This window comes from Actinopolymorpha pittospori (genome assembly GCF_014873875.1).
Taxonomy (GTDB): Bacteria; Actinomycetota; Actinomycetes; order Propionibacteriales; family Actinopolymorphaceae; genus Actinopolymorpha; species Actinopolymorpha pittospori.
Genome location: NZ_JADBEM010000001.1, coordinates 8349514 through 8464856 on the forward strand (window position 1 = coordinate 8349514; position 115343 = coordinate 8464856).

Annotated in this window: 104 protein-coding genes and 2 pseudogenes (2 of these 106 only partly in view); 43 read left to right on the forward strand and 63 right to left on the reverse strand. The window is 70.6% G+C overall.

Features of this window, described 5'->3' with window-relative positions:
• The 3 genes from HEB94_RS38750 to HEB94_RS38760 all read left to right on the forward strand — a co-directional run.
• Positions 1–56: the 3' portion of a cytochrome P450 family protein gene (locus HEB94_RS38750; protein WP_192754440.1), read on the forward strand. The gene continues 1174 nt to the left of window position 1, outside the view; the window shows 56 of its 1230 coding nt (coding positions 1175–1230); its start codon lies off the left edge, out of view; it ends in the stop codon at positions 54–56.
• Positions 57–376: 320 nt separating this feature from the next.
• Positions 377–1507, forward strand: a complete 1131-nt coding sequence (locus tag HEB94_RS38755) for a mandelate racemase/muconate lactonizing enzyme family protein (RefSeq protein WP_192754441.1) — start codon at positions 377–379, stop codon at positions 1505–1507.
• An 85-nt stretch (positions 1508–1592) separates the two neighbouring features.
• Positions 1593–2672 (forward strand): serine hydrolase domain-containing protein, encoded by a 1080-nt coding sequence (locus tag HEB94_RS38760; protein WP_192754442.1) that lies wholly within the window; start codon positions 1593–1595, stop codon positions 2670–2672.
• Between the two features lie 4 nt (positions 2673–2676).
• On the opposite strand, the gene HEB94_RS38765 is transcribed toward HEB94_RS38760, so the two are convergent.
• The 3 genes from HEB94_RS38765 to HEB94_RS38775 are packed head-to-tail and all read right to left on the reverse strand — an operon-like array spanning position 2677 to position 4501.
• Positions 2677–3381 carry a permease prefix domain 1-containing protein gene (locus tag HEB94_RS38765; RefSeq protein ID WP_192754443.1) on the reverse strand — a complete coding sequence of 235 codons (705 nt, stop codon included), beginning with the start codon at positions 3379–3381 and terminating at the stop codon, positions 2677–2679.
• Complete coding sequence (locus HEB94_RS38770; protein ID WP_192754444.1) at positions 3378–4181, reverse strand: hypothetical protein; 804 nt, start codon at positions 4179–4181, stop codon at positions 3378–3380. The genes HEB94_RS38765 and HEB94_RS38770 overlap by 4 nt, the downstream gene beginning before the upstream one ends.
• Positions 4178–4501 (reverse strand): helix-turn-helix transcriptional regulator, encoded by a 324-nt coding sequence (locus HEB94_RS38775; RefSeq protein WP_192754445.1) that lies wholly within the window; start codon positions 4499–4501, stop codon positions 4178–4180. Before HEB94_RS38775 ends, HEB94_RS38770 begins: the two co-directional genes overlap by 4 nt.
• Positions 4502–4701: 200 nt before the next feature.
• On the opposite strand from HEB94_RS38775, the gene HEB94_RS38780 reads away from it, so the two are divergent.
• From HEB94_RS38780 to HEB94_RS38790, 3 genes are read left to right on the forward strand one after another with little or no spacing between them, the layout of a single operon-like run.
• The gene (locus tag HEB94_RS38780; protein WP_202896783.1) at positions 4702–5199 is read left to right on the forward strand and encodes a hypothetical protein; all 498 of its coding nucleotides are present in this window, start codon (positions 4702–4704) and stop codon (positions 5197–5199) included.
• Positions 5200–5205: 6 nt separating this feature from the next.
• Positions 5206–5652, forward strand: coding sequence for a hypothetical protein (locus tag HEB94_RS38785; protein ID WP_192754446.1), 447 nt, complete (start codon positions 5206–5208; stop codon positions 5650–5652).
• The gene (locus HEB94_RS38790; RefSeq protein WP_192754447.1) at positions 5649–7250 is read left to right on the forward strand and encodes a multicopper oxidase family protein; all 1602 of its coding nucleotides are present in this window, start codon (positions 5649–5651) and stop codon (positions 7248–7250) included. The genes HEB94_RS38785 and HEB94_RS38790 overlap by 4 nt, the downstream gene beginning before the upstream one ends.
• Positions 7251–7308: 58 nt before the next feature.
• On the opposite strand, the gene HEB94_RS38795 is transcribed toward HEB94_RS38790, so the two are convergent.
• A complete protein-coding gene (locus HEB94_RS38795) occupies positions 7309–8607 on the reverse strand; it encodes a DegT/DnrJ/EryC1/StrS family aminotransferase (RefSeq protein ID WP_192754448.1) in 1299 nt (432 codons plus the stop codon).
• 175 nt (positions 8608–8782) lie between these two features.
• Here HEB94_RS38795 and HEB94_RS38800 point away from each other — a divergent pair, with 175 nt between their 5' ends.
• On the forward strand, positions 8783–10021 hold the full coding sequence (locus tag HEB94_RS38800) for a DegT/DnrJ/EryC1/StrS family aminotransferase (protein WP_192754449.1): 1239 nt from the start codon (positions 8783–8785) through the stop codon (positions 10019–10021).
• 193 nt (positions 10022–10214) lie between these two features.
• Here HEB94_RS38800 and HEB94_RS38805 read toward each other — a convergent pair whose 3' ends face one another.
• The 8 genes from HEB94_RS38805 to HEB94_RS38840 are packed head-to-tail and all read right to left on the reverse strand — an operon-like array spanning position 10215 to position 19919.
• The gene (locus tag HEB94_RS38805; RefSeq protein WP_192754450.1) at positions 10215–11831 is read right to left on the reverse strand and encodes a hypothetical protein; all 1617 of its coding nucleotides are present in this window, start codon (positions 11829–11831) and stop codon (positions 10215–10217) included.
• On the reverse strand, positions 11828–13369 hold the full coding sequence (locus tag HEB94_RS38810; protein ID WP_192754451.1) for a polysaccharide deacetylase family protein: 1542 nt from the start codon (positions 13367–13369) through the stop codon (positions 11828–11830). The genes HEB94_RS38805 and HEB94_RS38810 overlap by 4 nt, the downstream gene beginning before the upstream one ends.
• 41 nt (positions 13370–13410) lie before the next feature.
• Entirely contained in the window at positions 13411–14217 is an 807-nt protein-coding gene (locus HEB94_RS38815; protein ID WP_192754452.1) for an ATP-binding cassette domain-containing protein, read from the reverse strand.
• Positions 14201–15328 carry an ABC transporter ATP-binding protein gene (locus HEB94_RS38820; RefSeq protein ID WP_192754453.1) on the reverse strand — a complete coding sequence of 376 codons (1128 nt, stop codon included), beginning with the start codon at positions 15326–15328 and terminating at the stop codon, positions 14201–14203. Before HEB94_RS38820 ends, HEB94_RS38815 begins: the two co-directional genes overlap by 17 nt.
• The gene (locus HEB94_RS38825; RefSeq protein ID WP_337918226.1) at positions 15325–16191 is read right to left on the reverse strand and encodes an ABC transporter permease; all 867 of its coding nucleotides are present in this window, start codon (positions 16189–16191) and stop codon (positions 15325–15327) included. The genes HEB94_RS38820 and HEB94_RS38825 overlap by 4 nt, the downstream gene beginning before the upstream one ends.
• The gene (locus HEB94_RS38830) at positions 16188–17210 is read right to left on the reverse strand and encodes an ABC transporter permease subunit (protein ID WP_192754455.1); all 1023 of its coding nucleotides are present in this window, start codon (positions 17208–17210) and stop codon (positions 16188–16190) included. The genes HEB94_RS38825 and HEB94_RS38830 overlap by 4 nt, the downstream gene beginning before the upstream one ends.
• A 1-nt stretch (position 17211) precedes the next feature.
• A complete protein-coding gene (locus HEB94_RS38835; protein ID WP_192754456.1) occupies positions 17212–18096 on the reverse strand; it encodes a Gfo/Idh/MocA family protein in 885 nt (294 codons plus the stop codon).
• Positions 18093–19919 carry a peptide ABC transporter substrate-binding protein gene (locus tag HEB94_RS38840; RefSeq protein ID WP_192754457.1) on the reverse strand — a complete coding sequence of 609 codons (1827 nt, stop codon included), beginning with the start codon at positions 19917–19919 and terminating at the stop codon, positions 18093–18095. Before HEB94_RS38840 ends, HEB94_RS38835 begins: the two co-directional genes overlap by 4 nt.
• Before the next feature lie 337 nt (positions 19920–20256).
• On the opposite strand from HEB94_RS38840, the gene HEB94_RS38845 reads away from it, so the two are divergent.
• The 3 genes from HEB94_RS38845 to HEB94_RS38855 are packed head-to-tail and all read left to right on the forward strand — an operon-like array spanning position 20257 to position 23389.
• Positions 20257–21279 carry an NAD-dependent epimerase/dehydratase family protein gene (locus tag HEB94_RS38845; protein WP_337918227.1) on the forward strand — a complete coding sequence of 341 codons (1023 nt, stop codon included), beginning with the start codon at positions 20257–20259 and terminating at the stop codon, positions 21277–21279.
• Entirely contained in the window at positions 21279–22337 is a 1059-nt protein-coding gene (locus HEB94_RS38850) for a dihydrodipicolinate synthase family protein (RefSeq protein ID WP_192754458.1), read from the forward strand. Before HEB94_RS38845 ends, HEB94_RS38850 begins: the two co-directional genes overlap by 1 nt.
• Positions 22334–23389 carry a hydroxyacid dehydrogenase gene (locus tag HEB94_RS38855; RefSeq protein WP_337918228.1) on the forward strand — a complete coding sequence of 352 codons (1056 nt, stop codon included), beginning with the start codon at positions 22334–22336 and terminating at the stop codon, positions 23387–23389. Before HEB94_RS38850 ends, HEB94_RS38855 begins: the two co-directional genes overlap by 4 nt.
• Positions 23390–23400: 11 nt before the next feature.
• Here HEB94_RS38855 and HEB94_RS38860 read toward each other — a convergent pair whose 3' ends face one another.
• Positions 23401–24696 carry an HTH domain-containing protein gene (locus tag HEB94_RS38860; protein WP_192754459.1) on the reverse strand — a complete coding sequence of 432 codons (1296 nt, stop codon included), beginning with the start codon at positions 24694–24696 and terminating at the stop codon, positions 23401–23403.
• A 101-nt stretch (positions 24697–24797) separates the two neighbouring features.
• On the opposite strand from HEB94_RS38860, the gene HEB94_RS38865 reads away from it, so the two are divergent.
• Positions 24798–25778 (forward strand): dihydrodipicolinate synthase family protein, encoded by a 981-nt coding sequence (locus tag HEB94_RS38865; RefSeq protein WP_192754460.1) that lies wholly within the window; start codon positions 24798–24800, stop codon positions 25776–25778.
• Between the two features lie 101 nt (positions 25779–25879).
• Here the strand turns inward: HEB94_RS38865 and HEB94_RS38870 are convergent, their stop codons facing one another.
• Entirely contained in the window at positions 25880–26338 is a 459-nt protein-coding gene (locus HEB94_RS38870) for a hypothetical protein (RefSeq protein WP_192754461.1), read from the reverse strand.
• A 99-nt stretch (positions 26339–26437) separates the two neighbouring features.
• Here HEB94_RS38870 and HEB94_RS38875 point away from each other — a divergent pair, with 99 nt between their 5' ends.
• The 3 genes from HEB94_RS38875 to HEB94_RS51655 all read left to right on the forward strand — a co-directional run bounded on the left by HEB94_RS38875 (position 26438) and on the right by HEB94_RS51655 (position 28416).
• Positions 26438–27574: a WXG100 family type VII secretion target gene (locus HEB94_RS38875; RefSeq protein WP_192754462.1), complete on the forward strand. Its 1137-nt coding sequence runs from the start codon at positions 26438–26440 to the stop codon at positions 27572–27574.
• A gap of 102 nt (positions 27575–27676) precedes the next feature.
• Positions 27677–28087 carry a YbaB/EbfC family nucleoid-associated protein gene (locus tag HEB94_RS38880; RefSeq protein WP_192754463.1) on the forward strand — a complete coding sequence of 137 codons (411 nt, stop codon included), beginning with the start codon at positions 27677–27679 and terminating at the stop codon, positions 28085–28087.
• Positions 28084–28416 (forward strand): YbaB/EbfC family nucleoid-associated protein, encoded by a 333-nt coding sequence (locus tag HEB94_RS51655; protein WP_192754464.1) that lies wholly within the window; start codon positions 28084–28086, stop codon positions 28414–28416. The genes HEB94_RS38880 and HEB94_RS51655 overlap by 4 nt, the downstream gene beginning before the upstream one ends.
• Positions 28417–28542: 126 nt before the next feature.
• Here the strand turns inward: HEB94_RS51655 and HEB94_RS38890 are convergent, their stop codons facing one another.
• The gene (locus HEB94_RS38890; RefSeq protein ID WP_192754465.1) at positions 28543–30234 is read right to left on the reverse strand and encodes a ribonuclease J; all 1692 of its coding nucleotides are present in this window, start codon (positions 30232–30234) and stop codon (positions 28543–28545) included.
• Positions 30231–31148: a 4-hydroxy-tetrahydrodipicolinate synthase gene (gene dapA / locus HEB94_RS38895; protein ID WP_192754466.1), complete on the reverse strand. Its 918-nt coding sequence runs from the start codon at positions 31146–31148 to the stop codon at positions 30231–30233. Before dapA ends, HEB94_RS38890 begins: the two co-directional genes overlap by 4 nt.
• Before the next feature lie 392 nt (positions 31149–31540).
• On the opposite strand from dapA, the gene thrS reads away from it, so the two are divergent.
• Positions 31541–32914 (forward strand): threonine--tRNA ligase, encoded by a 1374-nt coding sequence (thrS, locus tag HEB94_RS38900; protein WP_192754467.1) that lies wholly within the window; start codon positions 31541–31543, stop codon positions 32912–32914.
• A gap of 90 nt (positions 32915–33004) precedes the next feature.
• On the opposite strand, the gene thyX is transcribed toward thrS, so the two are convergent.
• From thyX to paaA, 7 genes are all read right to left on the reverse strand, one after another.
• Positions 33005–33790 carry an FAD-dependent thymidylate synthase gene (gene thyX / locus HEB94_RS38905; RefSeq protein ID WP_192754468.1) on the reverse strand — a complete coding sequence of 262 codons (786 nt, stop codon included), beginning with the start codon at positions 33788–33790 and terminating at the stop codon, positions 33005–33007.
• Positions 33791–33913: 123 nt separating this feature from the next.
• Entirely contained in the window at positions 33914–35134 is a 1221-nt protein-coding gene (locus HEB94_RS38910; RefSeq protein WP_192754469.1) for a cysteine desulfurase-like protein, read from the reverse strand.
• Between the two features lie 73 nt (positions 35135–35207).
• Positions 35208–36362: a 1,2-phenylacetyl-CoA epoxidase subunit PaaE gene (paaE, locus tag HEB94_RS38915; protein ID WP_192754470.1), complete on the reverse strand. Its 1155-nt coding sequence runs from the start codon at positions 36360–36362 to the stop codon at positions 35208–35210.
• Positions 36362–36847 carry a 1,2-phenylacetyl-CoA epoxidase subunit PaaD gene (gene paaD / locus HEB94_RS38920; protein WP_192754471.1) on the reverse strand — a complete coding sequence of 162 codons (486 nt, stop codon included), beginning with the start codon at positions 36845–36847 and terminating at the stop codon, positions 36362–36364. The genes paaE and paaD overlap by 1 nt, the downstream gene beginning before the upstream one ends.
• The gene (gene paaC / locus HEB94_RS38925; RefSeq protein WP_192754472.1) at positions 36841–37623 is read right to left on the reverse strand and encodes a 1,2-phenylacetyl-CoA epoxidase subunit PaaC; all 783 of its coding nucleotides are present in this window, start codon (positions 37621–37623) and stop codon (positions 36841–36843) included. Before paaC ends, paaD begins: the two co-directional genes overlap by 7 nt.
• Complete coding sequence (paaB, locus tag HEB94_RS38930) at positions 37620–37919, reverse strand: 1,2-phenylacetyl-CoA epoxidase subunit PaaB (protein WP_192754473.1); 300 nt, start codon at positions 37917–37919, stop codon at positions 37620–37622. The genes paaC and paaB overlap by 4 nt, the downstream gene beginning before the upstream one ends.
• Entirely contained in the window at positions 37916–38926 is a 1011-nt protein-coding gene (paaA, locus tag HEB94_RS38935) for a 1,2-phenylacetyl-CoA epoxidase subunit PaaA (RefSeq protein WP_192754474.1), read from the reverse strand. The genes paaB and paaA overlap by 4 nt, the downstream gene beginning before the upstream one ends.
• Before the next feature lie 239 nt (positions 38927–39165).
• Here paaA and HEB94_RS51660 point away from each other — a divergent pair, with 239 nt between their 5' ends.
• The 3 genes from HEB94_RS51660 (at position 39166) to HEB94_RS38950 (ending at position 41550) form a co-directional block, all read left to right on the forward strand.
• Positions 39166–39789 (forward strand): CGNR zinc finger domain-containing protein, encoded by a 624-nt coding sequence (locus tag HEB94_RS51660; protein WP_192754475.1) that lies wholly within the window; start codon positions 39166–39168, stop codon positions 39787–39789.
• 131 nt (positions 39790–39920) lie between these two features.
• Positions 39921–40475, forward strand: a complete 555-nt coding sequence (locus HEB94_RS38945; protein WP_192754476.1) for a GNAT family N-acetyltransferase — start codon at positions 39921–39923, stop codon at positions 40473–40475.
• A gap of 181 nt (positions 40476–40656) precedes the next feature.
• Positions 40657–41550 (forward strand): phytanoyl-CoA dioxygenase family protein, encoded by an 894-nt coding sequence (locus HEB94_RS38950; protein WP_192754477.1) that lies wholly within the window; start codon positions 40657–40659, stop codon positions 41548–41550.
• Positions 41551–41604: 54 nt separating this feature from the next.
• Here the strand turns inward: HEB94_RS38950 and HEB94_RS38955 are convergent, their stop codons facing one another.
• From HEB94_RS38955 to rimP, 13 genes are all read right to left on the reverse strand, one after another.
• Complete coding sequence (locus HEB94_RS38955; protein ID WP_192754478.1) at positions 41605–42456, reverse strand: SDR family oxidoreductase; 852 nt, start codon at positions 42454–42456, stop codon at positions 41605–41607.
• Between the two features lie 84 nt (positions 42457–42540).
• A complete protein-coding gene (dapB, locus tag HEB94_RS38960; RefSeq protein WP_337918229.1) occupies positions 42541–43287 on the reverse strand; it encodes a 4-hydroxy-tetrahydrodipicolinate reductase in 747 nt (248 codons plus the stop codon).
• 73 nt (positions 43288–43360) lie between these two features.
• Positions 43361–44722 carry a M16 family metallopeptidase gene (locus tag HEB94_RS38965; protein WP_337918230.1) on the reverse strand — a complete coding sequence of 454 codons (1362 nt, stop codon included), beginning with the start codon at positions 44720–44722 and terminating at the stop codon, positions 43361–43363.
• Complete coding sequence (locus HEB94_RS38970) at positions 44719–46944, reverse strand: polyribonucleotide nucleotidyltransferase (protein WP_192754479.1); 2226 nt, start codon at positions 46942–46944, stop codon at positions 44719–44721. The genes HEB94_RS38965 and HEB94_RS38970 overlap by 4 nt, the downstream gene beginning before the upstream one ends.
• Positions 46945–47142: 198 nt before the next feature.
• The gene (gene rpsO / locus HEB94_RS38975; protein WP_337918232.1) at positions 47143–47412 is read right to left on the reverse strand and encodes a 30S ribosomal protein S15; all 270 of its coding nucleotides are present in this window, start codon (positions 47410–47412) and stop codon (positions 47143–47145) included.
• A 208-nt stretch (positions 47413–47620) separates the two neighbouring features.
• Positions 47621–48637, reverse strand: coding sequence for a bifunctional riboflavin kinase/FAD synthetase (locus HEB94_RS38980; RefSeq protein WP_192754481.1), 1017 nt, complete (start codon positions 48635–48637; stop codon positions 47621–47623).
• Positions 48638–48777: 140 nt separating this feature from the next.
• Positions 48778–49650, reverse strand: coding sequence for a tRNA pseudouridine(55) synthase TruB (gene truB / locus HEB94_RS38985; protein ID WP_192754482.1), 873 nt, complete (start codon positions 49648–49650; stop codon positions 48778–48780).
• Between the two features lie 45 nt (positions 49651–49695).
• Positions 49696–50205, reverse strand: a complete 510-nt coding sequence (gene rbfA / locus HEB94_RS38990; RefSeq protein WP_192754483.1) for a 30S ribosome-binding factor RbfA — start codon at positions 50203–50205, stop codon at positions 49696–49698.
• A gap of 121 nt (positions 50206–50326) precedes the next feature.
• Complete coding sequence (locus HEB94_RS38995) at positions 50327–50623, reverse strand: DUF503 domain-containing protein (RefSeq protein WP_192754484.1); 297 nt, start codon at positions 50621–50623, stop codon at positions 50327–50329.
• Between the two features lie 195 nt (positions 50624–50818).
• Positions 50819–53971, reverse strand: a complete 3153-nt coding sequence (infB, locus tag HEB94_RS39000) for a translation initiation factor IF-2 (RefSeq protein WP_192754485.1) — start codon at positions 53969–53971, stop codon at positions 50819–50821.
• Positions 53972–54102: 131 nt separating this feature from the next.
• Entirely contained in the window at positions 54103–54429 is a 327-nt protein-coding gene (locus HEB94_RS53910) for a YlxR family protein (RefSeq protein ID WP_337918233.1), read from the reverse strand.
• Positions 54430–54769: 340 nt separating this feature from the next.
• Positions 54770–55834: a transcription termination factor NusA gene (nusA, locus tag HEB94_RS39010; RefSeq protein WP_192754486.1), complete on the reverse strand. Its 1065-nt coding sequence runs from the start codon at positions 55832–55834 to the stop codon at positions 54770–54772.
• A gap of 4 nt (positions 55835–55838) precedes the next feature.
• Positions 55839–56429 (reverse strand): ribosome maturation factor RimP, encoded by a 591-nt coding sequence (rimP, locus tag HEB94_RS39015; protein WP_192754487.1) that lies wholly within the window; start codon positions 56427–56429, stop codon positions 55839–55841.
• A gap of 457 nt (positions 56430–56886) precedes the next feature.
• Here rimP and HEB94_RS39020 point away from each other — a divergent pair, with 457 nt between their 5' ends.
• The gene (locus tag HEB94_RS39020) at positions 56887–57483 is read left to right on the forward strand and encodes a ferritin-like domain-containing protein (protein ID WP_192754488.1); all 597 of its coding nucleotides are present in this window, start codon (positions 56887–56889) and stop codon (positions 57481–57483) included.
• Positions 57480–58013 carry a DUF4439 domain-containing protein gene (locus tag HEB94_RS39025; RefSeq protein ID WP_192754489.1) on the forward strand — a complete coding sequence of 178 codons (534 nt, stop codon included), beginning with the start codon at positions 57480–57482 and terminating at the stop codon, positions 58011–58013. Before HEB94_RS39020 ends, HEB94_RS39025 begins: the two co-directional genes overlap by 4 nt.
• 44 nt (positions 58014–58057) lie before the next feature.
• Here HEB94_RS39025 and HEB94_RS39030 read toward each other — a convergent pair whose 3' ends face one another.
• Together HEB94_RS39030 and HEB94_RS39035 are read right to left on the reverse strand one after the other, a co-directional pair.
• The gene (locus HEB94_RS39030; RefSeq protein ID WP_192754490.1) at positions 58058–59971 is read right to left on the reverse strand and encodes a GxGYxYP domain-containing protein; all 1914 of its coding nucleotides are present in this window, start codon (positions 59969–59971) and stop codon (positions 58058–58060) included.
• A gap of 119 nt (positions 59972–60090) precedes the next feature.
• The gene (locus tag HEB94_RS39035) at positions 60091–60801 is read right to left on the reverse strand and encodes an HAD family hydrolase (protein WP_192754491.1); all 711 of its coding nucleotides are present in this window, start codon (positions 60799–60801) and stop codon (positions 60091–60093) included.
• Between the two features lie 330 nt (positions 60802–61131).
• Here HEB94_RS39035 and HEB94_RS39040 point away from each other — a divergent pair, with 330 nt between their 5' ends.
• From HEB94_RS39040 to HEB94_RS39075, 8 genes are all read left to right on the forward strand, one after another.
• Positions 61132–62844, forward strand: coding sequence for an ABC transporter substrate-binding protein (locus tag HEB94_RS39040; protein WP_192754492.1), 1713 nt, complete (start codon positions 61132–61134; stop codon positions 62842–62844).
• Positions 62845–62863: 19 nt separating this feature from the next.
• The gene (locus tag HEB94_RS39045; RefSeq protein ID WP_192754493.1) at positions 62864–63820 is read left to right on the forward strand and encodes an ABC transporter permease; all 957 of its coding nucleotides are present in this window, start codon (positions 62864–62866) and stop codon (positions 63818–63820) included.
• The gene (locus HEB94_RS39050; protein ID WP_192754494.1) at positions 63817–64728 is read left to right on the forward strand and encodes an ABC transporter permease; all 912 of its coding nucleotides are present in this window, start codon (positions 63817–63819) and stop codon (positions 64726–64728) included. Before HEB94_RS39045 ends, HEB94_RS39050 begins: the two co-directional genes overlap by 4 nt.
• Complete coding sequence (locus HEB94_RS39055; protein ID WP_192754495.1) at positions 64725–65744, forward strand: ABC transporter ATP-binding protein; 1020 nt, start codon at positions 64725–64727, stop codon at positions 65742–65744. Before HEB94_RS39050 ends, HEB94_RS39055 begins: the two co-directional genes overlap by 4 nt.
• On the forward strand, positions 65741–66766 hold the full coding sequence (locus HEB94_RS39060) for an ABC transporter ATP-binding protein (RefSeq protein WP_192754496.1): 1026 nt from the start codon (positions 65741–65743) through the stop codon (positions 66764–66766). Before HEB94_RS39055 ends, HEB94_RS39060 begins: the two co-directional genes overlap by 4 nt.
• A complete protein-coding gene (locus tag HEB94_RS39065) occupies positions 66763–68547 on the forward strand; it encodes a gamma-glutamyltransferase family protein (RefSeq protein ID WP_192754497.1) in 1785 nt (594 codons plus the stop codon). The genes HEB94_RS39060 and HEB94_RS39065 overlap by 4 nt, the downstream gene beginning before the upstream one ends.
• A gap of 197 nt (positions 68548–68744) precedes the next feature.
• Positions 68745–69839, forward strand: coding sequence for a hypothetical protein (locus HEB94_RS39070; protein ID WP_192754498.1), 1095 nt, complete (start codon positions 68745–68747; stop codon positions 69837–69839).
• Positions 69840–69993: 154 nt separating this feature from the next.
• On the forward strand, positions 69994–70149 hold the full coding sequence (locus HEB94_RS39075) for a hypothetical protein (RefSeq protein ID WP_192754499.1): 156 nt from the start codon (positions 69994–69996) through the stop codon (positions 70147–70149).
• Positions 70150–70280: 131 nt separating this feature from the next.
• Here HEB94_RS39075 and HEB94_RS39080 read toward each other — a convergent pair whose 3' ends face one another.
• On the reverse strand, positions 70281–72050 hold the full coding sequence (locus HEB94_RS39080) for a proline--tRNA ligase (RefSeq protein ID WP_192754500.1): 1770 nt from the start codon (positions 72048–72050) through the stop codon (positions 70281–70283).
• A 379-nt stretch (positions 72051–72429) separates the two neighbouring features.
• Here HEB94_RS39080 and HEB94_RS39085 point away from each other — a divergent pair, with 379 nt between their 5' ends.
• From HEB94_RS39085 to HEB94_RS39095, 3 genes are read left to right on the forward strand one after another with little or no spacing between them, the layout of a single operon-like run.
• Complete coding sequence (locus HEB94_RS39085; RefSeq protein ID WP_192754501.1) at positions 72430–72852, forward strand: YbaB/EbfC family nucleoid-associated protein; 423 nt, start codon at positions 72430–72432, stop codon at positions 72850–72852.
• A 3-nt stretch (positions 72853–72855) separates the two neighbouring features.
• The gene (locus HEB94_RS39090) at positions 72856–73191 is read left to right on the forward strand and encodes a WXG100 family type VII secretion target (RefSeq protein ID WP_192754502.1); all 336 of its coding nucleotides are present in this window, start codon (positions 72856–72858) and stop codon (positions 73189–73191) included.
• A gap of 36 nt (positions 73192–73227) precedes the next feature.
• Complete coding sequence (locus tag HEB94_RS39095) at positions 73228–73710, forward strand: WXG100-like domain-containing protein (RefSeq protein WP_475555129.1); 483 nt, start codon at positions 73228–73230, stop codon at positions 73708–73710.
• Here HEB94_RS39095 and HEB94_RS39100 read toward each other — a convergent pair.
• The 4 genes from HEB94_RS39100 to HEB94_RS39115 all read right to left on the reverse strand — a co-directional run bounded on the left by HEB94_RS39100 (position 73700) and on the right by HEB94_RS39115 (position 80927).
• The gene (locus tag HEB94_RS39100) at positions 73700–74665 is read right to left on the reverse strand and encodes a DUF389 domain-containing protein (protein ID WP_192754504.1); all 966 of its coding nucleotides are present in this window, start codon (positions 74663–74665) and stop codon (positions 73700–73702) included. The genes HEB94_RS39095 and HEB94_RS39100 overlap by 11 nt on opposite strands.
• 42 nt (positions 74666–74707) lie before the next feature.
• Entirely contained in the window at positions 74708–76339 is a 1632-nt protein-coding gene (locus tag HEB94_RS39105) for an FAD-dependent oxidoreductase (protein WP_192754505.1), read from the reverse strand.
• Positions 76340–76525: 186 nt separating this feature from the next.
• On the reverse strand, positions 76526–80179 hold the full coding sequence (locus HEB94_RS39110; protein WP_337918234.1) for a hydantoinase B/oxoprolinase family protein: 3654 nt from the start codon (positions 80177–80179) through the stop codon (positions 76526–76528).
• A 19-nt stretch (positions 80180–80198) separates the two neighbouring features.
• Positions 80199–80927 carry a GntR family transcriptional regulator gene (locus tag HEB94_RS39115; RefSeq protein ID WP_337918235.1) on the reverse strand — a complete coding sequence of 243 codons (729 nt, stop codon included), beginning with the start codon at positions 80925–80927 and terminating at the stop codon, positions 80199–80201.
• Between the two features lie 189 nt (positions 80928–81116).
• Between HEB94_RS39115 and HEB94_RS39120 the strand changes: the two genes are divergently transcribed.
• From HEB94_RS39120 to HEB94_RS39135, 4 genes are all read left to right on the forward strand, one after another.
• Positions 81117–82382 (forward strand): MFS transporter, encoded by a 1266-nt coding sequence (locus HEB94_RS39120; protein ID WP_192754507.1) that lies wholly within the window; start codon positions 81117–81119, stop codon positions 82380–82382.
• Positions 82383–82482: 100 nt separating this feature from the next.
• Positions 82483–83325 carry a putative hydro-lyase gene (locus tag HEB94_RS39125; RefSeq protein ID WP_202896785.1) on the forward strand — a complete coding sequence of 281 codons (843 nt, stop codon included), beginning with the start codon at positions 82483–82485 and terminating at the stop codon, positions 83323–83325.
• Between the two features lie 130 nt (positions 83326–83455).
• On the forward strand, positions 83456–83953 hold the full coding sequence (locus tag HEB94_RS39130) for a hypothetical protein (protein WP_192754508.1): 498 nt from the start codon (positions 83456–83458) through the stop codon (positions 83951–83953).
• Positions 83950–84408, forward strand: a complete 459-nt coding sequence (locus tag HEB94_RS39135; RefSeq protein ID WP_192754509.1) for a hypothetical protein — start codon at positions 83950–83952, stop codon at positions 84406–84408. Before HEB94_RS39130 ends, HEB94_RS39135 begins: the two co-directional genes overlap by 4 nt.
• 147 nt (positions 84409–84555) lie before the next feature.
• Here HEB94_RS39135 and HEB94_RS39140 read toward each other — a convergent pair whose 3' ends face one another.
• The 4 genes from HEB94_RS39140 to dxr all read right to left on the reverse strand — a co-directional run bounded on the left by HEB94_RS39140 (position 84556) and on the right by dxr (position 89199).
• Positions 84556–85401 (reverse strand): GNAT family N-acetyltransferase, encoded by an 846-nt coding sequence (locus tag HEB94_RS39140; RefSeq protein ID WP_192754510.1) that lies wholly within the window; start codon positions 85399–85401, stop codon positions 84556–84558.
• A gap of 43 nt (positions 85402–85444) precedes the next feature.
• Complete coding sequence (gene ispG, locus HEB94_RS39145) at positions 85445–86581, reverse strand: flavodoxin-dependent (E)-4-hydroxy-3-methylbut-2-enyl-diphosphate synthase (protein ID WP_192756958.1); 1137 nt, start codon at positions 86579–86581, stop codon at positions 85445–85447.
• Between the two features lie 93 nt (positions 86582–86674).
• Positions 86675–87964 (reverse strand): M50 family metallopeptidase, encoded by a 1290-nt coding sequence (locus HEB94_RS39150; protein ID WP_192754511.1) that lies wholly within the window; start codon positions 87962–87964, stop codon positions 86675–86677.
• Complete coding sequence (dxr, locus tag HEB94_RS39155) at positions 87955–89199, reverse strand: 1-deoxy-D-xylulose-5-phosphate reductoisomerase (RefSeq protein WP_192754512.1); 1245 nt, start codon at positions 89197–89199, stop codon at positions 87955–87957. Before dxr ends, HEB94_RS39150 begins: the two co-directional genes overlap by 10 nt.
• A gap of 130 nt (positions 89200–89329) precedes the next feature.
• Between dxr and HEB94_RS39160 the strand changes: the two genes are divergently transcribed.
• Both HEB94_RS39160 and HEB94_RS39165 read left to right on the forward strand, forming a co-directional pair.
• On the forward strand, positions 89330–90037 hold the full coding sequence (locus HEB94_RS39160; RefSeq protein WP_192754513.1) for a TetR family transcriptional regulator: 708 nt from the start codon (positions 89330–89332) through the stop codon (positions 90035–90037).
• A 90-nt stretch (positions 90038–90127) separates the two neighbouring features.
• Positions 90128–91054 (forward strand): TIGR03620 family F420-dependent LLM class oxidoreductase, encoded by a 927-nt coding sequence (locus HEB94_RS39165; RefSeq protein ID WP_192754514.1) that lies wholly within the window; start codon positions 90128–90130, stop codon positions 91052–91054.
• Positions 91055–91151: 97 nt separating this feature from the next.
• Here HEB94_RS39165 and HEB94_RS39170 read toward each other — a convergent pair whose 3' ends face one another.
• The 3 genes from HEB94_RS39170 to HEB94_RS39180 all read right to left on the reverse strand — a co-directional run bounded on the left by HEB94_RS39170 (position 91152) and on the right by HEB94_RS39180 (position 94328).
• Positions 91152–92009, reverse strand: coding sequence for a bifunctional methylenetetrahydrofolate dehydrogenase/methenyltetrahydrofolate cyclohydrolase (locus tag HEB94_RS39170; protein WP_192754515.1), 858 nt, complete (start codon positions 92007–92009; stop codon positions 91152–91154).
• Between the two features lie 110 nt (positions 92010–92119).
• Positions 92120–92995, reverse strand: a complete 876-nt coding sequence (purU, locus tag HEB94_RS39175) for a formyltetrahydrofolate deformylase (RefSeq protein WP_192754516.1) — start codon at positions 92993–92995, stop codon at positions 92120–92122.
• A gap of 406 nt (positions 92996–93401) precedes the next feature.
• Entirely contained in the window at positions 93402–94328 is a 927-nt protein-coding gene (locus HEB94_RS39180; RefSeq protein ID WP_192754517.1) for a C1 family peptidase, read from the reverse strand.
• A 189-nt stretch (positions 94329–94517) separates the two neighbouring features.
• On the opposite strand from HEB94_RS39180, the gene HEB94_RS39185 reads away from it, so the two are divergent.
• Together HEB94_RS39185 and HEB94_RS39190 are read left to right on the forward strand one after the other, a co-directional pair.
• Complete coding sequence (locus HEB94_RS39185; protein ID WP_192754518.1) at positions 94518–95069, forward strand: DUF6328 family protein; 552 nt, start codon at positions 94518–94520, stop codon at positions 95067–95069.
• Between the two features lie 151 nt (positions 95070–95220).
• Entirely contained in the window at positions 95221–97464 is a 2244-nt protein-coding gene (locus HEB94_RS39190) for an outer membrane protein assembly factor BamB family protein (protein WP_192754519.1), read from the forward strand.
• A gap of 43 nt (positions 97465–97507) precedes the next feature.
• Here HEB94_RS39190 and rlmN read toward each other — a convergent pair whose 3' ends face one another.
• Positions 97508–98611 (reverse strand): dual-specificity RNA methyltransferase RlmN, encoded by a 1104-nt coding sequence (rlmN, locus tag HEB94_RS39195; protein WP_192754520.1) that lies wholly within the window; start codon positions 98609–98611, stop codon positions 97508–97510.
• 313 nt (positions 98612–98924) lie between these two features.
• Between rlmN and HEB94_RS39200 the strand changes: the two genes are divergently transcribed.
• The 3 genes from HEB94_RS39200 (at position 98925) to HEB94_RS39210 (ending at position 103356) form a co-directional block, all read left to right on the forward strand.
• Positions 98925–99347, forward strand: coding sequence for a TIGR03668 family PPOX class F420-dependent oxidoreductase (locus tag HEB94_RS39200; RefSeq protein ID WP_192754521.1), 423 nt, complete (start codon positions 98925–98927; stop codon positions 99345–99347).
• Positions 99348–99613: 266 nt separating this feature from the next.
• Complete coding sequence (locus tag HEB94_RS39205; RefSeq protein ID WP_192754522.1) at positions 99614–101536, forward strand: ATP-binding cassette domain-containing protein; 1923 nt, start codon at positions 99614–99616, stop codon at positions 101534–101536.
• Positions 101536–103356 (forward strand): ABC transporter ATP-binding protein, encoded by a 1821-nt coding sequence (locus HEB94_RS39210; RefSeq protein WP_192754523.1) that lies wholly within the window; start codon positions 101536–101538, stop codon positions 103354–103356. The genes HEB94_RS39205 and HEB94_RS39210 overlap by 1 nt, the downstream gene beginning before the upstream one ends.
• Before the next feature lie 114 nt (positions 103357–103470).
• Here the strand turns inward: HEB94_RS39210 and HEB94_RS39215 are convergent, their stop codons facing one another.
• The 6 genes from HEB94_RS39215 to rpsB form a co-directional block, all read right to left on the reverse strand.
• Positions 103471–104043 (reverse strand): histidine phosphatase family protein, encoded by a 573-nt coding sequence (locus HEB94_RS39215; RefSeq protein WP_192754524.1) that lies wholly within the window; start codon positions 104041–104043, stop codon positions 103471–103473.
• A 1-nt stretch (position 104044) separates the two neighbouring features.
• Positions 104045–104929: a phosphatidate cytidylyltransferase gene (locus HEB94_RS39220; protein ID WP_337918236.1), complete on the reverse strand. Its 885-nt coding sequence runs from the start codon at positions 104927–104929 to the stop codon at positions 104045–104047.
• A gap of 41 nt (positions 104930–104970) precedes the next feature.
• Positions 104971–105525 carry a ribosome recycling factor gene (frr, locus tag HEB94_RS39225; RefSeq protein WP_337918582.1) on the reverse strand — a complete coding sequence of 185 codons (555 nt, stop codon included), beginning with the start codon at positions 105523–105525 and terminating at the stop codon, positions 104971–104973.
• 192 nt (positions 105526–105717) lie between these two features.
• Positions 105718–106476 carry a UMP kinase gene (pyrH, locus tag HEB94_RS39230; RefSeq protein ID WP_337918237.1) on the reverse strand — a complete coding sequence of 253 codons (759 nt, stop codon included), beginning with the start codon at positions 106474–106476 and terminating at the stop codon, positions 105718–105720.
• A 124-nt stretch (positions 106477–106600) separates the two neighbouring features.
• The gene (gene tsf / locus HEB94_RS39235; protein WP_192754526.1) at positions 106601–107422 is read right to left on the reverse strand and encodes a translation elongation factor Ts; all 822 of its coding nucleotides are present in this window, start codon (positions 107420–107422) and stop codon (positions 106601–106603) included.
• 68 nt (positions 107423–107490) lie between these two features.
• A complete protein-coding gene (gene rpsB, locus HEB94_RS39240; protein WP_192754527.1) occupies positions 107491–108492 on the reverse strand; it encodes a 30S ribosomal protein S2 in 1002 nt (333 codons plus the stop codon).
• 470 nt (positions 108493–108962) lie between these two features.
• Here rpsB and HEB94_RS39245 point away from each other — a divergent pair, with 470 nt between their 5' ends.
• A complete protein-coding gene (locus tag HEB94_RS39245; protein WP_238361746.1) occupies positions 108963–110126 on the forward strand; it encodes a murein hydrolase activator EnvC family protein in 1164 nt (387 codons plus the stop codon).
• 19 nt (positions 110127–110145) lie between these two features.
• On the opposite strand, the gene HEB94_RS39250 is transcribed toward HEB94_RS39245, so the two are convergent.
• The 6 genes and pseudogenes from HEB94_RS39250 to HEB94_RS55135 all read right to left on the reverse strand — a co-directional run.
• Positions 110146–111336, reverse strand: coding sequence for an aminotransferase class V-fold PLP-dependent enzyme (locus tag HEB94_RS39250; RefSeq protein WP_202896786.1), 1191 nt, complete (start codon positions 111334–111336; stop codon positions 110146–110148).
• Between the two features lie 39 nt (positions 111337–111375).
• Positions 111376–112425 (reverse strand): tyrosine recombinase XerC, encoded by a 1050-nt coding sequence (locus tag HEB94_RS39255; protein WP_337918239.1) that lies wholly within the window; start codon positions 112423–112425, stop codon positions 111376–111378.
• Positions 112426–112608: 183 nt separating this feature from the next.
• Positions 112609–113567, reverse strand: a pseudogene (gene dprA, locus HEB94_RS54960) (DNA-processing protein DprA).
• Between the two features lie 146 nt (positions 113568–113713).
• Entirely contained in the window at positions 113714–113896 is a 183-nt protein-coding gene (locus tag HEB94_RS49790; RefSeq protein WP_202896789.1) for a hypothetical protein, read from the reverse strand.
• A complete protein-coding gene (locus HEB94_RS39265) occupies positions 113893–115290 on the reverse strand; it encodes a YifB family Mg chelatase-like AAA ATPase (protein ID WP_425550392.1) in 1398 nt (465 codons plus the stop codon). The genes HEB94_RS49790 and HEB94_RS39265 overlap by 4 nt, the downstream gene beginning before the upstream one ends.
• Positions 115172–115343, reverse strand: a pseudogene (locus HEB94_RS55135) (magnesium chelatase domain-containing protein); its annotated part runs 179 nt beyond the window's last position; the annotation flags it as partial. The pseudogene HEB94_RS55135 and the gene HEB94_RS39265, both read right to left, overlap by 119 nt.

The window sequence follows — 115343 nt, forward strand, 5'->3', positions numbered from 1 at the left end:
GGCGGGAGAGCAGCCTGATCCGGGGCCTGGAGCGGCTGCCGGTCCAGCTCGGCTGAACGCCCGGACCGCGCCGAGGGGCGAGGACGATCGACGCGTCCTCGCCCCGGCTCGACCCCTCCGACTGGCGCTTCCCTGCTGCGGGCGTCGTTCACCCGTCCGTGCCTGTCTGTGCCTGAGGGCGGCTGGCCGTGCCTGACCGTGCCCGTCTGTGCCTGAGGGGGGCTGGTCGTGGCCGGTCACGGCGCCTTCCGCCCCGATTCCTGGTGGCCGCATCGACCGCTAGCATTCAGGGGAAAAGCCCGCTCGTCACAGTCGACGATCCGCAGACACCTGTGCTCCGCGCACGTGGGGGCCCGCGTTCGATCGGAGGGACCTGATGCGCGTCGCCGACATCGACGTCTGGGTTGTCAACGTTCCCTTGACGACAATCTTCGCCAGCAGTTTCGAGTCCAAGGCCGGGACGACCCGCACGATCATCCGCGTACGCACCGACGACGGGCTCGAGGGCTGGGGCGAGACGATGCACGGCCGCCCCACCGCCGCGCTGATCGACCGGATCAAGGACCAGTTCGTCGGTGTCGACCCGCGGGCGACCGCCCAGATCCGTCGCACCTGCTCGATGACGCCCTTCTTCTACGGCTACATCGGCTACTGCGCGCTGGCCGGGCTGGAGATGGCGTTCCTCGACCTCGCCGGTCGCGCCGCCGACACCCCGCTCCACCTCCACCTCGGCGGTGCGGTCCGCGACTCCGTGCCCATCACCGCCCTGCTCACCCGTGGCGACGCCGGAAACGTGAGCCGTGCCGACCTCCCGTCCGCACTGGCCGAGAAGGCGCGCGAGGCCATCGACAAGCACGGGTTCAGCGCGTTGAAGTTCAAGGGTTCGACCGACGCACGGTTCGACGTCTCGGTCATGCGCGCGCTCCGGGACGCGCTGCCCGACCTGCCTCTGCGCGTCGACCCCAACGCGGTCTGGTCGGTGCCCACCTCGGTGTGGGCGGGCAGGCAACTCGACGAGATCGGGCTGGAGTACCTCGAGGATCCCTGCCAGGGGCTGGAGGGCATGGCCCAGGTGCGCGCCCAGGTCACCACTCCGCTGTGCACCAACATGTGTGTCGTTCGCCTCGAGGACATCGCTCCCGCGGTGCGAACGGGAGCGGTCGACATCATCCACGCCGACGTCCACAAGTGGGGCGGTGTCGGACCGACCATGGCTCTCGCCGCCACCTGCGAGGCGTTCGGACTCGGCCTCAACTTCCACAGTGGTGGTGAGTTGGGTATCTCCACGGCATGCCACCTGCAGGTCGCCGCGGCGCTCGACCGGCTCGACTACGCCATGGACGCGATGTACTACCTCGCGGCGGAGGACGTCCTGACCGAGCGCATCCCACTGTCGGACGGAAAGCTCGCCGTACCCCAGGGTGCCGGCCTCGGTGTCGACGTCGACCTCGATCGTGTCCTTCATTACGCACGCCGTAACGAGGAGGAGGGCGACCACACGCCCTGACCGACCGTCCGCCGTACCCCGCCGTCCGCACCTCACCATCCACACCGCCCGCCGGCCTCTGCCGCGTCCCCGCAGGAGTTGACCCTTGACGTCTGAGTCCCGTGATCCCCTCGCCACCTTCCTGAGCACCGCGCGCGAGCAGCAGGTCTTCTCGGCGGCGGCCTGGTCGGTGGGCACCGTCGACGGCACCGCGAGTCGCGGCCTGCTCGGCACCCGGGCGTGGGGCGGCGACCCCGTGGACGCGGAGACGATCTGGGACCTCGCCTCGCTCACCAAGCCGATCGTCGGGCTGGTCGTGATGGCCCTGCTGGAGCGGGGCCGGCTCGCCCTCACCGACCCGATCGCCCTGCACCTTCCGGTCTACGCGGACACGGACAAGGCCGACATCACCATCTGGCACCTGCTGACCCACACCTCGGGTATCCCGGGCGGCCAGCGTCTCTACCGCGACCACACCGACCCGACCAGCCTGTTGCGGGCGGTCCGCCAACTGCCGTTGCGCGCGGCGCCGGGCACCCAGGTCGAGTACAGCTCGCAGGGGTTCATGATTCTCGGCCTCATCGCCGAGGCCGCGTCCGGGCAGACGCTGGACGCGCTCGTGCGCCGGTACGTCGCGGAGCCGGTGGGCATGCCGCGACTGATGTACAACCCACCGGAGGAGGTCCGTCCACTCGCGGCCGCCACCGAGGAGTGCGGGTGGCGGGGCCGGCTGATCCAGGGCACCGTGCACGACGAGAACGCCGAGGTCCTGGGCGGCGTCGCCGCCCACGCCGGACTGTTCGCGACCCTGGACGACATCGAACGCCTGGGGCTCGCCCTGCTCCGCGAGGGTCAGGGCGAACACGGACGGCTCCTCGCCCCCCGAACCCTCGCGGTGATGACGCGTCCGGCCACCGACCATCTCGACCCGCTGGATCATCGGCGTTCCCTCGCCTGGCAGGGCGCCGACATCCTCGGGACGGTACCCGGCGACCTGCTCACGGCCGCCGCCTACGGCCATGCCGGCTTCACCGGCACCAGCCTGTGGGTCGACCCCACGCTCGGGTTCTACGCCGTCCTGCTCACCAACCGGGTCCATCCACGCCGTGACTCGACCGCCATGCAGTGGGTCCGCCCGCGCTTCCACAACCTGGCTGTCACGAGCGTGCTCGAGCGCCGGGGCTGACGCGTCAGGCGTCCTTCCGCAGCGCCTGCCAGGCGCTGCGCCACAACGACACGACCTGCCACGCCGTCAGCGCCGTGGTGAGGAAGCCCAGCGCGGTGACGGGCCATGATTCGGCGGTGATCTGGCGGATCTCGGTGACGTTCACCACCTCCATCACCGTCGAGGATCCGGCCGAGAGCAGTAGCGAGGCTCCGCACAGCGCGACCAGGCCCGCGACCACCGGCCGCACCGGCCAGGCCCGCCGAGCCGAGATCACGAACGCTCCTGCCGCCACCATGGCGGCGACTCCGCCGACGAGCCCGGCCCAGTCGGTGAGTCCGGAGAGGAAGCCGAGGTGCCAGCGACCCGACGGGAGTGGTCCAGGTGCCTTCGTGCTCCAGACCAGCCCCCAGGCGAGCACCATCACCGGCATCGACAGCGCGAACAACGCCGCCGTTCGCCGTCCCTGCAGGGCGACCACTTCCGGCCGGTACGCCGCGACCACCGTGTCGACCGGGCCGCACTCCCGCACCGCCCTGGCCTCGGCCAGAACGGGTGGAACACCCGCACGCTGGTAGGCCTCGGCGGCGTCGAAGAGCCCGTCGGCGAGTTCGGTGGTGAGCTCGCGCCGGGTCGAGCGCGGCGCGTGCAGGCGGCGTTCGACACACCTGAGGTACGCCGCGATCGGCCCGTCGGAGGATCGCACCTCCGTCTCGAGGGTCGCCGTCATGGCGCGACCGCCGACGCGGACCGAACGCCTGCGGCCGGCGTACGACCGAAGGCGAGACGCAGGGAACGGATCAGGGAGAGCGTCATCGAGCCTGTCGCCACGATGGTGACGGCCTCCACCAGCAGCCCGATCCAGGACCACGCGAACACCGCCATGGTGTCGCCGGGGTTGAGGACCGCCATCGCTGCCGAACAGGCCAACGTCAGGGCGAGAACCACCACGCCGAGCAGTCCGATCGCACCGGTCAACTTCCCGACCGACCAGCGCAGCCGCGCACCCGCGACGAAGAACGCCAGCGCCAGGAGCGCACAGCCACCGGCGGCGAGGCCAGCATAGGTGATCACGTCGGACAGCACCCAGACCGCGCGTGGGGCCGGGGTGTTCCACGCCCCGGCGAACATCCACGGGACGTCCCAGAGCAGGACGAGGCCCGGCATGAGGAGCGCGAGGAGCATCGAGGTCCGCCGCCCCTGCGAGGCCGCGAGCTCTGGTTGGTAGGCCGCGACCAGGGCGTCGACCGGCCCGCACTCCCGGACGGCCCGGGCCTGCGCCGCCGCCACCGGAAGTCCGCTCCGGACGTGGGCCTCGGTCGCGTCGTGCAACCCGTCGGCGAGCTCACGCATCAGCCCCTGCCGGGTGCCGACCGGACCTCTGAGCCTTCGTCCGACGGTCCGGACGTAGGAGTCGACCGTGCTCAGGCGGTCGTCCGTCGGCCAGCCCTCCCCCACCGACGCACCGCTCGCCACGCCACGGCCCGTCAGGGTCGACAACCGGATCGACAACGCGCGCGGGCCGATCACGAGTCGCTCCGCAGGACCCCACCGATCGCGCTGGTGAAGCGGCTCCAGTCGGCACGCTCGCGGACGAGTTCCTGCCGGCCCGCCCGGGTGAGCTGGTAGGTCCGGCGACGCCGACCGCCGACGATGCTCCAGTGGCCGGTGACGAACCGCGCGCGTTCGAGTCGCCGAAGCGCGGGATAGACACTGCCGGTCGGCAGGTCGAGCACGCCGCCGCTGCGATCCTGCAGCGCCTCGATGATGGCGTAGCCGTGCAACGGCCCGTCCTCGAGAGTGGCGAGCAGCAGGGCGTCGAGGTGTCCGCGCACGATATCGGCCTTCACAAGTAAGCAGGCTACTCATCGACGCGCCGATCGTGAAGCCTCCTGGACCGACCCAGGAGAGCGTTCAGGGAGCACCCTGACGGGGACTCAGGGTCCACCTGGTACCGGGAACTGGGGCGAAACCCGATTCCATGGGTAGACAGGCAACTCATAGAGTCGAGCCCAGTCAGCACCGTCGGCACCGAGATCGGGGAGGTCACGTGCAGCGGGCCAACATCACCGCGAGCCCTGGAACCGAGCGGGTCGCTACCCGCCGGCCCGGGGCCACCCTGTGGCTGTTGCGAGCCACCGCCACGCTGCATGGGTTGATGGTGGTCGCCCAGCCGATCCTCGCGGGCGTCTACCTGAGCGGCCAGTTCGACGCGCTCGAGCCCCACAGTGTCAACGCCACCCTCATCTCGACCGTCTCCATGGTCCAGCTCGCGGCGAGCGTGCTCTACGCCTGGCCAGGCGGCGGCCGGGTGTGGCCGGCGGTGTTCAGTCTCGCGCTCTTCCTCGCGGAAGGGATGCAGATCGGCATGGGCTACACCGGCAATCTCGCCGTGCACATCCCACTCGGGGTGTCGGTGGTGACCGCCCAGATCGTCTTCGTGGTCTGGGTCCTGCGAGGCGGCGCCCGCCGCCCCCGCCGCCCCCGTCGCCGCGCTCTCCGGCCGACCGCCGAGCCCACCTCAGCGCGCATCACCCAGACCAGGTGAGGAAACGTGACCATCTCGACCGACACACTCACCCCACCCGCGAAGACGGCGAGGAGACCACGGGCGAGCCTGTGGGCCCTGCGCATCACGGCGATCCTGCATTCGCTGCTGATCTTCCTCCAGCCGGTCCTGGCCGGTGAGTACCTCGCCGGCGACCTCAACGCCATCGCCAACCACGAGACCAACGCGCACATGGTCACCGCCGCGGCGTTCGCCCAACTCGTCGCCGCGGTGTTCTACGGCTGGCGGGGCCGGGGCCGATGGTGGCCGGTCCTGCTGGCCGTGGGGCTCGAACTCGCCGAGGAGACGCAGAAGATCTTCGGGTACTCCCAGAACCTGCTCGTCCACATCCCCCTCGGGGTCACGTTGATCGCCACCCAGGTCCTTTTCACCGTCTGGCTGTTCGGGCCGCGCGCCCGCCAGGCCCGAGCACGCAGGGAGCGCCGCCGATGAGCGCCTACCGACGTCCGTCCGCCGTGCGTCCCACCCTGTCGCGACGCGGTTTCCTGGGCATGGTCGGTGCCGCCGGCGCGGCCGTCGCCCTCGGCGCCTGCGGTCGGGACAGCACCGGCCAGACCGCCCAACTGTTGCCGAGTCGGGCATCCCTGCCGAAGCCGTACACCGTCCGGTTGCCGATCCCGCCGGTCAAGAAGCCCCTGCGCAGCGACGCGACGACCGACTACTACGAGGTCGTCCAGAAGGTGGCCGACGCGCGAATCCTGCCGGGCCTGCGGACGCCGATCCTGGGCTACGACGGCATCTTCCCCGGCCCCACCCTCATCAGCCGCAGTGGACGGCGCATCGTCGTACGCCACCGCAACGAGCTTCCGGTTCCGACCGTGGTCCACCTGCACGGCGGGCACACGCCGGCCAGTAGTGACGGCTACCCCATCGACCTGCTGCTGCCGAGTGCCGGGTGGAGTCCGGGGGCGAGCCACGCCTCGACCGGTCACGGGGCCGCCATGATGACCGGCGACGTGGCCAAGGGCCAGCGCGACTACACCTATCCGCTCGACCAGCGTGCCGCGACGTTGTGGTACCACGACCACCGGATGGACTTCACCGCTCCGCAGGTCTATCGCGGGCTCGCCGGCTTCCACCTCGTCCACGACGACGAGGAGGCGGCGCTGCCGCTGCCGAAGGGCGAGCGGGACATTCCGCTGATGATCTGCGACCGGGCGTTCGAGCACGACGGGGCGTTCCGCTACCCCTCCCTCGACCGGGAGCTCCGCTCCACACCCGGCGTCGACGCCGACTTCATGGAGGGCGTGCTCGGTGACGTCATCCTCGTCAACGGCGCGCCGTGGCCCGAACTCGAGGTGGACGCCGCGCGCTACCGCTTCCGGATCCTGAACGCCTCGAACGCACGTCGCTACCAGTTCGCGCTGCGTACCGGCGACAGCACCTCTGTCCCGTTCGTCCAGGTCGGTGGCGACGGTGGTCTGCTCGAACGTTCCGTCGAACTGCAGTCGATCGTGGCCGCCCCGGCGGAGCGGTTCGACGTGGTGGTGGACTTCTCCGGATACCGGCCGGGCACCGTGGTGACGATGACGAACCAGTTGGGCAGCGGACCGACCGCGCGGGTGATGCGCTTCCGGGTCACGCGCAAGGTCCGAGACGACTCGCGGGTGCCTGACCGGTTGAGCACCATCGAACGCCTGGATCCGGCCAAGGCCGTACACACCCGCGAGTGGCGGTTCGCGCGTGGCGTGATCAACGAGGAGCACAAGGGCTGGACCATCAACGGCAAGCCCTTCGACCCGCGCCGCATGGACGCCCGCCCGAGGCTGGGCGACATCGAGATCTGGCGCTTCACCGCCGACCTGCACCACCCGGTGCACATCCACCTCGACCCGTTCCAGGTGCTGCGACGAGGCAACCATTCGCCCAGCGACTCCGAGAGCGGCTGGAAGGACACCGTCGACCTCCGACCGACCGAGACCGTCGAGGTCGCCGTCCGGTTCACCGACCATCGCGGCGCGTTCATGTTGCACTGCCACAACCTCGAGCACGAGGACATGGCGATGATGGCGTCGTTCGCGACGGTGTGAGCACGGGGCGCGGCCGCGATCGTCCTGCTCGCCGGCACCGCTGCCGGCATGTCGACCGCTAGCGAGACCGCGTGAGGGCGTGATGGACCTTGCGCACCGCCGCCGCGATGTCGTCGACGTCGGCGTCGGTGTAGCGCTCGTTCCAGGAGATCACCAGCAGCCGCTCCCCGATCAGCCGCTCCGCCTCCGGGCACAGGCCGACGTCATAGCGTGGCTCGACCCGAGCCGGTGGCACCTGGAGTGGGTAGCCCGACTGGCCGTAGGTACGCCGATCGGCCAGGACGGGCGTCCGGTACAGCGGCCGGTTCAGGTAACCACCGTTGGCCGGAATCCCTTCCGCCGCGAGCGCCTTGCCGTAGTCGTGGCAGGTCCCGCCGGCCAGCGCCGGGTCGACCACGAGGGGGTACTGCCAGTAGCTCATGCCGTCGTGGGGCGGCACGGCGAGCCCAGCCAGTGACGCCAGTGCGGAGGTCAGTCGGCGCGCGCCGCCGCGACGGTCGTCCACCACGCCGGCCAGCTTGGGCAGCTGGGCGCGTGCGACCGCCGCCTGGAGTTCGGTCATGCGGTAGTTGGTGGACAGGAAGAGGTGCGTGCGCTCGTCGGTGTCGCGCGGCCAGCCCTTGTCGGCGAAGAGGCGCATCCTGCGCGCGAGTTCGGCGTCGGCGGTGACACACAGTCCGCCGTCGCCCGCGGTGATGTGCTTGGACTGTTGGAGGCTGAAGCACCCGATGTGCCCGACCGTGCCGGCGAGCCGGCCGTCGGGACAGCGCGTGAGGTAGGCCTGGGCGCAGTCCTCGACGAGCAGGATCCCGTGCGCGTCGGCGAGCTCGCGGAGCGCGGCGACCGGGGCCGGGGAGCCGAACAGGTGGACGGCGAAAATCGCCCTGGTCCGTTCGGTGATGCACGCGCGGACCGACTCCACGTCGAGGTTCCCGGTGCGTGGGTCGACGTCGGCGAACACGGGTACGGCGTTCTGCATCAGCATCGGCAGCACGGTGCCGGCGTCGCTGATCGGCGTGGTGATGATCTCGTCACCGGGCTCGGGGTCGATCGCGCCGACCGCGAGGTGCAGCGCGGCCGTGCCCGAACTCGACGCGAGGGCGTGCTCGATCGCGTAGTAGTCGGCGAACTCGCCTTCCAGCCGGCGGGTCTCACCGCCCACCGTGCTGTTCAACTGGCCGGAGGCGAGCACCCGGGTGAGCGCCGCCAACTCCTCCGCTCCGAGGGTGCGACCACTCGCGTTGCCGACACTGGGGAAGGGCGTCGTGCGAACCGGAGCGCCACCGTCCAGGGCGAGGTTCTCGTTTCCCTGCTGGTTCGTGGACTGGTTCGTGGACTGGTTCGTGGGCTTGCTCATGGGTTGGGTCATGGCTACCTCACGGGATCTGGGTGACCGCTGGCCAGAACAATCTATACGGTCTTGACCTAAAGTCGACCAACCGTCAAGCTCCTGGCAGGGAGTGGACCGGCCGAGACCCAACCGTCGGACACATGCCCTGCCCGTTCAGCCGACCAACGAGGTGACCCCACAGATGGCAAGCACGCTCGCCCTCCACGGCGGAGAGCCGATCCGGACCCGCCCCTTCCCCGCCTGGCCGGCCGCGGCGGCCACAGACTCGGCCACGGACGCGGCCACGGACTCGACGGAGACCGAACTCCTCGACGTCCTGACCTCGGGCAGGTGGGGTAGCACGCACGGCACCCGGGTGACGGCGTTCGAGGAGGACTTCGCCCGCTACCAGCAGGCGGCCCACTGCGTGTGCGTCTGCAACGGCACGCTCGCGCTGGTCGCCGCCCTGCGCGCCGCGGGTGTGGGAATCGGGGACGAGGTCGTCGTTCCGCCGTACACCTTCATCGCGAGCGCGGCGGCCGTGACCTTCGTGGGGGCGGTCCCGGTGTTCGCGGACGTCCAACCGGACACGCACCTGCTGGATCCCGTCGCGGCGGAGGCGGCCATCACGCCACGCACCCGCGCCGTGATGCCGGTCCACATCGCCGGCCGGCCCTGCGACATGGACGCGTTCACCGCGCTCGGCCGCACACACGGCATCGCCGTCATCGAGGATGCCGCCCAGGCCCATGGCGCGGAGTGGCGTGGCCGCCGCGTCGGGGCGATCGCCGACCTGGGGACGTTCAGCTTCCAGAGTTCGAAGAACATGAGTGCCGGTGAGGGCGGCGCCGTCGTCACGAACGACGATGGGCTGGCGGACCGGTTGTACTCCCTCGCCAACGTCGGCCGGGTCCGGGGCGGCGGGTGGTACCAACATGAGCACCTCGGCTACAACCTGCGGCTCACGGAGTTCCAGGCGGCGGTACTCGCCGGCCAGCTCCGCGACCATCCCGACCAGCAGCACCGGCGCGAGAGCAACGCCACCTTGCTGGGTTCGCTGCTGGGTGAGCTCGACGGGGTGTGGCTGCCCTCCACCGACCCCTCGGTGACAGCGCACGGCCGGCACCTCTTCCTGGTCAGGCTGCCCGCCCTGGGCGCCGTCGGCCGCAGGGACGCCTTCGTCCGGGCGCTCGCCGCCGAGGGCATCCCCTGTTCGAGCGGGTACGTCGGTCTGCACCGCAACGCCGCGCTGCGTGCGGAGATCGCGAACCTCACCAAGCGGCTCGACCTGCCCTCCACCGAACCCTTCGTGCCCGTGACCGACCGGCTCGCCTCCGACACCGTGTGGTTGCCGCAGCCGACGATGCTCGGCACGCCGGAGGACGTGCACGACATCGCCGTCGCGTTCGAGAAGGTGCTCGCGCAGGCGGCCACGCTCTGAGCCCGGGGCGGCGTCCGGTCGAGCAGACAGGGACGGTCGCCTGTCCGGCGCCCGCGTCCCGGCGCCGCCGCGTCCCCTCCGCGCGACGGCACCGGATCGCGGTGGTCAGCGTTCGTCAGCGTCCGTCAGGTCCTGACAGGACCTGTCAGGTCGGGTCAGGACCTGACAGACGCCGTCTGGTCCGCCTGGTTCCTCAGTTTCCCCGTCGCGCGTACCAGTTGAGCTCCGCGACACACAGGACCAGCGACCCCGAACTCGGCTGCACCTGCCAGCCGTCGTAGATCGCCCGGGCGTGGGTGAACACCGCGCGATCCCACCAGGCGACCGCCATCCATCGGGGTGCCTGGAGGTACTGCCCGGAGGGAGCGAGGCCGCCACTGCCGTCCACCCGCACGTATGTCGTCGCGATGCCCTCGGGCGTGGTCGTCGCGAGGTTGCGGGTGTAGGTGCGGGCGAGGCGTTCGAGGTCGGGGGTCTGGAAGTGCACTCCGGCCCGGTGTGCGAGGACCGCGAAGTCGGCCTCGATCGCGCCGTGGCTCGTGTCCTCGTACTGCTGGGCGCCGACACCGTTCGAGCCGTAGGCCGGGGTGTAGGCGGAGACGTCGGTCGCGGGATCACCGGACTTGGCGAAACCGGTGTACATCTGGCTCGACGTCGGCCAGTAGTGCCAGATCGCGGCCTGGTCCGCGTCGACCTCGATCTGGCCGGCGAACATCCGGGCCAGCCGCGCCGCCCGGTCCCGGTACGTCGAGTCCCGGGTCGCCCGCACCAGTTCGAGGTAGGTCCGGCCGAGGGCGACGCTCTGGTTGATGGGCTGGACGGTCCCGTCGTAGGGCACCGGCATGCCCTTCGGCCACCTGAAGGCACCGAGCCCGTCCTCGCCCGCCTCCCACTCCGGGTCGTGGACGGCGACCGCGGCCCGGACCGCCTCGAGGTACTCGGCGGCCTTCGCGCCATACCGCCGGCGAAGCCGTGGCTCGGCGTACACCGTCGCGACGAACGTGGCGATGGGATAGGTGATCATGCCGGTGTGCACGGCGAAGATCACCGGCTGGGACGTCAGTCCGAACGCCCCCCACCGGGGCGGCGCGGCGGCCGTCGGAGTCGGCCGCAGGTCCCGCGCCGTGACCATGGTCGGGGTGGGATAGGCGTCGTAGACCCGACGTACGACGTAATCGGCGCTGGCCGGGTCCATCGTCACGTCGGCGAAGGTGGCCGTCGCGCCGGTGCGGGCGTTGCTCACCTCGAGGGTGAACCGGTCGACGGAACTCCCGGCCCGCACGGTCGCGGTGGTCTGGTCGGCGTAGGTCAGTGCGCTGCGTACCTCGAGAACGTCCAGCCCCGCGTCGTCGGTGAGCCGGACCGCGCCCACGGTGTACGGGTTGGCCGCCCGCCAGGCCGGCTGTGACCGCCCGGTGTAGTCGGTGACCCCACGCGCGCTGTCCCGGACACCCAGCACCAGGTCGGTGTTGTGGACGAGCCGGTCGAGGTAGTAGGTGTCGCGGTAGGCGGCGTACATCCGCATGAAGGCGGCCAGCACGTACGACTGGCCCCAGGCGAGACCGCCGGCCTCGTTGGGCTGGTCGGGCTGGCCCGCGCCGCCGCTGTCGTGGAAGAGCCGGTCGAAGGTGTCGAAGGTGTCGCGCGCGGTGTAGTCGAACCCGCTGCCGTCCGCCGTCGTGGCCAGCGCGGGAGCGCCGGACCATCCTTCGAACGCGGACGTTCCGAGCAGGCCCGCTCCGCCCCACGCGAGGGCGGAGGCGCCGACTCCACGCAGGAACCCGCGCCGGCCGGGTGGCTGGTCGCTCATGCCGACACCTTCGTCCCGACGACGACGGTGAACTGCGACGTCCCTTCCGGTAGGTCGGCCGCGAGCTCCAGCAGCCGTCGTCCGTGCCGGGTCACGACCGCACAGGTCGCCGCTCCGTCGGCCACACTGACGGAGGCGTCGGCGGCGAGTCCCGGAACCGCCACCAGAACCCCGGTGGCCTTCATCGCCTCGCGGGCGGACACCGCGATTCGCAGCTCTCCCGAACCCGCGCCGGGTTCGACCGAGAGCCGGACACCGCGGCGGGAGCGTTCCCAGTCGTTCAGCTGCTCGCTGGTCCACCACTGCATGCCGCGGCGCCGCGCCTCGACGGCGACCTCCCGGCAGGCCTGCGCGACGTAGGGCTTGGTGTGCAGGTGAGCCGAGTGGAACAGGAAGTGGGCCACGCCGTGCAGGGCGAGGACCTCCTCGAGGATGACGTCCCGGATCGACGCGTGGCTCGCCCAGGCGAGGTCCTGGGTGTGCAGCGGAAGCTCGAGGACGTCGATCAGGCGGTTGCGCTCGCCGGCACCGGCCATCGGGAAGCTCAGGTGGCAGGAGCCGAAGGGGAACCCGACGTTGCCCTGTTTGCTCGGACCGCGCGACTGGTCGATCCTGATCCCGACCTTCTCACTCCACAGGAAGAAGTCGTCCCAGCCCTCCCAGCGGGTGTAGTGGTTCTTGTTCGAGACGATGTTCTCCCGGCCGGTCAGGGCCTGCGCCCAGGCGTACTGCGCGCGCAGCTGTGGCCAGCCCCACGAGGCGATGTCGGCGTCCCCCATCGCGTTGTAGTGCAGGGCCTGTTCGTGCCCGCGCGCCGCGATCTCCTCGACGACCTCCGGGGCGTAGCCACCGGGGTAGCAGTGGCACCAGGTCACCTTCACCCCCGCCTCGTCGAAGACCCGCAGCCCGCTGAGCGCCTGCTCGGAGACGTTGCCGTCGGAGTCGTGCGACATGTGCGCGACTGCGGGAACCCCGGCCGGCCAGTAGTACAGCCAGGGCAGGGTCACCCCGGCGGCCGCAGCCGCGTCGAAGAGCACGTCGAGGAACGACAGCCGCAGCCGGTCGGCGGTGCCCTGGTGAAAGATCGGCGCGGCGGCGGGCGGCGGGTAGACGTGCGGGAACGCACCATCGGCGCCGGCCTCACCGGGCGGCAGCGCACGGTCGTCGGCGTAGGACAGCACGATCCCGTCGTCGCACTTGAGCAGTCCGTCGTCGACCGGAGCGGAGCCGTCGGGTGCGGGCACTCCGTCGGTCTCGACCGGGATGCCCTGCTGGATCGACACGATCCGTTCCCAGATGCCGGGGTCGAACGCCCACTCGCCCGTCGCCGTCACCACCCGCCCTTCCCGGGCGTACACCGCGATACCTCCCGCCGCCACCCGGGCGGCCGCGCGGTCGTGCGGGACGACGTCGTAGGGCACCCGCAGGTGGTCGAGGACCTCGGTGGAGTAGAGCCACCAGGCGTTGGTGTCCTGCTCGTGGGCGGCCACGATGGCGTCCTCGTCGAGCACCACCGCGACCGGACTGGTCGCACTCACGTGACTTCCTCCTTCGACCGGACGCTCGGGCGGGAGGGCCCTCACGACCGGAGGCTGTTCGAACCGCGGACGGGTAGGACCGCCGCGAGCAGGTCCCGGGTGTAGGTGTCCTTCGGAGCGCGGAAGAGCTCCTCGGTGGGAGCGAGTTCGACCACCCGCCCGTGCCGCATCACCGCGACCCGGTTGGCGAGGCGTTCGACGACCGCGAGATTGTGGGAGATGAACAGACAGGTCAGGCCGAGCCGCTCCCGCAGGTCGACCAGCAGGTTGAGGATCTGGGCCTGGATCGAGACGTCCAGGGCGGACGTGGGTTCGTCACAGACCAGCAGGTCCGGCTTGAGGGCCAGGGCGCGGGCGATCGCGATGCGCTGTTGCTGCCCGCCGGAGAACTGTCGCGGATACAGGTCTGCCAACCGAGGGTTGACACCGACCAGCTCCAGCAGCCGGAGTGCCTCCTCCCGCCGGCCCTGTTTGTCAGCGATCCGGTGCAGGCGCAGCGGCTCCGCGACGTTGGCGGCGGCGGTGTAGTGCGGGAGCAGCGATCCGTAGGGGTTCTGGAAGACCATCTGCATCCGCCGGCGCACCCCGCGCAGGTCCGCGGCCGGGACCGACGCGAGATCGGTGCCGTCGAAGAGCACCCGTCCACTGGTCGGCGACTGCAGCCACATGAGCAGGCGCGCGACCGTCGACTTGCCGCTGCCGCTCTCGCCCACCAGTCCGAGCGTCTCGCCCCGCGCCACGTCGAGGGTCACGTCGTCGACGGCGAGGACGTCGCCGCCCGGCGTCGAGAAGACCTTGCTGAGATTCTCCGCACGGATCAGGGTCGTGGCCTCAGCGCTCGGCGCCATCGGTCACCGCCTTCCAGCAGGCCGCCTCGCGACCGGCGGAGATCGGGAGCAGCTCCTGGTCGGTGAGGCAACGCGGCCGCTCCGCCTGACCGCACCGCGGATGGAACGCGCACCCCTGCGGGCGCCGGGCCAGGTCGGGCGGGCTGCCCTGGATGGACACGAGGGGGCGGTGCCGCTCGCCCAGCTCCACGCAGGAGCCGAGCAGGCCCACGGCGTACGGATGCTTCGGCGCGTCGAGCAGTTCGTGGGTCGGTGCGCGTTCGACCACCCGGCCGGCGTACATCACCACCACGTCGTCACAGAAGTACCTCGCGACACCGAGATCGTGGGTGATCATCACGATGCCGGTGCCGCGGCTCTTCACCTCGACCAGAAGGTCGAGGATCTGCCGCTGCACCGTGACGTCGACGGCCGTCGTCGGCTCGTCGGCGATGAGGAGCGCGGGCTCGGTCAGCATCGCCATCGCGATCATCGCGCGCTGGCGCATCCCGCCGGAGAGCTGGAAGGGGTAGGTCCGGATCCGGCGTTCGGGCTCGGGGATGCCGACGTCGCCGAGTGCCCGGACGGCACGCTCGCGGGCCTCGGCCTTTCCGCAGACGCCGTGCCAGAGCAGGTGCTCGGTGAGTTGGCGTTCCAGGGTGAGGGTGGGGTTCATCGCCTCCATGGCGTTCTGGAACACCATGCCGATGTCGCGTCCACGGACCCGGCGCATCTCGCGTTCGGACAGCGTCAGCAGGTCACGCCCCGGCTGGTCCGCGACCACGCGCGCCCGCTCCCGCCGGCCGGCCCGTCGGGACGGGGCCGCCGCTCGGCCTGGTCCGGGCTCCTCCCTCCGGGCCGCCTCGCGGTTGAACCACACCTGCCCGCCCGCCACCGTCGCGGTGCGTGGCAGGAGCCGCATCAAGGTGCGCGCGGTGACGGTCTTGCCGCTGCCGCTCTCCCCCACGATGGCGAGCGCCCGGCCGGCGTGCAGGTCGAAACTCACGCCGTCGACCGCCGGCACGATCTCCCGGCCGTTGCGGAACCGCGTGCGCAGGTCGCGCACCGACAGCAGGGGCGCGGTCGCGGCGCCGCGCTCCCGGGCCGGATCCGTCACCAGATCGGTACTCATCGCTGCTCCGCGGTCGGGTCGAACGCGTCCCGGAGTCCGTCACCGACCCAGGTGAACGCCAGCAGGGTCAACGCGAAGAGCAGGGCGGGGAACACCATCACCTGCGGCGCGGCGAGGAGGTAGCGCATCCCGTCGGTGATCATGGCGCCCCACGAGGGTGTCGGCGGCTGGACTCCCAGACCCAGCAGCGCGAGCCCCGCCTCCGCCGAGACCGCCGCCGGGATCGCGAAGCTCGTCGTGACGAGGATCGGTCCGATGGCGTTGGGCAGGATGTACTTGACGGCGATGGTGGGACCCCGGGCACCCATCGCGCGGGCGGCCTCGACGTACTCACGTTGTTTGATCGTCAGCACCTGCGCACGCACCAACCGCGCCTGGGTCACCCACGACGCGATGCCGATGGCGAGCATCAGGGCGAAGACACTGCGGCCGAGGACCGTGACCAGGACGACCGCGAACAGGTAGCTCGGGAACGCGTACATCACGTCGGTGAAGCCCATCAGGCCCTGCTCGACCCGACCGCCGCGGTAGCCCGCCACCAGCCCGATCACCAGGGCCAGCGCCAGGGCCGTGAGCTCGGCACCGAAGGCCACCAGCAACGCGGTCCGCAGCCCGTAGACGAGCCGGCTCGCGATGTCGCGTCCGAGCAGGTCGGTGCCGAGCAGGTGCCCTTCGCTCCCGATCGGGGCCAGCCGCGCGTCGTAGTCGGTCTCGGCGTAGTGATGCGGTGCGACCAGCGGCGCCGCGACGGCCAGGAGCACAAGCAGCCCGCAGAAGACCAGACTCCCCAGGGCCAGTCGGTTGGCGCGGAACCTGTCCCAGGCGCGGGCCCACTGGCCCTTCGGCCGGGCGGCCTCTGTCACAACGCTTCCTGCGGCGAGATCCTCTGCGACGCCCTCCGAGATCGCGATCGTCCCCACCCCCCTTCGGCGCGGATACGTGGGTCGAGTACGCCGTAGACGAGGTCGACGACGAGGTTGGTGACCATCAGGATCACCGCGAAGAACAGCGTGCTTCCCATCAGCAGTGGCATGTCCCGGCTCGCGGCGGCACTCGCGAAGTAAAGGCCGAGGCCCGGGATGCGGAACAACGCCTCGATGAACACCGTGCCAGTCATGAGTCCGGCGAGGAGCGGGCCGACGACGGTCACCAGCGGGATCAGTGAGTTGCGCAACGCGTGCCGGATGATGACCGTTCGCCGGGGACCGCCCTTCGCGTACGCCGCCGTGACGTACTCCTCCCGCAGCGTCTCGAGCATGCTGGAGCGCACGTAGCGCGCGAGGACGGCGGCCGGCCCGATGGCGAGCGCGAGCACCGGCATCACCAGGTTGCGTGGACCCTGGAACCCGCTCGAGGGCAGCACGTGCAGGGTGGCGGTGAACAGCAACACGAGGAACGCCGCACTCAGGAAGCCCGGCAGCGCGTGCCCCAGGGTCACGAGGAACATCATCCCGTGATCGGCGACGGAGTTCTGCCGCAGCGCTGCGAAGACACCGACCGGCAAGGCGATGAGCAGGGCGAGCAGCACCGACAGCAGAGCCAGCGTCGCCGAGACCGGGAACGCCTTGGCGATGATGTCCTGGACGTCGAGCGTCGGGTACTTGTACGACGGACCGAAGTCCCAGGTGACCGCGCCCTTCATGAAGATGAGGTACTGCTTCCAGACGGGGACGTCCGCGCCGTACCGCGACTCGAACGCGCTGGCGACGGCCTCGGTACCCGCCGACCCGATCGTCGACGCACCACTGCTGATCCGCTGGATATCGGCGAAGTTGCCGGGCGCCAACTGCAGCAGGGTGAAGGTGATGAGCGAGACCGCCACCAGGGACAGGACGAGCCGCAGCAACCGCCGGCCGAGGTAGGCGAGGAACCCCGTCCCCACGTCAGGCTCCGGCGAGGACCGACGCCACGCTGACCCGCGCACCGTCGCGTTCGGCGGACAGGACCCCCGCCCGCAGCACCGCGAGCAGTTCGAGGGTCTCCTCCGGCGCCACCGGCGGCGTACCGGTGCGGGCCATCTCGACCGCGGCGCGAACCTGACCGGAGTAGAAGCCGTCGAAGTCGGCGATCCGGACGGCGTGCAGGCCCTCCTTGCCGTACATCGTGAGGTGGAAGGCGTAGGCGGCGTCGCGCAGCGTCTCGACCACCGCGGTGGGTCCGTCGGCGTAGGACAGCACCGCGACGTCCCGGTCGGGCCAGGTGAAGCGCTGCACCCACTCGACGCCGCCGCCGACCGCGGCGTAGAGCTGTTCGACCGCGTGGACACCGTAGTAGTACCACTCGCCCGGACCCACGCTCACCACGGAGGAGAGGGCGCCCAGGGCGGCGATCCGCTCGCGGTCGGCCTCCAGCTCCACCGCGAAGCGCAACGCCGAGGAGCTAGTCACCGGGGTGCCTCGCTTCGCGGCCACGGCGAACAGCTCCTGGGCCTGCGCCAGGTCGACCGCCATCGGTTTGTCGAGGAACGTCGGGACGCCCGCCTCCACGAACGGTCGGGCCAGTGGAACGTGGTTGGCGCCGCCACCGGTGTCGTCCACGACCAAGACGAGGTCGGTCTCGCCGATCTTCGCGGTCGGTTCGGTCACGACCTCGGGGATGTCGTAGGTCTTCGCCAGCGTCGGCGCGTCGGGCTGGTTGGGGCGCAGTTCACCGCCCCACACCCAGGTGACCCGCGCTCCGTCGGCGACGGAGCGCTCGTTGAGCAGGCGCGCGAACGCGCCCGCGTGCGAAGTGTTGACGCCGACCAGGCCGACTCTCAGCTCGCTCATGCACTGCCCTTCTCGATGCTGATGCCCTTGAAGTAGAAGAAGTCCGGCGCGGCGCGCAGTTCCAACCCCTTGACGGTGGGGCGAACGGCGTACATCGCGTCCTGCCACATCAGCGGGAAGTACAGGAACTGCTCGTCGCGCAACTTCGCAGCTTGCTTGAAGAGCTGGAGCTGCGCGGCTTCGTCTCGGGTCGCGGACGCCTGCGTCACGAGCTGGCCGATCTGCTTGGAGGGCGCGGTCGCCTTGGTCGCCAGGATCGCGTCGAGCTGCTGGTTGCGCTGGACCGGCGTGAGCTCGGAGTCGCTCTCGATCTGCTGGTAGCGGGCCCAGTCGGCCGCCGGGAGGCTGAGCTTCTGGACGTCCTTCGGCCCCCACAGGACTCCGACCATCACCGGCCAGGTGTGCAGTCCGGCGAAGGTACCGAAGTAGAAGCCGATGTAGTCGCCCGTCTGGACCTTCCAGCGGCGCTCGACGTAGGTGCCGGACTCCACGATGTCGGCCCTGGCCTGGATGCCGAGGTTCTTCTTCCAGGAGTCGATGACCACATCGACCATCGGCGACTGGGTACCGGCCAGGATGCGGACGGTCGGCAGTCCCTTGCCACCGGGGTAGCCCGCCTGCGCGAGGAGCTGCCGTGCCTCCTCGACGTTCTCCCGCACCGCGAGGCTCGGGTCCCAGCCGGGTGTGTCGTCGACGACCAGGGACGTCGCAGGCCGCAGTCCGGGGCCGATCTTGGCGAGGTCGGCCCGCCCCGCGGACAGCGCGAGTGCCCGCCGGACCCGCACGTCGTCCAGGGCGGGGTTCTCGCTGCGCAGCTTGGCGAGGTAGCTGATGGAGTACGTCGGCACCGAGCGCAGCTGCTTGGACAGCTCCGGGTCGTTCTTGAACCGGAGCGCGTCGGCGTCGGTGACCCCCACGATGTCGACCTCGCCGTTCTCGTACGGAACGGTGGCGGTTCCCGTCGCGACGGCCTCCGTCAGCGTGATCTCGATGCGGGTCAGGAAGACCTTCCCCCGGTCCCAGTAGTTCTCGTTGGGGACGAGCGTCATCGAGGAGTTCTGCGTCCAGGTGGAGAGCTTGAACGGACCGTTGGACACGAGGGTGCCGGGGTTCTGCCACTCCTTCGGCTGCGCCTCCACCGTGTCCATGTGCAGCGGGAGCATCGCCGGGTGGGTCAGCCCGAGGAGGAAGCCGGGGTTGGGGTTCTTCAGGGTCAGGACGAGCTCGTGGTCGCCGCTCGCCTTCACCCCGACCTGCGACCAGTCGGTGAGCGTCCCGGCGAGGTGCTCCTCGGCACCCTTGATCCCGGTCGCCGCCTGGTAGGAGTTGGCACCCATGGTGGTGCCGCCGGCCGCGGCCGAGCTCGGTGTGAACAGCCGCTTCAGGGTCCGTTCGAAGTCCGACGCGACGACGGGATCGCCGTTGGACCACTTCGCCGTCGTACGGAGTTGGAAGGTGTAGACGAGTCCGTCCGGCGAGATCGTCCACCGCTCCGCGACCGCCGGGATGACGTCGCTGCCCTTGGAGTTCTGCGAGACCAGCCCCTCGAAGACGCCACGCAGGGCGAGCCACATGCCGTCGGTGATGACCTGCGGGTCGATCACCGCGAAGTTGGGGAAGCCGAGCCGCATCACCTGGGTGGGCTTGCCGTCGCCGGATCCATCGCCCCCGGGGTCGGTGCCGGCACCGCTTTCTTCGAAGATCGAGCAGCCGCTGAGCACACCCGCTCCGGCCGCGATGGTGAGGAAGCTGGCGCCGCGCAGGATCTCACGTCGGCTCGGGCCAGAAGCGGCCATGCCGCGGGAGCGGTCACGCTCGAACATGGGTGCCCCCAGGGGTTCTCGGGCTGGCGTCTGAATTACGGTCCTGACCGTAGGACTCGCTCTCCACCGGTGTCAATGGCGTGGTCGCGACCATCGCTCCCGAACGGCAACCGCTTCCCGACGAGGATGTGACCGGACCGGTCGAGTCCGGCTCCGGCCCACGGTCGGCGCTCCGCACGTTGACGCTGCGACACATCGCTAGATACGGTCTTGACCGTTAATGTGGGGACGTATTCGCCTGCCCGGCAGGATGCGCGAAACCTCCGCGCGCGTCGTCGTCGCGACGAGAATGAGCGGCGGAAGGCGGCGGGGACCAGGCGCGGGAAGGAAGACCAGGGTGTTCGACTCCGACGAAGAACTGGAACAACGGTTGGCCGAACCCCCTCCCCGGCTGGTCGCGGACCTCGCCGGGATGGACGGCGACCTCGTGGTCCTCGGTGCGGGCGGAAAGATGGGGCCGAGCCTGTGCCACCTCGCCCGACGCGGACTCGACGCGGCCGGGCGTTCCGACGTGGAGGTCGTCGCCGTCTCCCGGTGGAGCGACCCCGAGGTCGAGAAGGGGCTGCGCGAACGCGGCGTACGGACCGTGCGCTTCGACCTGTCCCCCGACGCCGATCTGGCGGGCCTGCCGGACGCCGGAAACGTCGTCTACATGGTCGGCGCGAAGTTCGGTTCCGCGGCCGCGCCGGCGCAGACCTGGGCGGTCAACGCGTTCCTTCCCGCCGCGGTGGCGCGCCGCTACGCCGACGCCCGGATCGCGGCGTTCTCCACCGGCAACGTCTATCCGCTGGTCCCGGTCGCCGACGGCGGCTGCACCGAGGACCATCGGCCCGACCCGGTGGGTGAGTACGCCATGTCCTGCCTCGGCCGCGAGCGCGCGTTCGAGTACGCCAGTGAGCGGCACGGCACCCGCGTGACGTTGCTGCGGCTCAACTACGCCGTCGACCTGCGCTACGGCGTTCTCGCCGACGTCGCACGGAGCGTCCACGCCGGTGAGCCGGTCGACGTCACCACCGGGCACGTCAACGTCGTCTGGCAGGCCTACGCCAACGAGGTCGCGCTCCGCTCGCTCCTGCATGCGGCCAGCCCGGCGGTGGCGCTGAACGTCACCGGCCCGGAGACGCTCTCCGTACGCCGTCTCGCCGCCCGTTTCGGCCAACTCCTCGACGCGTCGCCGGTCATCGCCGGTGAGGAGGCGCCGACCGCGCTGTTGTCCGACGCCACCCGCTGCCACGCGCTCTTCGGCTACCCCGAACTCTCCGTCGGCGCGCTGGTGGAGGCACAGGCCGCCTGGATACGGAAGGGCGGCACCCTGTGGGACAAGCCGACCAAGTTCCAGCGCCGGGACGGGCGGTTCTGATGGCACCCGCGCTGCCCGCTCCCGAGGCGAGCCTGCTCGCCCGCGGCTGCGTGATCCCCGCCCACCCGCTGGCCCTGACCGTGGACCGGCGGCTCGACGAGCGCCGGCAACGTGCTCTCACCCGTTACTATGCGGCCGCCGGAGCGGGCGGCGTCGCCATCGGCGTGCACACCACGCAGTTCGCGATCCGCTCCGCCGGGCTGCTCCAGCCGGTCCTCGAACTCGCCGCCGAGACCGTGGCCGAGGCCGCCGCCGACCGGCCGTTCCTACGCATCGCCGGCGCGGTCGGCGACGTCCAGCAGGCGGTCCGGGAGGCCGAGCTCGCCGCCGGACTGGGCTACCACGCCGTCCTCCTCGGGCCGGCGGTCTCCGGCGAGCTCGACGAGCAGGACCTGCTGTTGCGGGCCAAGGCCGTCGGCGAGGTGTTGCCGGTCTTCGGGTTCTACCTGCAGCAAGCGGTCGGAGGGCGCTACCTCTCCCGCGCCTTCTGGCGCGACCTCGCCGACCTGCCGTGCGTGGTGGCGGCGAAGATCGCGCCGTTCGACCGCTACCGCACGCTGGAGGCGGTCCGCGGGATCGCGGAGGCCGACCGGGGCAGCGAGGTCGCTCTCTACACCGGCAACGACGACACCATCGTCACCGACCTGCTCGCGCCCGTGTCCGCGGAGGTCGGCGGCCAGATGGTGCAGCGCCGGATCGTCGGCGGACTGCTCGGACAGTGGGCGGTCTGGACCCGCCACGCCGTCCGGATGCTCGACCGCGTACGCAGCGCGTGGGACGGCGACGACGCCGAACTCCGCGCTCTGCTGGCCGAGAGCTCCCGCGTCACCGAGGCCAACGCCGCCGTCTTCGACGCGGCCAACGGGTTCGCTGGCTGCATCGCGGGCGTCCACGAGGTGCTGCGCCGGCAGGGCCTGCTCGAGGGCACCTGGTGCCTCGACCCGCACGAACGCCTCTCTCCCGGCCAGGCCGCCGAGATCGCGCGCGTCTGCGCGGCCTATCCCGAGCTCACCGACGACGAGTTCGTCGCGGCGCACCTGGACGAGTGGCTGCGGTGAGCGGTCCAGGTCGCCCAGGCGCCGCGGCACCTCCGCCCGACGGCCTGAAGGTGAAGGTGGCCGTCGCCCTGCCGCCGGAGCTGCGCGAGATGTTCTTCCCGGCCGCCCACTGGTCCCGGCTGGTCGACGCGTACGAGACGACCCTCGTTCGCGGTGACCACCGCGACCCCGAGGTGGTCGGCGCGTTGCTCGCCGAGACCGGCGCGCAGGTACTGCTCAGCGGCTGGGGTACGGCGCGACTCGAGGATCGCGTGCTCGCGGCCGCTCCGGACCTGCGCCTGCTCGCGCACACCGGCGCGACGGTCAAGCCGCTGGTCAGCGAGGAGTCGTGGCGGCGAGGGGTGCGCGTCACCCAGGCCGGGCAGGCGATGGCGCCGGGGGTGGCCGAGGCGGCACTCGCCCACACCCTCGCCCTGCTGCACGGCCTGCACCGCTTCGACCACGCGATGCGGACCGGTACGCCGTGGGAGCAGGCCCAGCTCGCCCCACCGCGCCGGGAGCTGCACGGCAGCACCGTCGGCGTCGTCGGCGCCTCCCGGACCGGCCGCGCCTACCTCACGATGGTCCTCGCCCTCGGCGCGAACGTCCTCGTCCACGACCCCTACCTCGACGACGCCGAAGCGGCTGAGCTCGGCGTGCGTCGGTGCGGGCTGGACGAGCTCCTCCGCGCCTCCCGGGTGGTGGCCGTGCACGCGCCCGTCCTGCCCGAGACCCACCACCTGCTGGGCGCCCGCGAGCTCGCGCTGCTCACCGACGGCGCGATGCTCGTCAACACGGCGCGGTCCTGGCTCGTGGACCAGGCCGCCCTGCTCGCCGAACTGAGGTCGGGCCGGATCGACGCCGCCCTCGACGTGTACGACGAGGAGCCGTTGCCGGTCGACCACCCGTTCCGGGCGCTCCCCAACGCGCTGCTCGTCCCCCACCAGGCGGGCGGCACGCTGGAGGCCCGATGGCGCGCCGCCGACCTGCTGATCGAGGAGATCGGCCGCTTCGGTGCCGGGCTACCGCTTCGACACGAGGTGACGCGGGACCAGCTCGCCCGGATGGGTTGACGGAGGCAGGCTCACAGTTCGACGTGGTAGACGACCGGCGGGCGGCCCATCTGCCCCTCGTTCAACGTGCCCACCGGCACCGCCGCGCCGGCCCGCTCCAGCCGCTTCAACAGTCGGCGCGCGCTGCGTTCCTGGATCGAGAACGCCTGCGCCAGCTCGGTGGCCGTGACGCGGCCCTCCTGCGCCGACTGCAGGAACTGTCGCAGCGACAACAGCGTGCTCCGGCTCATCCCGAGCCGCTGGGCGAGTCGCCCCAGGTCGGTGGGCGCGCTGCCCTCCGGTGCTGCCACCGCGGTCAGCACGATGTCGGCGTCGTGTGGTGCGGACAGGACCGCGGCGACGTCGCCCTGGGCGCGGGCGCGCGCGAGCGCCCGCGACGCGTGTGCGGCCGCCTCGCCGGCCGAACGTCCGATCCCGAGCCCGACGAGGACCCGCTCGTGGCGGGCGGCCAGGCGTTCGAGGAACGGCGCCGCCCGGAAGTCGTCGGTGACCCGCTCGAGGGGTCCGCGGGTGGTGACGAGGAGGTACCGCTCGGCGTCGATCCGCACGACGGCGCCACCCAGCTCACCGAGGTCGCGTTCTAGCCGCGGGTCGGCGCGTTCCAGCTCGACGAAGCCCAGGGCCACCTGCGCGTCGGAGTGGTGGCGGTTGCGCGTCTGCAGGGCGAGTTCGTCCACGGCGCCCCGGATGTCGCGCGGTGAGGGCGCCAACCGGACGACCAGCATCTCCTTGCGGAGCACGTCGTAGGCCGAGCGCAGACAGGTGACCGCCACCGTCGCGCCCTCGTCCTCGCGGGCCTGCCGGTGGAATGCCACGACGTCGCGGGAACGCACTTCGCGCCGGTAGACCATCGTCCGCGCGACGTCCTCGGCCAACCCGGCCTCGGCCAGGGTCTCGCTCACCTCGGCCGGATCCAGGGTGTCGATACTGATCCTGGTCAGGTCCTGCCCCTCCCGGCCGAGCCGGAAGAGCGCCGCGAGCAGGGTGAGACCGCTGTAGGACACGTGGCGTGCCGGGAGGGTGACCACCCCCTCGGCCTCGGCGATCGCGTGGGGCACCACCCCGGTGAACAGCCAGGCGTCGACGTCGTCCGCGTGTTCGCGGAGGATTCGCGCGGTCTCCTGCTCCTGACGGTAGGGAAGGCGCAGCGCCCGTAGCGCCGGCGCCGCCTCCACGACCTCGGCGACCCGGGGCACCAGGTCGGCCGGACCGACGATCCCGAAGGTCAGCGCGCGGTCCGGACGAGGTGCGGTCCGGCGGGCGCGCTGGTCGGAGCGGCCGTCGGTGCGCCGCTCGCGTGTCTGCATGTTGCGTACGTTACGGCCTTGGCCGTAATCGCCTCCTCACCAGGCCGACTTCGGCGCTGACCGATCCAGGGCGGGAGCCGGACAGGGCAGACTCAGGGTTCATGACGAGGAGCGCACGCATCCCTGACCGTGGTGTGGCGAGCCCACCGGCCGTCGCCGCCGTCCGCGCCGACCTGCGCGGAGGACTGGTCGCCGCGACCCTGACACCGTTCCACCCAGACGGTACGGTCGCCCGGTCCGCGGTCGCGCCGTACGCCGCCGCACTCGCCGCCCAGGGAACACGCGCGCTCGCGGTCGGCGTCCACACCGGCCGCGGCAGCCGGCTCGCGGGTGCCGACCTGCACTGGCTGGTACGGGAGTTCGGACAGGCCTCGGGACTTCCCGTGGTCGCGGGTCTCGCCCTGCCGCCCGGTGCCCCCGTCGACGACCTGCTGCCACTCGCGGTGCGCCTCCGCGAGGCAGGCGCGCGGGCCCTGCTGGTCTCGCCCGTCCCGGGTGCCGACCTCGCGAGCACCGTGAAACTGCACAGTCGCCTCGGCGCGGAGGTCGGGCTGCCCCTCGTCGCCTTCGTCCTCTACCAACGCGCGAGCGGCTACCAGTACGACGTGGAAACCGTCGCCGAACTCGTCCGGCTGCCCTGGGTCTGCGGTGTCAAGCTGGCCCTGCTGGACGACGCGATGGCCTGTCAGGACCTCCTCACGGGTGCGCTGGCCGCCGCACCGGACACGCTGGTGTTCACCGGCGAGGACCGGATGTACGGACCGTCGCTCATGTGGGGCGCCCACGCCGCCCTGCTCGGCATCGCCGCCGCCCTGCCCGGCTGGTCCGCCGCCGTCCTCGACGCCTGGACCGGCGGCGACCACGCGGCGTTCGTCGCGGCCTCCGCCCGTCTGGACGCACTCGCCCGGCTGACGTTCCGCGAACCGATGGAGGGTTACGTTCAGCGGATGGCCTGGGTCGCCGCCTGGCAGCGACTTCTTCCGGCGGAGGTCGCGATCGACCGGTTCGGCCCCGCGCTACCCAACGCCGAACGCCAGCGGCTCGTGCGTGGCCTGGACGCCCTGGCGGAGCGAGTTCCCTAACGCTGCCGGCCACGCCGGTATGGCGGGCACGGCCGGCCGGCTCGATGTAGCGGGCACGGCCGGCCGGCTCGATGTGGCGGGACACCGCTGCCGGACTCACCTCACCAGTCCGGTTCCTTCAACGCGTCCTGGCGTGACCGACCCGACAGCGACTCCAGGTCGGCGAGAAGCTCGGGCGCGGGCTCGTACGTCGTCAAGACCCAGCCGCGGTGGTGTTCGTTCCACAGCGGCTTCGCCGCCGCGATGGTGTCCGGGGCGGGGCTCGCGGTGGGCCAGACGACCAACTGCGTGAACCTCGACGTCGCCCCGACCACCTCTCGCTGGGCGACTCCCCAGCGGTCGACGTCGGACCACGGTATGCGGATCGAGGATTCACCACTTCGGACCGTCAGCTCTTCCCCGCCGACCTGCACCGTCGCGCCGGCGGTGAACGACCTGGCCATGCGGATCCCATAGACGGCGACCGCCACACCGACGGCAAACAACAGTAAACAGAACAACCAAAAGGAGGTGTACAGCAGGGGAATTCCCGAGAACGCCACGGCAACACCGATCGCCATGACGACCCATCCGGAACCGCGTATCTCCGTGTCGACCCGATGAACTCTTTCCACAGCGCCCTCCAGCACCGTCGCACACTCCGAAGATCACCTAAGATGGTGCCGGCCGCCGCCGTAGTGCTTGAGTCTTCGGGAGATCCTCACGCCATGCCAGTCTATGAGCCAGAAACCTTCGCCAAGGCGCTGAACAAGCTCGGCGGCGGGCCCGAGTCCCCGTACGCTCACCTCCTGAACGCGCGGGTCAACCTGTCCGGCGCGGAGCTGCCGATGCTCGCCCTCGGTGTGGCGGGACTCATCTTCGTCAAGGACGATTACGACAACGCCCAGAAGTTCTACCATGGCGAACTCCAGGTTTCCTGCGACAACTTCCGTGGCGTTCTCGATGCCTTGGTGCTCGTCTCGAAGAATTACAAGACTGTCGAGAAGGTAAACCTGGTCGACCCGCGTTTCGCGAAGGACCAGCCCAACGACAAGGTCGATTTAACTCCGTTCGACTTCAGTTCTCCGGACAAGTGGTTGGGTCGGGAACTCATCGTGCTCGGTTCCGCCTGGACGCTCGGAGCGATCTCACTCTTGATCGGCGCCAGTCTCGAGAAGAGCGGTCAGATCTCCGCCGCGGCCGGCGTCTCCACCCTGTTGTGGGCGATGTTCACTCCGATGGACACCGAACTCTCCGCGGCGCAGGACAAGTGGGAGTCGGCCGCCGAACACCTCAACCAGTTCAACATGAAGTTGATCGGCGTCATGACGGAGTTCGGGCAGGCCTGGCGCGACAGCAAGGGGTCCGAGGCCTTCAGAAAGTACATGGACCAACTGTCCGGCGAGGTCCGCGAGGCTGCCCAGCTCATCACGCAGACCGCGAGCACGTTGAAGGCCATCCACGACCACCTCTTCCGGATCCAGACGACATGGGCGGCCTATTCACTCGCGGTTCTCATTCTCCTAATCTCGCTCAAGGCTTTCCAGGTGGCGTCACCACCCAGCTCCGGCTGGGTGAAGGTCGTGATCGAACTCGTCGGCGGAACCGTCACCAAGGCAGTCGGCTACTGGGTCGGAATCATCGGCGAAGCCGCCCGTGCCCTCATTCTGAGTGCCGGAGTCATTCCTTTCAGCCAGCGCGACTTCATCGCCGAGAAGAAGGCATGGAACTACGGCGGCACGAACTACGACGGACTGGATCTGAAGTCGGTTCGCATGTCCACGGCCGACCTCGACACTCTCATCCACAAACGCTGAGCCGACGTTCCTGTCCAGGACACCAGACAGAAATCCGGGCAGAGCACACTGGCACGTCAGCACCACTGCTGTCCTGAAGGGCGAACGGAGAACGTTGCCGGCATGAGCACCGACGAGTACGAGAAGTTGTTGAAGGCGGCGAGCTCCCAGCTCGAGGCGGTGCAGGCGGCCACTGCCAAGTTGGGCTCGATCGAGGGCGCCGGTGAGACCGCCGACGGGAGGGTGCGGGTTCGCGTCATCTCAGGCGCCGTTCGGGCACTTGAGATCGACCCCCGGGCCATGCGGATGGCGTCGGAGGATCTCGCCGCGGCTGTCCTGGAGGCGATCCAGCTCGCTACGGACGACGCCAACCGGAAGATGGCCGAGATCTTCGAGATGGTCGCGCCAGGCGCCGGAGCCAGCATCACCGGGCTCGGTGACCCCACCAAGGCGTCCGAGAGTCCCGACTCCATCCAGGCCAGCATCGACGGAATCATCGAGTCTCTCCAGCGCGGCTTCCGGGAGGGTCTGTGACCGCCGGCGAGCACGCCGCGATGCTGGCCTCGGTTCGTAAGCACCTGACGGTCGCACGCAGAACCGTCCGGACCCTGGAAGACCTCGAGGCGACACTCCTGCGCGTCGGCGAGCACATGGGGAAGTCCGTCGGAGTCGGCGAGGCACTCGAAGGCCGGGTCCGTGCCGAGGTCGCGGCCACGGGTGAGCTGCACGACCTCGCGCTCGACCCGGCACTGTTGTCGATGAATCCGGACGACCTGTCCAAGGCGGTGCTCAGCGCGATCCAGCAGGCGACCGCGGACGCCCGCGCACGCTTCGACACCACCGAGCCGGGCACGCACGCCTGACAGCACCGGAGAGTTCCACCAAGCGGCAGACGAAGGCGCCGCCGCGGTTCCCGTGGGTGATCGCGGCGGCGCCTTCGTGTGCTCGGGCGAGCCACGGCCACCAGCGGCGGCCGTGGCGATCAGCGCTCAGACCTCGACGACCACCGGAATGATCATCGGGCGGCGGCGGTGGGTGTCACTGACCCACTTGCCGATGGTGCGCCGGATCAGCTGCTGGAGCTGGTAGGTGTCGTCGGTGCCCTCGCGGCCGGCACGGCCGAGCGCCTCCTCGATCAACACCCGGGCCGGATCGAACACCGAGTCGTCCTCGGCGAACCCGCGCGCCTTGATCTCCGGACCACCGACCACCTTGCCGTTGACCGAGTCGACCACCACGATGACGGAGATGAACCCCTCCTCACCGAGGATGCGCCGGTCCTTCAGCGAGGTCTCGGTGATGTCACCGACCGTGGAGCCGTCGACGTAGACGTAACCACATTCGACCTTGCCTGCGACCCGCACGACACCGTCGATGAGGTCCACGACGATGCCGTCCTCGGCGACGACCACCCGGTCACGGCGGACGCCGGTCGAGACGGCCAGGTCGGCGTTGGCCCGCATGTGTCGGATCTCGCCGTGAACCGGCAACACGTTGCGCGGCTTCACGATGTTGTAGGCGTACAGCAGCTCACCCGCTGACGCGTGGCCGGAGGTGTGGACCAACGCGTTGCCCTTGTGAACGACGTCGGCGCCCCAGCGGGCCAGGCCGTTGATGACCCGGAAGACGGCGTTCTCGTTGCCGGGGATCAGCGAGGATGCCAGCACCACCGTGTCGCCCGGCTCGATCCGGATCTGCGGATGGTCACGCGCGGCGATCCGCGACAGCGCGGACAGCGGCTCGCCCTGCGACCCGGTCGAGATGAGCACCACCTCGTTGGGCTCGAACTTGTCCACCTCCCGAACGTCGACCACGGTGTTCGGCGGGACGCGCAGGAAGCCGAGGTCGCTCGCGACGCCCATGTTGCGCACCATCGAGCGACCCACGTAGGCGACCTTGCGGCCGTGCTCGACAGCGGCGTCCATCACCTGCTGCACACGGTGCACGTGCGAGGCGAAGCAGGCGACGATGATCCGGCGCTCGGCCCGGGCGAAGATCCGGTCGATCACCGGGGTGATGTCGCGCTCGGAGATGGTGAAGCCGGGCATCTCGGCGTTGGTCGAGTCGACCATGAAGAGGTCGATGCCCTCCTCGCCCAGCCGGGCGAACGCCCGCAGGTCGGTGAGCCGCCCGTCCAGCGGAAGCTGGTCCATCTTGAAGTCGCCGGTGTGCAGCACGGTCCCAGCCGCGGTGCGGATCGCCACCGCCAGCGCGTCCGGGATCGAGTGGTTGACCGCGACGAACTCCAGGTCGAACGGGCCGAACTGCACCCGCTGACGTTCGCGGACGACGTTCTTCTGGACGTCCTTCAGCCGGTGCTCGCGAAGCTTCCCGTCCAGCAGCGCCAGGGTGAGCTGGGAGCCCACGAGCGGGATGTCGGGGCGTTCGCGCAGGAGGTACGGGACGGCGCCGATGTGGTCCTCGTGCCCGTGGGTCAGGACCAGCGCCTCGATGTCGCTGAGCCGATCCCGGATCGGCTCGAAGTCAGGCAGGATCAGGTCGACGCCCGGGTGCTTGTCCTCAGGGAAGAGCACACCACAGTCGACGATGAGCAACCGGCCCTCGTGTTCGAAGACCGTCATGTTGCGCCCGATCTCCCCCAGACCGCCGAGCGGGATCACCCGCAGGGCGCCGGGCGGGAGAGCGGAAGGGGCGGAGAGTTCGGGATGCGGATGACTCATGAGGTCAGTCCGGCCTCCTGCAGGTCCTCGCGAAGGCGACCTATCTGCTCCTCCGTGGCGGGAACCAGCGGTGGACGTACGGCTCGTGAGGGCAGGACGCCCAGCACTTCGAGCGCGGCCTTGGCCATGATCGCTCCTTGGGTACGGGTCATGATCGCCTGGAACGCCGGCACCAGGCGACGATCGATCGAGCGCGCGGACGCGAGGTCGCCGGCGTCGACAGCGCGCACCATGTCGGCATAGTCCCGCGACGCGACGTGCGACACGACACTCACCACGCCGGCCGCACCGAGGGCGAGCAGCGCGAGGTTCCACTCGTCGGCACCGCTGTAGTAGGCGAGATCGGTCCGGGCCAGCACCTCGGTGGTCCCGGCGATCTCACCCTTCGCGTCCTTCACGGCGACGATCCGGTCGTGTTCGGCGAGCCGGATCAGCGTACTGGTCGCGAGAGCGGTGGCCGTTCGGCCCGGAATGTCGTACAACATCACGGGCAGTCCGGTGGAGTCCGCGACCGCCCGGAAGTGCGCCAGCAGGCCTTCCTGGGGTGGCTTGTTGTAGTAGGGCGTCACCACCAGCAGCCCGTGCGCGCCGGCCTTCTCCGCCTGCTCCGACAGTTCGATGGTGTGCCGGGTGTCGTTGGTGCCGGTCCCGGCGATCACGGCCGCGCGGTCACCGACCGCCTCCACCACGGCGCGGATCAGCGCCTCCTTCTCAGCGTCGGAGGTCGTGGGCGACTCACCGGTGGTGCCGCTGATCACGAGCCCGTCGTTGCCGTTGTCGACAAGGTGGGTGGCGAGCCGCTGCGCGGCGGTGAGATCGACTTCACCGTCCGGCGTGAACGGCGTGACCATCGCGGTGAGGACGCGGCCGAAGGGCGCGTGGGTCGCGCCGGCAGGCGTTGAGCTAGGGGCCATGAGACCTCACGCTACCGGTCCGCGGCCGGTCACCGGAGGCGGCTGGGCCACTGAGCGCCCACCCGTCCGTGCCGAAGCCGATCCGGCCGGAATGTTCCCGCCCGCGGAGCCCGCCGGCAGGAAATCTGCCGGTCCCGGTCGGAGCGGGGGCGGAGGTCACCCACACCCGGCCGAAAGTCGCTCCCGGAGCGGCCGCGATGTCGGGTAACCTCGACGCGTGAACCACGCGTCGGCCCAGTTCCACACGACGACGCCGTACGTCGCTTCCTCGCGACGCAGCGGCCTCGTCACATCGACCAACCGTCGATAACGGCCGCGCGCGGCCCGGGAGCGATTCCCGGGCCGTAACCGCTTGGGGTCGCTCCCTTCGTTTCCGAAGAAGGAGAACCCCGATGGTGTCTTTCCAGTCCCAGTCCTACGTGCCTCAGCCGGCCGCACCCCAGCCGGCCGCGCCCCAGCCGCCCGTGCCCCAGCCGCCCAACGTGGCACCGGACGCCGCGGCCTGCGCCGACGCCGATCCGCCCCACGAGAGTCCCCGCGACCACCGCCGCCTCGGCCGGGAGCTCAGGATCTTCGCCAGTGACGAGCTGGTCGGCGCCGGATTCCCGCTGTGGCTTCCAGACGGCGCCGCGATCATCGCCGAGCTGGAGCGCTACATCCTGCAGGCCGAACGCCGGATGGGCTACCGGCACGTGCGCACCCCTCCAGTCGGCAAGCGCGAGCTGTACGAGCGCTCGGGGCACTGGCAACACTTCGGGCCGGACATCTTCCCGCCGATCCCGGTCGGCGGCGACGAGCTCGTCCTCCGCCCCGTCATGTGCCCGCACCATGCGCTCGTCTACCGGTCCCGGCAACGCAGCCACCGCGAACTCCCCCTGCGGATCGGAGAGTTCGGCCCGATGTTTCGGATGGAGCGCTCCGGGGTGGTGGGTGGGCTGACCCGGGTGCGCGGCATCACCCTCAACGACGCCCACGTCTTCTGTCCGCCGGAGCAGGCGGCGAACGAGGCGGCGCTGGTCCTGCGGATGATCGACGACGCGTACGCCGCACTCGGAATCGAGGCCGCCTACCACCGGCTCTCCCTGCGCGGCCCAGCCGAGGCGGGGAAGTCCTACGCAGGCACCGAGGCGATGTGGCAGGAGGCCGAGGCCATCCTGCGGGACGCACTGGCCCAGCACGGCGTGGCGTTCCAGGAGGCTGCCGGGGAGGCCGCGTTCTACGGCCCGAAGATCGACATCCAGGTGTACGACGCGCAGGGTCGGGAGTTCACCCTCTCCACCGTGCAGGTCGATCTCTACCAGCCGGAGCAGTTCGATCTCGAGTACGTCGCATCGGACGGCGGCCGGCGCCGACCGGCCATGGTGCACCGGAGCGTGCTCGCGTCCATGGAACGCATGGTCGCCTACCTGCTCGAGGCGTACGCCGGCGCGCTGCCGCCCTGGCTCGCGCCCGTGCAGGTGCTCGTGATCCCGGTCGGGTCCGAGCAGGCCGACGCGGCGTGGGAGCTGGCCGGGCAGGCGGAGGCGGCCGGACTCAGGGTCGAGGTCGACGACCGGGACGAGACCCTCGGCGCCCGGATCCGGGCAGCCCAGCCGCGCCGGGCCCCCTACGTCGTGGTCGTCGGGCCGCGCGAGGCCGACGCGGGAGCGGTCGCGGTACGCCTTCGCGGCGGTCGGCAACTTCCCCCGATGCCGAGGGAGGAGTTCCTCCGTCGGGTGCGGGCGGGCGTGGATGCCCGGCAGCGGGACGTCGCGCTGGACGGGTGACAGGGCCTGAACGATCGAGGTCCGGGAAACCGGTCACGGGCGGATGCTCCGATGACCGGTTTCCCCGACCTCGTCAGTGGGCTCCGCGGGTCAGGGCGCGACTCGGCCGTTTCGCTGGAACGCCGCGTGACTGACGGGCATCAGCTCCGCCCAGGCGGCCTCCATCTGCTCCGCCACCATCTCGATCTCTCGTTGCGGATAGGACGGGTAGGTCGACTCGTCGTTCCGGACGCGCAGGGACAGGAAGTTCATCAGCGAGCGGGCGTTGACGGTGACGTAGGCCGAGGAGTAGATCGTGAGCGGCAGGACGATCCGGGCCACCTCGCGCGCGATGCCGGCGTCGAGCATCCGCTGGTAGGCGGCGTAGGCCTCGACGCACTGGTGCCGGGTCTCCTCCTCGACCAGCTTGTGCTGGTCGGGCGTACCGTCCAGGAACTGGTAGTGGCCGGGCTTGCCCTCCTGCACCAACTGCCGGTCCGGTCCGGGCACGTAGAACACCGGACGCAGTTCGCGATAGCGCCCGGACTCCTCGTTGTAGGAGGCCATCCGGTGCCGCATCAGCTCACGGAAGACGAAGATCGGCGCCTGGACGTAGAACGTCATCGAGTTGTGCTCGAACGGGCTCCCGTGCCGGGACCGCATCAGGTAGTTGACCAGGCCCTTGGAGCGTTCGGCATCTCCCTCGACGTCTTCGAGGGACTGCTCACCCTTGGTCGAGACCCGGGCGGCGAAGAGGACGTCGGCGTCCCGCGCGGCCGACCGGACCAACTCGACCGTGACGTCGTCGCGGAACTCCGCCGCGCCCTCGCGTGGGTCGACGGGGGTGTCCCCGTGTGTGCCGTCGTGCCCGCCGGACGACGCCGTTGCACCGCTCATCTCTTGCCTCCAACCACGTACCACTGCCGTTAGCGCAAGCCAGCCTAGACCGGGCCACCCCCCGTCCCGCGACCAGCGGGACCGGCGCGCGGGAGCGAGCGGGAGGGAGCACCGCGGAGAGCCTTACCGGCGGGTGCTCCCGCCCGCGAGCTCGGCGACGCCCTCGAGCAGTCGGTCGACGTCGGACCGGTTGTTGTAGTGGACCAGGCCGGCCCGGACGGCGCCACCGCTCTCGCGCAGGCCGAGGACCCCCGCGAGCTCCCAGGCGTAGCTCGTGCCGTTCCACACGTTGACCCGCCGGTCCGCGAGATGCGCCGCCACCGCGCGTGGCGTGTGTCCGACGACCGTGAAGTAGGCCGTGGCCGTGCGTCGTGCCGCCTTGCCGTACGTCGTCACGTGCGCCATGCCGTCCAGACCACCGAGCAGTACGTCGAAGAGGCTGTCCTCATAGGCCTCGACCGCCGCCATGGAGGCGAGCAGCCGGGAGCGCCGGGAACCAGACGCCGAGGCGTCCAGACCGGCGAGGTGTTCGACCGCCGCCGTGACGCCGGCCAGGTCGGCGAAGGGCAGCGTGCCCGTCTCGAACCGACCCGGCACCTCGTCGGGCGCGGGGGTCAGCTTGTCGGGCCGTAGCCCCTCCAGCGCGACCGGATCGGCCACGACGGTGCCGATGTGTGGCCCGGACCACTTGTAGGCGCTCGTGGCGTAGAAGTCGGCGCCGAGGCCGCGCAGGTCGATCGGACCGTGCGGGGTGGCGTGCACCCCGTCGACGTAGGTCAGCGCACCGACGGCATGGGCACGCGCGGCGATCGCCGCGACGTCCGGCCTGGTGCCGATGATGTTGCTCGCCGCTGTCACGGCCACGAACCGGGTCCGCGCGCCCAGGAGGTCGTCGTACTGCTCGACGGGCAGCTCCCCCGTCGCCGCGTCGACCTCGGCCCAGCGCACCGTGGCGCCGGCCCGCTGGGCCGCCTGCACCCAGGGCCGGACGTTGGCATCGTGGTCGAGCCGGGAGACGACGATCTCGTCGCCAGGTCCCCACTGGGCGGACAGGGCGGAGGCGAGTCGGTAGGTGAGCGTCGTCATGGAGGGGCCGAGCACGACACCCTCCGGCTCACCGCCGACGAGGTCGGCGACCGCTCGGCGACATTCCGCGACGATCCCGTCGGAACGCCGGCTCGCGGCGAACGCGCCACCCACGTTGCCGATGCCCAGCCGGTAGGCGTCGGCGATAGCGTCGATCACCGTCTGCGGCACCTGGGTGCCGGCGGCGCCGTCGAGATAGGCGTGCCCGTCCGCCAGTGCTGGATACGCCGCGCGCACCCCATCCATGTCATAAGCCACGCACCCACCGTAGCGGCGGGCGGGACGTTTCCGATTCGGATCCGCCCGTTTTCGGCGGTATTACCGATGAATCTCAGGCGTCGTAGTCGACCACGAGCCGGTCACTGGTCGGATGTGCCTGGCAGGTGAGGACGTAGCCACGTGCGACCTCCTCGGGCTCGAGCGCGTAGCACTGGTCCATGGTCACCGAACCCTCCAGCACGCGGGCCCGGCACGTCCCGCACACGCCAGCCCGGCAGGCGAACGGCGCGTCCCGGCGTACGCCCAGAACCCCTTCCAGTACGGGCGGCCCGTCGTGGGCGAGCCGGAACGTCGAGCGCCGCCCGTCCATCAGGACCGACACCTCGCAACCCCCCGTGGGTCCCGGTCCGGCGGGCTCGAGACGTTCGGTGGGCAGCGGCGTCCCGACGTGGAACAGCTCCGAATGCACGTGCTGGCGTGGGACGCCCGCCGCGCGCAGCACCCCGCGTACGTCCTCGACCATGCCGAGCGGGCCGCAGAGGTACCAGGCGTCCACGGTGGCCACCGGTAACAGGGTGTCAAGGAACTCCTGCGTCTTCGCGGCGTCGAGGCGGCCGCCGAGCAGCGCGATCTCCGGAGTCTCCCTGGACAGCACGTGAACAAGATGGAAACGATCGGGGTGGCGATCCTTCAGGTCGGCGAGTTCCTCGACGAACATCACCGATCCGCTGGTCCGGTTGCCGTAGAGCAAGGTGACCTTGCTCTCCGGCTCCACGTCGAGGACACTCGCCGCCATCGACAGGATCGGCGTGATGCCGCTACCCGCGGCGACGAACGCGAGGTGTCGCGCGGCGCCGGGGTCGGGCACGATCGCGAACCGTCCGGTCGGTGTCATCACGGCCAGGTCGTCACCGATCCGCATGCCCGAGAGCGCGTACGCCGAGAAGCCACCGCCCACGACCCGCTTCACACCGATCCGCAGCGCCGTCGGAGCCTCGGGCCGCCAGGCCGTGCAGATGGAGTAGTTGCGCCTGGTGTCGTCACCCGCGCGGCGGGTCTGGACGCTCACGTGCTGACCCGGAACGAAGCGGTAGGCCTCGGCGAGATCGGGCGGTACCGCGAGGGTGACCGCCACCGCGTCGTCGGTCAGGTGGTCGATCCCGGCCACCCGGAGCGAGTGGACGACCGCGTGCCGGCGGGCCGACGCCGCGGGCGCGACGGCGACGTCGGGCGTCCCGGTCGTCTCCGCGGGCACCGGTGCGCTCATCACAGGGCCTTGACGTACTCGAAGGGCTCGAGGCAGGCGGTGCAACGCCGCAACGACGTGCACGGCGTCGGACCGAACCCGCTCAGCTCCTCCGTGGCGAGCGACCCGCACCGCGGGCACCGGACGGAGAGTTCGACCGCGACCGGCCCACCGGCCCGGGGTGTCGGCGGGGCGATACCGGCCCGCGACAGCTTTGCCCGACCGCCGGCGCTGATCCACTCCGAGCTCCACGCCGGCGCGAGCACGATCCGCACGACGACCTCCCTCGCGCCGCTCTCGCGTAGGGCCGCCGTGACGTCGGCGCGGATCGCTTCCAGGGCAGGGCATCCGGCGTAGGTCGGCGTGAGGTCGACCTCGACGGTGCCGGCCTCACGCACGCGCACATCGCGCAGGATCCCGAGTTCGGCGATGGTGAGGACCGGCAGCTCGGGGTCGGCGACGGTGGCCGCCACGGCGTAGGCGTCGTCTTTCGTCAACGTCACCATGTCGCCCCTGGATGGGACCGGACGAGGTGCTGCATCTCCGCCAGCAGATAGCCCATCGCCTCGGTGTGCACGCCCCGGCGCCCGCCGGTCGCCGGTGCGGCACCGGGCGCGGGCTCGGTGAGCGTCGACCGCACCAGGATCTCCCCGACGTGGGCCGACCACTCGGCGCGCAGTGCCGTGCTGTCGACCGCGACGCCATCGGCCGCCAACCGACGTTCGAGGTCGTCGCCCTCGAACAGCTCGTCGACGAAGGGCCACACGCTGTCAAGACCGGCTTGCATACGGCGATGGCTCTCGTCGGTTCCCGCGCCGAGTCGAAGCGCCCACTGGGTGGCGTGGTCGCGATGGTAGGCGACCTCCTTGACCGCCTTGGCCGCGATCGCGGCAAGGGTGGCGTCGGAGGAGGTGGAGAGCCCGCGGTACAACGGCAGTTGGTACGCCGAGAAGACGAGCAGCCGCGCCACGGCCTCGCCGAAGTCGGCGTCCTGACCCTCGACTAGCTGGACGTTGCCGAAGCCCCGCTCGTCGCGAAGGTGGGCGAGCTCGTCCTCACCTCGACCAAGACCCTCCCGCTCCCCCGCGTAGCTCAGCAGCATCCTGGCCTGGCCCAACAGGTCCAGGCCGATGTTGGCGAGCGCGACGTCCTCCTCCAGCTGGGGCGCACGGGTGATCCAGCCGCCGAGACGCTGGGCGAGGATCAGCGCGTCGTCACCGAGCCGGCTGGCGTAGACGGCGACGGGTGGGTCGACGACGGCGCCGGACGCGTGCGAGCTCACAGATGCGGCGCTCCCTCCGGTACGTCGTAGAACGTCGGGTGCCGATAGGCCTTGTCCGCCGCGGGATCGAAGAACGCGTCCTTCTCCTCCGGGCTGCTGGCGGTGATCGCGGCCGACGGCACCACCCAGATCGACACGCCCTCCTGCCTACGGGTGTAGAGGTCACGGGCGTTGCGGAGCGCCATCGCGGCGTCGGGTGCGTGCAGGCTGCCGGCGTGCACGTGGGAGAGCCCGCGCCGGGCCCGGACGAACACCTCCCACAGCGGCCAGTCGCGCGGCGTCCCGGCGGTCGTCATGCCGCCGACCCCCTGCGCGCGTCGCCCGCGGCAGCGGCCGAGACAGCGGTCTCGGACTGCCGCGCGGCGTAGGCCAGTGCCGCCTCACGCACCCAGGCACCCTCGTCGTGGGCGCGCCGGCGGTGCTCCATCCGCTGCCGGTTGCACGGTCCGGCCCCGCTGATGACCCGGAACAGCTCGTCGTAGTCGGGCTCGGTGAAGTCGTGATGCCCACGTTCGGGGTTCCAGCGCAGCTGCGGGTCGGGAATCGTCACACCGAGCACGGCGGCCTGCGGAACGGTCATGTCGACGAAGCGCTGCCGCAACTCGTCGTTGGAGAACCGCTTGATCCCCCACCGCGCGGACTGCTCGCCGTGGGTGGACCTGCCATCGGGTGGCCCGAACATCGCGAGGCTCGGATACCACCAACGGTCGACCGCGTCCTGGCTCATCTCCCGCTGTCGTGGCGTGCCTCGCGTCAGGGTCAGCAGCAGGTCGAACCCCTGCCGCTGATGGAAGGACTCCTCCTTGCAGATGCGGACCATCGCCCGGGCGTAGGGCCCGTAGGAGCACCGGCACAGCGGCACCTGGTTGGTGATCGCGGCGCCGTCGACGAGCCACCCGATCGCGCCGACGTCGGCCCAGGTCAGTGTCGGGTAGTTGAAGATCGAGGAGTACTTCTGCGTGCCCGCGTGCAGCTGGTCGAGCAGGTCGGCGCGGCTGACCCCGAGGGTCTCGGCGGCGGCGTAGAGGTAGAGCCCGTGCCCGGCCTCGTCCTGGACCTTGGCCATCAGGATCGCCTTGCGCCGCAGGCTGGGGGCCCGGGTGATCCAGTTGGCCTCGGGCTGCATGCCGATGATCTCGGAGTGCGCGTGCTGGGCCATCTGGCGGACGAGGCCGCGCCGGTAACCGTCGGGCATCTGGTCGCGGGGCTCGATCCGCTCGTCGGCGGCGAGGAGGGCGTCGAACGAATGCTCGCCGTCGCGGTGGTCCGCGAACTCCGGACCCGATCGGTCACTCGCGCCCATGCGTCCAGCCTAACAGCGGATGTGACGCGTTCCTGCGACTTCGGCGGGAAGCTGTCATATCGCCCGGGTGGGTCCCAGAGGCTCGGCCGGCTGGGACCCGGACGGTCGGACGGCCGCGTTCGGGGGTCCGACCGCTCGTCCACCAAGCCTCCCCACCGGTGTGCGGATTATGGTGGTGTCGGAGTTCGGAACCAGTCGGAACCAGTCGGGCGTGGGTCGAAAAGGGGTGAAGCGAGGCGATGACAGCGACGAACGCGGGCGGCGGCACGCCGCCGGTGGCCGAGCTGTTGTGTGCCTTCGCCAACACCTACGACGTCGACGCCGGCGAGGACGATCCTGAGAAGCTGCCGGACGCTCCGGCACTGACCGCATGGCTGCGGGCCCGCGAGCTGCTCCAGGAGCCCGTGAGCGCCTCCGAGGCCGACCTGGCGCTGGCCCGGGACCTGCGGACCGGGATCCGGCAGGCGATGATCCAGCACCACGACGGCGATCTCGCGGCTCCGCTGCCGAACCTCGACCGCGTGGCGGCCCAGCTCCCGCTCCGGGTGGCGTTCGAGGGGACCATCCCGCACCTGGTGCCCGCCGGCACCGGCGTGGCCGGCGCGCTGGCGCGGATCCTGGTGGCCGTGGCGACCGCCCAGGCGGACGGCAGTTGGATCCGGCTCAAGCTCTGTGCGGCCCAGGACTGCCTGTGGGCCTTCTACGACACCTCGAAGAACCGCTCCCGGCAGTGGTGCTCGATGGGGATCTGCGGCAACCGGCGCAAGACCCGGGCCTACCGGGCCCGGCAGCGCTCGGCGTCGCGCCGGCCCGGCGGTCCGGTCAGGGCCACCCGGCCCGGGTCCGGCTCGCGCGAGGAATGATCTCCCCACCCGGTCCGACCCAGTCCGGTCCGTTCGATCCGCCCGTTCGATGCGGCCCTCGGACCACCCCCGGGACCGGCACTCCTCCGGCACCCTCGTGGGCCCTTTTCGGCGCCTGACAGGATGGGGGGATGAGCGAGCCCACAGCCGATACCAGCGTCCGGCTCGCGTGGCCCGCCGACGCTCCCGAGGTCGCCCGCGTCCAGGTCGCCGCATGGCGGCAGGCGTACGCCGACCTGCTCCCGGCCGACGTCCTCGACGACCTCGACGAGGAGGCGTTCACCGAGCAGTGGCAGCGATCCCTCGCCAAGCCGCCGGACGCCCGTAACCGGCTGCTCGTCGCGCTCGACCACGGCACGGTGGTGGGGTTCGCCGCCACCGGCCCGGCGGACGACCCTGATGCCGACCCGATCGTGGACGGCGAGATCACGACGTTCCATGTCGATCCCGGGCAGACCCGACACGGACACGGCTCCCGGCTCCTGCAGGCCTGTGCCGACACCCTCGTCGCCGACCGGTTCAGCCGCGGCGTGATCTGGCTGCTCAGCGCCGACGACACCCTGCGCACCTTCCTCACCGAGGCCGGCTGGGCACCCGACGGCGCGCATCGGGAGCTGGACCTCTACGGCGACGGCACCGTCCGTGCCAAGCAGATCAGGCTGCACACCTCGCTGCCCGAGGACTGACCGACGGCCGCCCACCCGACGAACCACCGGGCGGACCGACCGGCGTTCCGGCCCGGCTGACCAGCGGCGGACATCCGTCTCGCGAACCGAGACCAGTCGCCGCGACCGGCGGTCGCGCCCCGCCCAACCGCCTAGCGTCGAAAGGGACTTCGACGCGACGGACGGGACGGGGCTGACACAGATGACTTCGGGCTACCAGGTTCTCACCGAGGCGCAGGAACAGGAGTTCCTCGACAACGGGTTCGTGGTCATTCACGACTGCTTCACTCCCGAGGCCGCCGCCGAGTACACCGACCACGTCTGGACCCGGCTCGGCTACGACCCCGACGACCAGTCGACCTGGGCCCAGTCCTCGATCCACATGCCGTCGCACCACCGGTTCGACGTCGGTGAGTTCGCGCCCAAGGCCTGGCAGGCCGCCTGCGACCTGCTCGGCGGCGAGGACCGGATCGCCAAGCCCTACGTCTGGGGCGACGGGTTCATCGTCAACCTCCGGGAGGGCGCGGACCTGCCCTGGCAGCCCGCCTCGGCGCAGGCCCGCGGATGGCACAAGGACGGCGACTTCTTCCGGCACTTCCTCGACTCCCCCGAACAGGGCCTGCTGACGCTCGTGCTCTGGTCCGACGTTCAGCACCAGGGCGGCGCGACCTTCGTCGCCGCCGACTCGGTCGGCCCGGTGGCGAGGTACCTCGCCGAGCGGCCGGGCGGCGTCCTCCCGAACGAGTTCGACGTCCCGGGCCTGGTCGGCCAGTGCGAGAACTTCGTCGAGGCCACCGGCCGGATCGGCGACGTCTTCCTGCTGCACCCCTTCGTTCTCCACGCCAAGGCCCAGAACCTGCTCCGGCTGCCGCGCCTCATCACCAACCCGCCCGTCCACCTCGCCGAGCCCATGCGCTTCGACCGGGAGAACCCGGAGGACTTCTCGCTGGTGGAGAGGGCGGTCCTGCGGGGGCTCGGCGTGGAACCCCACGAGTTCGTCCGTACGGCCCCCCGCGAGGCCGTGGTGCCCGAGCGGGTCCGGCGGCAGGAGCGGATGAAGGCGGAGGAGGAGGCCCGGCTCAGCGGCCGGCGGTGACGGGTCGACCGGGGCTGGGCGCCGGACCCACGAATCCGCTCCCCCGCGGCTGGCTCAGATCGACCGCACCAGGGTGGCGCTGACGTCCCACAGCCGGGCCGCGACCGCCTCGTCCTGGGCGAGCGGGTCCGGATCGACCGGCACGCCCTTCTCGAAGTATCGGCCGGTCACGTCCTCGAGCGCGGGATCGGTCACGAGTCGGACGATCGGCTCGGCGCCGCGCTGTGGGCTGGCGAAGAAGGGCCGCGCGAACACCCGGATGAGCGGTTTCGCCCAGACGGGCGCTCCGGACCAGATGCCGGTGTCGACGGCGCCCGGATGCAGGCTGTTGGAGGTGACGCCGCTGCCCTCGAGCCGGCGTGCGAGCTCAGCCGCGAAGAGCACGTTGGCGAGCTTGGACCGCCCGTAGGCCTTCATGATGGCGTAGCCCCGCTCGAAGCCGAGGTCGTCGAAGTCGAGGGTGGCGCCGCGGTGGCCCGCCGAGGCCACCGTGACGACGCGGGCGGGCGCGCTGGCCAGCAGCCGGTCGAGCAGCAGATGGGTGAGCAGGAAGTAGCCGAGGTGGTTGACCGCGAAGGTGGCCTCGATGCCGTCCTCGGTGAGCCGCCGGGTGCTGTGCACACCGCCTGCGTTGTTGACCAGGACGTCCAGCCGGTCGTGGCGGTCGAGGAAGGCGGCGGCGAGCTTGCGGGTGGAGGCCTGGGAGGAGAAGTCGGCGAGGAGGTAGGACGGTCGCGCACCGGTTCTCGCGCGGACGATCTCCACCGCGGCGGTCGTCCGGGTGAGGTCCCGGCCGACCATGACGACCGTGGCGCCACGACGGGCGAGTTCGACACTGGTCGCGAGGCCAAGTCCGTTGCTCGCGCCGGTCACCAGGACGGTCCGGCCCTCGATGCTCCAGGTCATACTCGCCTCCAGGTCTCACGAGCATCCACCGCACATCTCGGCCCGGCCCCTCGTCACCGCGGCCCGGGTCGAGCGGAACCCCGTTCAGTCCAGGTCGAGGTAGTGCTCCAGGCCCACTGTGAGGCCCGGCCGCTCGACGACGGTTCGCGCGCCGAGCACCACACCCGGCATGAAGGACGTACGGGCCAGGGAGTCGTGCCGGATCGTCAGGGTCTCGTCCTGTCCGCCGAACAACACCTCCTGGTGGGCGACGAGTCCGGAGAGCCGCACGCTGTGGACGTGGACGTCGCCCACGCGGGCACCCCGGGCGCCGTCGACCTCCTGGGTCGTGGCGTCGGGAACGTTACCCATGCCGGCGCGCCGGCGCGCCGCGCTGATCAACTCCGCGGTCCGGCCGGCCGTGCCGGAGGGCGCGTCCGCCTTCAGCGGGTGATGCAGCTCCACGACCTCCACGGACGGGAAGAACCGCGCCGCCTGCTCGGCGAACCGCATCATCAGCACGGCGCCTACGGAGAAGTTGGGGGCGATCAGCACGCCCACGCCCGGCGCGTCGGCCAGCCAGCCGCGTACCTGGTCGAGGCGTTCGTCGGTGAACCCGGTCGTCCCGACGACGGCATGGATGCCGTGCTCGACGCAGAACCGCAGGTTGTCCATCACGGCCTCGGGATGGGTGAAGTCGACCACGACCTCGGCCCCGGCCTCGACCAGCTCCTCGAGCCGGTTGTCGACGTCCAGCTCGGCGACCAGGTCGAGCTTGTCGGCGGCCTGCACGGCACGCGCGGCCTCCGCGCCCATCCGCCCGCGTGCACCGAGTACGGCTACGTTGACCACTGTCGGCTTCCCCCACTTCTGTCGGCCCCGAATCCGCCGTCACTGACCGCGGGCTCCCGGTCGGGAACGCTGGTCAGCGTACGGCGGAGGCGAAGCGGTCCGCGTCCTCGAACGGCCCGACCACCGCGAGGGTGGGCGCGGCCTCGAGGAGTTCGGCGGCGATCTCGCGTACGCCGTCCAGCGTCACCGCGTCGATCCGCCGCAACACCTCCTCGACACTGAGCATCTCGCCGTAGAGCAGATCGGCCTTGGCGAGGCGGCCCATCCGGGACCCGGTGTCCTCCAGGCCGAGCACGAGCGAGCCGCGCAACTGTCCCTTGCCCCGGTCGAGTTCCTCCGTCGTGAGACCGGACGCGACGACCTTCGCGAGCTCGGCACGGCAGATCTCGATGACGTCGTCGATCTTCGTCGGCAGACACCCGGCGTAGACGCCCATCATGCCGGCGTCGGCGTAGTTGGAGGCGAAGGAGTAGACGGAGTAGGCCAGGCCGCGCTTCTCCCGCACCTCCTGGAAGAGCCGGCTCGACATGCCACCACCCAGCGCGGCGTTGAGGACGCCGAGCCCGAAGCGGCGATCGTCGGTGCGGGTCAGCCCGGGGACACCGAGCACGAAGTTGGCCTGCTCGGTCCGCCGGTGCGTCAGCTTCACCGTGCCGAGCGCGGAGGCCGGTGCCTGACCGCCGACCCGCGGCGGCGCGGGTGTCGCGACCTCGCCGTTGATCAGGCCGGCCTGCTCGAACGCCTCGGTCACGAGGCGCACCACCGCGCGGTGTTCGACGTTGCCGGCCACCGCCACCACCAGCGCGGGCGGGCGGTAGCGACGGCGGTAGTAGCCGTGTACCTGGCTTCGACTCAGGGCGTTGATCGACTCGACCGTACCGAGGATCGGCCGGCCGAGCGGGGAGTCACCCCACAACTGCTGGGCGAACAGGTCGTGCACGGCGTCGGAGGGATCGTCGTCGTGCATGGCGATCTCTTCGAGGATGACGCCTCGCTCGGCGTCCACGTCGGCCGTGGCGATGAGCGAGGACGTCACCATGTCGCAGACGACGTTGACCGCGAGCGGCAGGTCGGCGTCGAGCACCCGGGCGTAGTAGCAGGTGTACTCCTTGGTGGTGAAGGCGTTCATCTCACCACCAACGGCGTCGAGCGCCGAGGAGATCTCCATCGCGTTCCGACGCCGGGTGCCCTTGAACAACAGGTGTTCGAGGTAGTGGCTGGCGCCGGCGAGCGAGGGAGTCTCGTCGCGCGAACCGACACCGGCCCACACCCCGAAGCTGACCGAGCGTACCTGTGGCATCGCCTCGGTGATGATGCGCAGCCCGCCCGGCAGGACCGTGCGACGGACGACGCCGCTGTCGCCCTCCTTGAGGAGGGTTCTGGTCGTGCCGGGCGGCTGGCTCCCCGCGGCCAGCCGCACGGTACGCGGGCTCACTGGTCGGACTTGTCGGAGTCCTCGACGACCGGCACCAGGGACAGCTTGCCCCGGTCGTCGATCTCCCCGATCTCCACCTGCAGCTTGTCACCGACCTTGACGACATCCTCGACGTTCTCGACCCGCCGGCCGCCGGCCAGGGCCCGCAGCTTGGAGATGTGCAGCAGGCCGTCCTTGCCGGGGACGAGGGAGACGAAGGCACCGAAGTTGGTGGTCTTGACCACCGTGCCGAGGTAACGCTCGCCGACCTCGGGCATCGTCGGCGTCGCGATCCCGGCGATCACGGCCCGAGCCGCCTCGGCGGAGGGACCGTCGGCGGCACCGATGAAGATCGTGCCGTCGTCCTCGATCGCGATGTCGGCGCCGGTGTCGTCCTGGATCTGGTTGATGACCTTGCCCTTTGGCCCGATCACCTCGCCGATCTTGTCGACCGGGATCTTCATCGTGATGATGCGCGGCGCGTACGGCGACATGTCGCCGGGTGCCGCGATCGCCTTCTCCATCACGCTGAGGATCGTGAACCGCGCCTCACGCGCCTGCTGCAGCGCGCTCGCGAGCACCGAGGCGGGAATGCCGGTCAGCTTGGTGTCGAGCTGGAGCGCGGTGACGAACTCACGGGTGCCGGCGACCTTGAAGTCCATGTCGCCGAACGCGTCCTCGGCACCGAGGATGTCGGTGAGGCTGACGTACTCGGTCTTGCCGTCGACCTCGTCGCTGATCAGGCCCATCGCGATACCGGCCACCTGGGCGCGGAGCGGGACGCCCGCGCTGAGCAGGCCGAGCGTCGAGGCGCAGACCGAACCCATGGAGGTCGAACCGTTGGAGCCGACCGCCTCCGACACCTGGCGGATGGCGTACGGGAACTCCTCCCGCGTCGGCAGCACGGGGTAGATGGCCCGCTCGGCCAGCGCTCCGTGCCCGATCTCGCGGCGCTTCGGCGAACCGACGCGGCCGGTCTCACCGGTGGAGTACGGCGGCATGTTGTAGTTGTGCATGTAGCGCTTGGTCGTGTCCTCGGCCAGCGTCAGGCCGATCCGGCGCTCCAGCGACAGCATGTTGAGCGTCGTGATGCCGAGGATCTGCGTCTCGCCCCGCTCGAAGAGCGCGGAGCCGTGCACGCGCGGAACCAGTCCGACCTCCGCCGACAGCGGCCGGATGTCGGTCAGGCCACGGCCGTCGATGCGGATCTTCTCGCGCAGCACCCGCTCGCGCACCAGGGTCTTGGTGAGGGAACGGAACGCCGCACCGAACTCCTTCTCGCGGCCCTCGAAGTCGGCGCCGATGCGCTCCACCCCGAGCGCCTTGACCTCGTCGAGACGAGTCTCGCGCTCGGCCTTGTTGGCGATCGTGAGCGCGCTGCGCAGCTCCTCGCGGACCGCGCCGGCCAGCGCCTCGAGCACGTCGTCCTCGTAGTCGCGGAAGACGGGGTACTCGGCGGTCGGCTTGGCGGCCTTGCCGGCGAGCTCGTTCTGGGCGTCGCAGAGCGTCTTGATGAAGCCCTTCGCGGCCTCCAGGCCTTCGGCGACGATCTCCTCGGTCGGCGCCTGGGCGCCGTCACGGACGAGCTCCCACGTCTGGTCGGTGGCCTCCGCCTCGACCATCATGATCGCCACGTCGCCGTCCTCGAGGGCGCGACCGGCGACGACCATGTCGAAGACGGCGTTCTCGACCTCGCCACGGCGCGGGAACGCGACCCACTGGCCGTCGATCAGCGCGACGCGGACGCCGCCGATCGGACCCGTGAAGGGCAGGCCGGCGATCTGGGTCGAGGACGCCGCGGCGTTGATCGCGAGGACGTCGTACATCGCGTCGGGGTTGAGGGACAGGACCGTGACGACGACCTGGACCTCGTTGCGCAGACCCTTGACGAACGACGGGCGCAGCGGCCGGTCGATCAGCCGACAGGTCAGGATCGCGTCCTCACTGGGCCGCCCCTCACGGCGGAACACCGAGCCGGGGATCTTGCCCGCGGCGTAGGCACGCTCCTCGACGTCGACCGTCAGCGGGAAGAAGTCGAACTGTTCTTTGGGGTGCTTGCCCGCCGTCGTGGTCGAGAGGACCATCGTGTCCTCGTCGAGGTAGGCGACGACCGAACCCCCGGCCTGTCGAGCAAGCCGTCCGGTCTCGAACCGGACCTTGCGGGTACCGAAACGGCCGTTGTCGATGACCGCTTCAGCTGTGTGAATACCGGGACCCTCCACTGGGCGCCCTCCTTGTGACATCAGGGAGCGATCGGGCGCGTGTGCGTTCGAAGCAGGGAGTGCCGGTCTTCGATCGAGGCTCTCGGGTGCTTCGCACCGCGAATCCCGGAAGCCACTACCGAGGACCGGCGACCTGACTGTCGCAGTTGGCGGGACCGCTCCGGTCCTACTTGTGTACCGGGAGCGACACCCTTGGGGTGCCGCTCCCGGAGTCTTTCGTTATCGCCGGAGACCGAGCCGCTCGATGAGGGAGCGGTAGCGCTCGATGTCTTCCTTCATGACGTAGTTGAGCAGCCGGCGTCGCTGTCCCACGAGGAGCAGGAGGCCGCGACGGCTGTGGTGGTCGTGCTTGTGCATCTTCTGGTGCTCGGTCAGATGGTTGATCCGGTGCGTCAGAAGCGCGACCTGTACCTCGGGCGAACCAGTGTCGCCCTCATTGGTCGCGTATTCGGAGATGATCTGCTTCTTGGTCGCAGCGTCGAGCGACACGAGGCTCCTTTCGGGATCCATTGCGCGGCGCGCCAGGGCGGGTTCACCTGGGCACTCTTCATCCGCGGCCGGCTAACGGCAGTGGTCAGGCTATCAGCCTGACCTCCCCCGGCCCACTCAGCCGCGCCAGCAGGCGCTCCAGGGGGCCAGAAGCAGGGCGGAGGGGACATCTCGCGGCGGGTCACGAAGTGACCGCCGTGCGGGATGCTCAGCCCGTGGAAGGGGTCGCGCCGAGGATCTGGCGGACCCGTTCGACGTCGGCGGCCATCTGGGTGATCAAGGCCTCGACGGAGTCGAAGCGCTCCTGGCCGCGCACCCGGTCGACGAACTCCACCTCCACCCGGTGGCCGTACAGGTCGAGGTCGTCGCGATCCAGGACATAGGACTCGACCCGGCGTGGTTCGTGGCCGAACTGCGGGTTGGTGCCGACCGAGATCGCGGCCGGCATGACCGTGCGGCCCGGACGGCTCAGATCGTGCACGCACAGCCACCCTGCGTAGACGCCGTCGGCCGGCAGTGCCATCGCGGCGGCGCCCGGAACGTTGGCGGTCGGGAACCCCAGCTCCCGGCCGCGATGCGCACCCTCGACCACCACCCCGTCGAACCGGAAGGGGTGGCCGAGCAGCTCCCTGGCTCCCGCCACGTCGCCCTGGCCGAGCCGGTCGCGGACGGCGGTCGAGGAGACGGCGTTCACCGGAACCTCCTGCCGCACGCCGGACTGACCAGGGCCCGGGTTGGCTGCGGGGACCGGCGCCGGCGCCTCCCGGTGCAGGCCCTCCACCTCGAACCCGAGCTCGGCACCCATGTTCCGCAGGAGGTTGATGTCACCGACCGCCTTGTGCCCGAACCGGAAGTCGTCGCCGACCACGATCGCGACCGGGCGGAGGTTCCTGACGATCTCGCGTACGAAGTCCTCGGCGGTCTCACGGGACCGCTCCTTGTCGAACGGAACGACGACCACGGCGTCGGCGCCGTACTGCTCGAACAGCTCGACCCGGCGCTCGACCGTCGCGAGCAGCGGCGGGACGGCGTCCGGGCGGACGACCGAGGCAGGGTGTGGGTCGAAGGTGACGACGACGGTGAGCGCGCCCTTCTCCCGGGCGATCTCGACCGCCCGACCGAGCACTCGTTGGTGCCCGCGGTGCACGCCGTCGAACACGCCGATCGTGACGACCGTCGGTCCGGTTCCCCGCGCCACCTCGGTCAGGTCTCGCCAGCGTTGCATCCTGTCTCCGTCACATCTCGCTGCGATGCCCGCTTGTCGCGGTGCCGGTCGCGGGCGACGTCAACGCCGCCTCGTCAAGGGTGCCAGATGGGCCCGAGCCCAGGAGGCGGCTGGTCCCGGTGCGGGATCCCGCCCGATGCTCAGCTCGCGAAGACGGCGACCGGTCTGGCACCTTCGTCGGTGTCCTCATAGAGCGCGAGGAACGTGCCGTCTGGCCCGAAGACGCCAACCGGTCCGGACCCGACCGAGACGCCGGGCAGCTTCTGGCCGTACGCCACCAGCCGTGCGGTCGAGTCGTCGACCTCGAAGCGGGGGAACGTCTCCCGGGCGACCGCCGCGATGGGTACGAGGGTGAAGTCGCGCTCGAGGTCCTCCACCGTGTGGGCCTGGTCGAGACCGTAGGCGCCGACCCGGGTGCGCCGAAGCGCCGTGAGGTGTCCCCCGACCCCGAGGCCGGCGCCGAGGTCGCGGGCCAGCGCCCGGATGTAGGTTCCGCTGGAGCACTCGACGACGACGTCGAGGTCGACCACCTCGTCGCCACGGCGGACGTCGGTCAGCTCGAACCGCCTGACCACGACCTGACGGGCCGGCAGGTCGACCTCCTGGCCCTTCTGCACCTTCCGGTAGGCCCGCTCACCGCCGACCTTGACCGCCGACACCGAGGAAGGCACCTGCCACAGCTCGCCCGTGAGCGCCGCGACCCCGGCCTCGATGTCGGCCTGCGACACCTCGACCGCCGAGACCCGGTCGAGCACCTCACCCTCGGCGTCGTCGGTACGGGTCGAGACGCCCAGCCGGATCGTCCCCTCGTAGGTCTTCTCCGTCAGCGTCAGGAAGCCGAGCAGGCGCGTCGCCCGGTCGATCCCCAACACGAGCACGCCGGTCGCCATCGGGTCGAGCGTCCCGGCATGGCCCACCCGTCGGGTCCGGGCGAGCCGGCGTACCTTTCCCACGACGTCGTGGGAGGTCCATCCGGCGGGCTTGTCGACCACGACGATGCCGTCGAGCGCCACAGTTCACTCCTATCCGCGGATCACAGGTGCAGGGAGATCCGACGGCTATCGCGAGCCCGTGTCCAGGTCGTCGTTGTCGTCGTTGTCGTCGTCCGACTCGTCCTGGTCCTCGTCGAGGTCGTCCTCGAGGTCCTCGTCCTCGCGCGGGGTGCGGTAGGGATCGGCGTCTCCGGCGTGGGTCGCCTGCGCCGCCCGCCGGGCCACCTCCGCGTCGGAGTCACGGGCCGTGCGGAGCAGATCCTCGATGTGCTTGGCGTTCTCGGGTATGGCGTCGGGGACGAACGCCAGGCTCGGCGTGTGGCGCAACCCCAACTGGCGGCCGACCTCCGAACGCACCAGGCCCTTCGCGCTCTCCAGCGCGGCCGCCGTGCCCGTCTGGTCCTGGTCACCGCCGAGGACGGTGTAGAAGACCGTCGCCTCCCGGAGATCGCCGGTGAGGCGCGCCTCGGTGATCGTGACGAAACCGAGTCGCGGGTCCTTCACCCGACGCTCGAGCATCTCCGCGACGATCACGCGGATCCGGTCGGCGAGCTGGTTCACCCGTGTCTGGTTCATCGCGATCCTCTCCTCAGCCGGCAGCACCGTACCCGATTTGTCCCGCTGAGCACTGTCGCGGTGTCGGTGCGCTTGTGCCGCTCGGCTGTCACTCGTCTTGTCACTCTGCTGCCACTCGTCGTCACTCATCGTCGTTGGAGAAGAGTTGCCGGCGTACCTGCAGCAACTCCACCTCAGGCCGTTCGGCGAGCATCCGCTCCACCGCATCCAACACCTCGCGGCAGTGCGCACCTTCCCCGCTCACCACGGCAACTCCGATCTCCGCCCGACGGTAGAGGTCGTGGTGCCCCGTCTCGGCCACGGACAGGCTGAAGCGGCGCGCGATCTCGGCCACGATGGGCCGCACCACCGAACGCTTCTCCTTGAGGGAGTGCACGTCCCCGAGTCGGAGATCGGCACACAGGGATCCCGTGAACATCTGCGCTCTTTCTCGGGTCGTGTTCTCACCGCGGCCAGATGCCGGCGCCCGTACCGGGCCGCCGAGCCACCTGCCGCGTACTGGTCACGTGCGGCGTCACGGACGCCGACCGAGAGGTGCCCCGGGGTTCCCGCCCGAGCGGACCGCGAACGGTCCGTCGGACGGCAGCCTCCGGGGCACCATCTCTCGCGTCGATCAGCCGCGCGGCTTCTCCCGCATCTCGTAGGTCTCGACGATGTCGCCGACCTTCACATCGTTGAAGTTGTGCAAGGTCAGACCGCACTCGTAGCCCTCACGGACCTCGGTCGCGTCGTCCTTGAACCGCCGCAGCGATGCGATATCGGAGTTGTCGAGTACGACGGCGCCGTCCCGGAGCAACCGTGCCTTGGAGTTGCGTCGGATCGTTCCGCTGGTGACCAGACAGCCGGCGATGGTGCCGAACTTGCTGGAGCGGAAGACGTCGCGCACCTCGGCGGTGCCCAGTCGAGCCTCTTCGTACTCGGGCTTGAGCATGCCCTTGAGGGCAGCCTCCACCTCTTCGATGGCCTGGTAGATGACGGAGTAGTACCGGATCTCCACACCTTCACGGTCAGCCAACCGCTCCACCGACCGGCCCTGGGCGCGGACGTTGAAGCCGATGATGATCGCGTTGTCGATCGTCGCGAGGTTGACGTCGTTCTCGGTGACCGCACCCACACCACGGTGCAGGATGCGCAGATCGACCTCCTCGCCCACGTCGATCTTGGCGAGCGCGTCCTCGAGGGCTTCGACCGAACCCGACACGTCGCCCTTGATGACGAGGTTGAGGGCCTGGCGCTCCTCGAGCAGCTTCGACAGGTCGTCGAGGCTGACCCGCTTGGTGATTCGGGCGAACGACGCGTTGCGTACGGCCGCTTCCCGCCTCTCGGCGATCTGCCGTGCCATCCGGTCGTCGGCGACCACCATGAAGTTGTCACCGGCACGGGGTACGGCGGACAGACCGAGCGCGAGCACCGGCCGTGCCGGCGGCGCCTCGTCGACCTGCTGGCCGTTCTCGTCGAACATCGCCCGCACGCGACCGTAGGCCGGGCCAGCGATGATCGAGTCGCCGACCCGCAGCGTGCCGCGCTGCACGAGCACGGTCACCACCGGGCCGCGGCCCTTGTCGAGGTGAGCCTCGATCGCGAGCCCCTCAGCGTCCTGGTGCGGGTTGGCCCGCAGGTCCAGGGACGCGTCGGCGGTGAGGATGATCGCCTCGAGCAGACCCTCGATGTTGATCCGGGCCTTCGCGGAGATGTCGACGAACATCGTGTCGCCGCCGTACTCCTCCGGCACCAGGCCGTACTCGGTCAGCTGTCCACGCACCTTGGCCGGGTCGGCGTCGGGCACGTCGATCTTGTTGACCGCGACGACAACCGGGACGCCCGCCGCCTTGGCGTGGTTGAGCGCCTCGATGGTCTGCGGCATCACGCCGTCGTCGGCCGCCACCACGAGTACCGCGATGTCAGTCGAACGCGCACCACGGGCACGCATGGCCGTGAAGGCCTCGTGGCCCGGGGTGTCGATGAACGTGATCTTGCGCTCGGTGCCATCGACCTCGGTCTGGACCTGGTAGGCGCCGATGTGCTGGGTGATGCCACCGGCCTCGCCCGCCACGACGTCCTCGTTGCGGATCGCGTCGAGCAGCTTCGTCTTTCCGTGGTCGACGTGACCCATCACGGAGACGACCGGGGGCCTGGGCAGCAGCTCGCTGTCCTCGCCCTCGTCTTCACCGAACTCGATCGAGAAGGACTCGAGCAGCTCGCGGTCCTCGTCCTCGGGGGACACCACCTGGATGTCGTACTCGAGTTCGGCACCGAGCAGCTGCAGCGTCTCGTCGGTGACCGACTGCGTGGCGGTCACCATCTCGCCCAGGTGGAACATCACCTGGACGAGCGACGCCGCGTCCGCGCCGATCTTCTCGGCGAAGTCGGTGAGGCTGGCGCCACGCCGCAGCTGGACCGTCTGACCGCCGCCGCGCGGAACCCGCACGCCGCCGATCGACGGCGCCTGCATGTTGTCGAACTCTTGCCTCTTCTGCCGCTTGGACTTGCGTCCACGACGTGCCGGTCCACCCGGGCGCCCGAAGGCTCCCGCCGTGCCGCCACGACCACGGGCGCCGCCGCCACCACCGGGACGGCCGCCGAAGCCGCCACGCGGCGGAGCTCCCGCCGGAGCGCCAGCGCCGCCACCGCCGCCACCGCCGGGGCGGCCGCTGAAGCCACCGCCGCCACCGGGACGACCGCCACCGCGACCGCCGCCACCGGGCGCACCGGTGCGACCGCCAGGGCCACCCGTGCGCGCGCCGGGTCCACCGCCAGGACGGCCACCAGGACCACTCTGACGTGCGGGACGCGACGGCATCATGCCTGGGTTCGGACGGGGACCACCCGGACGCTCACCTGAGCCCTCGGGCCGCTGCGGCATCATCGCCGGGTTGGGACGCGGTGCGCCGGGCACGCCACCCTGGCCACCCTGGCCGCCCTCACGACGAGGACCGCCCCGCTCGGGACGCTCCGAGCGGCCGGGGCCGCGCATACCGGTGGTCGAGGTGAAGGGGTTGTTGCCCGGCCGGGGAGCACCAGGACGTGCGCCCGGACGCGGAGGACGTGCGCCGTCGCCACCCTGGCCGGCGCCACGGGGACGACCGGTCGAGGGAGCGCCAGGACCACCGGTGCCGGGGCGCGGTGGGCGCTGACCGGGCGGGGTGGGCCTGGGTGCCGACGGACCCGGACGGCCGGTGCCGCCGGTGGGTTCGGGCTGCCGGGGCGTCGCCGGCCGAGGCGGCCGCGGTGCCTCCGGGCGAGACCCCTCGGGACGCGGCGACTCCGAACGTGTCGGCTCCGACCGCGGGGTTTCCGGACGGGGGGTTTCCGGACGGGGTGCCTCGGTACGGGGGGTTTCCGGACGAGGCGCCTCGGTACGCGGCGTGGGCCGCGCTTCCGGACTGGGTGTAGGGGCGACCTCCGGCCGCGCGTCGCGGACCACCTCGGCGGCGGGGACCTGCGGCTTCGCAGGTGCCGGCCGGGGCGGCGCGGGCTTCGCGCCGGGGATCGGTGTTGGTTTGGGGGCAGGCTCAGCCGTCACGGAACCGGCGGATGCCTGCGGGGCCGGCGCGGCAGGCTTGCTGGCGGCCTTCTTGGCCGATCCTCTGCCGGCCTTGCCACCGGCTTCGGCCGCGAAGGACTCCTTGAGCTTGCGTACGACGGGCGCCTCGATGGTCGAGGACGCGGACCGAACGAATTCCCCCAGCTCCTGAAGCCTGGCCATCACGGCCTTGCTTTCGATGCCGAACTCCTTGGCGAGTTCATAGACCCGGACCTTTGCCACTGCTCTCCTTTGCCGGCCCGGGCCCCTCCTGGGTCCAGGCCGCTAGTACCTAGGCGTGCTCATTGCTCGGTTCTCATCGAGTGCTCATGAGCCGCTCGACCCACTTTCTTTGCTTGGGCACTGCCACTACTTCAGGCACTGCCGGTCTTCGGTGCGTTGCGGACCAGGGTTGTGTCACCTGTGCCCTGGTCGGTGCCGCCTGGATCCTGCTCCTCGACGTAGCGCCGAAGATCTGTGAGGTCGATCGGGGTTCGCGCACGCAGGGCGCGCGTGAACGCCCGTCGGCGCTCAGCGAGTCCGAGACACTCTCGCGTGGGATGCAGATGCGCCCCACGTCCCGGCGCGTGGCCGGAGACGTCCGCGACCAACCACGCCGTGGCTTCGTCGCGAGCGAGGACGACCCGGAGCAGGTCAGACTTTGCCGTACGTAGCCGACAACCGACACACGTCCGCACCACGTGCCGACGTGTGTGTGACTCCCGACCCGTACGACCCACCTCGTGAGAGTGTACCCAGACCGCCTGACTCGGCGGGCGCTGGATCTGTTCATCCGGATGACGGAACTGTGCCGTTTCGGGTGCTGATCCGGCGACCTGCCTGGTCACAGGCGACTCAGAAGTCTTCGTACCAGTTTGGGCACGTCCGGCGCGCGGCCGGGAAGTGTCCAGCATGCGGTTGGCCACGCCAGACACCCACACTCCCTCGGTTGGACAACAAACGGACAGGTCTGGGTCTTCCCGGCTGGTCCGGCTTCGTCCCGGCCGGGACGCGAGGCCGCTCCAGGCGGTCTGGCCGCCGCTACTCCTGCGGCGTCGGCTGCGAACCGACGTCGCTGCCGGCGTCCTGCGCCGCGGGCGTGTCGGACCCGCCCGGTTGGTCGGCCTCCGCCGCCGGAGCCGGCGCGGTGTCGGACCTGATGTCGATGCGCCAGCCGGTGAGGCGCGCCGCGAGGCGGGCGTTCTGGCCCTCCCTGCCGATCGCGAGCGAGAGCTGGTAGTCGGGAACGATCACCCGAGCCGACCGCGCCGCGGCGTCGACGACCTCCACCTGGCGTACCCGCGCGGGTGACAGCGCCTGCTTGACGTACTCGGCCGGGTCCTCCGACCAGTCGACGATGTCGATCTTCTCCCCGTGCAGCTCGTTCATCACGTTGCGCACGCGGCTACCGACCGGGCCGATGCACGCGCCCTTCGCGTTGACCGAGGAGTTGGTGGAGTAGACGGCCACCTTGGTGCGGTGACCCGCCTCCCGCGCGATGCCGGCGATCTCGACGGTGCCGTCGGCGATCTCGGGGACCTCCAGCGCAAAGAGCTTCTTGACGAGGTTGGGGTGGGTTCGGGACAGGGTGATCTGCGGGCCGCGGAACCCCTTGCGGACGGCCACCACGAAGCACTTGATGCGGTCGCCGTGGTTGTAACGCTCACCGGGGACCTGTTCCTGCGGCGGGAGCACCCCTTCGACCCGGCCGAGGCTGACGTAGACCAGCCGCGGGTCCTTGCCCTGCTGGATCACGCCGGAGACGATGTCGCCTTCCTTGCCGACGAACTCACCGAACATGTGGTCTTCCTCGGCGTCGCGCAGCCGCTGCAGGATGACCTGCTTGGCCGTCGTCGCCGCGATCCGACCGAATCCGGTGGGGGTGTCGTCCCACTCCCGGGAGGCGTTGCCCTCCTCGTCGAGTTCCCGCGCCAGGACCGTCACGTGGCCGGTACGCCGGTCGAGTTCGACCCGGGCGTGGGAGTGTGCGCCCTCCGTGCGCTGGTAGGCGATCAGCAGCGCCTGCTCGATCGCCTCGCAGACAGCCTCCAGGGGGATGTCCTTCTCGCGCTCGAGAGCGCGCAGGACCGCCATGTCGATGTCCATGGGCTTACCCCTTCTCGTCTGCGTCGTCGTCTGGGTGGGCTGCGTCGTCCGGGTCGTCCAGGTCGGGTCCGTCCGCGTCGTCCCCGTCGTCTTCGGCGTCCGCGTCGCCTTCGGCGTCCGCGTCGACTGGTGTGATCTTGCTGAACTCCACCTGGACCCGGGCCTTGGCGACGCCGGCGTAGTCGACCCGGTGCTGGACCCCGTCGGCGTCGAGGTCGACGCCACTCTCGTCGGCGGCGGTCACCCGGCCAAGGAGTTGGCTGCCGTCGAGCTGGACGATCTTGACGAGGCGCCCGATGTTGCGCCGCCAGTGCCGCGGCTCGGTGAGGGGCCGGTCGACCCCGCGGGAGGTCACCTCGAGGGTGTAGGAACCCGCGCCCATGACGTCGCTCGCGTCGAGGACCTTGGCCACGGCGCGGGACGTGTCGGCCAACTGGTCGAGGGTGACCCCGTCGTCGGCGTCCACGACGATCCGCAGGACCGTACGCCTGCCCGCGGGGGTGAGATCGACGGACTCCAGATCGAGGCCCGCATCGGCGAGAACCGGCGCGAGGAGGTCGGCCACCTGGTCACGAGCAGCAGAGCCGCTTGGCACGGGTGCCTCCCCTCTCTCCAGTTGTACGGACGGTGCTGGTGTCTGCCCAGAGCCGCGGTCCGGACCGGACCCTATCCTTTTGCCCAGGCCCGTGCCCGCCGCGGTCCCGGGACCGGCCCGCCACGAAACACTGGCGCGAACTGGTCCGGATGCGCGGCACGGCGTGGCCACCTTCGGCCCCGCCTCAGCGAGGTCAGAGTACCCGCCGCGGGAAATGCCCTTCAAACGGCGGCGCGGCGTGGCGGCCGGTCGGTGAACGACGGACCGCCGCGGTCTGGTCGAGGACCCGTTCGAGGGCGGGGCCGGAGCCTTCGGCAACCTGCGCCGGGTGACCGCGGCTCGTCCAAGCCGGGACGATTCCAGCGATCCCCCCGAAAGCCGTGGACGAATTCGCCGAGACCCAGAAGAGCCACGTATCACTCGTTGGAGTCGAACTCGCTCGGGTAACGTCCCGCACGTGAATGCGTCCACGAGCGGGCTGCCGCCGCTGCCCTTCGGCGGTGCACCGACCCGCCGCCGCGTCCTGCGGACAGCCCTCGGGCTCGGCGCGCTGAGCCTCCCGGCGGGCCTGCTCGCCGGCTGCACGGGCGACGACGAGCCCGGCGCGGCCGACGACGAGCGGATGCCGCGATCCACGCCGAGTCCGACGCCGACGCCCGACCCCGACCTTCCGCTGCTGTCCGCGGCGCTGGAGTCCGAGCGGGCACTCCTCGCGACCTACGCCGCGACGACCGCCCAGCACCCGGACCTGCGCGACCAACTCCGGGCCTACGTCCAACGACACGAGCAACACCTCGCCGCGCTCACCGCGATGACGCGCACCGCCGGGGCTCCGACCGCTCGCGTCGCGAGCAGCCCGACGCCGACGCAGACGCAGGTGCCGTCGTCTCCCGGCGAGGCCATGGCGGCCCTTCTCACCCTGGAGCGGGCCGCGACCACGGGCCGCCGCCGCGACACGCAGACGGTTCGCGGATCGGAGTACGCCCGGATCCTCGCCTCGATCGCGGCCTGCGAGGGGACCCATGTCACGGCGTTCGAAGGGGAGTCCTCGTGACGGCAGAAGGAGTGGCGGGCGGAGTTCGCGCCGAGACGAACGACGCGGGCAGGGAGGTCGCCGGACTGCAAGAGGCCCTTGCCGGAATCCACGCGGCGATCTGGGGCTACGGCGTCCTCACGCCCTACCTCGACGGTGACGCCCGCGCCCGCGGGCAGCGAAGCTACGACCTCTACCGGACGTTGCGCGAGCAGTTCAACTCGATGCTGCGCGCGCGGAAGGTGACCCCGATAGCCGCCGACGCGGGCTACGCCCTGCCGTTCCAGGTGACGGGCAACACCTCCGCGCGCAGGTTGGCCGTGCATCTCGAGGGCGGCTGCGCGGGAGTGTTCGCCGACCTGGTGGCGGCAGCGACCAGCGCGGAGACCCGGATGCTCGGCGCCAACCTGCTCCGGGACTGCTCGGAGCGCCGACTCGACTGGGACGCCGCGCCGCTGGCGTTCCCGGGTGTGGCCGAGAAGCACCCCGGAGCCACGCCGACCGCGACGGACCGACCCGCACCCGCCACCCCGTCGGACGGGTCCCGGTAGGGCCTGTCCGACGGAACCACGCGAGCTACGCGGCGTCGGCGCGCTCAGCCGCCCAGGTGAAGCCGGACGAGGGCGTAGAACGTGTGCGCGTCGACGATCTCCAGGGCCGCGTCGGGCACCCGCCCACGGACGGCGGCGACGATGTCGCGGTGCCAACTCGGCGTGGCCAGGATGGTCCTGATGCTGTGGAACTCTGGTTCGGGAGGCGGCCCCGCCAGGTCGCCGTCAAGCGCGGCTTGCAGGGCCTGGGACGCCGTGGCGACGTCGGCGCGTGGAAGGTCGGGGCCCATCCGGACGTACGGCGTCTGCCCGACCATGCCTTCCGGGTCGACCTTCTGCGCGGCGAACCCGTCGGGTGAGAAGTCGGCGTAGGCGCGCATCGTCGCCTCGTCCATGCCGGGTGCGTAGCCGTCGATCACGAACCCCGTCACGGTGAGGTCCCACCGACTGTAGTGCGGCCGGCAGTGTTCGCGCCACGCGTCCACCCCGGAGGGCAGCCCGGAGAACTCGCGCGGTTCGGCGAGCATTCCGGGGTTGATGTAGCCGGCACCGCTGTCGCCGGCGACGAACGTGTCGTTCGGGGTCGCCGTCCGACGGGCTCGCTCCAGCGCGACCGGGATCCGGGCGGCGAGGTTGGGGTTGAACGCCCAGTTGAGCGGGATGCTGCCCCGGCCGGGGTCGTCCCAGAGGTACGGCATCACCTGGTAGAGCCAGGCCGCGGAGTCGTAGTCACCGACGTAGAACGTGACGTACCTGCGCGGGACGAGCGTCCCGTCGGGGTCGACGTAGCCACGTGCCCGCAACTCCTCCACGTCGGGTCGCGGACGTTGCGGGTAGGTCCTGCGCAGCGGCGCGTGCCGCAGCACCGACGCGTTGGCCATCGCGTCGAGGTTCTCGGCGTCGGCGTCGAGGTAGGCGTTGAACGCCGAGGCGACCTGGACGAACCTCCACTCGGTCGCGACGGGCTCGTGGTGGCCGCCGGCGACGGTCGTGTATTTGTAACCCCAGGGGACGAATCCGTGGATGGGCACCATGCCGTGCCGAGCGCGCTCATAGGCGGCGTGCAGGATCTCCTCCAGCACGCGTTGGTCGGTCCCCGTCGGCTGCTCGGGGTCGTCGACCGGAGTCTCGTCGTCCCACGGCAGCAGGTCGAAGAAGAAGCCGCGGTTGCTGACGAGATAGTCGTGGTTGGTGAGCAGGCTCTGCTGCAACTTCCCCTGCGGGTCGGCCAGCCAGTGGGCGTCGAGGTAGTAGCCGAGGTCGGCGCTCGAACGCCCGGTCCGCAGATACCGCTCCACGGCCCACACGTAGGCGTCGCACTTCGCGCTACCGGTCGACTGGCGGCGGGTGCCGGGGATCGTGCCCGTCCCGGTGAACAGCGGAGTGCCGTCCTCGTGGACCAGGCGTACGACCGGCGGCAGACGCAGTGGTCCGGCGACACCGATGTAGGTGCGGTAGAGCGAACCGGGCGAGAGGTCGTGGCGAACGGCGACGAGATCCTGGGCGCCCGCCACGGTGGAGGCGACGTTGGAGGTGGCGGGGACGTTGCGGTCCCAGACGACGGCGCCCCGCAGCAGCGGCCGGAACGTCGACACCAGGTCGTCGAGGGTCTGGAGAACCCGCAGCGGCCGGTCGGCGAGGAAGCCGTCCTCGCCCCGGATCTCGCTGAGCCAGTAGTCGTCGACGTCGATGGATCCGAACTCGCTGTGGTCGACGAAGTGGACGTAGAGCCGGGGCAAGGAGCGGTTGACGATGCCCTGCAGGGTCGCCACGAAGTGCAGCTCGTCATAGGCCCGGGCCGCCTGCGCGGGCTGGGTCAGGTCGAGTCGGTAGAGGTGGGCCAGATCGTAGAAGTACAGCGGTTCGGTCGCCGCCCGCGCACCCGAGGGTTCCAGCGCGAACGCGCCGACGCCAGCCGCGAGCCCGCCCAGGAAACCGCGTCGGTCGATCTCGGCCATGGTTCCTCCCCCGTGTGGTGATCACCGCCATCGCCATGGCATCGCGTCACGGGTGGAGGGTCAACACCGCGGACCGCTTCCGGTAGGCCGACTCGGGCGCCGGTGCGTCGGTCCTCGCGTCAGGCACGCCACCGGTCGACGAGTGGGAGCAGGTCGGCCAGGCGCTCGACGACTGCGTCGGGCTCACCCAGGGTGTGGCCGAGCTGGCCCGCCGGGATCTGGCTGTGGGGAACGTGCACCGCCCGCATGCCCGCCGACCGCGCGCCGTGGATGTCGTCGAAGAGTCGGTCGCCGACGAAGACGCAGTGTCGTGGTTGTTCGACCCGCACCGCTCTCATCGCGGCGAGGAACGCCTCCGGATGTGGCTTGGTGTGGGCGATCTCGCTGGTGTAGACGGCGCCGTCGATCAGGTCGAGCAGGCCGTCCCTGCGGAAGACGAGCTCGTGATCGTCGCGGGGCCAGATCGTGTTGGAGAGCACGCCCACCCTGATCCCCCGCTCGCGCAGAGCGACCAACAGCGGACCGGCCTCGGGATCGCTTCGGGTGTGCGGCTCCCACCACGTCCGAAACGCCGCCACACCACGCAGATGGGCGGGTCCGGACGGCTCCAGGCCGGCGGCGCGGACGATCGTCTCGAACGTCGTCGCGAGCTGCTTGTCGCGGGCCAACCGCCACGCCTCGTCCTCGGCCGCGAGGAGCGCGGCGGCAACAGAGTCGTCGTGAGTGGGGTCGTAGGCCCGCGCGTAGCTGCGCCACTGGTCGTGCAGGTCGACCGTGTGCCAGGGGGTCAGCGTGCCGCCCCAGTCGAAGATCACCGCGTCCACCGTCATGGCCGTCATCCTGCCAAGCCGCACCGACACCCCTCGTCAACGAGGGCCTGCTCTGCCGACGCCACCCTGTCGACGCAACCCGGTCGACGCCACCCGGTGTGGGCCGGACGACGTGCGTCCACGCGCCTGCTCGCCCGGGGACCGGCGCCGCGGGCACGCCTGGCCGAATCCGGACCAGACACACCTCGACGCCGGTCGCTCTCGCCGCGTCACGCGTGTATCGGGCAGGTGAAAACGCCGAAACGAACACAGGCCGCTGCCGTTCACCCCTTGCCACGGCGACGTCGCGGCCTGTCGAATGTCGCAGGGCTCGGCTGAGAGGACTTTCGCATGTCGCTGTTCAGCAGTTCGCATGACGCATCCCGACGTTTCGGTCAGCACCTTCCTGGCCGGTTGCTCGCCTTCACCGTGACGGGTCTGCTCGTCGCCGCCGCGTGCTCTCCGGTGGGAGAGTCGCAGTCGGGCACCGACCCCGGAAAGCCCGCCGGGAACGCCGACGGGCCCACGCAGAGCGCCGAGCGTCCGCGCAACGTGGGCGAGACCGCCGATCCCGCGCAGGTCAAACAGGGCGGCGAGCTCACGATCGCCCTTTCCGCGGAGCCCGACCAACTCGACCCGACGCTGTCCCGATCTCTCTACAGCCGCTACGTCTTCGAGTCGACGTGCGAGAAGTTGTACGACGTCGACGCGGACGCGCGGGTCGTGCCCCAGCTCGCGACAGCGCTCCCGAGCGTCTCCGACGACGGAAAGACCGTCACCATCACCGTCCGGACCGGCATCAGGTTCGGGGACGGAACGCCGTTCGACGCCGCCGCGGTGAAGAAGTCGCTCGACCGCGACCTCACCCTGGACACCTCGGCCCGCAAGAGCGAACTCGGCCCGATCACGAAGGTCGACGCACCCGACGACAAGACGGTCGTCATCCACCTGGCGACGCCGTTCGCTCCCCTCACCGCGGCGCTCGCCGACCGGGCCGGCATGGTGATGAGCCCGGCCGCCCTCGACAAGCTCGGCGACAAGTTCTCCACCGCGCCCGTCTGTGTCGGCGCGTTCAAGGTGGTGAAGCGGGTGCCGCAGAACTCCATCGAGCTGGCCAAGGACCCCAACTACTACAACGCGGACAAGGTGCACCTGGACCGCATCGTCTACCGCATCATCACCGACGCGAGCATCCGGGCGGCCAACCTCCGCTCCGGTGACGCGCAGGTGGCCGACAGCGTCTCGACGCAGGACGTCGACGCCCTGTCCAAGGAGCAGGGCGTCACCCTGCTCGAGTCGGAGAGCCTCGGCTACCAGGGCCTGACGTTCAACCTCGGCAACGTCGACGGTGTGGGCGAGGATCCCAAGCCGATCGACCGGCCGAGCGCCAAGGATCCGCGCGTACGCAAGGCGTTCGAGTACGCCATCGACCGCGAGGCACTGGTGAAGACCATCTTCGCCAACATCTACTCCGTGGCCTGCTCGCCCATCTCCCCCGCCACCGAATACACCACGCCGCAGGCGCAGAAGTGCGCACCGCACGACCCGGAGAAGGCGAAGGAACTCCTCCAGCAGGCCGGGGTGAAGACGCCGTACCGCATCGAGATGCTCGCGTCCAACACTCCTGACTCCCTGCGGATCGCGCAGGCGATCCAGTCGATGGTGAAGTCCGGCGGCTTCGACCTGGTGATCTCGCCGGTCGAGTACTCCACCCTGCTGGACCAGCAGGACCGCGGCGACTTCGAACTGCTCGCGCTCGGCTGGTCCGGGCGGATCGACCCGGACGCCAACCTCACGAACTTCGTGGGTACGAAGGCCAGCCAGAACGTCGCGGGCTTCTCCGACCCGACCCTGGACGACCTGCTGACCCAGGCACGACAGGCACAGGACACCAAGGAACGCGCGGGCCTCTACGGCCAGGCGGTCGAGAAACTGCAGGAGCAGAACCCGCTGATCTACCTCTACCGCACCCGTAACCTCACCGGTGTCGCGGACGCGGTCAAGGGCGTTCAGGTCTTCCCCGACGGCGTTCTCCGGGTGTCCCGCGCCGGGTTGGCGAAGTGACGACCGGCAGCATCCGGCGATGAGGAGCTATCTGCTGCACCGGCTGTGGCAGTCGGTGGTGACGTTGGTGCTCGCCACCATCGTCGTCTTCCTCGGTATCCGCGCACTCCCCGGCGACCCGGCACTCGCCCTCGCCGGGGAGGAGCGCGACCCGGCCTCCCTCGCCGCTATCCGGGCGAAGTACGGCCTGGACGACCCGCTGCTGGTGCAGTACTGGCACTTCGTCAGCAACAGCCTGCGAGGAGACCTCGGTACGTCGATCCGCACGGACACGCCGGTGACCTCGATGATCGCCACCGCCCTCCCGGTCACGCTGGAGCTGTCACTCCTCTCCCTCGCGGTGGCCGCACTCGTCGGGATCGGCGCGGGCGTGGTGGCGGCCGTGCGCCGGGGCCGGGCCATCGAGTGGGCAGCCAACGCGCTCGCGCTCGCCGGGTTGTCGGTGCCGAACTTCTGGCTGGGGCTGATCGCCATCGTGTATCTCGCCGTCGCCGTACAGCTCTTCCCCGCCTCGGGCTACGTGCCCTTCACCTCCGACCCGATCGGCAACCTGCACCATCTGGTGCTGCCGTCGCTGGTGATCGGCACGGGGCTCGCGGCGGTCATCATGCGCCAAACCCGTTCGTCGATGCTGGAGGCGCTGTCCACCGACTACGTACGAACGGCACGGGCCAAGGGCCTCCCGGCCTACACCGTCATCACCCGGCACGCGCTGCGCAACAGCCTGATCGTGGTCGTCACGATCGTGGGCCTGCAACTCGGCGCGCTCATCTCCGGAGCGGTCGTCACCGAACGCATCTTCGGCCTGCCCGGCTTCGGGAAACTCACCATCGACGCGGTCTTCCAGCGCGACTATCCCGTGATCCAGGCGGTCGTGCTCGTCACCGCCGCGGCGTACATCCTCATCAACCTGCTCGTCGACCTGCTGTACTCGGTCATCGATCCGCGGATCCGGGTTCGGGGGCGGGAAGCATGACCTACACCGACGTCACCCTCGAGGAGGGTCCACCCGCCGACCAGGGGCCGACCCCGGTCCGGCGGCCGCCGCGGGGCATCCGGGTCGTCCGGCGGATCCGCCGAAACCCCCTCGCCGTGGCTGGTTTCGTGGTGCTCGCCCTCGCGGTGCTGGGCGCGCTCCTCGCGCCGCTGCTCGCGCCGTACTCCCCCGACGAGACGCACTTCGAGCTCGCCCTGTCCCCACCAGGCACCGCCGGCTACCTGCTCGGCACCGACGACCTCGGCCGCGACCTGCTCTCCCGAATCCTGTTCGGGCTGCGTTCGTCGCTACAGGCCGGTGTGCTCGCCGTGTTGGTGGCCCTCGTCGTGGGCGTACCTCTCGGGCTCGCGGCGGGCTACTCCCACTGGCTCGACGCGCTGATCTCCCGCCTCACCGACCTGGTGCTCGCGTTCCCGTTCCTGATCCTCGCGGTCGGGCTCGCCGCCGTTCGTGGTCCGAGCCTCGGCAACGCCGCCGTCGCCATCGGGATCGCCCAGATACCCGGCGTGGTACGGATCGTGCGTGGTGAGACGCTGCGGCTGAAGGCGCTGGACTTCGTGGCGGCGGCCGTCGTGTCCTCCGCCAGTGACGCGTGGGTGCTGCTCCGCCACATCCTGCCGAACGCCACCTCGGCGATCATCGTGCAGGCGACGGTCGCCATCCCGGGCGCGATCCTGGGTGAGGCGGTCCTGTCGTTCCTCGGGCTCGGCATCCGGCCACCGCAACCGAGCCTTGGCACGATGCTCTCCGACGCCCAGCAGTACGCCACCCGGGCACCCTGGACCGCCGTCATCCCCGGCGTCGCCATCATGCTGGTCGCGCTCGCCTTCAACCTGTTCGGCGACGGCCTGCGCGACGCCCTGGACCCGAAGTCGAGCCGCCGATGAACGCCGTACCCTCTCCCGACGCCGGCACCGTGCTGCGGGTGCGCGAACTGTGCGTGCGCTTCACCACCGAGGACGGCACGGTGTCCGCGGTCGACCAGGTCGACCTCGACGTCGGCGCGGGAGAGATCGTCGCCCTCGTCGGTGAGTCCGGGTGCGGCAAGAGCGTGACGGCGATGAGCCTCGCGGGGCTGCTGCCGCCGACCGCGGACGTGCAGGGCTCGATCCGACTGCGCGAGACCGAGCTACGTGGTGCTCCCGAACGCGCACTCCGGCGCCTTCGTGGAAGCGACATCACCTACGTCTTCCAGGAGCCGATGACCTCCCTCAACCCGGTGCTCACCGTGGGCCGCCAGGTTAGCGAGGTGCTCGAGGTCCACCAGCGACTCCGCCGCTCGGCCGCGCGCCGGCGCGCCGTCGAACTCCTCGCCCTGGTGGGCATCCCCTCACCCGAACGCCGGATCCACGAGTACCCGCACCAGCTGTCCGGAGGAATGCGACAGCGGGTCGTGATCGCCATGGCGGTCGCCTGCGATCCCAAGCTGCTGGTCGCCGACGAGCCGACGACCGCGCTCGACGTGACCGTGCAGGCCGGCATTCTCGACGTCCTGCGCGACCTGCGGGACCGACTGGGCACCGCCGTCCTGCTCATCACCCACGATCTCGGCGTCGTGGCCGACGTCTGTGACCGGGTGGTGGTGATGTACGCCGGCCGGGTCGTCGAACAGGCCCCGGTCCACGAGCTGTTCGCCCGGCCGCGCCACCACTACACGAGCGCGCTGCTCGGCGCCATCCCGACCGGACGCGGCACCGGCACCAGCGGTGGGCGGCGGCTCCGGGAGATCCCCGGGCTCGTGCCCGTGCTCAGCGACCCGCCGGACCGGTGCACCTTCGCCGACCGCTGCCCGCGGGCGGACGAGCTGTGCCGGACCAGCCAGCCGCCGCTGTCGGGAACGCCCGGCCACCTGGTCGCCTGCTGGCATCCCGCCGACCAGAATCCGCCGGAGGCCACCCGATGAGCACATCCGACACCGACCGGGCGACCCCGGCGTCCGACACCGACCGAGCGGGTGCGACACCCGCCGCTCCCGTCCTCGAGCTCGACAACCTCGTCATGCACTTCGGCCCGGTGCGCGCGGTCGACGGCGTTTCCATGACGATCCGTCGCGGCAGTGTCGTCGCGCTGGTCGGTGAGAGCGGTTCGGGCAAGTCGACGGTCGGCCGATGCGTCGTACGCCTGCTCGAGCCGTCCTCCGGCACGGTGCGGCTGCACGGGGCCGACATCAGCCACCTGCGCCGCCGCGCGTTGCGTCCGCATCGCCGCGACGTGTCGATCGTCTTCCAGGACCCCGCCGGCTCCCTCGACCCCCGGCTCACCGTCGGCTCGATCGTCTCCGAACCGCTGCGCCTGCTCCGCCTCACCCGCGGCCGGACGGAGCGTGAGCGGGCCACCACGCAGGCACTGGAGCGGGTCGGCCTGCGGACCGAGCTCGCCGACCGCTACCCACACGAACTCTCCGGAGGCCAGCGGCAGCGGGTCAGTCTCGCCCGGGCCCTCGTCTCCTCGCCCTCGCTGCTGGTCGCGGACGAACCGACGAGCGCGCTGGACGTGTCGGTACAGGCGTCCGTGCTCAACCTCCTCACCGACCTGCAGCGCGACCTCGGCTTCGCGTGCCTGTTCATCACGCACAACCTCTCGGCCGTGGAGTACCTCGCCGACGAGGTCGCCGTGGTGTACCTCGGCACGCTCGTCGAGCACGGTCCGAGCGCCGAGATCTTCGCCACCCCGAAGCATCCGTACACCCAGGCGCTACTCTCGGCCGCACCAGTACCCGACCCGGTACGCCAGCGCCGCCGTAGCCGGGTCGTCCTGTCCGGCGACATCCCGTCGGCGATCGACCCGCCGTCCGGGTGCCGTTTCCACACCCGCTGTCCGATCGCGGTCCCGATGTGTGCGGAGCGCGTCCCCGAGCTCCGGGAGGTGGCCGGCCGCCGAGTGGCTTGTCATCTGGTCTCCGACGAGGATGAGGACGGTTCATGACCTTCACCACCCGCCCGACACTGCGCGGCACCTTCGGCATGGTCGCCTCCACCCACTGGCTCGCGTCCCAGAGCGCCATGAGTGTGCTGGAGCGCGGCGGCAACGCCTACGACGCGGCCGTCTGCGCAGGCTTCGTCCTGCACGTCGTCGAGCCTCACCTCAACGGCCCCGGTGGCGAGGTCCCGGCCATCGTGGCCACGGCCGACGACCACATCCCGAAGGTGCTGAACGGGCAGGGTCCCGCCCCCGCCGGAGCGACGATCGCCCACTTCCGTGACCTCGGACTCGACCTCGTTCCCGGCTCCGGTCCCCTCGCCGCGACGATTCCCGGCGCCGTCGACGCCTGGTTGCTGCTGCTTCGCGACCACGGCACCTGGCGCCTGCGGGACGTCCTCGAGCCCGCCATCGGCTACGCCCGCGCGGGCCACCCGCTGGTTCCCGGCGCGGTCGCGACGATCAGCAAGGTCCAGGAGCTCTTCGCCGAGCACTGGCCGACGTCGGCGGCGCTGTGGCTGACCGACGGCAAGCCGCCGACGCCGAACGCGATGTTCGCCAACCCGGCCTACGCCGACACGCTCGAGCGCCTGGTCACCGAGGGCGAGGCGGCGGGCCCCGAGCGCGAGAACCAGATCGAGGGCGCCCGGCGGACCTGGCGCGAGGGCTTCGTCGCGGAGGAGGTGGACGCCTTCTCCCGTAAGCCGTTCCGTGACTCGAGCGGCGGCGACCACAGCGGCCTCGTCACCGCGCACGACATGGCGAGCTGGACGGCCTCCTGGGAGCTGGCGGCCACCCTGGAGTGGAACGGCCTGACGGTCGCGAAGACGCCCGCCTGGGGCCAGGGACCAGTCCTTCTGCAGTCGCTGGCCACCCTCGAGGCGCTCGGTGGTCAGGACGATCTCGACCTGAGCACCGAACTCGGCGTCCACTTCACCACCGAGGTGCTCAAGCTCGCGCTGGCCGACCGGGAGGCGTGGTACGGCGACATCCTCGACTCGCCGTTGCCGAGCCTGCTGTCGAAGGAGTACGCCGCCCAGCGGGCCGGTCTGGTGGGTGCCCTCGCCTCCGGCGACCTGCGTCCGGGCTCACCCGACGGGCGGACGCCGAAGCTTCCCGACGCCTACACCCGGCTGCGGGGTGCCCGCGCCGCGGCCGGCGACACCGGCGAACCGACCGTCTCCGTGACCGGTCAGACCCGCGGCGACACCTGCCACGTCGACGTGGTGGACCGCTGGGGCAACATGATCTCGGCCACTCCGAGTGGCGGCTGGCTGCAGAGCTCCCCGACCATCCCGTCGCTCGGCTTCTGTCTGGGCAGCCGGGGCCAGATGTTCTGGCTGGAGGAGGGCCTCACGTCCTCGCTCATGCCGGGCCGCCGTCCGCGCACCACCCTGTCGCCGACGCTCGTGCTCCGGGAGGGTCGTCCCGTGCTCGCCTGCGGCTCGCCGGGAGGCGACCAGCAGGACCAGTGGCAGCTGCTGTTCCTCCTCCGCCATCTCGCGGGCGGACTGGACATCCAGGACGCGATCGACGCGCCGGCCTGGCACACCTCGAGCTTCCCCGGCTCGTTCTACCCCCGCACCATGGACCCGCGCAGCCTGATCGTGGAGGACCGGCTGGGCGACTCGCTGATCGCCGGGCTCGAGCGTCGCGGTCACGTGGTCACCCGCTCCGGCCCCTGGAGCCTCGGCCGGCTCTGCGCCGTCGCGCGTGACCCGGAGACCGGGGTCGTGTCCGCCGGCGCCAACCCGCGCGGGATGCAGAACTACGCCGTCGGTCGCTGACCGCGGTGGCGCCCTGCCCCACAACGGTCCTAGGCTTGGGCGCGGCGGCCTGCCGCGCCCAAGCTCCGTGATCCACCCCAGCGGGATCTGACCAGGAGCCAAAGGGGAACCGACCTCGGCAGCGAGCGTGCCCACCTGTCACCGCTCGTGCTCGGCTCGCTGGGGGACGCTGGCGCGGCGCGAAGGGACAGGTCGACATGACCAGGGACGCTGCTTTCAAGCGCCGGGTACGTGCCCGGATGGCCAGGACGGGTGAGAGCTACAGCTCGGCCCGCGCCCACCTCGACTCAGCCGGTGCCGCGCGACCCGGCGCCGACCGGACCGGCCAGGTCCTTCACCTCACCAACGGAGACGTCACCGTCGGCCTCCTCCGCGAGGCCGGGCTCGCCGAACCGATCCTGCCCTGGCGGGACGTCCTGCACGACGGCCCGGTCCCCGGTGGACTCACCGACGCGGAGCTTCGCTCGGTCCGGGCGGAGTTCATCGCCGGCAGCGGATGGGGTTCCCTCACCGCCGTACGGGACAGCTTCGACGCCCGCGACGAGATGCTGGCCGCACACAGCGACGCGCGGCTCGTCCTGTGGTTCGAGGCCGACCTCTACGACCAGCTCCAGATCATTCAGGTGCTCGACCAACTCCGCCGGCGCGGCGCCGAGCCGGCCAGGATCTCGTTGGTCTCCGCGGGAGAGTTCCCGGGGATCGCGCACTTCGGCGGCCTGGGCCAGCTCCGACCCGACGACCTGCTGCGACTGCGTACGGACGAGGTGGTCCTCACAACCGACGCCCTCGACCTGGCGGCTCGGGCGTGGGCGGCGTTCACCGCGGCGGACCCGTCCGGACTCGCCGGCGTCGCGGGCTCCTCGTCACCGGTGCTCCGCTACGTCGCCGAGGCGTTCGGTCGACTGATGCAGGAATACCCCGCCCGCTCCGACGGGCTGTCACTCACCCAGCGTCGGATCCTGCTGTCCGTCGAGGATGGCGCGAACACGCCATCGGAGGCCTTCGCCGAGGTGGGCCGACGCGAACGCCGTCCCTATCTCGGCGACACCTCCTGCTTCGCCATCATCGAAGGCCTGGCGAGCGCTCGCCGACCACTGCTCACCTGGCTCGACGACGCTCCCCTTCCATCGCGGGGTCTTCGACTCACCGCCGCGGGACGCGAGGTCCTCGCGGGTCACTCTGACCATGTCGCCGAAGGCGGTATCGACCGCTGGATCGGCGGCGTCCACCTGACCGGTTCGCGGCCTCCGTGGCGTTACGACGAGAGGCGGGAGAGGCTCGTTGCGGCCTGAGCCGGGACAACCTTCCCGTCCTGAAGTCCCGCCTGGCGGGCGGCCCAACACGACCAATCGTGTCGATAGGGAACGCCTACGTCACTGAGTGGAATGAGCGCGCCGGTCCAGCCGTTCAAGTAACCGTTAGCAAGGCTAAGTAATAGGGAGGGTGATGGACAGGGACCTCATGGCCCGCGCGAGACGACGTGCGGAACACGACGCGGGTGGATCGGAGTGCCTCTCCGAGCACGATCGGGAGCTACTCGACATTGGCATCCGGTCGGGCTTCACCGAGACCATGGACCTGCTCCGCCGCAGGTTGGGCTGAACCTTGCCGGACCCGTCGTTCAGGCGGCACGTCCGGCCGGGCCCCGGCCGCGGAGAGCCGGGGCCCACCAGTACCCCGATCGCACCATCCGGCACGGACCTACGCGCCGTCGGCCCGTTTCGCGGAGCGCCTCAGGAGGCGCAGACCTCGACGAGATGCTCGACGACCTCCGCGACCGGAAGGTCGATGCGCTCACTGGTACGACGGTCCTTGATCTCGACCTTCCCGTCGACGATCCGCCGGCCACACACCACGATCGTGGGGATCCCGAGCAGGTCGGCGTCGTTGAACTTCTCCCCCGGGCTCGCACCGCGCCGGTCGTCGAGGAGCACGCGGATGCCACGGGCGTCCAGGTCGGCGGCGAGCTTCTCGGCGGTCTCGAACGGCGCGTCGTTCTTGCCGGTGGCCACGATGTGCACGTCGGCCGGGCTGATCTCCCGGGGCCAGATCAGGCCCTTGTCGTCGTGGTTCTTCTCCGCGATCGCGGCGAGCGCCCGGCTCACCCCGATGCCGTAGGAGCCCATGGTCACGACGACCTGCTTGCCGTTCTCGTCCAGCACCGTGAGGCCGAGCGCCTTGGCGAACTTCCGGCCGAGGGCGAAGACGTGTCCCATCTCCATGCCACGCGCCATCGTCAGGGCGCCGCCACAGCGGGGGCAGGGGTCGCCCGCGCGCACCTCGGCCGCGAGGACCGTACCGTCGGCCTCGAAGTCGCGGCCGGCGACGAGGTCGACGACGTGCTTGCCGTGTTCGTTGGCGCCGCTCACCCAGCGGGTGCCGGTAACCACCCGCGGATCGACGAGATAGCGGACCTTCGCGGCCTTCTCGGCACCCAGAACCTCCGGACCGATGTAGCCACGTACCAGCTCAGGGTGCGCGGCGAAGTCCTCGTCGGTCGCGGCCTGCAGGGTGGCGGGATAGACCTGGGCGGCGAGCCGCTTCTCGTCGACCTCACGGTCGCCGGGAACACCGACCGCCAGGAGTTCGGAGTCCCCACTGGGGTGGACCACCTTGACCACGACGTTCTTGAGCGTGTCGGAGGCCTGCCAGGGCCGGTCGTCGCGCAGGAGCTTCTCACGGCTGTTGAGGAGTTCGACCAGCGTCTCGATGGTGGGCGTCTCCGGCGTGTCCTCCACGTGCGCGGCGGGCAGCCCGTCGTGGGGCAACGCCTCGGGGACGGCCACCTCGACGGCCTCGGTGTTGCTGGCGTAGTCGCAGGAGGTGCAGCGGACGTAGCTGTCCTCACCGACCTCGGTGGGGGTCAGGAACTCCTCGCTGAGCGAGCCGCCCATCGCCCCGGCCATCGCCTTGACGATCACATGGTCGAGGCCGAGCCGGTTGAACGTCCGGACGTAGGCGTCACGATGCCGGTGGTAGGACCGCTCGAGCCCGGCGTCGTCGACGTCGAAGGAGTAGGAGTCCTTCATCGAGAACTCCCGCCCGCGCAGGATGCCCGCCCGCGGACGCGGCTCGTCGCGGTACTTCCACTGGATCTGGTAGATCGACAGCGGCAGGTCTTTGTAGGAGGAGAACAGGTCCTTGACGAGGAGCGTGAACATCTCCTCGTGGGTCGGCCCGAGGAGGTAGTCGTTTCCCTTCCGGTCCTGGAGCCGGAAGATGTCGTCGCCGTACTCCGTCCACCGGCCGGTGCGCTCGTAGGGATCACGCGGCAGCAGGGCCGGGAAGTGCACCTCCTGGAAGCCGGCGGCGTCCATCTCCTCGCGGACGATCCGCTCGACGTTTCGATAGGCCCGCCAGCCGAGCGGCAGCCAGGAGTAGATGCCCGGCGCGACGCGGCGGATGTAGCCGGCACGGACGAGGAGCCGGTGACTCGGGACCTCGGCGTCCGCCGGATCCTCGCGCAGGGTTCGCAGGAACAGCGTCGACATCCGCACGATCACGGCGATTCTCCTAGGAGGGCTGGACGGCGGCCGTGCCGCCAGGGGATCGTCCCGAGAATACCGACTGGACCGGTCCCGAACGCAGCCGGTACGCGGCGTGGCCTGCGACGAAACCGCTGTGGACCCGTTCCGGATCCCGACCTGATCCCGGCCCGGCCCGACCCAGCCCCGCCTGTACTCAGCCCGATCGCGACCCGACCCACGTACTGTCCGCATGTGATCTACGACTGTGCGGGTCGATCATGAGAACCTGTTCCACCGACGGCCGGCGTAGGTTCGTCGGACAATGTCGCTCGGGTTAGAGTCGCACCGGCAAAGTACCGATTCGTCGCGAAGAGTCCCCTTCGCGGTGGCTTCAGAACCCCCGGGGAGGGCGGCCATGCCCGACGTCAGCGCGAACGACTTCGATCGACTCTTCAACGACGCGCTGACGGCGCTGCGGCCGCTGGCCGACCAGACCTCCGCCGACGAGGGTGAGCCGACCGAGCCCATCCGAGGCCTCGGTGAGGCCATGGACGGCTTCGTACGGGTCACCGTCAAGCCGGGTGGACAGGTCGAGTCCGTCCAGCTCAATCCGCGGGTCATGCGCTCGGACTCCGAATCCATCGCCGAGGCATTCGTGGCAGCCACCAACGCGGCCCTTGCCGACCTGCAACAAAAGATCGGTGCCGTCCTGCCCACGATGGCCGACCAGCACCAGATGCTCGAACGCCTGCAGGAGTTCCAGAGTCAGTCCGTCGTGCAGATGCAGCGCTACCTCAAGGCGATCACCGACGTCCAGGACCAGATCGACAGGGATTGAGTGATGGCGGCAGACGATGTCGAGGTCAACGCCGGCCACATCCGCAGTTCGGCGGGAGACGTCGACGGGGTGGTGCAGAAGCTCGGCCGCGAGCTGAAGGCGGCCAAGGCCGAGCTCGAGAGCTTCGGGGACGCGTTCGGCGGCGACGACCTCGGACTGCTGATGGGCGGCACCCACGAGGTGGTCTCGCAGTACGCGTTCGACCAGCTCAGCAGCCTCCTGGAAGGTCTAGCCTCGCACTCCAAGGCGCTCGACCACGTAGCTTCCACCTACCGCGGCAACGAAGACGCCGGCGCACAACTGCTCGGCGATCTGGGCAACGACGTCGAGGCGGTCTGAGGCCGAGAGCCTGCGAAAGGGAGACATCCGGTGGGAATGCAACTGCCCAGCGAACTGAGCACGGCCCTCGGCTTCATCGGCATCGACTGGCCGACGAGCGACGAGGAGAAGATCTTCGGGATGGGCGGCTCCTGGCTCGGGTTCGCGGGCCAGCTGAAGACGGTCGCCGGTGACGCCACCCAGGCCGTCGAGAAGGTCTCGGACGGGCACCGCGGGCCGACCGTCGAGTCGTTCAGGAAGCTATGGGACGAGTACGGCGGCACCAAGAACCTCGACATCGCCTCGGCCGCCGGCATGGGCTTCAGCGTCGGCCTGTTCGTCTACGCGGCGGTCGTGCTGGTCCTCAAGATCAACGCCATGATCCAGCTGGTGATCCTCACCATCCAGGTCGCCCAGGCGATCGCCACCGCGGTGGTCAGCATGGGCACGAGCCTGCTGCAGATCCCGGTCTTCCGGCAGATCACCAAGAACATCGTCGAGAACCTCGGCTGGATGGCCATCGGCGAGATCATCGGCTGATCGTCGGCGCCTTCCACCGCGCGCCGCTCCGGCCCCGGTAGGGCGCTCGTCCGACCGCCTTCTGTACCGCCAGCGTGGCCACCCCCGCGAGCACGATCGCGGCCATGTTGACCCCGAGTTGGGCGGCCGACCCCGCCATCTCTCCGAGGTCGCCGAGCGCCAGGGCGATCGCGAAGTTTCCGGCCGCCGGCACCGTGGTCACGGAGATGAAGACCCCGACGAGGGCGGCCGACTTGGAGGACGTCAGTGACAGGACGCCCGCCACTCCGGCGATGAACGCCACCACGAACGACCACCTGTCCGGCGCCCAGATGAACGCCGTCAGCGGCCGCGGCCGTTCGATCGACGCGGCGCTGATCCATCCGGCGGCGCGCGCCAGCAGGGACAGCACCGTCGTGGCCGCGATGGCGCAGGCGAACCCGACGACGAGCGTGACGGCTCCGCGCCGGAGCAGCGAGATCCGTCCGTGCACGAGGCCCACCGCCACCGCGGCCAGCGGGACGAACTCCGGCCCGACCACCATCGCGCCGATCACCAGGATCGCGGAGTCGAGGACCACCGCGATCGCGGCGAGCGCGGTGGCCAGGAAGAGGAACGCCAGGAAGGTCCACGACAACACCGCGTCGTCGGAGGTACGCCGAACCACCTCGTCCCAGATCACGGCGTCCGCACCCTCGCCCGGTGCGGCTCGCTCCGCGAGTTCGGCGGCGCGGGAGACGGCGGTGTCCACCGTCTCCATGGAGATGGTCCCGTCCGTGTCGATGCCCAGGTCGCGCAGTCCGGTCAGGACTTCGTCCGTCGACTCCCTGGCGACGTCGGCGAGGACGAGGTCGCCCGGTGGCCGGATGGACGCCCCGCGTACGACGGCCAGGCTGGCGACCCCCGGGCACTCCTGCAGCAGAGTGGCCACGGCGGCCGTTCGGTCGGGCGGAGAGGTGACCCGCAGATGCAGCACGCCGCACATCGTAGGCGGGTCGCGCGCCGTCGACCTGAGAGCTCAGCGGGCGGCCTCACGCGGGCGGCCTCCGCGTGGCGTCGTACGCACCTCCTCCGGCCAGGCGAGGCTGACCCCGAGCGTGTCGCCGAGCAGCCGTCGGTAGTCGGCGAGTCGCCCCTCCTCCGCCCGGACCTGTCGGGGCAGCGACCCGGCCGCGAGGCAGTACGCCACCAGTGCGCCCACCGCCTCGCCGATGCTCCACTCGACGGGATGCAGCCGGTAGCAGCCGTTCGTGATGTGGGTGGTGCCGATGTTCTTGTTGGCGGGAAGGAGGTTCTCGACCCGGCGCGGAAGCAGCGAGCCCAGCGGAATCTGGAACGGAAAGCAGTCGATGTCGACGTAGGTCCGGCCGGCGGTGCTGGGATGCAGGTCGATGCGGTAGGAACCGATACCGACGCTGTCGTGGAAGAGTGCCGACCCGGCCTGCGCTCCCCTCGCCTCGACGCCCACGTGGTTCTCGGTCACGGTGAACTCCGAGAGGATCCGGCGCGACTCGCGGACGTAGGCGGCCTTCGCCAGTCCGTCCGCGGTGTCCACGATGTCGGGTCGCAGCGCCAGTCCCGGATAGCCGGTGCCGCCGTCCGGGCGGGGTGCCTCGGTCTGCATCCAGTACAGGAACGACAGCGAGAGTTCCCGGGCGCCGAGCAGGGCGCGGTCGCGGGTGGCGTCGTCGACGCCGAGCAGCGGGAGGTTCCAGTAGTCGATCTGCGGCCAGTTGACCAGCGTCACGTCGCGGGTGACCGTGCCCGGCCGGAACTGGCTGCGCGCGACGATGCGGCGGTAGTGCCACAGGTCACGCAGGGACGCGTCGTCCGGGTCGCCCTCGAAGATGCGGCGGTCGCGCCGTGCGAGCGTGATCGGCTCGACGTCGGTCCAGGACAGCTGCGGCCCGGGCCAGAAGTCGGCGACCGTGGTGCGCCAGTGGTCGTAGGACGCGGGCCGGTCGATGACGGCGTCGCTTCCTTCCGCGGGTTCTGCCGCGTACTCGAGGGGGAAGCACCACGAGATCGCCTGCTGGTCCAGCGGGTCGGCAACCGGGGTCGCGTGGGGTTCACCGGTCTCGGAGACCGCCTCGGCGCCGATGACGTGCTCGACCCCGGCGAGGTCGAGGAGGTCGCCGAGTTCGGTGGCGTCGACGACGTACGCCGCCTCCACCGTCACCTCGGCGGCGTCCTCCGACCGGCGTAACGTCACCGCCCGTACGATGTCGCCCTCGCTCGCGGCCGCGACCGGGCGGTGCCGGAGCAGGACGGTCAGCGTCCCGGACGTGCGGTAGGGCGCGAGCATCTCCTCCAGGACGGCGACCGCGACGCGGGGTTCGTGGCACAACGGGCTGACGAACCCGAGACCCGGGTTGAGCAGCGGGTCCGCGGCGACGTCGGGCCGCAGCGGGTGGCAACGCCGGTAGTAGTCGCGGATGCCCTCGCGCAGCCGCCGGTAGCTCGCGGAGCCGTGCCGCTCGATCCACGGGTTCTCATCCGGTGGAACGGCCTGGCTGGTGAGCTGCCCGCCCAGCCAGTCGGTCTCCTCGGTCAGGATCACCTGGTGGCCGAGCCGGGCCGCGGTCAACGCGCAGGCCACCCCGCCGAGACCGGCACCGACGACGAGGACCGAGGTCCGCAGCGTTGACATCCGCCATCCTTTCGCGCCACCGAACGCGGTCGGTACGGCGTGCTGCCGTACCGACCGCGTCGGAGGGACTGGTCCGGAAACTGGTCGAGAGCGTCAAGAGCACTGCCCAGTAGGCCACCACGTTCGCGGGTCGGGCCGCTATGCGGTGGACCGGCACCGGTCAACCAGTCCGTCGTCCTCCTCGCGTCAGGGCGTGCCGTAGCCTCCCCCGCCCGGCGTCTCGACCACCAGCACGTCGCCCGCCCGGACCTCCACCGAGTCCGCGCCGGCCATCTCCACGACACTGCCGTCGGCACGCTCCACCCGGTTGCGGCCCAGAGCACCGGGCGAGCCACCGGCGAGACCGTACGGCGGAACGCGCCGGTGCCCCGACAGCGTGCTGACCGTCACCGGCTCCAACAGCCGCAGCCGGCGGACGGCGCCGTCACCGCCGCGGAACCGCCCCGCACCGCCGCTGCCTCGCCGGATCTCGAAGCTCTCCAGCAGGACCGGGAACCGCCACTCGAGCACCTCCGGGTCGGTCAGCCGCGAGTTCGTCATGTGCGTCTGGACGACAGGGGCGCCGTCGAAGCCCTCGCCGGCGCCGGAGCCCGACGCGACCGTCTCGTAGTACTGGTGCCGGTCGTTGCCGAAGGTGATGTTGTTCATCGTGCCGGAACCCTCGGCCTGGATGCCGAGCGCGGCGTACAACGCACCGGTCACGGCCTGGGAGGTCTCGACGTTCCCGGCGACCACCGCCGCCGGATAGACCGGCCCGAGCATGGAGCCCCGCGGTACGACGATGCGCAGCGGGCGCAGGCATCCGTCGTTGAGCGGGATGTCGTCGTCGACCAGGGTGCGGAAGACGTACAACACGGCCGCCGTCGCCACCGACGCGGGGGCGTTGAAGTTCGTGTCGAGTTGGGGCGAGGTGCCGGTGAAGTCGATGGTCGCGGTCCGCTCCGCCCGGTCGACGCTGATCGCCACCTCGATCCGGGCACCGGAGTCCGTCTCGTAGCTGTAGGACCCGCCCTCCAGCGTGTCGATGACGCGACGTACGGCCTCCTCCGCGTTGTCCTGCACGTGCCGCATGTAGGCCTGTACGACGTCCAGCCCGAAGTGCTCGATCATCTTCGCGACCTCCTCGACGCCCTTCTCGCTCGCGGCGATCTGGGCCCGGAGGTCGGCGAGGTTGGTCGCGGGATTGCGGGAGGGGTACTCCGCGCCGGTGAGCAGCGCCAGGGTCTCCCGCTCGCGGAACCTGCCGTCCTCGACCAGCAGCCAGTTGTCGAAGAGCACGCCCTCCTCCTCGACCGTGCGGGACAGGGCCGGCATCGACCCCGGTGTCAGCCCGCCGATCTCGGCGTGGTGACCGCGCGAGGCGACGAAGAAGAGCACCGTCTCACCGGACTCGTCGTAGACCGGGGTCACCACGGTCACGTCGGGCAGGTGGGTGCCCCCGTGGTAGGGGTCGTTGACGGCGTACACGTCGCCCTTCTTCATTCGGCCCGCGCTGCGCCGGATCACCTCCTGGACGCTCGCGCCCATCGAGCCGAGATGCACCGGCATGTGCGGGGCGTTCGCGATGAGGTTGCCGTCGGGATCGAAGAGCGCGCAGGAGAAGTCCAGCCGTTCCTTGATGTTGACCGACTGGGCGGTCGACTCCAGGCGCGCGCCCATCTGCTCCGCGATGGACATGAAGAGGTTGTTGAAGATCTCCAGCAGGACCGGGTCGACCTCGGTGCCGACTCGCTCGACGTCGGCGCGCTCGCTGACCCGCTCGATCTCCAGGTGGCCGAGGTCGGTGACGGTCGCCGCCCAGCCTGGCTCCACGACGGTGGTCGCGTTGGCCTCGGCGACGATGGCGGGACCCGTCACCCGCTCCTTCGCCGCGAGGTGCTCACGCTGGAGCAGCGGGACGTCGCGCCAGGCCTCCCCGACGTACATCCGGACCGTCCGCGCGCTCTCCGACGCGAGGAAACCCTCGTCGGCGTGGCCAGCCGCCTCCCCAGCCGCGTCCCCCGCCGCATTCCCTGCCCCGGCGTGCGTGAGCGGCCGCAGGTCTGGCTGTTCGGTGCGCCCGACCGCCTCGACCGAGACCGCCTCGACGACGAGTGGCCGGTCCATCAGGAAGGAGTACGTACGCCGGTAGGCGGTCTCGAACTCCGCCACCATCTCCGCGGGCTCCGCGAGCGTCACCGGCACCGGGGTGTCAGTGCCGTCGTAGCGCAGGTGCGCCCGCCGGGTGACCTCGATCCGGTCGGCGGGGACGTCCTCGTCGAGGAGTTCCTTCCGGGTCGCCTCCACGAGCTCCCGCGCCACCTCCCGCATCCGGGCGAGGCCGGCCTCGTCGAGCCCGCACTCGACCGACTGCTCGCGCATCGTCGTGGTGTCGGCGAGGCCGATGCCGAGCGCGGACAGGACGCCGGCCATCGGCGGCACGAGCACGCTCCGGATGCCGAGGGAGTCGGCGACCGCGCAGGCATGCTGGCCACCCGCGCCGCCGAACGTCGTCAGCACGTACTCCGTGATGTCGTGACCCTTCTGCACCGAGATCTTCTTGACGGCGTTGGCCATGTTGGCGACGGCGATCGCCACGAAGCCCTCCGCGACCTGCTCCGGGCTGCGGTCGTCGCCGGTGGCCGCCGAGATCTCCCTCGCGAGGGCGGCAAACTCCCGGCGTACGACCTCCACGTCGAGTGGCTGGTCGCCGTCGGGTCCGAACACGTGCGGGAAGTGGTCGGCCTGCACCCGGCCGAGCATCACGTTGGCGTCGGTGACGGTGAGCGGCCCGCCGTTGCGGTAGGACGCCGGACCAGGATCGGCGCCGGCGGAGTCCGGACCCACCCGGTAGCGGCTGCCGTCGAAGTGCAGGATGGAACCTCCACCCGCGGCCACGGTGTGGATGTCGAGCATCGGCGCGCGCAGCCGCACGCCGGCCACCTGGGTGTTGAACACCCGCTCGTACTCCCCGGCGTAGTGGGACACGTCGGTGGAGGTGCCGCCCATGTCGAAGCCGATCACCTTGCCGTGGCCCGCGAGTTCCGACATCCGCACCATGCCGACGATCCCGCCCGCTGGTCCGGACAGGACCGCGTCCTTGCCCCGGAAGTGGCCCGCCTCGGCCAGGCCACCGTTGGACTGCATGAACATCAGGCGTACGCCGGCGAGTTCGGAGGCGACGTGGCGGATGTAGCGGCGGAGCACCGGCGACAGGTAGGCGTCGACGACCGTGGTGTCACCACGAGGCACCATCCGCATCAGCGGACTGACCTCACTGGACAACGACACCTGCGGGAAGCCGATGCTCTCGGCGAGGCGGCCGATCGCGCTCTCGTGCTCGGGGTGCAGGTGGCTGTGCAGGCACACGACCGCGACCGCACCGATGCCCTCGTCGTGGACCTCCCGCAGCTCCCGCTCCAGGCTGTCAAGGTCTGGTTGACGAAGGACCGTGCCGTCGGCGCTGATCCGCTCGTCGACCTCGATGACCCGCTCGAAGAGCATGTCGGGGAGGACGATGTGGCGGTCGAAGATGCGCGGGCGGTTCTGGTACGCGATGGCGAGCGCGTCCCGGAACCCCTTCGTGATGACGAGTGCGGTGCGCTCTCCCTTGCGTTCCAGCAGTGCGTTGGTCGCGACCGTCGTGCCCATCCGGACGGCATCGACCAACTCGCCGGGCACCTCCTCGGACCCACCCAGGCCAAGCAACCGGCGGATCCCGGCCACCGCGGCGTCCTCGTACCGCGCGGCGTTCTCGGAGAGCAGCTTGTGGGTGACGAGAGCACCTTCGGGGGTGCGCGCCACCACGTCGGTGAATGTCCCGCCGCGGTCGATCCAGAACTGCCAGGTTCCGTGTCCCACCTGAGGGTTCCCTTCCGTCTCAGCTCGTACGGTCTCGGTTCGTGTGCGCCCGTTCGCCATAGGCCTGGACGAGTTGGGCGAGGGCGTCGTCGAGGTAGGGGCCGAGCAGGCTCTCGGCGACCGGGCCGTCGCCGCGTTCCAGCGCTCGCAGGATCTCGACGTTGCGGACGAGGTAGGGCTCGTGGAAGCGCCGGGGGTCCGCCATCACGTGGAAGACCAACCGAAGCTCGGCGAGCAGGCCGCCCATGATCTCGTTGATCCGCGTGCTGCCGGCGAGGGCCGCCAGCTCCTGGTGGAACCGGATGTTCGCCGTTCCCAACGCCTGCCAGTCACGCCGGCGCGCCGCCGCGCGGCCGGCCTTCACCTCCAGGCGCAGCGCGTCGAGGTCGGGCGGAGGCGAGGTGACCTCCCGGGCGACTGCGCACTCGATGATCCGTCGGACGTGGTAGAGCTCGACCACCTCCTCGACCGTCAGCAGCCGGACGAAGACACCCCGGTTGAGTTCGTGCACCAGCAGGCGTTCGTGGGTGAGGATCCGGAACGCCTCCCGCAGGGTGTTGCGCGAGACGCCGAGCGCTCCACCGATCGCGTCCTCGGGAAGCCGGGTGCCCGGCGGGAAGTAGCCCTCGGCGATCCGTCTGCGCAGGACGTCGGCCACGAGCTTGGCCGTGCTCGCCCGTCCGAGTGCCGCGAAGTCTCCGGCGAGCCCGTCGAACCTGTCCGCGGCCTCGTCCTCGATGTCGCTCACGAAATCCTCCAGGATCAGGCTCTTGTCGGATCGTTCAACAATCCTTACCGTGAACCGTAACACTGATCAAGACGTCTCCACAGTGGCAGTGCCGCGCCGACGCGAAGTGGCACCGACGCGGAGCCCCAGCAGGCCCATCCTCCCTGCGAGCACGGGCCTGCATGTCCTCCACCTTCTGTGAGGTCGAACATGACGTCGTCCCACACCCGGACAGTGCCCGACGAGACAAGTTCCTTCGCTTGGTTTCACACGCTCGGCTCACGCGGGAAGCGCGCGTTCGTCGGCGCCTTCGGCGGCTACGGTCTGGACTCCTACGACTTCCAGGTTCTACCGCTCGGCATCGTCGCGTTGAGCGCGACCCTCAACATCACCACCGGCCAGGCCGGCCTGCTCGCCACGGTGACGCTGGTCGTGTCCGCACTCGGCGGAGCGCTCGCCGGCGTCCTCGCCGACCGCATCGGACGCACCCGCACCCTCGTGCTCACCATCGCGACGTACGCGCTCTTCACCGTCCTCTGCGGTTTCGCACCCAACTACGAAACGCTGATCATCTTGCGCGCCCTGCAGGGGTTGGGCTTCGGCGGCGAGTGGGCCATCGGCGCCATCCTCGTCGCGGAGTACGCCCGCTCCCGCTACCGCGGCCGCGTCGTCGCCTACATCCAAAGCTCCTGGGCTGTGGGCTGGGCGCTGGCGGTGATCGTCTACACGGTGGTCTTCAATCTCGTCTCCGAGGACCTCGCCTGGCGGGTGCTGTTCTGGACCGGCGCGTTGCCCGCACTGCTCGTGCTCTACATCCGCAGGAGCGTGACCGACGCGCCGGTGGCCACCGAGCACCGGGACACAGCCCGGGTTCGCGGCTCGTTCACGGCCATCTTCCAGGGCCCCCTCCTGCGTACGACCTTCTTCGCGTCCCTGCTCGCGACCGGGACACAGGGCGGGTACTACACGCTCGCGACCTGGGTGCCGACGTACCTCAAGAGCGAGCGCGGGCTCACCGTCGTCGGAACTGGCGGCTATCTCGCGTTCCTCATCTCGGGCGCGTTCGCGGGTTACCTCACCGGCGGATACCTGACGGACAAGCTCGGCCGCAAGCGCACCTTCACCCTCTTCGCCATCCTGTCCGGCGTTCTGATCCTCGCCTACACCCAGATCCCGAGCGGAGCCAACACCGCCGTGCTGGTCCTCGGGTTCCCTCTGGGCTTCAGCGCCTCGGCCATCTTCAGCGGATTCGGCGCCTTCCTGTCCGAGCTCTATCCGACGGCACTGCGCGGGACCGGTCAGGGCTTCACCTACAACGTCGGCCGCGCGGTCGGCGCGTTCTTCCCCACGGTCGTCGGCTTCCTCGCCACCGGTGTCGGTGTCGGCGGGGCGATGGCCTTCGGGGCGCTGGCGTACGCGATCGCGGCCGTCGCGTTGCTCGGCCTTCCGGAAACGCGTGGCCGCGAACTCACGTAGACAATCTCTGGGCGTGTCCGCCGGCGTCGCCGTGTCCACCGGCCGGTGCCGAGTCCGACCGGGTGCGCTCGCGGACCCGCCCAGGAGGGAGACGACCATCATGACCAGCTTCACCTCCAGCCCAGCCGCCACGGCGCTGGCGAACCTCGACCCGGGAACCACCGGCATGGCCTACGTCCCGCCGGCCCGGGCGCGGGCGTTGTTCCGCAAGGGAACAGTCGCGTCCACCGCGGGATGGTCCACCGGCTTCGCCCAGGCCAACCTCATCGCCGTACCGTCCGACTGGGCCTATGACGTCCTGCTCTTCGCCCAACGCAACCCACGGGCGTGCCCCGTGCTCGACGTCACCGACGCCGGCTCGCCCCGCACCGAACTCGCGCCCGGCGCCGACCTGCGAACCGACCTGCCGGCCTACAGGGTCTGGCGGGACGGCGAACTCATCGACGAACCCACCGAGGTCCGCCGGCTGTGGCGGCCGGACCTGGTGGCGTTCCTGATCGGCTGCAGCTTCACCTTCGACGGGGCACTGCGCCAGGTCGGCATCCCGCCGCGACACGTCGAGGAGGGACGCAACATCTCGATGTACGTCACCAACCGGCAGTGTCGTCCGGCCGAACGCCTCAAGGGCCCGCTGGTCGTGACAATGCGGCCGGTCCCCTCCGACCTGGTCGCCACCGCCGTCCGGGTGACGGCCGGCATGCCGACGCTGCACGGCGCGCCGGTGCACGTGGGCGACCCGTCGGGCCTGGGCATCAAGGACCTCGACCGGCCCGACTTCGGCACCGCGGTGACGATCCGGGACGGGGAGGTGCCGGTGTTCTGGGCCTGCGGAACCACGCCGCAGGCCGCGGTGATGGCTTCCCGGCCGCCGTTCGCCCTGACCCACGCACCCGGCCACATGCTGGTGACCGACGTACCCGACGCGGTCTACCGCTACGACTGAGGCATTCCGTCGCCGAGATCCGAGAAACCGGTCATCGGAGAGCAATCTGGTGACCGTCTTCTCGGACTTCGGCGAGCGGGCTGTGGATGACCGCACGCCCAGTACGCCGCGCTGCCAGCATCCTTGGCCGATGCCCGCACCCGTACCGCTGCCGACAGAACTGCGTCTCCGTCCGTTCCGAATCGAGGAGGCGCGCCAGCTCGGTCTGTCTGTGGAGGTGCTGCGAGGCCGGCGGTTCTGCCGGATCTTCCGGGGTGTCTATGCGTGCGCCGAACTGCCAGACACCCTTGCGCTCCGTGCCGCGGCCGCACGGCTTCTCGTTCCTCACGCCGTCCTGAGCCACGTGACGGCAGCCGCGCTCCGAGATCTGCCCGTCCCCGCGGACTCCCGGGTGCACGTCACCCTGCCGCCGACGATCCGCGGACCTGAGATCGCCGGCATCGTCGCGCACAAAGGCGTGCTGAACAGCGTGACGACGTTTCGCGGACTACCACTGACCGATCCTGCCCAGACGTTCCTCGACCTCGGACGCGGGCTCGGCCTGGTCGACACGGTGATCCTCGGCGATGCCATCGTCCGGCATGGCTTCGCCAAACTTTCCGAGCTGGCGCTCGCCGCCGGTCGGTGAGGGGACGCGGAGCCCGGAACGTTTCCCGCGCCATCGCCCTCGTCCGGGCGCGGGTCGACTCTCCGATGGAGACCCGGCTGCGGCTGCTCTGCGTACTCGCCGGACTTCCCGAACCCGAACCAGGCGCGGAGATCCATGACGAGCACGGGCAGTGGATCGCCACCGCTGACCTGCGGTACGACAAGGAGCGGATCGCGCTGGAGTACGACGGCGATCTGCACCGCACCAGCAAACGCAAGTGGCGCCACGACGTCGCCGCGCGGGAGGAGCTGCGCGCACGCGGTTGGATCGTGCTCGCCGTCACCGCGGACGACATCTTCGTCCGTCCCCACCGGACGCTGGCCCGCATCCACGACGCGCTGGTGGCCCGGCGCCACCCTGCCGTTCCCATCACCCTCGACCCGGCATGGCGCGACTACTTCCGAGTCCGCGGCTACCTGAGCGACGAGTGGTGAGGCGACGGATGGCTGGATCCTGGACACTCGGCTTTCACGCTGTTCGGGTATCCGGTCCCCGCGAGGCCGCTCCGTGCCCGTCTCCTGCACCTTCGCCAGGTCCGAAGGCGAGTGCGGGGGTGCGAGGCGCGGGTCAGAGACCTGGGCTCAGAAGAGCACGGTCATGAAGGTGGTGGCGGGCTTGAAGCCGACGCCGGCGTAGGCCCGGCGGGCAGGCACGTTGAAGTCGTTGACGTACAACGTCGCCACCGGCGCGACCTCACCCAGGCCGACCGCCGCCACCGCGGCCACTCCCGGCCTCGACAGGCCTTCACCGCGCCGGTCGGGACGAACCCAGACGCCCTGGATCTGGAACGCGTGCGGCGTCGCGACCCCGATCTCCGCCTTGAAGACGACCTCGCCCTTCTCGATCCGGGCGAACGCGTGGCCCCGGCTCACAAGGTCGGCGATACGCGCGCGGTAGAAGGCTCCACCGTCGCGCGCCTCCGGGGACACCCCGAGTTCCTCGCGGAAGAACGCCACGCTGGCGCGATAGAGCAGGTCCAGCTCGTCCATCCGGACGCGGCGTACGGACGGATCCACCGCAACCGTCGGCTGCTGGCGCATGGTGAGGAACGGCTGCGCCGCCCGGACCCCACGGGCGGGTCCCCAGGCAGGGGTGAGGGCTTCCCACATCGGTGCGACCGCTTCGCGCGGCCCCCATACCGACGAACAGTGCCGGCCCAGCCGCAGGGCACGGTCGCCGAACGCGGCCACCGCCGCCGGGGTCGCCGCGACCGGGACCAGGTTGGCGCCGGCGTAGCAGAGGGAGGCGAGCTGTCCGTCCTCGTCGAAGCCCCACATCTGGCCGCCCAGACGGCGCAGGTCGGACCCGGCGGCCCGCACCCGGGCGTCGACGAACACGTTGGTCACGGGGTCCGCGTCGAGCACCCGACGGATGGCGGCCAGATCGCCGGCGCGCAGGAGTCGGACCTGCGCGGTGGTGTCGAGCATCGCCCCCTCCTCACGCTCAGACCCGACGGTGCGGGTGAACCGACTAACGCACCTCGACCTCGGGCGTGCCTGACGCTACTCCGGCGAGTTTCATCTCCTCAGAGATCCGCATCGCCTCGTCGATGAGGGTCTCCACGATCTGGCTCTCCGGCACCGTCTTCACGACCTCGCCCCGGACGAAGATCTGGCCCTTGCCGTTGCCGGACGCGACGCCGAGGTCGGCCTCGCGTGCCTCACCGGGACCGTTGACGACGCAGCCCATCACGGCGACCCGGAGCGGCACCTCCATGCCCTCGAGTCCGGCGGTGACCTCATCGGCCAGCTTGTAGACGTCGACCTGGGCGCGGCCACAGGACGGGCAGGAGACGATCTCGAGCTTACGCGGACGCAGGTTCAGCGACTCGAGGATCTTGATGCCGACCTTGACCTCCTCCACCGGCGGCGCCGACAGCGACACCCGAATGGTGTCGCCGATGCCCTTGGCGAGCAGCGCACCGAAGGCCACGGACGACTTGATCGTGCCCTGGAACGCCGGACCCGCCTCGGTGACACCGAGGTGCAGGGGGTAGTCGCACTGCTCCGAGAGCAACTCATAGGCCCGGACCATCACCACCGGGTCGTGGTGCTTCACCGAGATCTTGAAGTCGCGGAAGTCGTGCTCCTCGAACAGGCTCGCCTCCCACAGCGCCGACTCGACCAGCGCCTCCGCGGTGGGCTTGCCGTACTTCTGCAGCAACCGGGGGTCGAGGGAGCCCGCGTTGACGCCGATCCGGATCGACACACCCGCGTCGGTGGCGGCCTGGGCGATCTCCTTGACCTGGTCGTCGAACTTACGGATGTTGCCCGGATTGACCCGAACGGCGGCACAGCCCGCCTCGATGGCGGCGAAGACGTACTTCGGCTGGAAGTGGATGTCGGCGATGACCGGAATCTTGGACTTCTGCGCGATGATCGGCAGTGCGTCGGCGTCGTCCTGGCTGGGTACGGCGACGCGGACGATGTCGCAACCGGTGGCGGTGAGTTCGGCGATCTGCTGCAGGGTCGCGTTGACGTCCGTCGTCGGCGTGGTCGTCATCGACTGCACCGAGACGGGGGCGTCGCCTCCGACGAGGACCTTTCCGACCTTGATCTGCCGGGTCTTGCGGCGTTCGGCCAGGGTCGGCGGCGGCGCGGCGGGCATGCCGAGGTCGATGCTTGTCACCAGCTGTCCTTCACTGCTCGTCGCGCGGTTCCGCGCGGGTTGTCCACCATGACGTTCATACGGTCCGGCACCTCAGTTCGAAATCCGTACCGGGTTGACGATGTCGGCGTACAGCAACAGGACACCCATCACCGCGATGACACTCGCCACCGCGTAGGCGAGGGGCAGCGCCCTGGCGACGTCCACATACCCAGGATCGGGCCGGCGTCGCAGCCGGGCGAACGCACGCCGGATCGCCTCGTAGATGGCGCCCGCGATGTGGCCGCCGTCCAGCGGCAGCAGCGGGATGAAGTTGAAGAGGGCGATGAAGAGGTTGAGGGCGCCGAGCCACTGCAGGAACGTCGCGATGCGGTCGCCCACCGAAACCCGGGACGCCGAGGCGATCTCACCCGCGACCCGGCTCGCGCCGATGATGCTCATCGGGCTGTCCATCTCACGCTTGTCGCCGAACGCCGCCTTGGCGACGCCCACCATGCGCTCGGGGATGTGCACCATCGCCTGCGCGGTCGCGCCGGTCAGCCGACCCATCTCCCCGAACACCGCGATCGGGCCCTGCCGCTCGCGGACGACGGTCGGGCTCACCCCGAGGAAGCCCACCCGCTGGAACTCGGTCGGGTCGTCGGGGTCGGGCCGGTCGGCGGCGATCAGGTCGGTGTGCAGGGTCTGCGGCTTACCGTCGCGCACGATACCGATCGTGACGGCGCCCGCACCGGCGTCACGGATCAGGCCGGACACCTCGTCCCAGGAACCGACCCGGGTGCCGTTGAACGCGACGATCTGGTCGCCCACCCGCAGCCCGGCCTTCTTTGCCGGCGACAGTGGGTCCTGGTCGGTGCACTTGCGGGCACCCTCGGTCGCGGGAACCACACAGTCGGGAACCGCGCTGACGGTGGGCTTGAGCACGTCCATCCCGAAGCCCATCAGCACGATGCCGAAGAGCAGGATGGCGAGGAAGATGTTCATGAGCGGGCCGCCGCTCATGATGATGAGCTTCTGCCACCACTTCTTGCTGTAGAAGAGGCGGTGTTCCTCACCCGGCGGGGTCTCCTCGGCGGAGGTGTTGCGGGCCTCTTCGATGAGGGTCTGGAAGGGTCCGGTGCTCCCCCGCCGCAGCCGGCCGTCCCGGGCGGGCGGGAACATCCCGATCATCCGGACATAACCGCCGAACGGGATGAGCTTGACGCCGTACTCGGTCTCCCCGCGCCGCCGCGACCACAGGGTCCGTCCGAAACCGACCATGTACTGCGTGACACGGACGTCGAAGAGCTTCGCCGGCACCATGTGCCCGATCTCGTGCAACGCGACGGAGGCGAGGACTCCGACGAAGAAGACGAGTGCGCCGATGAGCGCGATCAGGTCCATACGGAGGAGCCTTCCCGGTCAGTCGTAGCGGCGTGTGCCTCGATGGTCCGCGCGGCACGGGCGCGCGCCCACGACTCCGCCTCGAGCACTTCGGCGAGAGTCAGCGGGCTCGCACCGGCGCCAGGGCCGGCGTGGCGAGCGTACTCCTCCACGATGACAGAGAGGGTGTCCACGATGCCCAGGAACGACAACCGGCCCGCCACGAACGCCGCGACGCACTCCTCGTTGGCGGCGTTGTAGACGGCCGGTGCGGCACCCCCACGCTCCCCTGCCGCCCGGGCCAGGGCGACCGACGGGAACGCGGCCTCGTCCAGCGGCTGGAACTCCCAGGTGGACGCCTTCGACCAGTCGCAGGACGGGGCGGCGTCGGGTACCCGGTCGGGCCAGCCGAGCGCGAGGGCGATGGGCAGCCGCATGTCGGGCGGGCTGGCCTGGGCGAGTGTGGATCCGTCGGTGAACTCCACCATCGAGTGGACGATCGACTGCGGGTGCACCACGACGTCGATCCGGTCGTAGGGGAGGTGGAACAGCTCGTGTGCCTCGATCACCTCCAGGCCCTTGTTGACCAGGGTGGCGGAGTTGATCGTCACCACCGGGCCCATCGACCACGTGGGGTGGGCCAGAGCCTGCTCGGGAGTGACGTCGGTGAGCTCCTCGCGCGCCCGCCCCCGGAAGGGCCCGCCGCTCGCGGTCAGCACGAGACGGCGTACCTCCTGCTCCCGGCCGCCGCGCAGACACTGCGCGAGCGCGGAGTGCTCGGAGTCGACCGGCACGATCTGTCCGGGTTTCGCCGCGGCCCGCACCAGTGGTCCGCCCGCGATCAGCGACTCCTTGTTGGCGAGCGCGAGGATGCGTCCGGCGCCGAGGGTGGCGAGGGTCGGCGCGAGGCCCACCGAGCCGGTGATGCCGTTGAGAACGATGTCGCAGGGCCATGTGGCGAGTTCGGTCGCCGCGTCCGGTCCGGCGAGGATCTTCGGCACCCGGAACTCACCCTGGGAGTAGCCCTGCCGTTTCGCCTCCGCGTAGAACGCCAGCTGGAGGTCCTGGACGGCGGTCGCCCTCGCCACGGCGACGACCTCGACGCCCAGGCTGAGGGCCTGCCGCGCGAGCAGGTCGACCTGCCCGCCGCCGGCGGAGAGGCCGACGACCCGGAACCTGTCCGGATTGCGGCGTACGACATCGATGGCCTGGGTCCCGATGGATCCGGTCGAGCCGAGGAGTACGACCTCACGCATGAGCACCAGTGTCCCCTATCGGCATGCCCAGGCGCCGCCCGGTCGTCGCTCGCGGTCACCGAACCTGACCCGGGTCGCTCCCGAACGTCACGAACGGCTTTTTTGACTGATCGGTCATATACTCGCGGTCGTGTCGAACGTCCACGTTGGCGCGGATTCGCCGTCGAAGGGGCCGGCCCACACCGGGCCCGACCCGTGCCGATCCGCCCACCGGCCAGCGGGCGGGAGACTCCTGCCCGGCCGGCCGCGGGAGTTCGATCCGGACGTCGTCCTGGACACCGCCGTCGAGGCGTTCCTGGAGTGGGGTTACCACGCCACCTCGCTCACCCGGCTCACGACGGCCACCGGCCTGCATCGGGGCAGTCTCTACGCGGCGTTCGGGGACAAGCACGCGTTGTTCCTCGCCGCACTGGGCCGGCACGCCGACCGGAGCCTCGCGGCTCTCGACGCCACGATCGCCGCCGCGCCGACGCCCCTGGAAGGCGTCCGGAGGTTCGTCCGGGCGCAGGCCACCCGCGCCGCCGGCCAGCGGGCAGGGCGCGGCTGCCTGGTCGCCAACACCACCCTCGAGCTGCTGCCCGAGGACCAGCAGGTGGCCCGGGTGATCGAGGCGTACCAGCAGCGGATGGCGGCGCGGGTCGCCGAAGCGCTGGACGAGGCGAAGGCGACCGGCGAACTCACCAGCACCCATCCGAGCACCGGACTGGCCCGCTACGTCTTCGTGGTGGTCGAGGGTATGTGGCAGCTCGGGCGTACGACGAGTGACGCCGGCACCCTCCTCGACGTCGCGGAGGTCGCCCTCGCCACCCTGGCCTCACGGTTCGGCACGGTGCACTGAGAAGTCCTGACATCAATGCCACCCCTGACCGCGATCCCTGACCCCGATCCCTGACATCAACGACACGACACCAGTGAAAGGTCACTCTTCATGGCAACCAGCTCCGGCAATCCGCCCCGGCTCGACGCGTGGAAGGAGCGACTCGGTTCGGTGGGCGTCTGGCTCGGCTCGGTGAACTGGGCGTCCGCGGCCGCCGCGCGCGAGGCGGCCGTCGAGATCGAGGAGCTCGGCTACGGCTCGCTCTGGGTCTCCGAGACGCCGCTGTCGAAGGAGCCGTTCGTCAACGCCGCGATCCTGCTCGCCGCCACGACGAGGATCCCGCTCGGTACCGGGATCGCCAACGTGTGGGCACGTGACGCGACCGCGACCCGGGCCGCCGCGCTGACGCTCTCGGAGTCGTTCCCGGGCCGGTTCGTCCTCGGTCTCGGCGTGAGCCACCTGCCCGCGGTCGCGGCTCGGGGCACGACGTACGAGCGGCCGCTCACCAAGATGCGCGACTACCTCGACCAGATGGACGCCGCCGCCCCCTACGAGGCGCCGCGCGGGCAGGAGAACCCGCCGGTGGTGCTGGCCGCGCTGCGCTCGAAGATGCTCGAGCTCTCCCGGGACCGCACCCAGGGCGCGCACCCCTACTTCGTCCCGCCGGAGCACACGGCCCGCGCCCGGGAGGCGCTCGGCGCCGGCCCGCTGCTCATCCCCGAGCAGGCGGTCGTGGTCGAGACCGACCCGGAGCGGGCACGCACGACCGCCCGCGAGCACACGGCCTTCTACCTCACGCTGCCCAACTACGTGAACAACCTTCGCTGGCTCGGCTTCTCCGACGAGGACTTCGAGAACGGCGGCAGCGACCGGCTGGTCGACGCGATCGTCGCGTGGGGCGACGTCGACGCGATTCGGGCCAGGGTGCGGGCGCACCTGGACGCCGGCGCCGACCACGTCGTCCTCCAGCCGATCGAGTCCGGCCGCGGCCTCGGACTCGTCCAGCTCCGCGAACTCGCGCCGGCGCTGGTGAGCTGACCTCGCCGGTCCACACCCCGACCGGCCCACGCCTCGACCAGGCCACGGAACCTTCGGGCGGCCACACCGCACACGCGCGGTGTGGCCGCCCGCTCGGTCAGCGGCCGGTGGCCGCCTCCGCGGCCTCGACGACGTTGGTCAGCAGCATCGCCCGGGTCATCGGGCCGACGCCTCCGGGCATCGGGGCGAGCCAGCCCGCCACCTCACGCACGCCCGGATCGACGTCACCCACCAGGCCGGCGTCGGTCCGGGTGATGCCGACGTCGAGCACGGCGGCGCCCGGCCGCACCATGTCGGCACGGATCAGCCCGGGCACGCCGGCGGCCGCCACCACGATGTCGGCGTTGCGGACGTGCGCGGCGAGGTCCTTGGTGCCGGTGTGGCACAACGTCACCGTGGCGTTCTCCGAACGCCGGGTCAGGATCAGGCCGAGCGGCCGGCCCACGGTGATCCCACGCCCGATGACGCAGACCTCCGCCCCGGCCAGCTCCACGTCGTAGCGCCGGAGCAGGGCGACGATTCCGCGCGGCGTACACGGCAGCGGCGCGGGCTCGCCGTGCACCAGCCAGCCGAGGTTGGCGGGGTGCAGTCCGTCGGCGTCCTTGGCCGGGTCCATCAGGGCCAGCACCCGGTTGGCGTCCAGGCCCCTGGGCAACGGCAGCTGGACGATGAAGCCGGTGCAGGCCGGGTCGGCGTTCAGGCGGCGTACCTCCGCCTCCACCTCCTCCTGCGTCGCGGTCGCCGGCAGCTCCACCTGGATGCTCTCGATCCCGACCTGGGCGCAGTCACGGTGCTTGCCCCGTACGTACGCGTGGCTGCCGGGGTCGTCTCCGATCAGGACCGTGCCGAGGCCGGGTACGACGTCGCGCGCCCGCAGTGCGGCCACCCGTTCGGCCAGATCGGCGCGGATCTCCGCCGCGGTCGCCTTGCCGTCCAGAATCCGTGCGCTGCTCATCGCTCTCCTCGTTCACATCTGACGTTCACTTCTGAACCCAACCGACGCACCGACGCGCCTGACCGAGCCGCACCCACCGAAGCTCGTCGGCCCGGGTGGCCTCCACGGAGCTAGCGGAAGACGACCGTACGCATGCCGTTGAGGATCACCCGGTGCTCGAGGTGCCAGGTCACCGCCCGGGCCAGCGCCAGGCTCTCCAGGTCCCGCCCCACCGCGGCGAGCTTGGCCGGCGTCAGGCTGTGGTCGACCCGCGCGACCTCCTGCTCGATGATCGGTCCCTCGTCGAGCACCTCGGTCACGTAGTGGGCGGTCGCGCCGATCAGCTTGACCCCGCGTTCGTAGGCCTGGTGGTAGGGCTTGGCCCCCTTGAAGCTCGGCAGGAAGGAATGGTGGATGTTGATCGCCCGGCCGACGAGCTTCTCGCACAGGCCGTGCGAGAGCACCTGCATGTAGCGGGCCAGCACCACCAGGTCGATCTCCAGGTCGGCGACGAGTTCGAGGATCCGGCGTTCCTGCTCGCCCTTGGTCTCGGCGGTCACCGGGAGGTAGTGGAAGGGCAGTCCGACGCCCTCGACCATCCGACCGGCGTCGGGATGGTTGGACACGACCGCGGCGATGTCCGCCGGGATGGCGCCGACCCGACAGCGGTACAGCAGGTCGTTGAGGCAGTGGTCCTGCTTGGAGACCAGGACCAGCAGCCGCTGCCGTGCGCCGAGGTCGCGCAGTTGCCAGTCCATCCCGAACGTCGTGCCGATCGGCGCGAAGCCCACCTGCAGCGCGTCCAGGGTCGCCTCGGCCGAGTCGCTCGACTCCGCCTGCACGTGCACCCGCATGAAGAACCTGCCGCCCAACCGGTCGCTGAACTGCTGACTGTCGACGATGTTGCAGCCGTGTTCGCCGAGGAAGCCGGCGACGGCGTGGACGATGCCGAGCCGGTCGGCGCAGGAGAGGGTGAGGACGTACTCCGGCCGGGTGCTGCTGCTCATGCCAAATTCCTCGCCGTTCGGGTCACCGCGGGTGGATCGTGCGGCCGGGCGGCCCGGTCGGACCGCAGGGGTCCCCGGGGGACCGCTGACGCCGTGCCCGGAACGCGGGGGCCGTCGCCATTCTCCAGGGGAGGCATGGCGCGGCGTGGCCCGACCCCGGACGTCACACCGGATGGCGGACGGGCGCGCCGCCCGGAGCCGGCCCGCGAACGGGGTCCCGGGCTCCTGGTCCGTCGGTCATCCGGTCGTCATCGGCGCGTACCGGGCCGACCGAGCAGAGGGGTCGTACGTCGTGAATGGGACGTCGAACGGTGTCGAAAGGTGTCGAAAGGTGTCGAAAGGTGTCGAAAAAGGCGTACCGGCCAGAGCGAGCCGGACCCGGCCCGACACGGCCGGCCCGCGCGGCTCACTCGTCGAACGCCCCCGACTCGAAGATCTCCGCCTGGGTGAGCGCCCACCAGTCCTCGGCGATCTCCTCCCGCGCGTAGTCGTACGGCATCCAGCCGTAGCCGCCCTCCCCCCACGACTCGCCCCAGGAGTTGCGGACCAGGAACGCTCCGCGCCGGGTGGATCCGTCGGTCGGGCTCCGTACCTCTCGCTCGTCGTCGTAGCCGACCGCCGCCACCGCGTGGCCGCCGAGGACGTTCTCCCTCGGACTCGGGAAGGGGATGTCGCCGGGCTGGGTGGGTGTCTGGATCGAGGCGTAGACCGTGAAGCCGAACATCGCCGGGATGCCCGCCGCCAGGTGGCTTTTCACCTCGGCGAGCACCTCCGTGCCGGTCGAGCCGGGCGCGTCCAGGCGGAAGTACTCGAGCGCCTGGTAGCTCTGGGCGAACGCGAAGACGAACGCCGGCGGGTCCTCGTCGAACGCCTCGACGTCGTAGGTCCAGTACTTCTCCGGCGGCGCCCCGAACAACGCCAGCGCCCCCATGGTGGAGCGCAGGTAGGCGCCGGTGTCGCCGCGCAGGCCGAGGTAGTCGCGCGTGACCTTGTAGAGGAAGCGCCGGGACAGGTCGACGTACCGGCCGTTCGTGCGCCGCTGGTAGTACTCCACAATGCCGCAGCCGGCGTGTGCGGTGCAGGACCCCAACGCACCCTGGTCCTCGATCGGCGAGCACCACTCCCGCAGGTCGACGCTCGAGGGAAGGTCCGCGGCGCTGTCGCCCGGCGAGGTCGTGCGCACGGCCAGGTCGCGCAGACTGCTCGAGGCGGAGGCACGCAACCGGTCGACGACCTGGACCGACCTGCTCGTCAGGTCGCGGATGTCGGGGCGGTCGGGGAGCCAGCCCATCCCCGTCGGGCCGGAACGACCGGGCAGCACGATCTTGTCCATTCCGCACCTCGCGCGTGGTCGCGGAAGCGACGGGTCGCCGGCTGGTCGCCGGCGCTCCTCCAGGCATCGTCCGCTGCCGTCAGGGAACTCGCGCGCGACGCCGCAGTCAAGGTCGGAGCCCAAGGTCGACGCTCAGGGTCGACGCGGGTCGATCCGTGGTCGCTCGCGCCATCCCGGCATGATGCGGCTATGGAGTTCCCCAGAGTCGGCGGCGGTGACGAGCACAGGCCGGCGCGTCCGGGTGAGTCGCCGGTGCAGCGTGCCGATCGCAACTTCGCCGAGTTGATCTCGGAGTTGCGGGTGTTGCAGACCGGGGTGCAGTTCCTGTTCGGTTTCTTGTTGATCCTGGCGGTGCAGGCTCGTTTCGCCGATCCGAGCACGTTCGCTCGGGTGACCTATGTCGTCGCGCTGGCATTGTGTTGTGCGGCGGCGGCGTTGTTGATGGCGCCGGTGGCCTATCACCGGGCGTTGTTCGCCAAGGGTGTGAAACCTGAGATCGTGCGGGTGTCGAACCGTTTCGCGCGGGCCGGGATGTTGGCGTTGTTCCTGGCCATCATCAGCGCGGTCCTGCTCGTCCTGGACGCGGTCTTCGGGCTGCTCGGCGCCAGTATCGTCACCGCCGGAGTCGCGGTGTTCTTCGCCGTGCTCTGGTACGTCGTCCCGCTGCGGCGGCTACAGACCCTCGCTCGCGAGCGCGAGGCCCACAGCACGAAGGGCAGGGACTCCAACCCGCCCGCCTGAACACCACGCCCTCCCGACACGGCGAATCGGCCACGGTCCGCACGCCGGGCCTTCACCGACCGGATCGGGCGTGTTCATCGCACACCCGCCCACGTGCACGCGCGAGGCGCTAGTTTCCCCGGGAACCAGCTGGTTCTTCGGAGGACAAGCGATGACACGGGGGTCGCTGATGACTTCGCCCGCACTCGACCGGAGACGGTTCCTCACGATCGCCGGTGCCGCCGGTGCGCTCGGCGGGGCGGCGAGCCTGGCCGCGCCAGGGTCGGCCTGGGCCGCTCCACTCGGCGCGCCCGCCGCCGACGACCCCGAACCCACCCGGCCGCTGTCGTTCGCCGTCCTCACCGACACCCACGCGAACGCGTTGGAGAGCTCCCGGCTGGACGTGCTCCGGCGTACGTTCGCCTCGATCGAGCGGGCCGCGCCGACGTTCGTCCTGAACTGCGGCGACATCACCGACTACGGCGGCGACGACGACTTCGACGCCTACCTGTCGACGATCCCGGCGGGCCTGCGCGACAGGCTGCACCACGTCCCCGGCAACCACGAGGTCCGGTGGGACGTCCACGGCGCCGAGCTCTACCACCGGCTGTTCGGACCGACGCCGTACTCCTTCGACGCCGCCGGGCTGCACGTGGTCGGACTCGACCCGACCCAGCTGTTGCAGGAGCCGGGGCACTTCGGCCGTGAGCACCTCGACTGGCTTGCCCGCGACCTTCGCCGGGCTGGTCCGAGCGTGCTCTTCCTGCACTACCCGTTCTGGGCCGAGCACTACTACGTGAACGACCAGGACGCCTTCTTCGAGACCATCGCCGACCTGCCGGTCCGGGCGATCTTCGCCGGACACATCCACCGTGAGCAGGTCGTCCGGACCAACGGCCTCACCCAGGTGGCCGCCAACGCGGTGCGCAACGGCTCCTTCTACTACTGGGCCGAGCGGACCGGCGACGTCGGCCACGACGTCCTGCGCGTCTCCGCCGTCGCGGTCGCCGCCGACGGCTCCGACACCCGACGCGAGCTCACCACTATCCCGCTGGGCAAGGACCCAGCCGCCCACGACCTGCGGCCCCGGTACGTCGAGGTGAGCCCGCCTGCCGGCGGGGCGGCGGGCGTCGCCATCCGCCTGCCGGCACCAGACGCCGCCACCGCCATGCGGGCCCAGGTCTACCCACAGCAGGTCTTCGGCGGCGGGTCGGCGGGAACCTGGGTCGACCTCGCCCGCTCCGGCCGCGACTGGTCGGGGACCGTGGACGTCGGGGCACTCGCGGCGGGCACGCACCGACTGCAGGTGCGGGTCGTCGGGACGGGCGGGGCGCAGTTCGACGTGACGGAGCCGTTCACGATCCCCGCGGGTGACCCGGCCGCACCCCGGGAAGGATGGCACGCCGACCTGCCGGGAAGCGTCCAGGGCGCACTCGCCCACCACGGCGAGCTGGTCGTCGCCGCCACCACGACCGGCGCGGTGGAGGCGTTCCGGCCGCACGCGAACGGCCGCACGGTCGTCTGGCAGGCGCGGACGGGCGCGGTTCACCGTGGCGCGGCGTTCGACGCCGAGGGCGGGACGCTCTACATCCCCTCAGCCGACCATCACCTGTACGCCCTGCGCGCACGAGACGGCCGGCGACGCTGGCGCTTCGAGGCCTCCGACCCGGTCCTGAGCACACCACTGGTCACCTCGGTCCAGGGCGTGGCGACGGTGATCTTCTCGGCCGGCCGTACCCTGTACGCCGTCGACGCGGGCACCGGCGCGCGGCGTTGGTCCAGCGATCTGCGGGGCTTCTTCGCGGGCCGGGCGGCCTGTGACGGCGAGCGCGTCTACGTCGGCGCGGGTGACGGCAACGCCTACGCGTTCGACGCCGCGACGGGCACACCGCTGTGGACGTACGACGCGACCACCCGCCAGGATCCCTACGGGCGTCTTCTCTACGGCCCGTGGGACGACGTGATCGAACTCCTGCCGGGCGGCGCCGTGCTCGTCGCGACGGTCTCCGCCACCGTCGCGCTGGACCGCGCCTCGGGGCAGCGCCGCTGGAGCGTCGCGGCCAGCTGCATGTACACGCCGTCGCTCGTGGTGGAGGGCAGCGCGGCCGGTGCTGGGGGCGTCCTCCTGACCGACGAGTTCGGACGCCTGCAACTCGTCGACCCGGCCACGGGTGTGGCGGTGTGGAAGTCGGAGGTCGGCACCCGGGCGTTCAACGCCGGTCCGGTCCGCTCGGGCGAGACAATGTGGATCGTCACCGCCACCGGACTCCTGGCCGGCGTCGACGTCGCCACCGGAACGGTCCTGCATCGGCGCCAGCTCGGCCCGGCCAACACGTTCAGCACTCCCGTCCTCGTGGACGGTGTGCTCGTCACCGGCGACCAGGACGGACGGCTGCGCGGCATCGACCTCCCGTGACGCGCCGGAGCATGCCCAGGACGCGCGGGCGGTGCGGTCGTGCTCAGGCTTCCTTCGCCGCGAGCTGACCGCAGGCCCCGTCGATCTCCTGCCCACGGGTGTCGCGGACGGTGACGGGTACGCCGTGCGCCTCGAGCCGGCGGACGAACTCCCGCTCGTCCTCCGGCCGGGACGCGGTCCACTTCGAGCCCGGTGTGGGGTTCAGCGGGATGAGGTTGACGTGGACGAGGTGGCCGGCCAGCTTCTCTCCCAGCAGGTCGGCCCGCCAGGCCTGGTCGTTGATGTCGCGGATCAGGGCGTACTCGATCGAGACCCGGCGTTTGGTCTGCTCGGCGTACGCCCAGGCGGCGTCCAGCACCTCGGCGACCTTCCACCTGGTGTTGACCGGCACCAGCTCGTCGCGCAGTTCGTCGTCGGGCGCGTGCAGGGACAACGCGAGCGTCACCGACAGGCCCTCCTCGGTGAGCTGCCGGATCCGGGGCACGAGCCCGACCGTCGAGACGGTGACGCCCCGCTGGGACATGCCGAGGCCGTCGGGCACCGGATCGGTGAGACGGCGTACGGCGGAAATCACCGTGCGGTAGTTGGCGAGCGGCTCACCCATGCCCATGAAGACGACGTTGGAGATCCGGCCGGGACCGCCGGCCACCTCGCCGCTCGCGAGCAACCGTGAACCCGCGACGACCTGGCCGACGATCTCGGCGGCGGAGAGGTTGCGGGTGAGCCCGGCCTGACCGGTCGCGCAGAACGGGCACGCCATCCCGCACCCGGCCTGGCTGGAGACGCACATGGTCACCCGACCGGGGTAGCGCATCAGCACGCTCTCCACCAGCGCCCCGTCGAACAGGCGCCAGACCGTCTTGACGGTGGCTCCCCCGTCGGCGGTCAGGGTGCGGACCGGGGTGAGCAGAGGCGGGAAGAGCCCGTCGCCGATTCGGTCCCGGCTCGCCTGGGGCAGATCGGTCATCTCGGCGGTGTCGTCGAGGTATCGCCCGAAGTAGTGGGTGGACAGCTGACGCGCGCGGTAGGCGGGCTCACCCAGGGCGACGAGCGCCTCCCGGCGTTCGTCCGACGACAGGTCGGCGAGGTGGCGGGGAGGCTTTCCGCGGCGCGGGGCGGCGAAGACGAGATCAACGGGAGCAGACATGGCGACTCCCAGTGTCACACGGCGGCGGGATCGATCACCTGACGGCTCCCCCGCCGGGCGTCCCGCACAAACGAATTCCGGCGAATTCCGTACCGATATCGCGCGGCGGCGAGAAATTCGAGCAACCGCTCACCCAGGAATTCCGAACCTTCGGAGGCGCATCGTCATCGGGGCGATACGCTCCGGCCATGCACGCGCCAATGAATGGGCCTGATGGCCCGCGTGAAGGTCCGTGTGGGGGTCCGGGTGAAGCGCTCGACGGGCACTCCCCGGCCGGTGGCGCCGCGGTCCACCCCCGAAGCGGTGGGTGCGGGTGCGACTGACCTCCGACGAGGCCCGCCGACGGTTCGGGCAGAGCCGGACCGCGGCTCTGGCGATGGCCGATCGCGACGGCCGGCCGCACGTCGTCGTGGTGACGTTCGCGGCGGTCGGCGACGTCGTCGTCACAGCGGTCGACCAGAAGCCGAAGACCACCTCGCGCCTGCACCGGCTCCGCGTGGTCACGGAAAACCCACAGGTGAGCCTGCTCGCCGACGAGTACGACGACCGCGACTGGACCCGGCTGTGGTGGGCGCGGGCGGACGGACAGGCGCGCGTCCTCACCCGTCCCGAGGACCGCGCCGAGCCGCTGGAGTGGCTGAGGGCGAAGTATCCGCAGTACGCCGCGGAGCCGCCGGCAGGGCCGGTGATCCGCGTCGACGTCGACCGCTGGAGCGGCTGGTCCTACAGCGGCTGAGCGAAGGCTCGACGCCAGGGTTGAGCGAGGGCTCGGCATCGGCCCGAATTCGGGTGGGCCGACGAATTCCGGCCGCGTGGCGGGAGCGCACACTATTGCGCGTCGGGCACATTATCAGCGACCACCGACAGGTCAATCTTCCGCGAAATAGCAATGGCGGTTAGCCGTCCAATCGTGCTAGAACATCCTCGTCTCACGCGCGGAGCCGGCACCGGACACGATCGTGCGACCACTCATCCCCCGTATCCCTGTCGGAGGTTGTTCCCGTGGCCACGATCAGATCGGAGTTCACCGTCGCCGGCCAGCGACGGTCCGACCGCCGTAGCCCGGTCCGGTGGATCATCTCCCACCCACTGCGGCATCCCCTCTACGCGGCCGGCTTCGTCCTCAGCGCACTCGTCATGGTCGTGCTCAACTCCACGATCCCCGGGCTCACCGGTGACGCCTTCGACGCGGTCATCGCCGGCGGTGACGAAGGCCGCGGCAAACTCGTCGCCATCGCGGTGCTGCTCCTCGTGATCGTGCTGACGCGCGGCGTCTTCGACCTGATCGCGCGCCTGTCCGTCGAGGTGCTGGCCAAGCGGATGGAGCGGGACGCCCGCGACGAGCTCTACACCAGCCTGCTCGGCAAGAGCCAGACGTTCCACAACCGGCAACGCGTCGGTGACCTGATGGCCCGGGCGGCCAACGACGTACGCCAGCTCAGCACGATGATCTCGCCCGGCCTCGACCTGATCGTCGACTCGATGCTGCAGGGCATCGTCCCGATCATCTTCATCGCCTTCATCGACCCGCGCCTGCTGGTGGCGCCGTTGCTGTTCGCGGTGGCGTTCTACCTCGCGATCCGCCACTACATGCGCCAGCTCAACCCGGTCTCGACCGCGATGCGCGACCAGTTCGGAAACCTGAACGCCGGGCTCAGTGAAGCCGTCCGCGGGATCGAGGTGGTCAAGGTGACCGCCCAGGAGGAGCAGGAGCGGCGACGCTTCGAGACCAACGCCCGCCGCTACCGCGACTCGTTCGTGAAGCAGGGTGCCATCCAGGCCCGCTACCTTCCCACCCTCCTGCTGGCGGTGGCGACGGGCGGCGCGCTCCTGCACGGGCTGGTGCTCTACCGCGCGGGCGACATCTCCTTCGGCGACCTCGTTGCCTACCTCGGCCTGATGGGCCTGCTCGGCTTCCCGACCGGTATCTCGATCTTCTCCTTCTCACTGGTCCAGATCGGCATCGTCAGCGCACGCCGCATCCTCACGCTGATCGAGGAGGAGACCGAGCTCGACCAGAACACCGAGGGACACCAGGCCACGATGCGGGGCGAGATCGTCTTCGACAGGGTCTCGTTCGGCTACGGCGACCAGCCGGTCATCCGCGACCTCTCCTTCCGGGCCGAGCCGGGACAGACGATCGCGATCGTCGGCGAGACCGGTTCGGGCAAGAGCACGCTCACCAAGCTGGTCAACCGGATCTACGACGCCGACGAGGGACGGGTGTTGATCGACGGGGTCGACCTCCGTGACTGGAACCTCGACTCCCTCCGCTCGCAGATTTCCACCATCGAGCAGGACATCGTGCTCTTCTCCCGGCCGATCGCCGAGAACATCGCCTTCAGCCTCGGCCAGCGTGCCGACCGCGACGACGTGGTGCGGGCCGCGAAGGACGCGCAGGCGCACCACTTCATCGAGGAGCTGGAGGACGGCTACGACACCGTGATCGGCGAGCGCGGCGTCACGTTGTCCGGTGGCCAGCGCCAGCGACTGGCGATCGCCCGGGCCCTACTCACCGATCCGAGCGTGCTGATCCTCGACGACTCGACGAGCGCGATCGACAGCGCCACCGAGGACGAGATCCAGCGGGCGATCCGGCGGATCCTCGAGGGACGGACGACCCTGCTCATCACCCACCGGCTCTCCCAGATTCGCTGGGCCGACAAGGTGCTGCTCATCCAGGGTGGGAGGCTCGTCGACCAGGGCACCCACGACGAACTCCTGGAGCGCTGCGCGCTCTACCGCCGGATCTTCGCCCACTACGACGAGGTCGCCCACCCCGAACCGGTCGGCGCGCTCGCGCACTCCGGTGAGTCCGCCGCACGAGCATCCGAGACGCCCGCTCGTTCCCCGATACCGGGCAGCCCGCTCGTGGAGGAGCAGTGGCCAACGTCCGGGCCGGCCTACGACGGTGAGGAAGTCTGATGGGTTTCCTGATGGACGGCCTCTCGGCCGAAGACTACGACCGCACCTACTCCGACCGTGATCTTCTCCGCCGCATCCTTCGATACTTCCGGCCCAAACTGGGCGCGATGTCCGTCGTCGCGGCGATGCTCGTCCTCACCTCGCTGCTGCAGGCGGTGCTCCCGGTCGTCATCAGCTGGGGCCTGGACCGGGTCGTCGCCGACGACGCGGGAGTCTTCATCGGCGTTCTGGTCGCGCTCATCCTGCTCTCCGGCGTACTCGCGTGGGTCACCAACTTCGTCCGGCAGATCTACAGCGCGCGCGTCGTCGGGGACGTGGTCCTGACCCTGCGGGAGGACGCGTTCTCGGCGATCCTCGACCGCGACCTGTCCTTCTACGACGAGAACCCCTCCGGAAAGATCGTCAGCCGCGTCACCTCCGACACCGACGACTTCGCCAACGTCGTCACGCTGACGATGAACCTGCTCAGCCAACTCCTGCTGGTGGGTGTCATCACCGGACTGTTGTTCTCCCGCGACGTCGGCCTCGCCCTGCTGACGCTGGCTGTCACCCCGCTCGTCGTCGCGCTCGCACTCGCGTTCCGCCGGATCGCCCGCGACACGACCCGACGGGCCCAGCGTTCACTCGCCCGGGTCAACGCCAACGTCCAGGAGACGATGGGCGGCATCGCGGTCGCCAAGAACTTCCGCCAGGAACAGACCATCTACGACGAGTTCCGGCCGATCAACATGCAGAACTACGGCGTGACCGTACGCCAGGGCATGGTCTTCGGCGCGATCTTCCCGCTGCTGTTCCTGGTGGCCGGACTCGGCACCGTGCTGCTGGTGCTGGTCGGCGGCCGCGGCGTGCTCGGCGGTGACGTCTCTGCCGGTGACTGGTACCTCTTCCTGCAGGCCGTCGCGCTGTTCTGGTTCCCGCTCACGAGCATCGCGTCCTTCTGGTCGCAGTTCCAGCAGGGGCTCGCGGCCGCGGAGCGGGTCTTCGCCCTGATCGACGCGACGCCGCGAGTGCTGCAGACCGACCCGCAGCCGGTGGGTCGACTCACCGGCGAGATCGAGTTCCGTGACGTGACCTTCGGCTACGTGCCGACTCACCACGTCCTCGACCACTTCTCCATGAACATCCGGGCTGGGGAGATGATCGCCCTGGTCGGTCACACCGGCGCCGGCAAGTCGACGCTGGGCAAGCTGATCACCAGGTTCTACGAGTTCCAGGGTGGTCACATCTACCTCGACGGGCGTGACATCCGCTCACTCGACCTGCACGACTACCGCCGGCAACTCGGAGCCGTCCCGCAGGTTCCGTTCCTCTTCTCCGGAACGGTCGCCGACAACATCCGTTACCCCCGTCCAGAGGCGAGCGACGAGGAGATCCTGCAGGCGGCCCGGCACATCGGCAACGGCGACTGGCTCCAGGCCCTCCCCGGCGGCCTCATGACCGAGGTCGGCGAGCACGGCCACTCCCTGTCCATGGGACAGCGTCAACTCGTCGCGCTCGCCAGGCTGTTGATCCAGGACCCCGCGATCGTCATCCTCGACGAGGCGACGGCCAGCGTCGACCCCCTGACCGAAGCTCAGATCCAGGAGGGGCTCGACGTCGTGCTCGAGGGCCGGACGTCCATCGTGATCGCGCACCGGCTCTCGACCATTCAGCACGCGGACCGCATCGTCGTCCTGCGCGACGGGCGCATCGTCGAGGAAGGCGACCACGCGACCCTGATGCGCCAGGGCGGCCAGTACTGCGATGTCTACAACACCTACTTCCGGCACCAGTCGCCCAACTACCGGCCTGGCACCGGTTTCGTCCCCGTCACCGCCTAGCAGGCCTCGCGTCCACAGCGGCGTCGTCGTTGTCACGGCGGCGTCGTCGCGACGGCAGCGTCGTCGCTACCAGAGGTTGGGTGACATCTGCGGAGACAGGACCGTCTCCGGTGATCAGGCCTGCCCGCCCCATCGGGAAACGACTCGTGAGGTCTCCTCAGTGACCTCGAGCGCGCAGTGATCCGGCGTCCGCAGCCGCTCCCAGGCATCGAGGTCGGGCGGCTGTGCGGTCAACGCCGCGACGACGAGCGTCCAGGCCGTGCCGTGCCCGACCAACACCACGTCGTCGTCTGGACAGCTGTCGAGGATGCGTCGGACTGCGCCGACCACCCGCTGCGAAGTGGCCGCGGCGCTCTCCCATCCCGGCGCGGCCGGGACGTCCGGCTCGTCGACCGAGCGGCGGACCAGCGCCGACCACGCGTCCGCGCCAAGCCAGGGTTGCGCCGGACGGGTCATCTCTCGCAGGCCGTCCACGAAACCGATGGCCGTACCGGTGAGAGCGCGGGCGGTCCCGAACGCCTTCGGCTCGGGCGAGGAGAACCATCGTGCCCGGGCGGGAAGGAGTCCAGACTCCCGTAGGGCCGCCAGTTCAGGCCCGGCATCTGGGTGCAGGGTCCACTCCGCGGCGGGTCGAGCAGGCTCGGGCACCACTCGGCCGTGTCGAACCAGGTGCATCGTCGTCGCCATGTCAGGTCACCACCGGTACGAGCAGGCTCAGGACCAACCAGCTCACCAGCGCGGTGGGCAGCAGCGAGTCGAGCCGGTCCATCACGCCGCCGTGTCCCGGCAGCAGGCTGCCCATGTCCTTGATGCCGATGTCGCGTTTGAGCATGGACTCCACCAGGTCGCCCAGAGTCGCGGTCACGGTCGCGGCGATGCCGAGGATCAGGCCCGCCCACCAGGTGCCGTGCAGGAGGATCATGACGCCGGCCACGCCGACCGCCAGACAGAACAACGTGGAACCGGCGACGCCCTCCCAGGTCTTCCCCGGGCTGATCGAGGGGGCGAGCCGGTGCCGCCCGAAGAGCACGCCGGCGACGTAGCCGCCCACGTCACTCGCCACGGTGACGGCGACGAAGAGCACGACCCGGAACGGACCGTCCTCCTGCCGCAGCATCAGCATCGCGAACGACGCGAGGAACGGCACGTAGAGCGCGACGAACACGCCGGCGGTGACGTCGCGGACGAAGCCTTCCCGGCCGCCGGGCAGCCTGCCGACGCACACGACGAGCGTCGTGAGTCCGAGCGCGCCCACCAGCGCGGGGGTCTGCCCGACGTAAGCACCGACCAGCATGCCCACCACACCGGCGAGCAGCGGGATCAGCGGAAGCCCCACGCCGGCCGGCTGTAGCGCACGGGAAAGCTCGATGACGGCCACCCCGACAGCCACGACCACCAAGGCGAGGAAGACGGCCTTGACGATGAAGAGGGACGCGATGACGACAGCGCCCATGAGCAGGCCGACGACGACAGCGGCGGCGAGGTTGCGTCCGGGCCGACGGCGACGCGGCGCTTCTTCCTCGGCCGGGCGCTCGTCCTCGCCCGCGGGAGAAGGCGTCACGATGTCCTGCACAAGCGACTTCCTACGAGGTCGCGAACCCGATCAGACACGACCTAGACCTCGAGGATTTCTTCTTCCTTGTGCTTGAGCACGTCGTCCACCTGGTCGACGAACTTTCGGGTCAACGAGTCGAGATGCTTCTCGCCTCGGGCCACGTCGTCCTCGCCAGCGTCGCCGTCCCGCTGCAGCCGGTCCAGGGTCTCCTTCGCGTGCCGGCGCACGTTACGCACCGAGACGCGGGCTTCCTCCGCCTTGTGCCGAGCGAGCTTGACGTACTCCTTGCGGCGCTCCTCGGTGAGCTCGGGCAGCGCGATCCGGATCACGGCACCGTCGTTGGCCGGGTTGACGCCGAGATCGGAGTCACGGATGGCCTTCTCGATGCCCGACATGGAGTTCTTGTCGTACGGCGAGATCACCACGAGTCGCGCCTCGGGGATCTGGAACGACGCGAGCTGCTGGATGGGCGTTGGCGTGCCGTAGTAGTCCGCCTGGATCTTCGCGAACATGGCCGGATGAGCGCGGCCAGTGCGAATCGAGGCGAACTCCTCTTTGGCAAAGTCAACGGCCTTGCCCATCTTCTGTTCCGCATCGCGGAGGGTCTGGTCGATGGTCACGGTCGCGGTCTCCTTCGTCCTCGGTTGCTCGGCCACCGGCCGCTCGGGCGCTCCGGCAGGATTGCGCTCACGGGTGCGCTCGTTGGTGCCTTGTCGTAGCGTTCGGCGCGTCGTTCGCATCGGGGGCAACTCGGCAGGTACGCCGCGTCGCTACCCACGCCACTCACTTCGCTCCGAGCGGCCTCGTCAAGAGTCGGCCGAGACGAGCGTTCCGATCCTCTCACCCCGAACGACGCGGGCGATGTTGCCGTCCTCGAGGAGGTTGAACACGATGATCGGCAACCGGTGCTCCATGCACAGGCTGAACGCCGTCGCATCCGCGACCCGCAGCCTCCGGCGCAGGCACTCGCCGAAGCTGATCTGCTCGAACTTGGTCGCCTCGGGGACCTTCTTGGGGTCCGCGTCATAGACCCCGTCGACTGACGTCGCCTTCAGGAGAACCTCCGCGCCGACCTCGAGGGCACGCTGCGCGGCGACTGTGTCGGTGGAGAAGTACGGCATGCCCGACCCGGCGCCGAAGATCACGACACGCCCCTTTTCCAGGTGGCGCATCGCTCGCCGGGGGATGTAGGGCTCGGCGATCTGACCCATCGTGATCGCCGTCTGAACCCGGGTGTCGACGTTCTCGTTCTCGAGGAAGTCCTGCAGGGCAAGGCAGTTCATCACCGTGCCCAGCATGCCCATGTAGTCCGCCCGGGCGCGGTCCATGCCTCGCTGCTGGAGTTCGGCACCCCGGAAGAAGTTGCCGCCGCCAACGACGACGGCAACCTGCACACCACCGCGGACCACTTCGGCGATCTGCTTGGCGATGCTCGCGACCACGTTGGGGTCGACGCCGAGGCGTCCACCGCCGAAGACCTCACCGGAGAGCTTGAGCAGCACCCGGTGATAGGGCCTCACGTCCGCGCTGTGCACGGCCGAGGCCGGGATCGTTTCGGTCGTCACAGCCCTACCTCCACGGTTACGGCCTTCACGATCCCGCCTCCTGTCCACCTGCGGTTGCGAGTGTCCCGGGGTCCCGGTCTCCGCGCCCGATCCACCTACCAGCTGACTTCAGGGCGTGACGAGCCTAGGACTCGCCAACCTCGAACCGCGCGAAACGCGTCACGGCGACTCCGGCCTCGCTCAGCACCTGACCGACGGTCTTGTGCTGGTCGTGGACCGAGGGCTGCTCGACGAGGACGGTGTCCTTGAAGAAGCCGTTGACCCGCCCGTCGACGATGCGCGGGAGCGCCTGCTCCGGCTTACCCTCGTTGCGGGCGGTCTCCTCGGCGATGCGACGCTCGCTCGCGAGGACCTCCGCCGGCACCTCGTCGCGGGTGACGTACTGCGGACGCATCGCGGCGACCTGCATCGCCGCGCTCTTCGCGGCCTCCTCGTCACCGCCTTCGTAGGCGACGAGGACACCGACCTGTGGCGGCAGGTCCGTGGCGCGACGGTGCAGGTAGACCGTGGTCTGCCCGTCGAAGACCGCGACCCGACCGATCGCGAGCTTCTCACCGATCACCGCGGCGAGCGCGTCGATGGCCTCGCTCGCGCTACGGCCGTCGGGGAGAGTGGCGGCGAGCAGGTCCGGACCGCTGGAGACCTTCTTGTCGCTCGCCAGTGCGGCGAGCTCGGCGCCCAGGGCCTGGTACTGCTCGTTCTTTGCCACGAAGTCGGTCTCGCAGTTGAGCTCGACCAGCGCACCGCCCTTGGCGACGACGATGCCGTTGGCGGCGGTGCGCTCGGCGCCACGCTTCGCAGCCTTCGCCGCGCCCTTGACCCGGAGCACCTCGACGGCACGGTCGAAGTCGCCGTCGGCTTCCTGAAGGGCCTTCTTGCAGTCCATCATCCCGGCCCCGGTGGCGTCGCGGAGCCGCTTTACGTCAGCAGCAGTGATGGTGCTCATCTGGTGTGTGGATCGCTCTCTTGGTCAGTGTCGCGTGTGTGGTCGTACCCGGCCCGGGTCGGCCGGGCTCAGGCGTTGCCGTCCGTCTGCGCCGGAGCTGCCTCCGGTGCGGCTTCGTCAGCGTTCGCGCTCTCGGCCGGGGCAGCGGGCGCCTCGCTCGGCGCTGCGGCCTCACCCTGCGCTGCGGCCTCACCCTGCGCGGCAGCGGCCTCGCTCGGCGCTGCGGCCTCACCCTGCGCGGCAGCGGCCTCGCTCGGCGCGGCAGCGGCAGCCTCGCCGGCCCCTTCCGCCTCCGAACGGGCGAGCAGCTCGCGCTCCCACTCCGGAAGCGGCTCTTCCACACCGAGCTCGGCGCCCACCTGGGGCTCCTCGCCGGCGCCGGCGCGGGACATCAGACCATCGGCCACCGCGTCGGAGATGATCCGCGTGAGCAGCGCGACGGAGCGGATCGCGTCGTCGTTGCCCGGGATCGGGAAGTCAACCTCGTCGGGGTCGCAGTTGGTGTCGAGGATGGCGATCACGGGGATGCCGAGCTTCTTGGCCTCGTCGACCGCGAGGTGTTCCTTCTTCGTGTCGACGATCCACACCGCGCTCGGGAGGCGCTGCATGCGACGGATCCCGCCAAGGGTGCGGTCGAGCTTGTCGCGCTCGCGGCGAAGCTGCAGGAGCTCCTTCTTGGTCATTCCGGAGCCAGCCACGTCGTCGAAGTCGAGCTCCTCGAGCTCCTTGAGCCGCTGGAGCCGCTTGTAGACGGTCTGGAAGTTGGTCAGCATGCCGCCCAGCCAGCGCTGGTTGACGTAGGGCATCCCCACCCGGGTCGCCTGCTCCGCGATGGCTTCCTGCGCCTGCTTCTTGGTGCCGACGAACAACACCGAGCCGCCGCGAGCGACGGTGTCCTTGACGTACTGGTAGGCGCGGTCGATGTACGACAGCGACTGCTGCAGGTCGATGATGTAGATGCCGTTGCGCTCGGTGAAGATGTAGCGCTTCATCTTCGGGTTCCAGCGCCGGGTCTGGTGACCGAAGTGAACGCCGCTCTCGAGCAGCTGCCTCATCGTGACGACGGCCATGGCCGTAAGTCCTCCTCTGCACCCCCTTGGGGAGTGCACTCTCGGTTCGGTGGCCTGGCCGGGCGGCCGGGCCCCTGACGCTCGCGCACACCCTTGCCCTGCCTGGCTCTTGCCCGCTGGGACCGAGAGGTGTGCCCGCGTCGCCTGGACGACATGGAAAGCGGGCGTGCGTAATGTGGTGCCTTGATATTGGTGACGCGGATTGTGTGGTTCGACAATTCGCCTGGCCGTAGTCGCCTCCAGGGCTCCTGCCAGAGGCCGCGTTCGAGTGGCCCGGGCAGGCGAGGACAGACGGATTGCCCGCTGAAGTGTACTCGATCGCCGGGCTGCGGCCGATGGGCAGCATCGAAGCCACCGCCGGGTCGATCACCTACGGCAGGTTTCCGTCCACAATGCCGCTTTTGGCGTCTTCGTCCACAGCGCCACCACCGTCTCGGCGACCGGAACCCTCCGCCGTCAACGATCCCTCCATGACGATCTCCCACCCCGCCCCTCCCCCGTCTCACCGGCCCTCGACCACCGCGTCCCATCGCGCCCGGCGACCACCACGCGTCGTCCGCGCCCGCTCCATCACGGACGGCTGTCGAGGGGGCGCGGTCCTGGCCATGGCGTTCCTCGGGATCTTCCTGGCGGCCGGCGTCGCGGCCGCGGCGCCGCCCCACTGGACCTGGCCGCTGTCACCTCGCCCGGAGGTGGTCCGGCCGTTCGACCCACCCGACTCGCCGTGGTCACGGGGCCACCGCGGCGTCGACCTGCTGGGCGCGGTCGACCAGCAGGTACGGTCCGCGGGAGCCGGTGTGATCACCTACGCGGGGCTGCTCGCCGGCAGAGGGGTGATCACCGTCCAGCACGGCCAGCTCCGCACCACCTACGAGCCCGTCGCCGCCGCGGTCGCGGTGGGCGACCCGGTGAACCCGGGCACCGTGCTCGGCACGTTGCAGGCTGCCGGAGGCCACTGCGCTCCCAGGATCTGTCTGCACTGGGGCCTGCTCCGTGGTTCGGACTACCTCGATCCGCTCTCGCTCGTCGGGGGTGGACCGCCGAGGCTGTTGCCCCTCGGCAGTGCCTCGACCACCGATCTCGCCCTGCCGGCCGTGTCCTACGGCCCGGGTGACCGCGCCACGCCCGGGCCCGGCGCCAACGTCGCCGCGCCGAGCGGCTCGGACTCCGCGGCGAGCGGCTCGGACTCCACCGTGACGGGCTCGGACTCCGCCGTGACGGGCTCGATCGTTGCCGCCAGCGGACGCGCCACACCAGCCACCGACGTCCCGACGCCCGCCGGCGCCGAGGGCAGTCCCCCGACGCCGGCCAGTGGCGGGGCGGAGCCCAGCCGAACGGACGAACCTTCACGCGGTCCCTCATGGCGGGCCGCCGGCCTTCCCACCATGCTGACGACCTTCAGCGCTCCGGCGGCCGGCGCCATCGCCGGTGCGGTCGTCGCCGGCTTTCTCATTCGGCGCAGCGGCTCCGTCACCAGTCCGACCGATCCGCCCCCTCGACCGCCCGGCCCACCCCTACCCAACCCACCACGACCGAGAGGTGCTTCCCGCCCGGGTGCTCCTCGTCAGGGCCGGACCGAGGAGGTGGTGATCGATCTCGCGGCGGAGCGACGGAGGTTCCGAGGGGCGGCGTGACCGTCGCGCCGCGAAAGAGTCAGCGCAGGAGAGCGGCCAGCCCCGCGGCGAACCGGTCGTACTGGTCGGCGCTGTTGTAGAGCTGCGCCGACAGGCGCACGAAGCCGCGATCCCGCCACCTGGTGATCGCCACCTCGGCGTTCAGCTCACGCGCGATGCGTTCGGAGAGAGCATGGGCACCGTCCTGGCGATCGGAGACGCTCGCAGGCAGAGGAGCCAACCGCATCGAGAGGCTCGGATCGCCACCCACGCCAGTCAGATCTGTGCCGAGCGCGGCCGCGACCGTCTGCTGGCCGTACGCGGCGAGTGCGTTGTTGTGCTCCCGCAGTCGCTTCGGCTGGCGGCTGGCGAAGAAGTCGAGAGCGTCCGGCAGCGCCAGCCAGGCCGAGTCGTCGACCGTGCCCTGGTTGTCGAACGCGCCCGGGAACTTCTCCTCCTCGTTCCACGACACCACCAGCGGACGGATCCGCTCCTGCCAGGCCGGCGCGATCCAGAGCCCGGCGACACTGCGGGCGGCGAAGGCCCACTTGTGGAAGTTACCCACCCAGAAGTCGGCGCCGATCGTGTCGACCCGCACCGGCAGCATGCCTGGCGCGTGAGCGCCGTCGACGAGAGTCGCCACCCCGCGATCCCTCGCGGCCTGGGCGATCATGTGGACGGGAAAGAGCCGAGCGGTGGCCGACGTCACGTGGTCGACGACGAGGAGCCGGGTTCGGTCCGTCATCACCGCCGTGATGGCGCTCACCACCTCCTCATCCGAGGCCGCCAGGTCGACCTGCGCGATCATCAGACGTGCGCCGGCAGCGGTCGCGAACCTGCGGGCCGCCATGGTCACCGCGCCGTAGGCGTGGTCGGTGAGGACGATCTCGTCGCCTGGACGAAGCGCGAACGACGCCAACACGGTGCTGACCCCGGTGGTGGCGTTGGCGACCAGGGCAAGGGAGTCAGGTTCGGCGCCGAGGAAGCGGGTGGCGGCCTGACGCGCGACCCGGACCCCCGGCGGGCGAAGCTCCCGGTAGAAGTTCATCGGGTTCTCGTCGGACAACTCACGCCACCTGGCCTGGGCACGGCGCACCGTCCTGGGTACCGCGCCGAACGAACCGTGGTTGAGATGGTCCCGGGCCTGGTCGAGATCCCATTCGGCCCGAATGTCCGCCAGGTCGGTGGTTTCCCAGCCCTGCTCTGACAGCTCAGTCGTGTCCCTGCTCACGCGCCGCGATTCTGCCACTCGGCCGGGAGATTCCGAAGGTTAGGCGCGCGGGTGCGATTGTTCGTAGACCCTGCGTAGCCGTTCCGCGGAGACGTGCGTGTAGATCTGGGTGGTCGCCAGGGACGCGTGTCCGAGTAGTTCCTGGACGCTGCGGAGGTCGGCCCCGCCCTCGAGCAGGTGCGTGGCCGCCGAGTGCCGGAGACCGTGGGGCGCGAGATCGGGAGAATCGGGAACGTCGGAGAGCCGAGTGTGTACAAGTCGGCGTACGGCCCGCTGGTCGAGCCGACCTCCACGTGCTCCGAGGAACAAGGCGGGACCACTGCGATCGGTGCAGAGGCCGGGCCGTCCACGTCGCAGATAGTCACGCAGGGCCTCCTCGGCCGGAACGCCGAACGGGACCGATCGCTCCTTGCGTCCCTTCCCGAGCACCCTGACCACTCGGCGGCTCTCGTCGAGGTCGTCGACGTCGAGCGCGACGAGCTCGCCCACACGGACACCCGTGGCGTAGAGGAGTTCGAGGATCGCACGGTCGCGGCAGCCGACAGCGCTGCCGTCGTCGCTGGCGAGCGCCGCGACCTCGAGGAGGGCACGTGCCTCCTCCTGGCGGAGTACGCCGGGGAGTGAACGGTGCGGCTTCGGCGTACCGAGCAGCAGGCCTGGATCGTCGGCGAGCACGCCCACCCGATGCGCCCACGCGGTGAAGGTCCGGACGGAGGCCGCGCGGCGCGCGAGCGTCGTACGGGCACGGCCGCTGGCGTGGACGGCGGCGAGCCAGTCGCGGAGTGCGTGAATGTCCAGCACCTCGACCATGCGCGCGAGGTCTGCGGCCTCGTCAGCCTCGGCAGGGTCCTCGGCCCCGGCAGACTCGTTGTCCGCGCCACGGTGGTCGGTGCGGTCACTCTCCACCTGCTCGGCCCCATGGGAGTGGGACCCGCCAGCTCGCGCCCTGGGGGCGGCTGAGTCGCGCAGGTGGGACAGGAGGTTCCGGATGTCACCGAGGTAGGCGCGCACGGTGTGCTCGGACATGTCTCGCTCGACGCGCAGATGGCGTTCGAAGTCGGCGAGCACCGTGTCAGGCCGCGTCGGCACTTCACCCGCTCCCTTCGCCCTCACGGGCTCAACGCCCACCTCACGCGGAGCCCGTCACGCCACGACCAGACGTCGACGGTGGACGTGTGCGCCCGGGTGGAACCTCGACCTCACGCACGTCTCCGTACGCCCCGCTGCGAGCACCCCAGGGAAAGGCATGCGAATCGCCGCGGCCCGGCCACCCTAACCGCCACGATCGGCCGTCGTCGCGTGCCGACGGTTGTCTCGCTCCCGCGCCGAAAGGCGCCAACCGGTGCCCTGCCGCTCGACGAATCCGAGCAGGAGGAGCTGGCCGAGCACTCCGAGCACCTCCTCCGTCGCCACACCCGCCAGCCCGGCGATGCGAGCGACCCCGATCGAACGGAGGACCGGAACCGCCTCCAACACCTGCCGGGCGCGAGCGTCGAGTTGATCGCGCAGTCGGGACTCACCGACCTTGGGCGGAGCGAGATCGCAGCCGATCGAGCCGATCTGCTCCGCCACCTCGTCGGCATCGGTGACGAGGACGGCACCCCCGTCGCGGACCAGCCGATGAACTCCCGCGGAGGAGACGGAGGTCACCGGCCCGGGAACCGCCATGACCTCCCGGTGGCAGCGCTCGGCCCAGAACGCGGTGTTGAGCGCGCCACTGCGCAGCGCCGCCTCCACGACCACGCTGCCCAGAGTCAGCGCGGCGATCAGTCGGTTGCGGATGAGGAATCGGGGCCGCCGAGGAGTGGATCCGGGTGGCACCTCACTGAGGATCAGCCCGTCGTCGGCGATCCGGGCGAGCAACTGCTCGTGCGCCCGCGGCTAGGGCACGTCGACGCCGGACGCGAGCACCGCGACCGTCTGACCGCCAGCGGCGAGACTGCCCTTGTGCGCGGAGGCGTCGATGCCGAAGGCGCCGCCGGAGACGACGGTGATCCCCGGTCGGCGAGGCCTGACGACATCTCCGCGGCGACGTACAGCCCGTACTCGCTCGCCGCCCGGGCACCGACGACGGCACACGAGCGCGCCGTCACCGCACGCAGGTCGGCGGATCCGCGTACCCACAGGGCCAGTGGAGCTCCTTCCCGCCCCTCGATCGTGCCCGCCACGGCGAGCACGTCCAGCGACTCCGGCCACTCGGCGTCGCCCGGACAGAGCAGGCGCGCGCCCACCTTTTCGGCTCGCTCCAGGTCGCTGTCAGGGTCGCTGACCCCCAGCCTGGCCTGGTAGTCGCCGAGCTTGCGGCCGGGGAACAGGCCGACCGTGATCGCCTCGAACGTCGCCTCCGCGCCGTGGTCCGCGACGAAGCGCGCGAGCTTCAGTCACCTGGCTCCCCGAGGCGGGTGAGTGCGGCACGTGCCCGACGCTCCGCCTCCGACACGCCTTCGGGCCGGTTGGATGTCGACGACGTAGCCGCCGCCGCATTGGAGCTGTCCAGCGTGGCCTGGCTCCAGGAGTCGATCCGCGCGTCCAGGCGATCGCCGTCTCCCGCCGCGGTCATCCGACCCTCCGCCCACGCCCCGCCGAGTCGTCCCGGGCGCGCGTGCCCCGCGAGGGTGGCTCGTGTCCCAGTCGAAGCGTCAGTGCGGCGAAAACGTCGTGTCGACCGGGCCGGTCGCGTCCACCCAGGTCGGCCAAGGTCCACGCGAGACGGAGCACGCGGTCGGCTCCGCGAGCGGTGAGCCAGCCGGAGGTGAGCTGGCTCTCGATGGGCGGCAGCGCGTCGGGCTCGGGCGGAAAGTGGCGGCGGAGCTCGTAGCCGGGCACGTGGGCGTTGAGCGACCAGCGGTGCCCGTCGAAGCGCCAGGCCTGTCGCTGCCGTGCCTCCCGCACCCGCTCGGCGACCACCGCGGTCGGCTCGATCAGCCGCTGGTCGGCGACCATCTCGGCCCGGGCTACCGGCTCGACGAGCTGCAGGATGTCGATGCGGTCCTTGATCGGTCCGGACAGCCGGTGCTGATAGCGGCTTCTCGCCTGCGGGGTGCACGTGCAGTAGAGCCCCTTGCCGTAAGCCCGTCCGCACGGACACGGGTTCGCCGCGATCACGAGTTGGAAGCGCGCCGGGAACCGCGCCGTCCCGGCGGATCGGGCAATCACGACCTCACCGTGCTCCAGCGGCTGACGCAGAGCGTCGAGCACGCTCGGCCGGAACTCCGGCGCCTCGTCCAGGAACAGCACGCCTCGATGCGCCAGGGACACCGCACCTGGCCGGGCCGTTCGGGCACCGCCGCCCACGATCGCCGGAAGCGAGGCCGAATGGTGCGGGTCGCAGAACGGCGGGCGGACCACCAGCGGCGCGTGTGAGGGCAACAGTCCCGCGACGGAGTGGATGGCCGTCACTTCGAGTGCGTCGCTCTGGTCGAGATCGGGCAGCAGGCCAGGCATCCGCTCGGCGAGCATGGTCTTGCCCGCGCCGGGCGGACCGGACATGGACAGATGGTGGCCGCCGGCGGCGGCCACCTCCAGGGCCTTGCGGGCCGTCGCCTGCCCGAGGACCTCGGCGAGGTCGAGCCCGGCAAGTCGATCGGACCGGGGCAGGACACCATGCTCGGCGGCTCGGGCGGCCTCGTCGTCGAGGGGACAGGCCGGCTCGTCCGGAACCTCGTCGTCGCGCAGCAGGGCGAGGGCCTGGCGGAGGGACCGGACGCCGAAGACCTCGACGTCGGAGACCAAGCGTGCCTCGTCGACGTTCGGCTCCGGTACGACGAACCGCCGCCAGCCGGCGGCAGCCGGCGGCAGCGGCGGCCAGGACCGACGGAAGGGTGCCCCGCACTGGCTTGAGGCGACCGTCGAGTCCGAGCTCACCCAGCAGGACGACCGCGTCCAACCGGTCCTGGTGCACCACCTCGGCCGCGCCGAGCACGGCGAGCGCGATGGCCAGGTCGAAGTGGGCACCCGCCTTGGGCAGGGTGGCGGGCGACAGCGCGACCGTCAGCTTCCGCTGGGGC

Bases quoted from the DNA above. Each gene is read 5' to 3' on its own strand.
- HEB94_RS39210 (WP_192754523.1), top strand. From the start codon at position 101,536: ATGGGTTTCCTGATGGACGGCCTCTCGGCCGAAGACTACGACCGCACC.
- HEB94_RS39055 (WP_192754495.1), top strand. From the start codon at position 64,725: ATGAACGCCGTACCCTCTCCCGACGCCGGCACCGTGCTGCGGGTGCGC.
- HEB94_RS38950 (WP_192754477.1), top strand. From the start codon at position 40,657: ATGACTTCGGGCTACCAGGTTCTCACCGAGGCGCAGGAACAGGAGTTC.
- HEB94_RS39150 (WP_192754511.1), bottom strand. From the start codon at position 87,964: ATGGACCTGATCGCGCTCATCGGCGCACTCGTCTTCTTCGTCGGAGTC.
- HEB94_RS39050 (WP_192754494.1), top strand. From the start codon at position 63,817: ATGACCTACACCGACGTCACCCTCGAGGAGGGTCCACCCGCCGACCAG.
- HEB94_RS39170 (WP_192754515.1), bottom strand. From the start codon at position 92,009: ATGAGCAGCGCACGGATTCTGGACGGCAAGGCGACCGCGGCGGAGATC.
- HEB94_RS38800 (WP_192754449.1), top strand. From the start codon at position 8,783: ATGGCAAGCACGCTCGCCCTCCACGGCGGAGAGCCGATCCGGACCCGC.
- HEB94_RS39105 (WP_192754505.1), bottom strand. From the start codon at position 76,339: ATGTCAACGCTGCGGACCTCGGTCCTCGTCGTCGGTGCCGGTCTCGGC.
- nusA (WP_192754486.1), bottom strand. From the start codon at position 55,834: ATGGACATCGACATGGCGGTCCTGCGCGCTCTCGAGCGCGAGAAGGAC.
- rpsB (WP_192754527.1), bottom strand. From the start codon at position 108,492: ATGGCCGTCGTCACGATGAGGCAGCTGCTCGAGAGCGGCGTTCACTTC.
- HEB94_RS38870 (WP_192754461.1), bottom strand. From the start codon at position 26,338: ATGGCGATCGGTGTTGCCGTGGCGTTCTCGGGAATTCCCCTGCTGTAC.
- HEB94_RS51660 (WP_192754475.1), top strand. From the start codon at position 39,166: ATGACAGCGACGAACGCGGGCGGCGGCACGCCGCCGGTGGCCGAGCTG.
- tsf (WP_192754526.1), bottom strand. From the start codon at position 107,422: ATGAGCACCATCACTGCTGCTGACGTAAAGCGGCTCCGCGACGCCACC.
- thrS (WP_192754467.1), top strand. From the start codon at position 31,541: ATGGTGTCTTTCCAGTCCCAGTCCTACGTGCCTCAGCCGGCCGCACCC.
- HEB94_RS39090 (WP_192754502.1), top strand. From the start codon at position 72,856: ATGGCGGCAGACGATGTCGAGGTCAACGCCGGCCACATCCGCAGTTCG.
- HEB94_RS38860 (WP_192754459.1), bottom strand. From the start codon at position 24,696: ATGCAGACACGCGAGCGGCGCACCGACGGCCGCTCCGACCAGCGCGCC.
- thyX (WP_192754468.1), bottom strand. From the start codon at position 33,790: ATGAGCGGTGCAACGGCGTCGTCCGGCGGGCACGACGGCACACACGGG.
- HEB94_RS38805 (WP_192754450.1), bottom strand. From the start codon at position 11,831: ATGAGCGACCAGCCACCCGGCCGGCGCGGGTTCCTGCGTGGAGTCGGC.
- HEB94_RS39140 (WP_192754510.1), bottom strand. From the start codon at position 85,401: ATGCTCGACACCACCGCGCAGGTCCGACTCCTGCGCGCCGGCGATCTG.
- HEB94_RS38980 (WP_192754481.1), bottom strand. From the start codon at position 48,637: ATGCAACGCTGGCGAGACCTGACCGAGGTGGCGCGGGGAACCGGACCG.
- HEB94_RS39085 (WP_192754501.1), top strand. From the start codon at position 72,430: ATGCCCGACGTCAGCGCGAACGACTTCGATCGACTCTTCAACGACGCG.
- HEB94_RS39215 (WP_192754524.1), bottom strand. From the start codon at position 104,043: ATGGCGACGACGATGCACCTGGTTCGACACGGCCGAGTGGTGCCCGAG.
- HEB94_RS39190 (WP_192754519.1), top strand. From the start codon at position 95,221: ATGACACGGGGGTCGCTGATGACTTCGCCCGCACTCGACCGGAGACGG.
- HEB94_RS38880 (WP_192754463.1), top strand. From the start codon at position 27,677: ATGAGCACCGACGAGTACGAGAAGTTGTTGAAGGCGGCGAGCTCCCAG.
- paaE (WP_192754470.1), bottom strand. From the start codon at position 36,362: ATGAGCGCACCGGTGCCCGCGGAGACGACCGGGACGCCCGACGTCGCC.
- dxr (WP_192754512.1), bottom strand. From the start codon at position 89,199: ATGCGTGAGGTCGTACTCCTCGGCTCGACCGGATCCATCGGGACCCAG.
- HEB94_RS38865 (WP_192754460.1), top strand. From the start codon at position 24,798: ATGACGAGGAGCGCACGCATCCCTGACCGTGGTGTGGCGAGCCCACCG.
- HEB94_RS39130 (WP_192754508.1), top strand. From the start codon at position 83,456: ATGCCCGCACCCGTACCGCTGCCGACAGAACTGCGTCTCCGTCCGTTC.
- HEB94_RS38850 (WP_192754458.1), top strand. From the start codon at position 21,279: ATGGCACCCGCGCTGCCCGCTCCCGAGGCGAGCCTGCTCGCCCGCGGC.
- HEB94_RS38765 (WP_192754443.1), bottom strand. From the start codon at position 3,381: ATGACGGCGACCCTCGAGACGGAGGTGCGATCCTCCGACGGGCCGATC.
- HEB94_RS38995 (WP_192754484.1), bottom strand. From the start codon at position 50,623: ATGTTCACGGGATCCCTGTGTGCCGATCTCCGACTCGGGGACGTGCAC.
- HEB94_RS39060 (WP_192754496.1), top strand. From the start codon at position 65,741: ATGAGCACATCCGACACCGACCGGGCGACCCCGGCGTCCGACACCGAC.
- HEB94_RS39245 (WP_238361746.1), top strand. From the start codon at position 108,963: ATGACGATCTCCCACCCCGCCCCTCCCCCGTCTCACCGGCCCTCGACC.
- HEB94_RS39040 (WP_192754492.1), top strand. From the start codon at position 61,132: ATGTCGCTGTTCAGCAGTTCGCATGACGCATCCCGACGTTTCGGTCAG.
- paaD (WP_192754471.1), bottom strand. From the start codon at position 36,847: ATGGTGACGTTGACGAAAGACGACGCCTACGCCGTGGCGGCCACCGTC.
- purU (WP_192754516.1), bottom strand. From the start codon at position 92,995: ATGAGCAGCAGCACCCGGCCGGAGTACGTCCTCACCCTCTCCTGCGCC.
- HEB94_RS38970 (WP_192754479.1), bottom strand. From the start codon at position 46,944: ATGTCACAAGGAGGGCGCCCAGTGGAGGGTCCCGGTATTCACACAGCT.
- HEB94_RS38835 (WP_192754456.1), bottom strand. From the start codon at position 18,096: ATGAGCGAGCTGAGAGTCGGCCTGGTCGGCGTCAACACTTCGCACGCG.
- HEB94_RS38755 (WP_192754441.1), top strand. From the start codon at position 377: ATGCGCGTCGCCGACATCGACGTCTGGGTTGTCAACGTTCCCTTGACG.
- rbfA (WP_192754483.1), bottom strand. From the start codon at position 50,205: ATGAACCAGACACGGGTGAACCAGCTCGCCGACCGGATCCGCGTGATC.
- HEB94_RS39165 (WP_192754514.1), top strand. From the start codon at position 90,128: ATGGCAACCAGCTCCGGCAATCCGCCCCGGCTCGACGCGTGGAAGGAG.
- HEB94_RS38815 (WP_192754452.1), bottom strand. From the start codon at position 14,217: ATGGCGCCGAGCGCTGAGGCCACGACCCTGATCCGTGCGGAGAATCTC.
- dapA (WP_192754466.1), bottom strand. From the start codon at position 31,148: ATGGCCCCTAGCTCAACGCCTGCCGGCGCGACCCACGCGCCCTTCGGC.
- HEB94_RS38890 (WP_192754465.1), bottom strand. From the start codon at position 30,234: ATGAGTCATCCGCATCCCGAACTCTCCGCCCCTTCCGCTCTCCCGCCC.
- HEB94_RS39120 (WP_192754507.1), top strand. From the start codon at position 81,117: ATGACGTCGTCCCACACCCGGACAGTGCCCGACGAGACAAGTTCCTTC.
- HEB94_RS39070 (WP_192754498.1), top strand. From the start codon at position 68,745: ATGACCAGGGACGCTGCTTTCAAGCGCCGGGTACGTGCCCGGATGGCC.
- HEB94_RS38945 (WP_192754476.1), top strand. From the start codon at position 39,921: ATGAGCGAGCCCACAGCCGATACCAGCGTCCGGCTCGCGTGGCCCGCC.
- HEB94_RS39035 (WP_192754491.1), bottom strand. From the start codon at position 60,801: ATGACGGTGGACGCGGTGATCTTCGACTGGGGCGGCACGCTGACCCCC.
- HEB94_RS39075 (WP_192754499.1), top strand. From the start codon at position 69,994: ATGGACAGGGACCTCATGGCCCGCGCGAGACGACGTGCGGAACACGAC.
- HEB94_RS38820 (WP_192754453.1), bottom strand. From the start codon at position 15,328: ATGAGTACCGATCTGGTGACGGATCCGGCCCGGGAGCGCGGCGCCGCG.
- HEB94_RS38790 (WP_192754447.1), top strand. From the start codon at position 5,649: ATGAGCGCCTACCGACGTCCGTCCGCCGTGCGTCCCACCCTGTCGCGA.
- HEB94_RS39065 (WP_192754497.1), top strand. From the start codon at position 66,763: ATGACCTTCACCACCCGCCCGACACTGCGCGGCACCTTCGGCATGGTC.
- HEB94_RS38840 (WP_192754457.1), bottom strand. From the start codon at position 19,919: ATGTTCGAGCGTGACCGCTCCCGCGGCATGGCCGCTTCTGGCCCGAGC.
- HEB94_RS38795 (WP_192754448.1), bottom strand. From the start codon at position 8,607: ATGAGCAAGCCCACGAACCAGTCCACGAACCAGTCCACGAACCAGCAG.
- paaA (WP_192754474.1), bottom strand. From the start codon at position 38,926: ATGGGCGCGAGTGACCGATCGGGTCCGGAGTTCGCGGACCACCGCGAC.
- HEB94_RS39125 (WP_202896785.1), top strand. From the start codon at position 82,483: ATGACCAGCTTCACCTCCAGCCCAGCCGCCACGGCGCTGGCGAACCTC.
- HEB94_RS49790 (WP_202896789.1), bottom strand. From the start codon at position 113,896: ATGACCGCGGCGGGAGACGGCGATCGCCTGGACGCGCGGATCGACTCC.
- ispG (WP_192756958.1), bottom strand. From the start codon at position 86,581: ATGCCCGCCGCGCCGCCGCCGACCCTGGCCGAACGCCGCAAGACCCGG.
- HEB94_RS39185 (WP_192754518.1), top strand. From the start codon at position 94,518: ATGGAGTTCCCCAGAGTCGGCGGCGGTGACGAGCACAGGCCGGCGCGT.
- paaB (WP_192754473.1), bottom strand. From the start codon at position 37,919: ATGACGACCGCCGGGACGCCGCGCGACTGGCCGCTGTGGGAGGTGTTC.
- HEB94_RS39045 (WP_192754493.1), top strand. From the start codon at position 62,864: ATGAGGAGCTATCTGCTGCACCGGCTGTGGCAGTCGGTGGTGACGTTG.
- rlmN (WP_192754520.1), bottom strand. From the start codon at position 98,611: ATGTCTGCTCCCGTTGATCTCGTCTTCGCCGCCCCGCGCCGCGGAAAG.
- HEB94_RS38955 (WP_192754478.1), bottom strand. From the start codon at position 42,456: ATGACCTGGAGCATCGAGGGCCGGACCGTCCTGGTGACCGGCGCGAGC.
- HEB94_RS39030 (WP_192754490.1), bottom strand. From the start codon at position 59,971: ATGGCCGAGATCGACCGACGCGGTTTCCTGGGCGGGCTCGCGGCTGGC.
- HEB94_RS39095 (WP_475555129.1), top strand. From the start codon at position 73,228: ATGCAACTGCCCAGCGAACTGAGCACGGCCCTCGGCTTCATCGGCATC.
- HEB94_RS39180 (WP_192754517.1), bottom strand. From the start codon at position 94,328: ATGGACAAGATCGTGCTGCCCGGTCGTTCCGGCCCGACGGGGATGGGC.